89 protein-coding genes (1 of these 89 running past the window's edge) are annotated in these 115,343 nt (G+C 69.1%); 47 read left to right on the plus strand and 42 right to left on the minus strand.

Annotation, left to right across the window (positions count from 1 at the left end):
• Positions 1-67: 67 nt before the first annotated feature.
• From PLE19_04985 to PLE19_04995, 3 genes are all read right to left on the minus strand, one after another.
• Positions 68-1,480, minus strand: coding sequence for a hypothetical protein (locus tag PLE19_04985; GenBank protein HPD14279.1), 1,413 nt, complete (start codon positions 1,478-1,480; stop codon positions 68-70).
• Positions 1,481-1,596: 116 nt separating this feature from the next.
• Positions 1,597-2,352: a GGDEF domain-containing protein gene (locus PLE19_04990; protein HPD14280.1), complete on the minus strand. Its 756-nt coding sequence runs from the start codon at positions 2,350-2,352 to the stop codon at positions 1,597-1,599.
• 13 nt (positions 2,353-2,365) lie between these two features.
• Positions 2,366-3,232, minus strand: coding sequence for a prephenate dehydrogenase (locus tag PLE19_04995; protein HPD14281.1), 867 nt, complete (start codon positions 3,230-3,232; stop codon positions 2,366-2,368).
• 224 nt (positions 3,233-3,456) lie between these two features.
• Between PLE19_04995 and PLE19_05000 the strand changes: the two genes are divergently transcribed.
• From PLE19_05000 to PLE19_05025, 6 genes are all read left to right on the plus strand, one after another.
• A complete protein-coding gene (locus tag PLE19_05000) occupies positions 3,457-4,311 on the plus strand; it encodes a serine/threonine-protein kinase (protein ID HPD14282.1) in 855 nt (284 codons plus the stop codon).
• A 14-nt stretch (positions 4,312-4,325) separates the two neighbouring features.
• Positions 4,326-5,300: an acetyl-CoA carboxylase carboxyltransferase subunit alpha gene (locus PLE19_05005; GenBank protein ID HPD14283.1), complete on the plus strand. Its 975-nt coding sequence runs from the start codon at positions 4,326-4,328 to the stop codon at positions 5,298-5,300.
• A gap of 53 nt (positions 5,301-5,353) precedes the next feature.
• Positions 5,354-5,839, plus strand: coding sequence for a 2-C-methyl-D-erythritol 2,4-cyclodiphosphate synthase (gene ispF / locus PLE19_05010; GenBank protein HPD14284.1), 486 nt, complete (start codon positions 5,354-5,356; stop codon positions 5,837-5,839).
• Complete coding sequence (gene cysS / locus PLE19_05015) at positions 5,836-7,245, plus strand: cysteine--tRNA ligase (GenBank protein HPD14285.1); 1,410 nt, start codon at positions 5,836-5,838, stop codon at positions 7,243-7,245. The genes ispF and cysS overlap by 4 nt, the downstream gene beginning before the upstream one ends.
• Before the next feature lie 114 nt (positions 7,246-7,359).
• Complete coding sequence (locus tag PLE19_05020) at positions 7,360-7,854, plus strand: hypothetical protein (GenBank protein ID HPD14286.1); 495 nt, start codon at positions 7,360-7,362, stop codon at positions 7,852-7,854.
• An 843-nt stretch (positions 7,855-8,697) separates the two neighbouring features.
• A complete protein-coding gene (locus PLE19_05025; protein ID HPD14287.1) occupies positions 8,698-13,581 on the plus strand; it encodes a PAS domain S-box protein in 4,884 nt (1,627 codons plus the stop codon).
• A gap of 5 nt (positions 13,582-13,586) precedes the next feature.
• Here PLE19_05025 and PLE19_05030 read toward each other — a convergent pair whose 3' ends face one another.
• Positions 13,587-14,558, minus strand: a complete 972-nt coding sequence (locus PLE19_05030) for a sugar ABC transporter permease (GenBank protein ID HPD14288.1) — start codon at positions 14,556-14,558, stop codon at positions 13,587-13,589.
• Between the two features lie 84 nt (positions 14,559-14,642).
• On the opposite strand from PLE19_05030, the gene PLE19_05035 reads away from it, so the two are divergent.
• The 9 genes from PLE19_05035 (at position 14,643) to PLE19_05075 (ending at position 23,889) form a co-directional block, all read left to right on the plus strand.
• On the plus strand, positions 14,643-15,092 hold the full coding sequence (locus PLE19_05035) for a hypothetical protein (protein ID HPD14289.1): 450 nt from the start codon (positions 14,643-14,645) through the stop codon (positions 15,090-15,092).
• Entirely contained in the window at positions 15,055-15,414 is a 360-nt protein-coding gene (locus PLE19_05040; GenBank protein HPD14290.1) for a hypothetical protein, read from the plus strand. Before PLE19_05035 ends, PLE19_05040 begins: the two co-directional genes overlap by 38 nt.
• Positions 15,411-17,198 (plus strand): glutamate mutase L, encoded by a 1,788-nt coding sequence (locus PLE19_05045; GenBank protein ID HPD14291.1) that lies wholly within the window; start codon positions 15,411-15,413, stop codon positions 17,196-17,198. The genes PLE19_05040 and PLE19_05045 overlap by 4 nt, the downstream gene beginning before the upstream one ends.
• Before the next feature lie 98 nt (positions 17,199-17,296).
• The gene (locus tag PLE19_05050; GenBank protein ID HPD14292.1) at positions 17,297-18,421 is read left to right on the plus strand and encodes a hypothetical protein; all 1,125 of its coding nucleotides are present in this window, start codon (positions 17,297-17,299) and stop codon (positions 18,419-18,421) included.
• Positions 18,418-19,839: a hypothetical protein gene (locus PLE19_05055; protein HPD14293.1), complete on the plus strand. Its 1,422-nt coding sequence runs from the start codon at positions 18,418-18,420 to the stop codon at positions 19,837-19,839. The genes PLE19_05050 and PLE19_05055 overlap by 4 nt, the downstream gene beginning before the upstream one ends.
• A 137-nt stretch (positions 19,840-19,976) precedes the next feature.
• On the plus strand, positions 19,977-20,633 hold the full coding sequence (locus PLE19_05060) for a hypothetical protein (protein HPD14294.1): 657 nt from the start codon (positions 19,977-19,979) through the stop codon (positions 20,631-20,633).
• Positions 20,633-21,472, plus strand: coding sequence for a hypothetical protein (locus tag PLE19_05065; protein HPD14295.1), 840 nt, complete (start codon positions 20,633-20,635; stop codon positions 21,470-21,472). Before PLE19_05060 ends, PLE19_05065 begins: the two co-directional genes overlap by 1 nt.
• A gap of 4 nt (positions 21,473-21,476) precedes the next feature.
• Positions 21,477-22,253, plus strand: a complete 777-nt coding sequence (locus PLE19_05070) for a hypothetical protein (GenBank protein ID HPD14296.1) — start codon at positions 21,477-21,479, stop codon at positions 22,251-22,253.
• A 28-nt stretch (positions 22,254-22,281) separates the two neighbouring features.
• Positions 22,282-23,889 (plus strand): rhomboid family intramembrane serine protease, encoded by a 1,608-nt coding sequence (locus PLE19_05075; GenBank protein HPD14297.1) that lies wholly within the window; start codon positions 22,282-22,284, stop codon positions 23,887-23,889.
• A gap of 73 nt (positions 23,890-23,962) precedes the next feature.
• Here PLE19_05075 and PLE19_05080 read toward each other — a convergent pair whose 3' ends face one another.
• Positions 23,963-24,727: a DUF502 domain-containing protein gene (locus PLE19_05080; protein HPD14298.1), complete on the minus strand. Its 765-nt coding sequence runs from the start codon at positions 24,725-24,727 to the stop codon at positions 23,963-23,965.
• A complete protein-coding gene (locus PLE19_05085; GenBank protein ID HPD14299.1) occupies positions 24,724-25,776 on the minus strand; it encodes a class II fructose-bisphosphate aldolase in 1,053 nt (350 codons plus the stop codon). The genes PLE19_05080 and PLE19_05085 overlap by 4 nt, the downstream gene beginning before the upstream one ends.
• Positions 25,777-25,869: 93 nt before the next feature.
• Between PLE19_05085 and PLE19_05090 the strand changes: the two genes are divergently transcribed.
• From PLE19_05090 to PLE19_05145, 12 genes are all read left to right on the plus strand, one after another.
• The gene (locus PLE19_05090) at positions 25,870-26,745 is read left to right on the plus strand and encodes a thioesterase family protein (protein ID HPD14300.1); all 876 of its coding nucleotides are present in this window, start codon (positions 25,870-25,872) and stop codon (positions 26,743-26,745) included.
• Positions 26,742-27,950: a M14 family zinc carboxypeptidase gene (locus tag PLE19_05095; protein HPD14301.1), complete on the plus strand. Its 1,209-nt coding sequence runs from the start codon at positions 26,742-26,744 to the stop codon at positions 27,948-27,950. Before PLE19_05090 ends, PLE19_05095 begins: the two co-directional genes overlap by 4 nt.
• Before the next feature lie 9 nt (positions 27,951-27,959).
• Positions 27,960-28,529 (plus strand): flavodoxin family protein, encoded by a 570-nt coding sequence (locus PLE19_05100; protein HPD14302.1) that lies wholly within the window; start codon positions 27,960-27,962, stop codon positions 28,527-28,529.
• Positions 28,530-28,811: 282 nt separating this feature from the next.
• A complete protein-coding gene (locus PLE19_05105; protein HPD14303.1) occupies positions 28,812-32,501 on the plus strand; it encodes a hypothetical protein in 3,690 nt (1,229 codons plus the stop codon).
• A 101-nt stretch (positions 32,502-32,602) separates the two neighbouring features.
• Positions 32,603-32,842, plus strand: a complete 240-nt coding sequence (locus tag PLE19_05110; GenBank protein ID HPD14304.1) for an AbrB/MazE/SpoVT family DNA-binding domain-containing protein — start codon at positions 32,603-32,605, stop codon at positions 32,840-32,842.
• On the plus strand, positions 32,839-33,246 hold the full coding sequence (locus tag PLE19_05115) for a PIN domain-containing protein (GenBank protein ID HPD14305.1): 408 nt from the start codon (positions 32,839-32,841) through the stop codon (positions 33,244-33,246). Before PLE19_05110 ends, PLE19_05115 begins: the two co-directional genes overlap by 4 nt.
• Before the next feature lie 29 nt (positions 33,247-33,275).
• The gene (locus tag PLE19_05120; protein ID HPD14306.1) at positions 33,276-35,243 is read left to right on the plus strand and encodes a hypothetical protein; all 1,968 of its coding nucleotides are present in this window, start codon (positions 33,276-33,278) and stop codon (positions 35,241-35,243) included.
• A 512-nt stretch (positions 35,244-35,755) separates the two neighbouring features.
• Positions 35,756-36,520, plus strand: coding sequence for a creatininase family protein (locus PLE19_05125; GenBank protein ID HPD14307.1), 765 nt, complete (start codon positions 35,756-35,758; stop codon positions 36,518-36,520).
• 16 nt (positions 36,521-36,536) lie between these two features.
• The gene (gene pyrE, locus PLE19_05130) at positions 36,537-37,091 is read left to right on the plus strand and encodes an orotate phosphoribosyltransferase (protein HPD14308.1); all 555 of its coding nucleotides are present in this window, start codon (positions 36,537-36,539) and stop codon (positions 37,089-37,091) included.
• An 18-nt stretch (positions 37,092-37,109) separates the two neighbouring features.
• Complete coding sequence (locus tag PLE19_05135; protein HPD14309.1) at positions 37,110-37,787, plus strand: NAD(P)H-hydrate epimerase; 678 nt, start codon at positions 37,110-37,112, stop codon at positions 37,785-37,787.
• Positions 37,788-37,950: 163 nt separating this feature from the next.
• On the plus strand, positions 37,951-38,388 hold the full coding sequence (locus PLE19_05140; GenBank protein ID HPD14310.1) for a hypothetical protein: 438 nt from the start codon (positions 37,951-37,953) through the stop codon (positions 38,386-38,388).
• 90 nt (positions 38,389-38,478) lie between these two features.
• Positions 38,479-38,820 carry a 4Fe-4S binding protein gene (locus PLE19_05145; GenBank protein ID HPD14311.1) on the plus strand — a complete coding sequence of 114 codons (342 nt, stop codon included), beginning with the start codon at positions 38,479-38,481 and terminating at the stop codon, positions 38,818-38,820.
• 90 nt (positions 38,821-38,910) lie between these two features.
• On the opposite strand, the gene PLE19_05150 is transcribed toward PLE19_05145, so the two are convergent.
• The 10 genes from PLE19_05150 to rpmE form a co-directional block, all read right to left on the minus strand.
• Positions 38,911-39,624 carry a hypothetical protein gene (locus PLE19_05150; GenBank protein ID HPD14312.1) on the minus strand — a complete coding sequence of 238 codons (714 nt, stop codon included), beginning with the start codon at positions 39,622-39,624 and terminating at the stop codon, positions 38,911-38,913.
• Positions 39,625-39,761: 137 nt separating this feature from the next.
• Positions 39,762-40,118, minus strand: a complete 357-nt coding sequence (locus PLE19_05155; GenBank protein HPD14313.1) for a YraN family protein — start codon at positions 40,116-40,118, stop codon at positions 39,762-39,764.
• On the minus strand, positions 40,115-40,477 hold the full coding sequence (gene rplS, locus PLE19_05160; protein ID HPD14314.1) for a 50S ribosomal protein L19: 363 nt from the start codon (positions 40,475-40,477) through the stop codon (positions 40,115-40,117). Before rplS ends, PLE19_05155 begins: the two co-directional genes overlap by 4 nt.
• On the minus strand, positions 40,474-41,193 hold the full coding sequence (gene trmD, locus PLE19_05165) for a tRNA (guanosine(37)-N1)-methyltransferase TrmD (protein HPD14315.1): 720 nt from the start codon (positions 41,191-41,193) through the stop codon (positions 40,474-40,476). Before trmD ends, rplS begins: the two co-directional genes overlap by 4 nt.
• A 97-nt stretch (positions 41,194-41,290) precedes the next feature.
• Positions 41,291-41,539, minus strand: a complete 249-nt coding sequence (gene rpsP, locus PLE19_05170; GenBank protein ID HPD14316.1) for a 30S ribosomal protein S16 — start codon at positions 41,537-41,539, stop codon at positions 41,291-41,293.
• 33 nt (positions 41,540-41,572) lie between these two features.
• A complete protein-coding gene (ffh, locus tag PLE19_05175) occupies positions 41,573-42,886 on the minus strand; it encodes a signal recognition particle protein (protein HPD14317.1) in 1,314 nt (437 codons plus the stop codon).
• Positions 42,879-44,195 carry a UDP-N-acetylglucosamine 1-carboxyvinyltransferase gene (gene murA, locus PLE19_05180; protein ID HPD14318.1) on the minus strand — a complete coding sequence of 439 codons (1,317 nt, stop codon included), beginning with the start codon at positions 44,193-44,195 and terminating at the stop codon, positions 42,879-42,881. Before murA ends, ffh begins: the two co-directional genes overlap by 8 nt.
• Positions 44,196-44,313: 118 nt before the next feature.
• Positions 44,314-45,201, minus strand: coding sequence for a peptide chain release factor N(5)-glutamine methyltransferase (gene prmC / locus PLE19_05185; GenBank protein HPD14319.1), 888 nt, complete (start codon positions 45,199-45,201; stop codon positions 44,314-44,316).
• On the minus strand, positions 45,202-46,284 hold the full coding sequence (gene prfA, locus PLE19_05190; protein ID HPD14320.1) for a peptide chain release factor 1: 1,083 nt from the start codon (positions 46,282-46,284) through the stop codon (positions 45,202-45,204).
• 91 nt (positions 46,285-46,375) lie between these two features.
• Complete coding sequence (gene rpmE, locus PLE19_05195; GenBank protein HPD14321.1) at positions 46,376-46,630, minus strand: 50S ribosomal protein L31; 255 nt, start codon at positions 46,628-46,630, stop codon at positions 46,376-46,378.
• A gap of 215 nt (positions 46,631-46,845) precedes the next feature.
• Here rpmE and PLE19_05200 point away from each other — a divergent pair, with 215 nt between their 5' ends.
• The gene (locus PLE19_05200) at positions 46,846-47,346 is read left to right on the plus strand and encodes a rubrerythrin family protein (GenBank protein HPD14322.1); all 501 of its coding nucleotides are present in this window, start codon (positions 46,846-46,848) and stop codon (positions 47,344-47,346) included.
• A gap of 686 nt (positions 47,347-48,032) precedes the next feature.
• Here the strand turns inward: PLE19_05200 and smc are convergent.
• The 6 genes from smc to nrdR all read right to left on the minus strand — a co-directional run bounded on the left by smc (position 48,033) and on the right by nrdR (position 56,698).
• The gene (gene smc, locus PLE19_05205; GenBank protein HPD14323.1) at positions 48,033-51,602 is read right to left on the minus strand and encodes a chromosome segregation protein SMC; all 3,570 of its coding nucleotides are present in this window, start codon (positions 51,600-51,602) and stop codon (positions 48,033-48,035) included.
• A gap of 149 nt (positions 51,603-51,751) precedes the next feature.
• Positions 51,752-52,738, minus strand: coding sequence for an AmmeMemoRadiSam system radical SAM enzyme (gene amrS / locus PLE19_05210; GenBank protein ID HPD14324.1), 987 nt, complete (start codon positions 52,736-52,738; stop codon positions 51,752-51,754).
• Positions 52,735-53,472: an anaerobic ribonucleoside-triphosphate reductase activating protein gene (locus PLE19_05215; protein ID HPD14325.1), complete on the minus strand. Its 738-nt coding sequence runs from the start codon at positions 53,470-53,472 to the stop codon at positions 52,735-52,737. The genes amrS and PLE19_05215 overlap by 4 nt, the downstream gene beginning before the upstream one ends.
• A 49-nt stretch (positions 53,473-53,521) precedes the next feature.
• Positions 53,522-53,812, minus strand: coding sequence for a thioredoxin family protein (locus PLE19_05220; GenBank protein ID HPD14326.1), 291 nt, complete (start codon positions 53,810-53,812; stop codon positions 53,522-53,524).
• Positions 53,809-56,235 (minus strand): anaerobic ribonucleoside-triphosphate reductase, encoded by a 2,427-nt coding sequence (gene nrdD / locus PLE19_05225; protein ID HPD14327.1) that lies wholly within the window; start codon positions 56,233-56,235, stop codon positions 53,809-53,811. The genes PLE19_05220 and nrdD overlap by 4 nt, the downstream gene beginning before the upstream one ends.
• Positions 56,210-56,698, minus strand: coding sequence for a transcriptional regulator NrdR (gene nrdR / locus PLE19_05230; GenBank protein ID HPD14328.1), 489 nt, complete (start codon positions 56,696-56,698; stop codon positions 56,210-56,212). Before nrdR ends, nrdD begins: the two co-directional genes overlap by 26 nt.
• Positions 56,699-57,390: 692 nt before the next feature.
• On the opposite strand from nrdR, the gene PLE19_05235 reads away from it, so the two are divergent.
• Together PLE19_05235 and PLE19_05240 are read left to right on the plus strand one after the other, a co-directional pair.
• Positions 57,391-58,326 (plus strand): ABC transporter ATP-binding protein, encoded by a 936-nt coding sequence (locus PLE19_05235; GenBank protein HPD14329.1) that lies wholly within the window; start codon positions 57,391-57,393, stop codon positions 58,324-58,326.
• On the plus strand, positions 58,323-59,867 hold the full coding sequence (locus PLE19_05240) for a hypothetical protein (protein ID HPD14330.1): 1,545 nt from the start codon (positions 58,323-58,325) through the stop codon (positions 59,865-59,867). Before PLE19_05235 ends, PLE19_05240 begins: the two co-directional genes overlap by 4 nt.
• A gap of 11 nt (positions 59,868-59,878) precedes the next feature.
• Here PLE19_05240 and leuS read toward each other — a convergent pair whose 3' ends face one another.
• On the minus strand, positions 59,879-62,575 hold the full coding sequence (gene leuS / locus PLE19_05245; protein HPD14331.1) for a leucine--tRNA ligase: 2,697 nt from the start codon (positions 62,573-62,575) through the stop codon (positions 59,879-59,881).
• A 176-nt stretch (positions 62,576-62,751) separates the two neighbouring features.
• On the opposite strand from leuS, the gene pabB reads away from it, so the two are divergent.
• The 10 genes from pabB to PLE19_05295 all read left to right on the plus strand — a co-directional run bounded on the left by pabB (position 62,752) and on the right by PLE19_05295 (position 79,269).
• Positions 62,752-64,164, plus strand: a complete 1,413-nt coding sequence (gene pabB / locus PLE19_05250) for an aminodeoxychorismate synthase component I (GenBank protein HPD14332.1) — start codon at positions 62,752-62,754, stop codon at positions 64,162-64,164.
• Positions 64,154-65,050 carry an aminotransferase class IV gene (locus tag PLE19_05255; GenBank protein HPD14333.1) on the plus strand — a complete coding sequence of 299 codons (897 nt, stop codon included), beginning with the start codon at positions 64,154-64,156 and terminating at the stop codon, positions 65,048-65,050. The genes pabB and PLE19_05255 overlap by 11 nt, the downstream gene beginning before the upstream one ends.
• Positions 65,051-65,062: 12 nt before the next feature.
• Complete coding sequence (locus PLE19_05260; GenBank protein ID HPD14334.1) at positions 65,063-65,779, plus strand: type II secretion system protein; 717 nt, start codon at positions 65,063-65,065, stop codon at positions 65,777-65,779.
• Between the two features lie 334 nt (positions 65,780-66,113).
• The gene (locus tag PLE19_05265; GenBank protein ID HPD14335.1) at positions 66,114-68,702 is read left to right on the plus strand and encodes a hypothetical protein; all 2,589 of its coding nucleotides are present in this window, start codon (positions 66,114-66,116) and stop codon (positions 68,700-68,702) included.
• An 18-nt stretch (positions 68,703-68,720) separates the two neighbouring features.
• The gene (locus PLE19_05270; GenBank protein HPD14336.1) at positions 68,721-73,874 is read left to right on the plus strand and encodes an ABC transporter permease; all 5,154 of its coding nucleotides are present in this window, start codon (positions 68,721-68,723) and stop codon (positions 73,872-73,874) included.
• A 97-nt stretch (positions 73,875-73,971) separates the two neighbouring features.
• Complete coding sequence (locus PLE19_05275) at positions 73,972-76,044, plus strand: peptide transporter (GenBank protein ID HPD14337.1); 2,073 nt, start codon at positions 73,972-73,974, stop codon at positions 76,042-76,044.
• A gap of 177 nt (positions 76,045-76,221) precedes the next feature.
• The gene (locus PLE19_05280) at positions 76,222-77,196 is read left to right on the plus strand and encodes an FtsX-like permease family protein (protein ID HPD14338.1); all 975 of its coding nucleotides are present in this window, start codon (positions 76,222-76,224) and stop codon (positions 77,194-77,196) included.
• 145 nt (positions 77,197-77,341) lie between these two features.
• On the plus strand, positions 77,342-78,079 hold the full coding sequence (locus PLE19_05285) for an ABC transporter ATP-binding protein (protein ID HPD14339.1): 738 nt from the start codon (positions 77,342-77,344) through the stop codon (positions 78,077-78,079).
• Positions 78,076-78,822 (plus strand): ABC transporter ATP-binding protein, encoded by a 747-nt coding sequence (locus tag PLE19_05290; GenBank protein HPD14340.1) that lies wholly within the window; start codon positions 78,076-78,078, stop codon positions 78,820-78,822. The genes PLE19_05285 and PLE19_05290 overlap by 4 nt, the downstream gene beginning before the upstream one ends.
• A gap of 240 nt (positions 78,823-79,062) precedes the next feature.
• Positions 79,063-79,269: a hypothetical protein gene (locus tag PLE19_05295; GenBank protein ID HPD14341.1), complete on the plus strand. Its 207-nt coding sequence runs from the start codon at positions 79,063-79,065 to the stop codon at positions 79,267-79,269.
• A 48-nt stretch (positions 79,270-79,317) separates the two neighbouring features.
• Here the strand turns inward: PLE19_05295 and PLE19_05300 are convergent, their stop codons facing one another.
• Positions 79,318-80,136 (minus strand): hypothetical protein, encoded by an 819-nt coding sequence (locus PLE19_05300; protein ID HPD14342.1) that lies wholly within the window; start codon positions 80,134-80,136, stop codon positions 79,318-79,320.
• Positions 80,137-80,254: 118 nt separating this feature from the next.
• Between PLE19_05300 and PLE19_05305 the strand changes: the two genes are divergently transcribed.
• The 3 genes from PLE19_05305 to PLE19_05315 all read left to right on the plus strand — a co-directional run bounded on the left by PLE19_05305 (position 80,255) and on the right by PLE19_05315 (position 84,193).
• Complete coding sequence (locus PLE19_05305) at positions 80,255-81,307, plus strand: thiamine phosphate synthase (GenBank protein ID HPD14343.1); 1,053 nt, start codon at positions 80,255-80,257, stop codon at positions 81,305-81,307.
• Positions 81,300-82,337 (plus strand): DUF1611 domain-containing protein, encoded by a 1,038-nt coding sequence (locus PLE19_05310; GenBank protein ID HPD14344.1) that lies wholly within the window; start codon positions 81,300-81,302, stop codon positions 82,335-82,337. The genes PLE19_05305 and PLE19_05310 overlap by 8 nt, the downstream gene beginning before the upstream one ends.
• 782 nt (positions 82,338-83,119) lie before the next feature.
• Positions 83,120-84,193 carry a dipeptide epimerase gene (locus tag PLE19_05315; GenBank protein HPD14345.1) on the plus strand — a complete coding sequence of 358 codons (1,074 nt, stop codon included), beginning with the start codon at positions 83,120-83,122 and terminating at the stop codon, positions 84,191-84,193.
• A gap of 6 nt (positions 84,194-84,199) precedes the next feature.
• On the opposite strand, the gene PLE19_05320 is transcribed toward PLE19_05315, so the two are convergent.
• The 8 genes from PLE19_05320 to PLE19_05355 form a co-directional block, all read right to left on the minus strand.
• Positions 84,200-85,108 (minus strand): SUMF1/EgtB/PvdO family nonheme iron enzyme, encoded by a 909-nt coding sequence (locus PLE19_05320; protein HPD14346.1) that lies wholly within the window; start codon positions 85,106-85,108, stop codon positions 84,200-84,202.
• Between the two features lie 34 nt (positions 85,109-85,142).
• On the minus strand, positions 85,143-87,458 hold the full coding sequence (locus tag PLE19_05325) for a carbohydrate binding domain-containing protein (protein ID HPD14347.1): 2,316 nt from the start codon (positions 87,456-87,458) through the stop codon (positions 85,143-85,145).
• Between the two features lie 96 nt (positions 87,459-87,554).
• Complete coding sequence (locus PLE19_05330) at positions 87,555-89,351, minus strand: hypothetical protein (GenBank protein ID HPD14348.1); 1,797 nt, start codon at positions 89,349-89,351, stop codon at positions 87,555-87,557.
• A 123-nt stretch (positions 89,352-89,474) separates the two neighbouring features.
• Positions 89,475-91,004: a hypothetical protein gene (locus PLE19_05335; protein ID HPD14349.1), complete on the minus strand. Its 1,530-nt coding sequence runs from the start codon at positions 91,002-91,004 to the stop codon at positions 89,475-89,477.
• A gap of 130 nt (positions 91,005-91,134) precedes the next feature.
• Positions 91,135-91,959, minus strand: coding sequence for a hypothetical protein (locus tag PLE19_05340; protein HPD14350.1), 825 nt, complete (start codon positions 91,957-91,959; stop codon positions 91,135-91,137).
• Positions 91,956-93,062, minus strand: a complete 1,107-nt coding sequence (locus PLE19_05345) for a hypothetical protein (protein HPD14351.1) — start codon at positions 93,060-93,062, stop codon at positions 91,956-91,958. The genes PLE19_05340 and PLE19_05345 overlap by 4 nt, the downstream gene beginning before the upstream one ends.
• 52 nt (positions 93,063-93,114) lie before the next feature.
• Positions 93,115-94,494, minus strand: coding sequence for an MBOAT family protein (locus PLE19_05350; protein HPD14352.1), 1,380 nt, complete (start codon positions 94,492-94,494; stop codon positions 93,115-93,117).
• A gap of 97 nt (positions 94,495-94,591) precedes the next feature.
• The gene (locus tag PLE19_05355) at positions 94,592-95,701 is read right to left on the minus strand and encodes a histone deacetylase (protein HPD14353.1); all 1,110 of its coding nucleotides are present in this window, start codon (positions 95,699-95,701) and stop codon (positions 94,592-94,594) included.
• Positions 95,702-95,857: 156 nt separating this feature from the next.
• Between PLE19_05355 and PLE19_05360 the strand changes: the two genes are divergently transcribed.
• A complete protein-coding gene (locus PLE19_05360; GenBank protein HPD14354.1) occupies positions 95,858-96,775 on the plus strand; it encodes a hypothetical protein in 918 nt (305 codons plus the stop codon).
• 3 nt (positions 96,776-96,778) lie between these two features.
• Here PLE19_05360 and PLE19_05365 read toward each other — a convergent pair whose 3' ends face one another.
• Positions 96,779-98,353 (minus strand): hypothetical protein, encoded by a 1,575-nt coding sequence (locus PLE19_05365; protein ID HPD14355.1) that lies wholly within the window; start codon positions 98,351-98,353, stop codon positions 96,779-96,781.
• Between the two features lie 241 nt (positions 98,354-98,594).
• Between PLE19_05365 and PLE19_05370 the strand changes: the two genes are divergently transcribed.
• Positions 98,595-100,220 (plus strand): benzoate-CoA ligase family protein, encoded by a 1,626-nt coding sequence (locus PLE19_05370; protein ID HPD14356.1) that lies wholly within the window; start codon positions 98,595-98,597, stop codon positions 100,218-100,220.
• Positions 100,221-100,272: 52 nt separating this feature from the next.
• On the opposite strand, the gene PLE19_05375 is transcribed toward PLE19_05370, so the two are convergent.
• The gene (locus PLE19_05375) at positions 100,273-101,319 is read right to left on the minus strand and encodes a radical SAM protein (protein ID HPD14357.1); all 1,047 of its coding nucleotides are present in this window, start codon (positions 101,317-101,319) and stop codon (positions 100,273-100,275) included.
• Positions 101,320-101,517: 198 nt separating this feature from the next.
• Here PLE19_05375 and PLE19_05380 point away from each other — a divergent pair, with 198 nt between their 5' ends.
• Complete coding sequence (locus tag PLE19_05380; protein ID HPD14358.1) at positions 101,518-102,669, plus strand: radical SAM protein; 1,152 nt, start codon at positions 101,518-101,520, stop codon at positions 102,667-102,669.
• A 144-nt stretch (positions 102,670-102,813) separates the two neighbouring features.
• Here the strand turns inward: PLE19_05380 and PLE19_05385 are convergent, their stop codons facing one another.
• Genes PLE19_05385 through PLE19_05410 form a run of 6 tightly spaced genes read right to left on the minus strand, consistent with a single transcriptional unit; the run spans position 102,814 to position 111,671 of the window.
• On the minus strand, positions 102,814-103,815 hold the full coding sequence (locus tag PLE19_05385; protein ID HPD14359.1) for a beta-ketoacyl-ACP synthase III: 1,002 nt from the start codon (positions 103,813-103,815) through the stop codon (positions 102,814-102,816).
• Positions 103,816-103,818: 3 nt separating this feature from the next.
• On the minus strand, positions 103,819-104,751 hold the full coding sequence (locus PLE19_05390; protein HPD14360.1) for an MBL fold metallo-hydrolase: 933 nt from the start codon (positions 104,749-104,751) through the stop codon (positions 103,819-103,821).
• A complete protein-coding gene (locus PLE19_05395) occupies positions 104,745-105,539 on the minus strand; it encodes an acyl-CoA dehydratase activase (GenBank protein ID HPD14361.1) in 795 nt (264 codons plus the stop codon). Before PLE19_05395 ends, PLE19_05390 begins: the two co-directional genes overlap by 7 nt.
• The gene (locus tag PLE19_05400; GenBank protein ID HPD14362.1) at positions 105,536-106,762 is read right to left on the minus strand and encodes a 2-hydroxyacyl-CoA dehydratase family protein; all 1,227 of its coding nucleotides are present in this window, start codon (positions 106,760-106,762) and stop codon (positions 105,536-105,538) included. Before PLE19_05400 ends, PLE19_05395 begins: the two co-directional genes overlap by 4 nt.
• Before the next feature lie 22 nt (positions 106,763-106,784).
• Positions 106,785-108,839, minus strand: coding sequence for a 3-hydroxyacyl-CoA dehydrogenase NAD-binding domain-containing protein (locus tag PLE19_05405; GenBank protein HPD14363.1), 2,055 nt, complete (start codon positions 108,837-108,839; stop codon positions 106,785-106,787).
• A gap of 12 nt (positions 108,840-108,851) precedes the next feature.
• Positions 108,852-111,671 carry a hypothetical protein gene (locus PLE19_05410; protein ID HPD14364.1) on the minus strand — a complete coding sequence of 940 codons (2,820 nt, stop codon included), beginning with the start codon at positions 111,669-111,671 and terminating at the stop codon, positions 108,852-108,854.
• A 161-nt stretch (positions 111,672-111,832) separates the two neighbouring features.
• On the opposite strand from PLE19_05410, the gene PLE19_05415 reads away from it, so the two are divergent.
• A complete protein-coding gene (locus PLE19_05415) occupies positions 111,833-113,815 on the plus strand; it encodes a hypothetical protein (protein HPD14365.1) in 1,983 nt (660 codons plus the stop codon).
• A gap of 18 nt (positions 113,816-113,833) precedes the next feature.
• Here PLE19_05415 and kbl read toward each other — a convergent pair whose 3' ends face one another.
• Both kbl and tdh read right to left on the minus strand, forming a co-directional pair.
• Positions 113,834-115,018 (minus strand): glycine C-acetyltransferase, encoded by a 1,185-nt coding sequence (gene kbl, locus PLE19_05420; GenBank protein HPD14366.1) that lies wholly within the window; start codon positions 115,016-115,018, stop codon positions 113,834-113,836.
• Between the two features lie 12 nt (positions 115,019-115,030).
• Positions 115,031-115,343: the 3' end of an L-threonine 3-dehydrogenase gene (tdh, locus tag PLE19_05425; GenBank protein ID HPD14367.1), read on the minus strand. 716 nt of this gene lie beyond the right edge of the window; the window shows 313 of its 1,029 coding nt (coding positions 717-1,029); its start codon lies beyond the right edge, outside the window — the gene reads right to left on this strand; the stop codon is at positions 115,031-115,033.

Raw genomic sequence — 115,343 nt, forward strand, 5'->3', positions numbered from 1 at the left:
TCGCCGCGCCTCGCATCCAGCCCGCTGACGCCGGCAACGCAGCCCACGGGGATTCCTGGACAGGCTCCTAGTCCCTGAACAGCCGCGGGTACAGGCGCGCGGCGATGAGGAGGAAGAACGCCGTGCGCGCGATCACCGTGCTGTGCAACAGGAGCTGGTCGGCCAGGAGCATGCCCGGCCGGCCGTGGAGATAGACGGCCCACACCGGCATCTGGAGAAACGTCACGACGGTGAGGAGCAGCGCCCAGAGCCCCCCCTCACCCGGCGGGAAGGCGATGAGCACCAGGGGGATCAGGTAGAGGATGAACTGCGGGCTCCAGCCCTTCGAGTAGAAGCACAGCAGCACCATCGTGAAGACGGCCAGATAGAGGCGGCGCCGCGGCGGCAGGGCCGACGGCAGCCGGGCGAAGACGGCGAGGTAGAAGAGCGCCAGCACGGCGCCCACGCCCGTGTAGAGCCACAGGGCGGCCGGCCCGGTGCGCGGCTGGCTGTCCAGGAAGCCCAGCTTCGTGGCGAAGTGCCCCGCGACGTTGTAGAAGATGGCCGACCGCACGGCGGGCGGGCCGAAGACCTCGGGCGGCACGGCCGCCAGCACGTCCTGCGCATACGGCGCCACGGCGAACCCGGCGGCCTCGGAGAAGAACTCGGGACGCTGATCCCGCGGGCTGGGACCGAGGTAAGCAAACTCATAGCGGTGGTCGAGCAGCGCCCACACGGTCTCCCACGGCGGGCGGCGGGCGGTGACCTCGAGCGAGAGGCGGAGCCACGGCTTGCCCCCCACAAGGAAGGGCGCGGCCAGCCCCGCCACGCCTGCGGCGAAGGCGGCCAGGATCACGAGCCGCCAGCGCCACCGGGCCTCGCACTTCAGCACCGCCGGCAGCACGCCCACGGGGAACAGCTTAGCCATGGCTCCCCCCGCCAGCACCACCGCGGCCCAGAAGGGCTGGCTGTAGACGGCCAGGAACAGGCCCGCCAGCATCAGGAAGACGGAGAACGTCTCCACGTAGCTCAGCGACACGAAGGCGGTGGAGAAGAGGGCCACGTAGACCCAGCAGGCTTGGAGGGCCGGCTTCGGGCCGCGGAGCATCCGGGCCAGCACATAGACGAAGTGCAGCACGCCGAGCTCCCACACCAGCGAGGCCACCTGCACGGTGCGGGTCAGGCAGGCCGCCTCGAAGGCCACGCTGCCGCGGCCGCACACGGCCACGGCCGCCCAGCGCAGGGCCACCATCAGGTAGGCCTGCACGGGCAGGTATTCGGACCAGTAGTGCAGGAAGGGGTAGATGCCGTGGTTCTGGAGCCAGGTGAAGGGGAAGAGGAAGGTCGCCACGTCGTTGTGCAGGGGCGTGAACCACCAGATGGCCATGAGGCGGGCCGAGAGGAAGACGCCGACGAGGAGGAGCAGTTCGCGGCGCGTCTCGCGCGGCAGCGGCACCTCGGCCTCTTCGGTGGTGTAGTGCTGCTTCGGTGTGGGGCTCATGAGGGTTCCGCGTTTCGGGTTCCCCGCCCTGCGTCGCACGTAGGGTTCGCAGGGCAGGCTTCGGCTCGCCTCTTCGGCCCGGGCGGCGGCCCGAGGGCCGCCCTGCGAGCCGTGGGTCACAGGCACACGCGGTCGCCGCCGGCCTTCTTGGCGCGGTACATGGCCGCGTCGGCCGCGCGCACGAGCTCTTCCCGCCTCGCCGCGTGCGCGGGGAAGCTGGCCACTCCCATCGAGAAGCCGACGAAGTCCATGCGCTCGCCGCCGGGAGCCGTGAGGTCGAGCGCGCGGAGGCGGGTGCGCAGCCGCTCGGCCGCGATGAGGGCGCCCGAGGAGTCGGTCTGCGGCAGCACGGCCAGGAACTCGTCGCCGCCGAGGCGGCCGATGAAGTCCTCGGCCCGCATGCTGGCGCGCAGGGTCTGGCTCACGCGCCGCAGCACGGTGTTGCCCGCCTCGTGGCCGTAGGTGTCGTTGACGAGCTTGAAGCCGTCGCAGTCCAGGTAGATGACCGACACGGGGTAGCCGTGCCGCGTGGCGCGCTGAAGTTCCTCGCCCAGGCGCTGCTCGAGATAGCGGTAGTTGTGCAGGCCGGTCAACTCGTCGGCGAACGTCATCTGCTCGATCTTCTCGCGCGTGTCGCGGCGCATGCGGCGCAGGCATTGGAGCTGGCCCACGCACAGCACCAGGCAGGCCGCTGCGAAGGAGAGGAGGCTGGCCAGCTCCGCGGGGCGCACGGGGTCGGGGATCGCCCACAGCCGCACGCCCATGTAGGCGAGGAGCGCCACGGTGAGAAGGAGCATGAGGATGAACACCCCCCGCAGGTTGGCGTGGAGCGCGTGCAGTTCCTGAAGGCGGAAGGCGAACTTCCTGCTCATGGGCGCTCCCCCGCTAGGGGTGCAGATGGCTGTCGCGCACGGCCTTGGCGCTCTGGAGCCAGGCGCGAAGGTCGGCATGGGCGCCGTCGTCCAGGATGCGCCGAAGCGTGTGCAACTGCGCCTCCAGGGCGCCCAGGGCGTCCAGGAGCCGGTCGCGGTTTTGCAGGCACAGGTCGGCCCACATCAGGGGGTCGCCGGAGGCCACGCGCGTCGTATCGCGGAATCCGGACCCCGCGCAGGCCAGCGCCTCGGGCGTGAGCGCGTTGACGAGTGCGGCCGCCACCAGGTGCGGCAGGTGGCTGGCCATCGCCAGCAGGCGGTCGTGCTTGGCGGGGTCGAGCACCCGCACGCGCGCGCCCACGGCTTGCCAGAGCTCCTCCACCGCCGCCAGCGCCCGCGGCTCAGTGTGCGGCGTGGGCGTGACGAAGCACACGGCGCCCTCGAAGAGCCCGGCCTGCGCCTCCTCCACCCCCTGCCTCTCGGAGCCCGCCATCGGGTGGGACCCGACGTAGCGGAAGCCCTGGGCGCTCAAGGCATCGAGCTCCCGCGCCAGCAGGGCCTTCGTGCTCCCCACGTCGGTGAGCAGCGTGCCGCGCGCCACGGACCGGGCCGCCTCGCGCGCCAGCTCCACCATCGCTCCCACGGGCGTCGCCAGCACCACGAGCTCCGCGTCCCGCACGCCGGCCGCCACGCTCAGCGTGCCCTCATCTATGGCGCCCAGCGCCACGGCCCGGTCCAGCTTGGCCTGGCGGCGGCCCACCCCTACGACGCGGCGGGCCAACTGCCGCCGGCGCAACGCCAGCCCTAGCGACCCGCCGATCAGCCCCACCCCGATGATCGTCACCGTGCGGAACGGCAGCACGCTAGCGCTGGGACCCATCATACGCACCACGCCTCTGTTTGAGGGTCGAGGGACTGCGGCCGATGGGCTGAAGTGTAGCAGATGACCGTGGGGGTGTCAACCGCCCGTCGCCGGCTCCTTGATCGGCTTGAGGCGTTCTGGTATGATCGCTCAACCTGCGGAGGGCACGCAGGCGCGACCACACGCGGCGTCGTACCGCAGGCCCGCGGCCAGCCCCTCACCTCAGCCGGCAGGTGACCGCCATGGCGCTGCTCCACCTGAGTGCCGACCTGTACCGGGTCGAGGCGGTGATCTGGACGGGGGAGACGGCGGAAATCTGCCGGGCCATGGCCCCCGACGGAAGCATCGTGGCCATCAAACGCCTGCGGGCCGACAAGCTGCGCGAGTGGTCGGCGGTGGGCTCGCTGCGCCGCGAGGCCAACATGGGCAGCCGCTTCGAGCACCCGAACGTCATCCAGATTCTCGACTTCGCTCCCGGCCCGCCCTATCCGATCATCGTGATGGAGTACTTCCCCAGCCGCAACCTGAAGGTCCGCGTGCTCGACCGCAAGGGCGATCCGCTCCTCGGCGCGCGCTGCCACGACGTCCTGCTCCAGATGGCCTCGGCGCTGGCCCACGTGCACGAGCGCGGCATCATCCATATGGACATCAAGCCCGAGAACTTCCTGGCCACCGACGACGGGGTCGTGAAGCTCACCGACTTCGCTCTGGCGACGCCGGCCCCCAAGTCGTGGCACCGCTTCCTGCCACGCCTCCGGCGCATCGCCGGCACGCGCCCGTACATTGCGCCCGAGACCATCCTGCGCAAGCGCCCCGATTTCCGCACCGACATCTACTCGTTCGGCGCCACCCTCTTCGAGGTCCTCGCCCGCCGCCCGCCGTTCATCTCGACGAACCGCGACGAGCTGCTCAACATGCACCTGCGCGAACCGGCCCCCTGGCCCTGGACGTTCAACAAGAACCTCACGCGCGAGATCAACGACCTCATCGTGGCCATGCTCCAGAAGAGTCCCGACCGCCGGCCATCGAGCATGTTCGAGGTCCTCACGCGCCTCAAGCGCCTCAACGTCTACGAGAAGCCCCCCGAGGAAACCTAGCCGAGGCAAGCCCCATGAGCACCCCCACCAACCTCGACTTCGAGCGCCCCATCCTCGACCTGGAGAAGAAGGTCCAGGAACTCATCCAGTTCCAGGAAGCCAAGGGGGTGGACCTCAGCGAGACCATTGAGCAGCTCCGCGCCGAGCAGCGCCGCCTGGCCCGCGACATCTACGCCAACCTCACCCCCTGGCAGGAGGTGCAGGTGGCGCGCCACCGCGACCGGCCGTCCACCATGGACTTCATCAGCCTGATCTGCACCCAATTCATCGAGTTGCATGGCGACCGGCTCTTCCGCGACGACAAGGCGGTGGTCACCGGCTTCGCCCGCCTCGACGGCCGCCGCGTGCTGGTCATCGGCCACCGCAAGGGCAAGAACACCCGCGAGAGCATCGCCTGCAACTGGGGCCTCGCGCACCCCGAGGGCTACCGCAAGGCCATGCTCAAGGCGCGCCTCGCCGAGCGCCTGGGCATCTCCATCCTCATGTTCATAGACACGGCCGGCGCCTTCCCCGGCGTGGGCGCCGAGGAGCGCGGCGTCGCCCAGTCCATCGCCGAGAACATCGCCGACCTCTCGACCCTGCGCGTGCCCATCATCTGCGTCGTGCTCGGCGAGGGGGCCAGCGGCGGCGCCCTCGGCATCGGCGTCGGCGACCGCATCCTGATGCTCCAGCACGCCTACTTCTCCGTCATCACGCCCGAGGGCTGCGCCGCCATCCTCTTCCGCTCCAGCGAGAAGAAGGAGGAGGCCGCCCAGGCGCTCCACCTGACCTCCAGGGACATGCTCCAGTTCGGCATCGCAGACGAGGTGGTGCCCGAGGCCGACCTCGCGGCCCATTACCAGCCGCGCGAGGCCGCCGCCTGCCTCAAGCAGGCCCTCGTCCGCCACCTCGACGAGTTGGCCGTCATCCCCATCGAGGAACTCCTGGAGAAACGTTACGCCAAGTTCCGCCGCCTCGGCCAGTTCGCCGGCAGCGAGGCCCAGACCTGACGCCCCCTGCCCCGCGCGGCCCGGCGGCGCAAAGCCTGAATCGGAACCTGCCCATGCGAGTCGGCCTCGGCTACGACATCCACCGCCTCGTGCCCGGCAGGCCCCTGCGCCTGGGCGGCGTGGAGATTCCCTCGCCCGTGGGCCTGCTCGGCCACTCCGACGGCGACGCCCTCCTCCACGCCGTCTGCGACGCACTCCTCGGCGCCGCCGCGCTCGGCGACCTCGGCGACCACTTCCCCGACACCGACCCCGCATTCCTGGGCGCCGACAGCGCCCACCTGCTCCGCCAGGCCCTGGCCAAGGTGCGGGCCGCAGGCTACCAGCCCGCGAACCTCGACGCCACCGTCGTCGCCCAGCAGCCGCGGCTCGGCCCCCACAAGGCCGCCATCCGCCAGCGCCTCGCCGACCTGCTCGCCCTCGACCCCTCGCTCGTCAGCCTCAAGGCCAAGAGCAACAACGGCCTCGACGCCGTCGGCCAGGGCCTCGCCATCGCCGCCCACGCCGTCGTCCTCATCGAGAACCTGCCGGAGGCCCCATGAGCATCGCCTACACCAACTCGCTCACCCGCCGCAAAGAGCCCTTCACGCCCATCGAGCCCGGCACCGTGCGCCTCTACAGTTGCGGCCCCACCGTCCACGACTACGCCCACATCGGCAACTTCCGAGCCTTCGTGTTCGTGGACGTTCTCAAGCGCCACCTCCAGCTCCGCGGCTTCACGGTCAAGCACGTGATGAACATCACCGACGTCGGCCACATGACCACCGACGCCGACGAGGGCGAGGACAAGATCGGCAAGAGCGCCCGCGAGCGCGGCCTCACCGCCTGGGAGGTCGTCCGCATGTTCACCCAGGCCTTCTTCGAGGACGCCCGCACCCTGCGCCTGCGGCCCGCCGACGTCTACCCCAAGGCCACCGAACACGTGCCCGACATGATCCGCATGGTCGAGCGCATCCTGGCCAACGGCTTCGCCTACGTCTCCAACGGCTCCGTCTACTTCGACCTCGCCCGGTTCCCCGCCTACGGCCGGCTCTCGGGCAACACCCTCGCCCACCTCATGGAGGGCGCCCGCGTCGAGGTCAACCCCGAAAAGCGCAACCCCCACGACTTCGCCCTCTGGAAGGCCGCCCCCACCAGCGTCATGCGCTGGGAAAGCCCCTGGAGCATCGGCGTCCCGGGCTGGCACGCCGAGTGCACCGCCATGGCCATGCGATACCTCGGCGAACAGCTCGACATCCACACAGGCGGCGAGGACAACGTCTTCCCCCACCACGAGTGCGAGATCGCCCAGGCCGAGGCCGCCACGGGCAAGACCCCCTACGTCCGCCACTGGATGCACAACCGCCACCTGCTCGTGGACGGCACCAAGATGTCGAAGTCCCTCGGCAACTTCTACACCCTCCGCGACCTCTTGGCCCAGGGCCACTCCCCCCTCGCCATCCGCTACCTGCTCCTGAGCAGCCAATACCGCATGCCCCTCAACTTCACCGCCGAGGGCCTCGACGCCGCCGCCACCGCCGTCCGCCGCATCAACGACTTCGTCGCCCGCCTCGCCGAGGCCCCCGACGCCCCCGGCGGCCCCGACGTCGCCCCCCTGTGCGAAAAGGCCAAGGCCGACTTCGCCGCCGCCCTCGACGACGACCTCAACACCTCCGGCGCCCTCGCCGTCGTCCACGACTTCATGCGCGAGGCCAACCGCCTCGCCCTCACCCACGCCCCCGCGGCCCTCGTGCGGGACGCCGTGGCCTACTTCGACACCGTGCTCGACGTCCTCGACACCCGCAAAGAGACCCTCGACGAAGAAGTCGAGCGTCTCATCGCCGAGCGCCAGGCCGCCCGCAAGGCCAGGGACTTCTCGCGCGCCGACGCCATCCGCAACGACCTCGCCGCCCGCGGCATCGTGCTCGAGGACACCCCCCAGGGCGTCCGCTGGCGCCGCCTGAAATAGCGCCCGCCGCCCAGGCCGAGGCCCTCTTCGACTTTGGACTTTGGACTTTGGACTTTGGACTTTCGACTTTCGACTTTCGACTCTTGACTTTCGACTTCCCCTAGGACTTCCCCCATGCGCCCCACCGCCCTCCTCCTCGCCCTCGCGTGCGTATCGGCCAGTCTCCCGGCCGCCGAGCCCGCGGCCCCGCCGCCCACGGCGCGCACCGCCCAGCCCCTCACGCGTCCGCCCCGCACCCACCGCCTCATCGTGCGCCCCTGGATGCTCCCCCCCTACCTCCTCCTCGGCCTGCCGCGCGACCTCCTCGACGCCCCCTCCAAGGGCCTCAGCTCCATCCCCGTCTTCAACCGCATCTTCATGATCCCCCTCATGTTCCTCAACACCCTCACCACCACGCTCTCCTGGTCGTTCACCGAGGACCAGATCGAGGGCGGCTACGCCGCCTGGATTGACAGCCTCAACATGCCGCGCAAGAGGAATGTCGCCCCGCACAAGCCCATGCCGTGGTATCTGCGCTACGGCCCCAACTGGCGCACCTTCGGCACCGTCTACTGGAAGCCGATCGCGCCGCCTGGCAAGCCCCCCGCCGTCCCCAAGCCCGCGCCCTGACCCGGCCGCCATGCCGTATCACCTCCTCCTCCCCCCGCGCGATGATACAACATGGCGCTTTGCCGATTCATGGCCTTCTGCGGCCGCTGTCGCCATGCTGTATCACTTTCTCCCCCTCCCAGGTGATACAGCATGCCGCGCATGTTGCCAGAACGCCACATGGGGCGCCAAGGCCGGCCCCGGGCCGCCTCGCCTCCTTACCCCGAACAGGAACTGTCCACCGGCCGCTCCGCGGCCGCACTCAAGGACGCCGAGCCCTCGCGAGGAAACGACAGGGCGGAATAGAGAGCCTCTACCTCGCCCCTTCAGGGCGCGGACCCGTGAATCCCACTCAGGCCAGAGCATTGCCCCGATCCTTGCCCACATCTTCCGGGGCCTGGGGCTTAGCCCCCGAAGGGGCGCGTTTGAGCCGTAGCCCAGGGCGACCGAAGGGAGCCCTGGGAAAAAGCCCCCCAGCGTAGAGCCCCCGACGTGGGGCGATTCTCTTCTCGCCCCTACGCTCCGCGTGGGGGCGTCTGGGCGGACGCTCCGGCGTCCAATCCTCTGGGAAGAGGAAGGGGCCGCGGAGCGGCCAGGAGGCCCGTCCTCACGCAGAGCGTAGGAACGAGTGGCCCGCGTTCGCGGGCTGCAAGGCCCTGACATGTGAGCGAAGACCAGGGCGTTGCGTTGCCCTGGGCTATCCCATGCGAGCCCCTCAGGCTCCAGAGAGAACCACCGTGCCGACAATTCCGACCCGCACCCCTCTCGCCGCGGGCGGCTTGCGCAGGCGGAGGGCCCCTTGTATAATGCGCCCCCGCAGGCATGGGTTTCCTCCGCGCAGCGCCGGGCAGGAGGTTCTCGGGCATGGCCGCACCGCCCTCCGGGCATGAGGCGAAAGGTCGGCGTTCGCCCTCGCCGCCGGGTCCATCCGACGAGATGATCAACCGCTTCGGCCCCGACTTCACCTGCCTCTACGTCAACGAGGCCTGCGCCCGCATCTACCAGACGACCCCGCAGGAGATGATCGGCCGGAACTGGCTGCCGTTCGTCCCCGGGGACCAGCGCGAGCAGGTGCGCGCGCTCATCGAGGGCCTCACGCCCGAGCACCCCATGGTCAGCATCGAGCACCCGGTGGTGCTGCACACCGGCGAGGTGCGTTGGCAGCACTGGGTCAACTGCGCGCTCTTCGACGCCCAGGGCCGCGTGCTCGAGTACCAGGCCGTCGGACGCGACATCACCGAGCAGCGCCAGGCCGAGGAGCGCCTGCGCCTGGCCATGGCCGCCGCCGACGCCGGCGCCTGGACCTGGGACGCGCGCACCGGCCAGTCGTCGTGGGACGACCGCTACCACGCCATGTACGGCTTCGCCCCCGGCCAGCCCCGCACGTACGACACCTGGGTCGCCAGCCTCCACCCCGACGACCGCCCCCGCGTCCTCGCCCGCCTCGACGAGATGCTGCGAACGCCCGGCGACGACGACTGGGACATGCAGTTCCGCGCCCTCCGCCCCGACGGCCAGGTGGTCTGGATGCACGGCCTGGGCCGAGCCGAGCGCGACGCCAGGGGCCAGGTCGTGCGCCTGGCCGGCATCAACCTCGACATCACCGAGCGCCAGCGCGCCGAGGAGGCGCTGCACGAGAGCCGCGAACGGCTGCGCGTCCAACTCCAGCACATGCCCATCGCCTGCATCCTGCACGACGCCGAGGGCCGCTTCGTGGACTGGAATCCCGCGGCCGAGCGCATCTTCGGCTACACCGCCGCCGAGGCCCTCGGCCACACCTGCGACCTCATCGTGCCGCCCGCAGCCCGCGGCCACGTGCACGACGTCCTGCGGCGCACCCTCGCCGGCGAAGCCCTCCCGCCCAGCTCGAACGAGAATCTGACCAAGGACGGCCGCACCATCCGCTGCCGCTGGATCAACACGCCCATCGCCGATGCGCAGGGCCGCATCACCGGCCTCCTCTCCATGGCCGAGGACATCACGGAACGAGTCCAGGCGCGCCAGGCCCTCCTCCAGACCCGCGAGGACATGGACCGCGCGCAGGCCGTGTCCCACACGGGGAGCTGGCGCCTCGACCTCACGACGAACCTTCTCCAGTGGTCCAAGGAAACCTGGCGCATCTTCGCCCTGCCCGAGGGCACGCCGCTCAGCTACGAGGCGTTCCTGAACGCCGTGCACCCCGACGACCTGGCCCGGGTCCGGGAGCGCTGGTCCGCCGCCCTGCGCGGCGAGGCCAACGACGTCGAGTTCCGCATCCTCGCCGCCGGCGCCGTCAAGTGGGTGCGCGCGCGATCCTCGCTCGAGCTGGGGCCCGATGGGACGCCGCGCGCCGCCTTCGGCACCGTGCAGGACATCACGGACCGCAAGCAGGCCGATGAGGCGCTGCGGCGCAGCGAACAACGCTACCGGGCCCTGGCCGAGACGGCGCACGACTTGATCTACATCATCGGGCGCGACGACCGGGTCGAATACGTCAACAGCTTCGCCGCCGCCCACCTGCGCCGCTCGCCCCAGGAGGTCGTGGGCCAGCCCCGCGCCGCGCTCTTCCCGCCCGAGGCCGCCGCCAGGCAGGCGCGCAACCTCCAGCACGTGCTCGCCACCGGCGAACCCACCCAGGCCGAGGACAGGGTGCCCTTCCCGGGGGGCGACCTCTGGCTCCACACGTCGCTCACCCCCTTGCGCAACGAGGCCGGCGAGATCGTCTCCGTGCTCGGCATCTCGCGCGACATCACCGGGCGCAAGCGCATCGAGGAGGCCCTCCAGGCCAGCGAGCGCAAGTTCCGCGACCTCGCCGAGGGCATGCCCGACGGCGCCTCGCTCGTCGTGGACGGCAAGTTCGTGTGGGTAAACCCCGCCTACTGCCGGATGTTCGGCTACCGCGAGGAGGAACTGCTCGGCCAGAGCATCGAGAAGACCATCGCGCCCGAGATGCGGCAGGCCATGATGCAGCGCCTCGCCTACCGCCTGGAAGGCAAGAGCGTGCCCACCCAATACGAGGCCGTTGGACTGCGCAAGGACGGCACCCGCTTCGACCTCGAGAACAGCGTGAAGGTGGTGGACGTCGGGGGCCGCCCCGGCGTCCAGAGCGTGATGCGCGACATCACCGAGCGCAAGCGCGCCGAACGCGCCCTGGCCCAGAGCGAGAAGAAGTACCGCGACCTGATCGAGACCACCGGCACCGGCTTCGTGATCGTGGACCCGCAGGGCCGCGTGCTCGACGCCAATGCCCGCTACGTGAGCCTGACCGGGCACGAACGCCGCCAGGAGATCCTCGGCCGCTGCGTGACCGAGTGGACCGCGCCCGACGAGGTCGAGTTGAACCGCGCGGCCGTGCGGCGCTGCTTCGAGCAGGGCTCGATCCGGGGCTTCGTGGTCCACTATGTGGACCGCTCGGGCAAGCGCACCCCGATCGAGATCCACGCCACCGTGGTGCCGGGCCCCGACGGCCCGCAGATCCTCACCCTCTGCCACGACATCACCGAGCGCAAGCGCATCGAAGACGCCCTGCGCGCGAGCGAGGAACGCTACCGCGCCGTCACCGAGCACGCACTCGACTGCATCTTCTGCAAGGACACCGAGCGCCGCTACACCTTCTGCAACCCGGCCGTGCTGCGCCTGCTCGGCCGCACGGCCGACGAGGTGCTGGGAAAGACCGCGGAAGACGTGCTGCCGCCCGAGGGCGCGCAGCTCATCCGCGAGCCCGACGAGGCCACCCTGCGCGGCGAGACGATCAACCGCATCGGCACGCTCCGGCTGGGCAGCGACGAGCGCGTCTTCCACACCGTGCAGGTGCCGCTGCGCGACGCGCAGGGCCGCGTGGTGGGCCTCACCGGCATCTCGCGCGACATCACCGAGCGCCGGCGGGCCGAAGAGGCCCTCCGCGCCAGCGAGGAACGCTACCGCGCCATCACCGAGAACGCCGCCGACGCCATCTTCTGCAAGGACACCGAGCGCCGCTACACCTTCGTCAACCCCGTCGGCCTCCGCATCATCGGCCGGCGCGCCGAGGAGGTCCTCGGCAAGACCCCGGAGGAACTGTTCGACCCCGGCGATGCCGCCACCATTCGCGACGTGGACGATGCCTGCCTCCGGGGCGAAATCGTGAACGCCGTGCGCACGCTCCACCGCGGCGACCGGGAGTTCGTGCTGCACACCGTGCAGGCGCCCCTGCGCGACCAGGCGGGCCAGGTCGTGGGCATCACCGGCATCGTGCGCGACCTCACCGGCCAGCGCCGCCTGGCCGACGACCTGCGGGCCTCCGAGGCCGCCTACCACACGATCTTCGACGCCGTGACCGACGCCATCCTGCTGCTGGACCCCGAGACGGGCACCATCCTCGAGATGAACGCCGCGGCGCGTTCCTACGCGCGGCGCCTCGGCCGGCCCCCCTCCGCTCCCCTCGCGCTCGCGCTCCTGGCCTCGCACGAGGAGCCGTTCACCGAAAAGGAGGCCCTGCGGCGCGTGCACGCCGCGGCGAGGGGGCGCCCGCAGAGCTACGAATGGATGCTCCGCGACCCGCACGGCCACCCCACCTGGTTCCTCGTGAACCTCACGGCGGCCAACATCCGAGGCACCCGGTGCGTCCTCGCCGTCGCACGCGAGACCACCGAACTGCGGCGCGCGCAGGACGAGCGCCTGCGCATCCAGAAGCTCGAATCCCTCGGCCTCCTCGCGGGCGGCATCGCGCACGACTTCAACAACCTGCTCATGGGCATCCTGGCCAGCATCGCCCTCGCCCGGCTCGACCACGGCACGAGTCCCGAGGCGGCCCGCACCCTCGACGATGCCGAGAAGGCCGTGCGGCGGGCGACCGGCCTGACCCACCAGCTCCTCACCTTCTCGCGCGGCGGCGCCCCCGTGCGGCGCGCCATCGCCCTGGGCGAGCTGGTCCGTGAGACCGCCGAATTCGCCCTCACAGGCTCCAACGTCCGCGCCCACTTCGCGATCGCCCCCGACCTGTGGCCGGCGGAGGTGGACGCGGCGCAGATCGGGCAGGTCATTCAGAACCTCGTCATCAACGCCAACGAAGCCATGCCGGATGGCGGCGTGGTGCGAATCACCGTGGCCAACCTCCTGCTGGGGGCAGAGTCGGGCATCCCCCTGCCTCCCGGCCGGTATGTCAAGGTGGCGGTTCGCGACACCGGCGTGGGCATCGCGCCCGAGAATCTCCAGCGCATCTTCGACCCCTACTTCACCACCAAGGGGGCCGGCAGCGGCCTGGGCCTCGCCGTGGCCTACTCGGTGCTCCGCAGCCACGGCGGACACATCCGCGTCGAGTCGCAGCTCGGCGCGGGCAGCACGTTCGAGGTCTTCCTCCCCGCGGCCACGGCGGCGGCCGAGCCGGCCGCGCCCTCCGCGGCCGCGGCCAGGCGCCAGGGCCGGCTCCTGGTGATGGACGACGATCAGGTCATCCGCCGCTGCCTCGAACAGCTCCTCGAGCGGGTCGGCTACACCGTCGCGTGCGCGTCCGATGGCGCCGAGGCCGTGAAGATGTTCCGCGAGGCGCTCGAGCGCGGCCAGCCGTTCGACGCCGTGGTGCTCGACCTCACCGTGGTGGCCGGCATGGGCGGCGAAGCCTGCCTGGAGCGGCTGCGCGAGCTGGACCCCGACGTGCGCGCCATCGTGGCCAGCGGCTTCCACACCGACCCGGTGATGGCCGAGTTCCGCGAGCGCGGCTTCCGGGCCGTGGTGGCCAAGCCCTTCTCGCTCGAGGAACTCCTGCGCGCCCTGGACGAGGCCCGCGCCTGACGCGCTCAGTAGTGCACGCGCGCGCCCAGCGCCCGCATCTGGACGAGCGTGACCGCGAGAATGATCAGGAACAGCAGCAGCGCCGTCGCCGAACCGTAGCCCACCCGCCCCCCCACGTAGAACGTCTTGAAAATATACACCGTCACCGTGTCGGCCGTGCCGGAGGTGTCTTTCGAGGCCATGATGTACACCTGGTTGAACACGCGGAACGCGCGAATCGTCGAGACGATCGAGAGAAAGAACAGCGTGGGCGAGATGAGCGGAATGGTGATGTGCCGCAGCCGCCGCCAGCCGGTCGCGCCATCCACCGCCGCCGCCTCGTAGATCTCCTTCGGCACGTTCGTCAGCGCCGCCAGCAGCACCACGATCTCGAAGCCCAGGGCCTGCCAGATCGAGAAGGCCATCACGCACACCAGCGACAGGCTCGGCCCCGCCGCCCAGCCGGGCAACGAGACCCCGAAGTGCTCGGCCACCAGCCGGAACACGCCGCTGGACTCTTCGACCCACGACTGCGCCGGCAGGCCCAGGCCCTTCATCATCGCGTTCGCCAGGCCCCACTCGGCGGGCGCCGGATACAGCATCCACAGCCACACCGCCGCGGCCGCGACCACCGACGTCACGTAGGGCAGGAAGTAGATGGTCCTGTAGACGCCCTTGCCGCGGATCCGCCCCATCAGCAGGTTGGCCAGCACCAGCGCCAGGATCAGCCCCAGCGGCACGGTGCCGAGCACATAGTACACCGTCGCCAGAAGGGCCCTGCCGAACGAGGGGTCGGACCCCAGGGCCTCGGCGTAGTTGCCGAAGCCCACGAAGTCGCCCTTCACCAGGCGCCAGTCGTGCAGGCTCACATAGAACGCATAGCCGACCGGGAAAATGCTGAAGAGGCCGAGCAGCAGCGCCGCGGGCGACACGTACAGCCAGCCCGTGAAGTTCTCGCGCCGGCGGCGGCGTCGCGCCTCGGAAGATTCCGTTGCCATGTGGGGATTCTAGCCCCCCCTCGGGCGCCTGTCAAGAATGCCCCCCGTTTGACACCATCGGCCGGGCGCTGCTATAATCGCCCCGTGAGCGAGGATGGCCCGGAGACTGGACCCATCGCAGCCGACACCCTGCGCTGGCGATCGCACCCCGTGGTGGACGATTACCCGCGCTCGCTGCTGCTCGTGGCGGCGGTGATCGCCGTGTGCGTGGGGGTGTGGCTGAGCTTCGACGGCGTGGGCTACGCGGCGATTGCCGCTGCCTTCCTGCTCGGCTCGCTGGCGCGCTACTTCGTGCCGACGCGGTACGAACTCGACGCCACGGGCGCCTGGGTGCGGTTCCTGGGCCACGGGCGGCAGATGCCCTGGGCGGCCGTGCGGCGCGTGGGCGTGCACCCCGAGGGAGTGCAGCTCTCGCCCTTCGAGCGGGCGTCGCCGCTCGAGTCGTTTCGCGGCACATTCCTGCGGTTCGCGGGCAACCGGGACGAGGTGGTGAGCTTTGTCGAACGCCAGATGGCCGCGCGTCGCCCGGCTTAGGCAGTCGCTGCGCCACGCCTTCTCGATGGAGAGTTCGCTCGGCCCGCTCACCGAGGCCGACCGCGAGCTCCTGCGCCAGCTCGCCGTGGCCATCGCCCGCCGCCGCATGGTCACGCCGGCCGTGCTCTTCCTCGAGTCGCTGCGCCCCCTGAGCTACATGGGCAGTCAGGCGATGATCTTCCTCAAGCCCTTCCTCACGCCCTTCTTCAACCCCGAACGCTACGAGCGCCTGGCCGAAATCCTCGAACGGCGCGAGGGCATCGAGGCCCTCGTGCAGGCCATCGAATCCGCCGCCCATCACCTGGAGGGCGTGACCCGGTGAGCACGCCCGAGCTCAACGTCATCGTCGCCACCGACTGCGGCAGCACGACCACCAAGGCCATCCTCATCGAGAAGAAGCCCGAGGGCTACCGCCAGACCTTCCGCGGCGAGGCCCCCACCACCGTCGAGGCGCCGTTCGAGGACGTGACCCGCGGCGTGCTCAACGCCTTCGCCGAGCTCGAGGAGCTGTCGGGCCGCCGCATCCTCGACGGCGAGCGCATCCTCACCCCCGCCCGCGGCAACGAGGGGGTGGACATCTACGTCTCGACCAGCAGCGCCGGCGGCGGCCTCCAGATGATGGTGGCCGGCGTTGTCAAACAAATGACCGCCGAGAGCGCCCAACGCGCCGCCCTGGGCGCCGGCGCCATCGTGATGGACGTGTTGGCGGCCAACGACCAGCGCCTGCCCCACGAGAAGATCGAGCTGATCCGCCGCCTGCGCCCCGACATGGTGCTCCTCTCCGGCGGCACCGACGGCGGCACGATCACCCATGTGGTCGAACTCGCCGAGTTCCTCGCCGCCGCCAACCCCAGGCCGAGGCTCGGCCGCGACTACAAGCTGCCCGTCATCTACGCAGGGAACAAGGACGCTCGCGAGGCCGTGGCCCAACGCCTCGCCGCCAAGACCGAGCTGCACCCCACCGAAAACCTGCGGCCCGTGCTCGAGCGCGAAAACCTCGCGCCCGCCCGCAACGAGATTCACGAGCTCTTCCTCAAGCACGTCATGGCCCAGGCCCCGGGCTACGACAAGCTCATGGCCTGGGTCGGCGCGCCCATCATGCCCACCCCCGCCGCCGTGGGCGCCATCATGCAGACCATCGCCCGCCGCCAGGGCATCAACCTGATCGGCGTGGACATCGGCGGCGCCACGACCGACGTCTTCAGCGTCTACGGCGACGTGTTCAACCGCACCGTGAGCGCGAACCTGGGCATGAGCTACAGCATCTCCAACGTGCTGGCCGAGGCCGGCCTCGCCAACATCCTGCGCTGGGTGCCGTTCGACATTGACGAGACCGACCTGCGCGACCGCATCAAGAACAAGATGATCCGCCCGACCACCATCCCGCAACTCCTCGAGGAACTCAAGATCGAGCAGGCCATCGCCCGCGAGGCGTTGCGCCTGGCCTTCGAGCAGCACAAGGCCCTGGCCGTCGGCCTCAAGGGCGTGCAGCGCGAACGCACCATCAGCGAATCGTTCGACGAAACGGCGGCCGGGGCCACCCTCATCAACCTACGCGACCTCGACCTCCTCGTGGGCAGCGGCGGCGTGCTCTCCCACGCCCCGCGCCGCCACCAGGCCGCCATGATGCTGGTGGACGCCTTCCAGCCCGAGGGCGTCACCCGCCTGGCAGTGGACAGCATCTTCATGATGCCGCATCTCGGCGTGCTCGCCCAGGTGCACGAGCAGGCAGCGGAGCAGGTCTTCGTGCGCGACTGCCTCATCAACCTCGGCACCTGCGTGGCCATGGTGAACCAGGGCAAGCCGGGCACGCCCGCCTTCGACTACACGCTGGCCGTGAACGGCCAGACGCGCGGCGGCTCGCTCGCCGTCGGCGACATCAAACTCGAGCCGCTCGGCGTGGGCGAGACGGCGCAACTCGCCGCGAACCCCGCCCGAGGCGTTGACCTGGGCCAGGGCCGCGGCAAGGCCCTCGAGGCCACCGTCCACGGCGGCGTCGTGGGCGTGATCCTCGACGCTCGCGGCCGCCCGCTCGTGGTGCCCGAGAGGAACCGGGCGGAGATTGTCAACGGCTGGGCCAAGGCGCTCAACGCCTATCCGGCCTGAGGCTGATAGGGCCGATCGGACCGATGGGACACGCCGAGTGTCTGCCGCCCCACAGGTCCTGTCTGCCCCATCTGTCCTATGAGAACAGGGGCTGCCTGATGGCCCACGCATATACCCCGGGCCTCCGCGTCACCGATCGCGCCACGGTGCGCAAAGAGCGCCGCCTGCCCATCGCCGGCCAAGTGCTCGCGACGGCCGGCGCCCGGGTGCGGGCCGAGGATGTGGTGGCCCGCGCCGAGCTGCCGGGCGACGTGGCCACGGTGAACGTCGTCAACGTCCTCGGCATCACGCCCGCCGAGCTGCCGCAGCACATGCTCAAACGCGAGGGCGACGCCGTCGAGCGCGACGAGGTGATCGCCGAGACCCGCCCGTTCATCAAGTGGTTCAAGACCGTGGCCCGCTCCCCCGTGGCCGGCACCATCGAGTCGGTCTCCACCATCACGGGCCAGGTGCTGGTGCGCACGGCCCCGCGGCCGGTCGAGCTCCGGGCCTACCTCGACGGCACCGTCGCCGAGGTGATCGAGCGCGAGGGCGTAGTGGTCGAGACGCACGGGGCATTCGTCCAGGGCATCTTCGGCGTGGGCGGCGAGGTGGCGGGCGAGTTGGCCGTGATCGTGGACCGCCCCGACGCTGTGATCGGCCAGGGCGACCTCGGGCGCGACCTCAGCGGCAAGATCGTGGTGGCCGGCTCGCTCGTGACCAGCGAGGTCTACGAACGGGCCTCGGCCCTGGGCCTTGCGGCGCTCGTGTGCGGCGGGTTCCACGACCGCGACCTGCGCCGCCTGCTCGGCTACGACCTGGGCGTGGCCATCACGGGCCACGAGGACATTCGCCCGATTCTCATCATCACCGAGGGCTTCGGCCCGATGGCCATCGCGGCGGCCACCTTCGACCTGCTCCGGGCCCACGCCGGGCGGCGCGCCTCGGCCAACGGCGCCACCCAGATCCGCGCGGGCGTGCTGCGCCCCGAGATCATCATCCCCACCGAACGGGCCGCCGACGCCGAGGCCAAGAGCGATGTTGTCGCCGTGGGCTTGACGGAGGGCAGCCCCGTCCGTATCATTCGGGAACCGGGCTTCGGGCGCATCGGCGTCGTCAAGAGCCTGCCCCCGGGCGCCGTGCAGGTCGAGTCCGAGGCCAGAGTGCGGGTGGCCGAAATCCAGTTCCCCGACGGCACGGTCGTCACCGTGCCGCGGGCCAACCTCGAGGCGATCGAATCGTGAAGCGAGGCACGCTCCCAGGCCGCCTGCTGCTTCTCGCCGCCGCGCTCGCCACGGCCCCGCTCGCTTCCTCTGCCGAGCAGGCGCCCGTCAAGCCCGCCCCAGAGGAACACCCCCCGCTCACCGCTCCGCCGGCGGAGAGCTTCCGCGCCTACGACCGCCCGAGCGACGACGGCAACGTGATCGGCATCGAGTGGGGCCGGGCAGCCAGCGAGGGCCGTGGGATCGTCTACATCGTCGAGATCGCCTCCGAGGCAGACTATCAGGCCGGCAAGTTCCACACCCGCCGCGTGCCGTCCGTGTCGGCCTTCAAGTCCGATCACCCCGAGTACTACGGCTCGTCGCCCCGCCTCGGGCAGCTTCACTACATCCACGTGGAGCCTGCCAAGTTCTATCCGCCCCAGCCGCGCCGCATCGCGGAGCCGCCGAAGGAAGAGCTGGAGAAGATGACGGCCACCGCCCGCGCCCGCGTGCTGGCCGGCATAGCCTACGAGCAGAAGAAGGAGCGCGACCGCCTGATGGCCGAGCGCCGCCGCATCAACGGCCAGACCTACTACTTCCGCCTCGCCATCTCGGACGGGCAGACCACGCTCTACGTGGCCGGGCCGGACGGCAAGCCCGTGGTCCTCACGGCCAGCGGGCGGCCCAACCTGTTCAAGTGGGGCAAGGCCAACAACCTGGTCTTCTCGATCCTCTTCGGCGCCATCGTGCTCGGCTTCATCAACGCCGCGCGCAAGAACCCCAACCTCTTCATCCGCAAGATCGCCGGCCTCGAGGCGGTGGACGAGGCGATCGGCCGCGCCACCGAGATGGGCCGCAGCGTCTTCTTCGTCCACGGCCTCGCCGGCATGGACAGCTTGTCCACCATCGCCGCCGTCAACGTCTTGGGCCGCGTGTGCCAGCGCTCGGCCGAGTACAGCACCCGCGTACGCGTGATGAACAACGACCCCATTGTCATGGCCGTGAGCCAGGAGGTGGCCAAACAGGCCTACACCGAGGCGGGCCACCCCGAGGCCTATAACGCCGACGACGTGTCGCTGGTGGCCCCCGACCAGTTCAGCTACGTGGCCGCCGTGGGCGGCATGATGACCCGCGAGCAGCCCGCCACCATCTTCCTGATGGGCTACTTCTACGCTGAATCGCTCCTGCTGTCCGAAACCGGCGCCTCCACGGGCGCCATCCAGATCGCAGGCACCGACTCCTACACCCAGCTCCCCTTCTTCATCACCACCTGCGACTACACGCTCATGGGCGAGGAGCTGTATGCCGCCTCCGCCTACCTGTCGCGCGAGCCGAAGCTCCTGGGCAGCCTGCGCGGGCAGGACGTGGGCAAAGCGTTCCTCATGGTGGCCGCTGTGCTGGGCACGGCGCTCTCGACGCTGGGCTTCGACTGGGTCCAGAATCTGTTCAAGGCGTTCTAGGCGTGTCATCGTGAGCCAGTCGAACAACCTTTCAGGGGCTTGACGCCGCCACCCAGGCGAAAGGCATCGTCGCGGCATCAAGCCCCTGAAAGGTTCCTCGGCAGGCGCGGAATGACATTCGGGGCGATAGGGAACGAATGTTTTACAAGCGCACCATCCCGCTCGCCATCGTCTTCGTGATGGGCCTGCTGGCCTTCGTGCACGAGTTCGTGCCGCACCCGCTCTCGAGCCAGTTCCGCGAGGAGATGACCACCTGGTTCCGCATCATCGGCGGGTTCGGCATGTTCATCGGCGTCTACAGCCTGCTGCACATGCACACCCTGCGCATCCGCCGGAAGCAGGCGGGCTGGGCCTACAGCGTCTTCGTCTTCCTCGGCGCCGTGACAATGATCGTGGTGGGCCTGGTGAACGAGCCGCACGGGCCGCTGGGCCCCGCGCCCGAGGACGGCACGGTGTTCGACTGGTTCTATATGAACGTGCAGGTGCCATGCGGCGCCACGATCTTCTCGCTGCTGGCCTTTTTCATGGCCAGCGCAGCCTTTCGCACGTTCCGCGCGCGCAATGCCGAGGCGGCCCTGCTGCTCGTGGCTGCCGTGATCGTGATGTTCGGCCGCGTGCCGCTGAGCGCGATGATCTCGGACGCCTTTCCCCAGGCGGCTGACCTGTTGCTCGAATACCCCAACCTGGCGGCCAAGCGCGGCATCCTGCTGGGCATCAGCCTGGGCGCCATCTCGCAGTCGCTGCGCATCCTCTTCGGCATCGAACGGTCCTATCTCGGCGGAGGAGGCGACTGATGAGCCAGCCCGACAACACCCTCCGCCGCACCCTCCTCGCCCGCCGCGTGGTCTACGTGCTGCTCGCGGGCGCCATCATCCTCACAGCCCTCGGCAAGCTCCAGATGAAGGTCGTGCCCGCGCCCCTGTCGCGCAAGGTCTACGAGCGCCTCGAAGCGTTGCCCGAGGGCTCCCCCATCCTCTTCTCCTTCGACTACGACCCTTCGGCCAAAGAAGAGCTGTACCCGATGAGCCAGGCGCTCCTGCGCCACGCCTTCCGCCGCAACCTGCGGCCCCTGGTCATGACCTTCTGGCTCAACGGCGTGGGCCTCTGCAAGGAGCTCGTCGAACGCACCGCCAAGGAGGCCGGCAAGGAGTCCGGCCGCGACTTCGTCTTCCTCGCCTACAAGCCCGGCGGCTCGAACCTGTTGCTCAACATGGGCGAGAGCCTCAAGGGCGCCTTCGACAAGGACTTCTACGGCAAGCCCACCGAGGCGATGCCCGCCCTGGAGGGGGTTGATTCGCTGCGCGACATCCCCGTCGTGGTGGGCATCGCGGCGGGCAGCACCACCGAGATGTGGATCGCCTACGGCCGCGACCGCTTCGGCTTCGACCTCGGCGCGGGCTGCACCGCCGTCATCGCGCCCGACCTGTATCCGTTCCTCCAGTCGGACCAGCTCTTCGGCCTGCTGGGCGGGCTGCGCGGCGCGGCCGATTACGAGGTGCTGATCGGCAAGCCCGACACCGGCGTGAAGGGCATGCCCCTGCAATCGGTGGCGCACATCCTCATCATCGTCCTGATCGTGGCCGCAAACGTCTACGTGTTTGCGGGGCGGCGGTCGCGCCGCCAGGGGGATTGACCCGATGGCCTCGCCCGCGGAACCTGGCCGCCCGGCAAAGCAGCGCGTGATCGAGACCGCGGTGCTCGTGGGCTGTGCGCTCGCCTTCCTGGCCGCGTGCCTCCTGGTGCGGTGGCCCGAGGGGGCGCCGGCGAAGCTCTCGGCCGAGGGCCTGGGCGTCTTCGTCGCCGCCGGCCTCACGCTCATCATGTACAGCTTCCTCTACCGCGACAATCCGCTGTTCAAGGTGGCCGAGAACCTCTACGTGGGCATCAGCCTGGGCTACGGCGCCGTGATGACCTGGTACCTCTCGCTCAAGCCCGAGGTGGTGGACCCGCTCGTGTTCGCGCCGTCGGCCGAGGCGCGCACCGATGCCCTGCTCCACCGCACCGTGCCCATTCTGCTGGGGCTCCTGCTCCTCACGCGCCTGTCGCGCAAGCACGGCTGGCTCAGCCGCTACGCGTACACCCTCATGGTGGGCTTCGGGGCCGGCATCGGCATCCCCATCGTCGTGCACACCTACATCCTCAAGCAGCTTCAGTACACCGTGCAGCCGCTCTCGGGCAGCTTCGCCGACGTGGTCGGTGGCCTCGTGCTCCTCATCGGCACGGTGACGGTGCTCTTCTATTTCTTCTTCTCGGTCGAGCACAAGGGGCCGGGCGGCGCGGTCTCGCGGATCGGCATCTGGTTCCTCATGGTCTCGTTCGGCGCGTCATTCGGCTACACGGTGATGGGCCGCGTGTCGCTCCTCATCGGCCGTGTGATGTTCCTGCTGCACGACTGGCTCCAGCTCAACCTGTGACCGCTCGGCAAGGGCCGCGAGGCGCCCCATGGCCACGGCGGATTACCCCGCGCCATCCCCTCCCCCGCCCCCGCGGCCCGTGCGGGCCAGGCCGATAGCGTCGTGGGCGCTTCTCGCCGCCTGCGGCGCAGCTTTCGCGGCGGCGTGGTTCTTCGGCCACAGCCTCGATGCGGCGACCCTGGTGTGTTACGGGGCGAAGGACCGCGACCTCATCGTCCACTCGCGCCAGTGGTGGCGGCTGGCCAGCGCCGGGTTCCTCCATGCCGACCTGCTGCATCTGGCGGTGAACCTGTTCGCGCTGTGGAACCTCGGCACCTTGATCGAGGGGCTGTGGGGCACGCGGCGGTTCCTGATCCTCTACGCGGCGGCGCTCGTGTGCGGCAACCTGGCCTCGCTCGCCACAACGATCCCCGTCTCGGTCGGCGCCTCGGGGGCCATCTTCGGGCTGTTCGGTGCACTGGTCGTCTTCGCCACCCGGCACCGGCGCCTCATCCTGCCGAAGGCCCGTAATCGTCTGCTCGTCAACCTGGCCATCGTGCTCGGGATGAACGTGGCCCTGGGCGTCACCGTGCCGTTCATTGACAACGCGGCGCACGCCGGCGGCTTCGTGGCCGGCATGGTGGCAGCATTGGTGCTGCGCCCCGTGCGGGTGTTGGGCGAGAGCGATGGCCTCGGCGAACTGCTCGTCCGCCTCGCAGCGGCGGCGGCCGTGGTGGGCATGGCCGGCTCGCTTGCGATGGCGGTGCGGCACGCGCGGGCGTCGGAATGGATGCTCGTGATCGGCGGCGAGCTGGAGCCGCGCCGCCTCGACGGCGACCTGACGCTCAGCGTGCCGAAGGGGTGGCGCTACCACCCGCCGAACGAGTCGTACCCCTTCCACATTTTCGTGCGGCCCGACGTGGCATTCATTGTCGCGCGCCTCGTGCCGCCGAAAGAGGGGGCCGACGTGGCGGCGGCCGCAGCCAGCATTCGCCGGATGTACTCCGAGCAACGGGTCGAGTTGATCGCGAGCCGCGAGATCACCGTGGGGAGTGCGACGGGAATCGAGTTGCTCTCGCGCCGCAAGCTCGACACCCACGTGGAGCGCAGCCGCACGGTGCTGCTCCCCACGCCGCTCGGGCGGATCGCGTACGTATCTTTCAACTGCCTCGAGGCTCGGTACAGGCTCCTCGAGGTGCTTTTCGACCGCGTGCTGCACAGCGTGCGAGCCGGGCCGGCGCAGCCGACGCCGAACGGCGATGAGCGGGTGTGGGAGAAGGTGGCCGAGGATCCCCGCGACCCGGACGCCGCGATCGCCTTGGCCGCCCGTTACGCGCGCGAGGGGCGGGCAGAGCAGGCCGAGCGTATCCTGCTGGCCACCTTGAAGTTGCATCCCAACTACGCCGAGTGCCACAACCAGCTCGCGTTGTTCTACGCCACGGCGCGTCCGCCCCACCGCAAGCCCGCCGAAGCCGTGCGCCGCGCGCAGAAGGCCCTCGGCCTCCGGCCCGATGAGCCGCGTTACCTGGGCACGCTGGCCCTCGCCCACGAGGCGGCGGGCGACAGGGCCAAAGCCCTCGAGGCCGCCCGCCGCGCCGCCGCCCTTGCCCCGGATGATGCGACCTATGCCGATCTCGTCAAGCGCCTGAGCCGCTGAGCGCCCTCCTGCCGGGCTGCCGGGGCATGAATGCCCGGCCAACATGGCAGCAATGGGGCGGAAGGGGGAGAGGTCAGGATGCGGGGGCCTCGGCCTCAGGCGGTTTGGCCGCCTCGATGGCCTCGCCGGGCGGGATGATGACGCCGCCCGACACGAGGATCTGGAGGGCCTCCTCGACTGTGATCGGCAACTCAATCAGGTCGTGCCTGGGCACGAAGATGACGTAGCCGGTCACCGGCGCCGGCGAGAAGGGCACGAAAACCTGGACGAGTTCCTCGCCCCGCGCGGCGTTGAGCGACCGCATGCCCGAGCCCGTGACGAAGGCGAGGGAGTAGAGCCCCTGGCTGGGGAAAGGAACTGCCACGACGCTGTGGAATTGGGGCTTCTTCGCTCCAAAGAAGAAATCGGTGATCTGTTTCACCGAGGGGTAAATGCTCCGGATGAGGGGCACCTTGAGCAGCAGGTGCTGAAGGCCGTCCACCAGGCGCTGGCCGAAGAAGCTGCCCACGAGGGCGCCCACGAGGCCCGCCAGGGCCACCGCCCCCACGACGGCCAGGACAGCGCCCGCCGCCCGCGTGGCGCCATTCGTCGGCTCCATCCCAAGCAGGCTCGCGAGCTGCCGCCCGAGCCAATAGCCCAGAAGATCGTCCACAAACCGGCACAGGATGACCACCACATAGCCCGTGAGAAACACGGGCAGCAGCACGGCGACGCCGGTGAGCAGGAACTTCGTGATCTTCTTGCGCCGCCCGATGGGGGTCTGCGCGGGCGGCGGCCCCACTTGCCAGGGGTCGCTGGCCGGAGGGGCGCTGCCGGCTCCGTGGAGCGGATCGTTCATCGGGCAAACGCCTCATAGCCCAGGTCGCGCAGGCACGCCTCGACGAGGGGCTGGGCGCCGGCCACCCAGGCGTCGCGGCGAATGGCCTCGGCGAAGTGGTCGAGCTTCGGGTAGAGGCGCCCGCCGCACTGCTCGTCGCGGTAGCGGGCGTCCAGGCACTTCGGGCCGAGAATGCGCGCATCCACCATCGCGCGCAGGTCGGCCTCGGTGAAGGTGTTGCCCAGCTCATCGAGGGCCTTGCGCACGCAGGACTGCGCTCCGGCCTTCTCGATGGCGGTCCAGATGTTCACCTTGATGATCCCGTCGTCCTTGAGGCGCGTGAAGTCGGCGGGGGACAGGCTGGAGGTGCCGTGGAGGACGAGGAGCTTGCCCACGGCGCCACTGATGGCGCGGGCCTGGTCGCCATAGTAGCGCAGCTCGCGGGCCGAGGCGCGGTGCTCGGTGCCCAGGTTGGGCACGATGAGGTCCACGCCCGTCGCCGCCACGTAGCGCTTGGCCTGCTCAACCGTGGTCACCTGGTTCTTCGTCTGGCCGGTGCCGGACTCGAAGATCTCGTCCACGGCGCCCTCGACGACCACTTGGCCGCGGTGGCGCTCGACGTAGGCGGCGGTCGCCTTGATGTTCTCGTCGAAGGGCAGGGTCGAGGCGTCGAACATCACGCTGGTGAGCCTGGCGAGGCGGCGCTCGAGGATCTCGTCGTCGTCGCCCGGCTGGCCGTGGTCGAGGTGAGTCATCACGCGAATCTTGCCGAACGGCCCGGCGGGGTCGGTGTAGAAGGCCACCTGGGCAAGCCAGGCCTCGAAGCCGAGCCAGGGGTCGCCGAGGCTGGTATAGAGCTTGATCTGCGGGCGAGCGTGGTAAGTGCCGCAGATGGAGAGGAACAGCGGGATGTCGGGCGCGCCCACGCGTTCGCCGAAGCTCTTGGCCGCGCGCAGGCAGGCCTCGATGCCACGCTCGCATTCGGGGTTCACGTTGATCAGCGCCACGCCCCTCTCGCGGGCCTCCTGGATGACTTCGCGGGCGTGCGTCGCGTCGGCGATCAGGGCCATCGTGCGTTCTCTCCTGGGGTGTCGTTGACGGGCAGTGGTGGCATTGTATAATAACCGCTGGCCAGCCGCAAACTGACGAACAGGGGGGACCGCGTGCCCGTCGAAACGCCGCCATTCCGCGTGCGCTACGCCGAGACCGATGCCCAGGCCGTGGCCTACTACGGCTCGTACTTCACCTGGTGGGAGGTGGGCGAGCTGCACTTTCTCGAAACCCTTGGAGTGCGGGCGCCTGAGCTGGACCGCCAGGGCATCCTGGTCGCCGCCGCCGAGTCGTACGCCCGGTTCCTGCGCCCCGCCGTCTACGACGACCTGGTGGCCGTGCGCGTGCGGCTGTCGCAGGCCGCGCCCAAGCGCGCGCTGCTCGAGACCGAGCTGGTGCGGGTCGAGGACGGCGCGGTGCTGGCCACGGGCAAGATGGCCCGCGTGCTGATCGGCCCCGACGGCAAGGCCCTGCCCATGCCCGAGCGCCTTCTCGCTGCGGCCGAACAGCGGGTGGAGCGCATCGTGGTGAGCGAGCGGGCCGACCCGCTCCTCGGCGCGCTGCCGCGCGGCGCCCGCGAGTGCACGCAGGAGTTGCGCGTGCGTTACGCGGAGACCGATGCGCAGGGCGTGGCCTACTTCGGCAGCTACTTCGCGTGGTTCGAGGCGGGCCGCGCCGAACTGACCCGCGCCGTGGGCCTGCCCTACAGCGTCCTCGAGCGCCAGGGCGTGCTGCTGCCCGTGGCCGAGGCGTTCTGCCGCTACCTCAGCCCCTTGCGCCCCCGCGAGGTGTTCCGCCTGAGCACAGCCGTGCCCGCGCTCGGCCGCGTGAAGATGACCTTCGTCAACCGCCTCACGTCGCCCGACGGCCGGCGCGAGGTCGCCGCCGGCTACACCGTGCACGGCTGCACGGGCCGAGACGGCCGTCCGCGCGCCCTGCCGCCCGAGGTGGTCGAGCGCTTCGCCCTCCCGAAGGAGCCTACGCCGTGATCTTGCCGTCCGATGCCTCGCTATGGTGCGCGTGCCTGGGCGCATTCGTGGGCCTGCTCGCCGTCCACGCGCCCGCGGCTGAGCCGGTGATGGTGGACGCCGCCTTCCCCGGCGGCAACGCCATCATCGAGAAGATCGAAGGCGACACCGTCGTGCTGCATCAGGATCTGCGCGACACGGCCGGCCCCTGGTTCTGGTGGCACTTCCGCGTGCAGGGCGCGGCGGGCCGCACCCTCACGTTCCGCTTCACCGATGGCAACGTGCTCGGTGTGCGCGGTCCGGCCCTGAGCTCCGACGGCGGCCAGACGTGGGCCTGGCTCGGCGCGGCAGCGGTCAAGGGCACGAGTTTCACGTATGCATTCCCCGCCGATGCCGCCGAGGTGCGTTTCTGCTTCGCCATGCCCTACTTCGAGGCGAACCTGAAGGCTTTTCTCGCGCGCTGGGAGGGCAACCCCAGCCTCAAGGCCGCGACGCTGTGCACGTCGCGCAAGGGGCGCGACGTCGAGCGGCTCCACGTGGGCAAGCTTGCAGGCGGGCCCGACCACCGCGTCGTCGTGACGGCCCGCCACCACTGCTGCGAGTGCATGGCCAGCTATGCCCTGGAGGGCCTCATCGAGGCCATGCTCGCCGACACCGACGACGGCCGCTGGTTCCGCGAGCACGTCGAGGCGATGCTCGTACCCTTCGCCGACAAGGACGGTGTGGAAGACGGCGACCAGGGCAAGAACCGCAAGCCCCGCGACCACAACCGCGACTACGAGGGCGAGGGCGTCTATCCCGAGACACGCGCCATCCGCGACTTCGTGCCCAAGTGGGCCCACGGGCGGCTCAGGGTCGCCCTCGACCTGCACTGCCCGCACATCCGCGGCCCGCACAACGAGGTCATCTACATCGTCGGCTCCGAGGCGCCCGCGATATGGGAGCAGCAGTGCGCCTTCGGCAAGCTGCTCGAGGCCGTCCGCACCGGCCCCCTGCCCTACCGAGCGAGCGACAACCTGCCCTTCGGCCAAGCGTGGAACACGGGCAGAAACTACGGCGGCGGCAAGAGCTTCAGCCGGTGGGCGGGCGAGCAGCCGGGCGTGCGTCTTGCGGCCAGCTTCGAGATTCCCTACGCCAACGCCGGCGGGCAGGCCGTCACCGCCGACACCGCCCGCGCCTTCGGCCGCGACCTCGCCAAGGCCATCCGCCAGTACCTGGAGAAGTAGGAGACCGCTATGGCAACGAAGAAGAAGGTGTTGATTCTGCTCGGCAGCCCGCGCAAGAAGGGCAACAGCGCCCTGCTCGCCGCCGAGGCCGCCCAGGGGGCCAAGGCCGCAGGGGCCGAGGTCGAGACGGTGTACCTCCAGGGCCTCGAGATCGAGGCGTGCACCGGCTGCGACGCGTGCCAGAAGAAGAACGCGAAGGGCTGCGTGATCGCCGACGACATGCGCGCCCTCTACCCGAAGCTCCAGACCGCCGACGCGCTGCTGCTCGCGACCCCCGTCTACTGGTTCACCATGTCGGCGCAGATGAAGCTGTGGCTCGATCGCTGTTACGCGCTCATCACGCCCAGCGGCCACGCGTTTGCGGGCAAGAAGATCGGCATCGCCGTCACCTACGGCGCGCCCGACGTCTTCAGTTCCGGCGCCGTGAACGTCTTGCGGACGTTCCAGGACGCCTTCAATTTCATCGGGGCGAAGATCGTGGGGATGGTCTACGGCACGGCCTGGAAGCCGGGCGACGTGAAGAAGAACCGCGCGCTGCTCAAGGAGGCGCGCGAGCTGGGCAAGTCGCTCGCAACCTAGGGTCCGTGGGGAAACCCACGCGCGCTGCCGGCGTCAGCGGAGCGAAGGTCGGAGCGCGCCGCAAGCGGGCGTGGTGTGGCCCAGCCGGCGCCGAAGTAGCGATGCGCCCTGCTGAGTGAAGCGGCCGCTGCGATCCGCTGTCCTGCCGCTCCGCCCGCCCGAGGGCGATGCAGGCGGGCGCCCCGCCTCTCCCGACGTCCTCCTTGCATGCGCTCGCCCGACGGCATATAGTGGGCGTCCGTAGTCTTCGCCGCCTGCACCATCCCTCCGGAGGACTCGCCCATGAAGAGCATCCTTGCGCCCCTTTCCCTCGCGATTCTCGGCTTGGCCGCGGCGTGTTGGGCCGGCGAGGGGGTTCAGGTGAAGCCGGCGGGGGCCGAGGTGACGGTTGCCCGCGGGCCGCTCACGCTGGTGTTCGATGCCGGCGGCAACGGCTTTGTGGCGGGAGCGCAGTGGGCCAACGCGGTGGCGTGCGTGCCTTCGCCTGCCGGCGGGCTATTCGCCTCAATCGCCGTGCCGGCCGGGGAGACCCCGCCGCTCCAGCCGATCCGCGGCAAAGAGATCCGCGGGACGGTGAAAGTGGCACGGGTGGCCGGCAAACAGGCGGGCGGAGCAGGCGAGGTGGAGATTGCCGGAACGGTGGCCTTCGAGGGGCTCGGCGAGGCGCCGTTCACGGTTCGCATCGCGGTGCCCGAAAGCGGCCCGGCGATGGCCGTCTCGGCCGAACTGGCCCTGCCCGAGAAGGCGAAGGGCGGCTGGCTCACCTCGTTCGGCCTGGCGCTGCCCCTCTCGCTCACGTTCCACCCCAACTCCGACGGCAAATCGCCGGTGGACCGGAAGACGGTGGCTGTTGCCATCCTGCCCCGTGTCGGCGTCGAGATTCCGGAGGTCCGTTGGCTCGTGGCCGAGCAGAACGACAAGAGCGTGTGGGGCCACATGCTCTGGCAGCTTGCCGGCATCCGCCAGGCCACGCCCGCCTCGTGCCAGGTGTGGGAGGCCTGGAGCAAGGTGAACCCGCCCTTCGTCCTCCAGCACGGCGGCGTCCACCCCGGCTGGATGGCCGTGGCCGATGGCCGCCTGGCCATTGCCGCCGGCATGCCCGGCATCGAGAAGGCGGCCCCGAAGGAAATCTACCTCGACAGCCAGGCCAAGGCCCTCTACCTCTGCTTCCAGTCCCCCTACTGTCGCCCGCTCGATCTGAGTTCGGCCCCTGCCACGCTCGCCGCCGGTCCCGCGTATATCTGGATCGAGCCGTCGGAAGAGGAGACGCGCAACGCCCAGGCCTACCGCGACGCCAAGAAGCGCCCTGCGCTGGCCGCCATCGGCGAGGCCCTGGCCAAGCTGCCGCCCACCCAGGCGAACTTCGGCGCGATGAAGGTCGCCGACCGCGTGGGCCGCTCCGAGCCGATCGAGGTGCCTGACGACCCCGCCTTCGCTTCGCACGACCCCGGCCCCCCCGACGAGGTGACTCTTTGGGTGGATGAGCCGAACGGAGCGAACCACGATGCCCTCCCTGTCACCCGCGGCATCCCGCTGCGGCGCGGCGCGCTCAAGGACGCCGCAAAGGTGGCTCTCCTCGACGAGAGGAGCCAGCCCATCCCCTGTGTGGCCAAGCCGACCGCCTTCTGGCCCGACGGCAGCCTCAAGTGGCTGGCCCTCGACTTCCAGCCGCGCCTCGAGGCGCGCAAGGTGGCGAAGCTCAAGCTCGTTCTCGGCGGCAGGGCACAGCCGGCGCCCATCTCGAACCCGCTCAAGGTCACCGAGGCCCCCGCCAGCGTGAGCGTAGACACGGGCAGGCTGCGGTTCGCCGCCGCCAACGCAGGCGGCAAGCTGGCATTGACAATCGGCCTGGACCTCAATGGCGATGGGAAGGTGACCGACGACGAGACGATCGTCAAGCCCGGGCCGGACATCTTCGGCTGCGCCTTCAGCCACATCCAGGACACCGAGACCTACCGCTCGCGCACCTGGTGCGACCCGGGCGAGGCCGACCCCGGCGTGGCCGAGGTCACGGAGCTGAAGGTCGAGGAGCAGTCGCCGCTGCGGGCCGTGGTGCTCGTGCGGGCGAACCTCAAGCACCAGCTCCTGGCCTCGACGATTGACCCCAAGCACCGCCCCCAGGTCGGCACGCCCGTGAGCCTGCGGTTCCACCTCTATGCGGGCTCGGCGACGGTGCGGCTCCAGCATACCTTCATGTTCGCGGGCGACGTGACGCGCGACTTCCTCCGCCAGCTCGGCGTCCGCCTGCCTCTCCCCGCCGAGCCGCGGCAAACGGTCACGGCCTCCGTGGATCGCCGCAAAGGGCTCGAGTGGCCGCGCGAGGGCGAGAGCGGGGTTCTCCAGGAGGGCGCGGACTCGGCGCTGCTCTGGCAGGCGGCCGGCCCGAAGGTGAGAGAACTGGAACGCGGGTGCGAGGCGACAGGCTGGCTCGACGTTACCGGAACACGGTGGGGCGTGGCAGTGGGCTTGCGTCGCATGCGCGAAATGTGGCCCCAGGAGATTCACGTGGACAAGGAGGGGGTGTGGACCCACTTCTACTCGCCCCACGTGCCGCCGATGGACGTGCGGCGCTACAGCTTCCACTACGGCGACGGCGAATCGTCCTCGACCGGCTGGGGGACGGCCTTCGGCGCGCTGCGCACACATGAGGCCGTGTGGGCATTCCACGCCGCGGGGCCGGGGCCTCAGCAGGACGGCCTGTCGCGGGCCGGCGCCGTGCTACGGCCGCCGCTGGCGCGCGTAAGCCCCCGCTACGTGGCCGACACCCTGGCCGTGGGCCACGTGGCCGAGCACGGGGCCGCGACGAACGATGCCCACTATGACAATGTGCTCTACCACCTGCCCCGCATGCACCGCCACAACCGCGACTACTGGCGCTGGTTCGGCTTCTGGGACTTCGGCGACGAGATCCAGGTCTACGACGCCTATCGCCACCGCTGGGCCGTGGACGACGGGCGCTACGGCTGGTACAACAACGAGCCGGTCCGCGACCTCAACCACCATCTCGCCTACCTGATGACCGGCAGCCGCCGCATCTGGGAGGCCGCCGAGGCCATGAGCTACCACGTCTTCGAGGTGGACGTCCGCCACGCCAACCCGCAGCCGTTCATGAGCCCCAACGGCAAGCTCGGCGAACAGAAGTACCGCAACTCCACGACGAGCGGGATTGACCTGTGCGGCGGCCGGCACAACTGCCAGCACTGGTCCGACGGCTACTGGGGCCAGCGGCTCGGCTCCCCGCCGGGCTTCCGCCTCGCCTACTACCAGACCGCCGATCCCGTGCTCCGCGAGTACATGGAGCGAATCGTCGCCGCCGCGATGAAGACCAGGCGCAGCCAGTACATGGCCGCCGACGGCGACGAGGCGGTGCTCTGGGCCATGATCATGGGCCACGAGATGACCCTTGACCCCAAGTACCTCGACCGCATCAACGGCTACGTCAACCTCCAGATCGCGTTCGCCAAGGAGCACAACGGCTACCCGGCGGCGAAGGCGAACTGGGACTGGGCGACGAACACCGCGGGCGCCCCGCCCGAGGACCCGAACACCGGGCTGTGGATCTGGTCGTTCGGCGGCTCCATCGCCTTCATCGAGATCGCCGACCTCTACCAGAATCGCGCGTTGGACAAGATGATCAACGAGTGGACCCTCGCCCTCGAGGGCTTCGGCCCCGACGCCAAGCGCCGCGAGGACTGGTCGAACCACATGGCCGCCTGCCCGCTGCTCGCCCACTACTACCGCACCACGGGCGATAAGCGGGCGCTCGAGTGGCTCGCCAAGCGGGCCAAGGGCTTCCACGGCAACATCCCCAAGGACGCCCCCACCACCGACCTCCCGGCCGACGCAATGGAGACCACCTTCCCCGCCTACACGCCCCACGACGGCTACGGCTGGGTGTACACCACGACCACGTTCTGGTACGTCGGCATCCCCGCGTGGCAGGGGGCGCTCCGGGTGCAGGCGGCGAAGTAAAGAAGATGGCATAGTACGCATCATGGCTCAAAACCCTTTACTTGACCTGAATACCTTTACTAGCTATAATGCGCATGCCACAGGATCAAAGGAGGCCTGCTATGCCTGTTGCCAAGGTATCGTCGAAGGGGCAGGTCACGTTGCCCGCTGAGTGCCGACGGGCGACCGGGATCAAGCTGAAGTCGCGGGTGTTCATCGAGGCTGTTGAGGGGGGCATCCGCATCACGCCGGCCCCAGGCATCCTCAGCCTGCGGGGGTTCCTGGGGAAGGGCGGCTCCCCTGAAGAGGAGGAGACGGCCATGCAGAAAGCCGTAGCCAGGCACGTATTGGGGAAGGAATGAAGAGGGTCTTCGTCGACTCGAACATCTTCCTCCGCCTGTTCACCCATGGGGACCCCTCCCAGCACGAGAGGTCCGCCAGCCTGTTCGCAGACGCCGAGAGGGGGGATGTCACGCTCGTGTGCGGTCCTCCTGTGTTGTTCGAGGTTGCCTGGACCCTGCGGAGCTTCTACAGACTCTCACGGGAAGAGCTCTTGGACGTGGTTGCGCGGGTGCTCGCGACCCCGGGGCTGGAGCTGACGGACCGCCCCCAGGTCGAGGACGCCCTGCGGCGAGCCCGCGCGGCGCGGCAGGAGTTCGCCGACGCCTACATTGCTGCGAGCCTCGATGCCAGTGGCTGTGGGAGCCTGGCCACGTTCAGCCGAGAGCACTTCGCTAAGCTCGGGGTCGCGCTGCACAGCTTCTGAGCGGAGCAGAGACCACGCGGAGAGCGCCAATGGCGACCGACGAGGGTGGCACGGATGACGGGGCGTCAGCGGCTGCCCCGCGCTGGGGGCGGGCCCTCCTCGTCGGCACGCTCATGGCCGTGGGGGTGAACCTCTACGTCTTCGCGTCGGACTACGTGATCGTGTCGTCGCGGCTGACGTTCGCCTACCTGCCCGAGGGGGCGTTGATCCCGTTCGCCCTGTTCATGATGCTCGTGGTGCCGCTGGTGCGGCTTGCGGCGCCGAAGGCGTTCTGCCGCGAGGAGTTGATCGTCATCTTCGTGATGACCTTCGTGGGCGCCATGTTCCCCACGCTCTCGATGGTGGGCTTCATCCCCTCGATCCTGGCGACGCCCTACTACTTCGCCACGCCGGAGAACGACTGGCTCACGCTCCTGGTGCCGCACCTGCCCAAGTGGGCGTTTCCGCCCGACGAGGGGGGCGCGATGGGCTGGTTCTTCCAGGGCATGCCGGCCGGCGCCGCGTTCCCCTGGCGGGTGTGGGCGCTGCCGCTGCTGTGGTGGACCGTGCCGCTCGCGGGGCTGGCCACGGCCAGCTTCTGCGGCACCGTGCTGCTGCGGCGGCAGTGGGTGGACCGCGAGCGCCTGGCGTTCCCGCTCGCCCGCGTGCCGCTCGACCTGATCGAGCCGGGCCGCGGGCGGCTGCCGGCGTTCCTGTGCAGCAAGATGTTCTGGATCGGGGCCGGCATTCCGCTGTTCGCCACGGCGTGGAACCTCATCAACTTCTTCGATGAGACCTTTCCCACGCTGCCCATCTTCCACGGCGAGCACTTCATCACGATCGGCCCCGGCTTCCCCGTGTTGCGCACCAAGGTGAACCTGCTGGTGATGGGCTTCGCGTTCCTCACGCCGCTCGAGGTGCTCTTCAGCGTGTGGTTCTTCCACGCCGTGGCGATGATCGAGGTGGGCGTGATGAGCCGCCTGGGCGTGGCCATGCCCTGGGGCATCTGGGAGGGCCTGTCGCCCATGACCGCGTGGCAGGACCAGGGCGCGTTCCTGGCCTTCGTGGCCATCAGCCTCTGGATGGCGCGCCGCCACCTGGCCGACGTGGCCCGCAAGGCCTGGAACCCGCGCTGGGACGGCGTGGACGACTCGCGGGAGCCGCTGCGCTATCGCACGGCGGTGCTGGGCCTGCTGGCGGGCGTGGTGCTGGTGGCCGCGTGGCTGCACCGGCTGGGCATGGGGTGGGGCACGCTGTGCGTCTACGGGCTCGGTTTCCTCGCCGTCTACGTGGGGATCAGCAAGATCGTGGCGCAGTGCGGGCTGCCCTACGTGCGCGGGCCGGTGCCGCCGCAGACGTTCGCCGCCTACACGCTCGGCTCCGAGGCGATTGGCCCGGCCGGCCTCATCGCCATCGCCTCCACGTTCGCCATCTGGTGCGACAACAAGCCGATCCTGGCGACCACGATGACCCACACCCACTACGTGGCCGGCCAACTCGGCCGCCGCGCGCGCGTGCTGCCCTGGGCCGCGGCGCTGGCCGCGGCGGTCGCCTTCCCGCTCGCGCTCGGCCTGACCCTCTACCTCTGCTACACGCGGGGCGGGGTGACGACGAACTGCTGGGAGATTCGCGGCGGGAACATCTGGTTCTTCGACACCTTCGTGCGGCACATCCGCAACCCGCAGGGCACCGACTGGGCTCGGATGTCGTACATGGGCGTCGGCGCGACAGGGATGTTCCTGCTGACGTTCCTCAAGTACCGCTTCGTGTGGTGGCCGCTGCATCCGATCGGCTTCGCCATCGGGGCCAACGAGGTGATCTCGTATTGCGCCTTCAGCCTCTTCCTCACCTGGCTCATCAAAGCCATTCTGCTCAGGACGGGCGGCATCCAGGCATTTCGGAAGGCCCGCCCCTTCTTCCTGGGCCTGCTGCTGGGCTACGCGGTGGGCGTCGGGCTGGGCTTTGTGGTGGATGTCCTCTGGTTCCCTGGCCAGGGGCACATGATCCACCACTGGTGAAGGGGCGGGCCGAGTAGGGCCGCTGGTCCCGGCCGCCCCCGCCACGGAGGCATCCCGGCCCTGCCCGATCCTCGCCTGCATCACACCAGTGAGAGCGGAAGCGGCGCAGATGCCAGGAAGGGCCACGGAAGGCCCGGATCGCCTACGCGCCATACTTGCCCAACCGAGAGGGGGAGAGAATTGAGCAAGTATGGGTGGAAAGGCCATAAAGCCGCCCGGATCGCCAAAGCGCCATACTTGCTCAACTGAGGGAGAGAGGAAATTGAGCAAGTATGGGCGGGAAGGCCGTAGAGGCGTCCGGATCGCCAAAGCGCCATACTTGCTCATCGCTCGGCGGCGGGGGAGTTGAGCGGGTATGGCGGCGCCGTGTCTGGTTTCCAAGACTCTGGCGACGGGTGGGGGCGGAGGCGCCAGGCCTGGCGGTGTTGCTCGGGGGCGTTCGTTCTTGACAGGCTGTACTTTGCAGGCTATAGTGCGGGAGTCGGGAGGCGGCCGGATGCAGGGGGCGCACCGTGAGAGAATGGCGACTGGATGAACTCACCTACAAGCAGGTGAAGGGGCGGCGGTTCGAGGTGGCGGTGCTGCCCATCGGGGCGACCGAGCCGCATAACCTGCACATCCCCTACGGCTCCGACGCCTTCCACGGCGAGAGGATCGCCGACCTGTGCTGCGAGGCGGCGCTCCGACTCGGCGCCAAGGTGGTGCTCCTGCCCACCATCCCCTACGGGGTGGATTCCAACCAGATGGGCTTTCCGATGGCGATCCATGTGGGGCAGCCCGCGCTCGACGCGGTGGTCGCGGAGATCGTCCGCTCGGTCGAGCACCACGGCGTCCGCAAGTTCGTGATCTTCAACAGCCACGGGGGCAATGACTTCAAGCCGCTGCTGCGCGAGTTGCACGGGAAGACCGAGGTCTTCCTCGCGCTCATAGACTGGTGGAAGGTGGGCGCCGACCAGGTGAGGGCGATCTTCGAGAAGCCGGGCGACCACGCCGACGAGATGGAGACGAGCGTGGGGCTGGCCCTCTTCGGCGAGCTCGTCCACCTGGCCGATGCCGACGAGGGCGCTGTGCGCGAGACGCGCTTCGAGGCGATCAACAAGGGCTGGGTGCAGATCACCCGCCCCTGGCACCTGCTGACGACGAACAGCGGCGTGGGCGACCCCCGGGCGGCCACGGCCGACAAGGGGCGGCGTTATGTCGCGCTCGTGGTCGAACGCGTCGCCCGATTCCTCAAAGAGCTGTCCGACGCCAAGATGGATGCCCAGTTCCCCTACTGACAAGGAGCCCCTGCCGATGCCCGTGAACCCCGAGTATCGCAAGCGCCTGATGGAGCTGATCCAGCGGGTGGGCGTGCGCCACGGCGAGGTGAAGCTGTCGAAGGGCGGCACCAGCAGTTACTACATAGATTGCCGCATGGTCACCACGCACCCCGAAGGGGCGTTCCTGATCGGCGAGATCATCCTGGCCATGCTCGAGGGCGAGGCGGTGGACGCCGTGGGCGGCCCCACGCTGGGCGCCGACCCGATCGTGGGGGCCGTGTGCTACGCGAGCTACTGCCACAACCGGCCGCTGCCGGGCTTCCTCGTGCGCAAGGCGACGAAGGAACACGGGCTCCAGAAAATGATCGAGGGGCATCTGAACCCTGGGGCGAAGGTGGCGGTGGTGGAGGATGTGTTCACCACCGGCGGCTCGGTGCTCGAGGCGATCCGGGAAGTGGAGCGGGCGGGCGGCGCCGTGGTGCGCGTGCTCGGCATTGTGGACCGCCTTCAGGGCGCGCGCGAGCGGTTCGAGGCCGCCGGCTACCGCTTCACGCCCATCTTCACTAAGGCCGACCTGGGCCTCGAGTAGACGCCAGGAGCCGCGTGGATGAGGTGGGTGACGCGCGAGGAAATGCGCGAGCTGGACCGGCGGGCCATCGAGGAGTACGGCATCCCGGCCCTCGTGCTCATGGAGAACGCCGGGCGCGGCGCCGCCGTCGAGGCGGCCCGGCTCTACCGCGAGCGCGGCCTGAGAGGCCCCGTGCTCATCTTCTGCGGCGCGGGCAACAACGGCGGCGACGGCTTCGTGATCGCCCGCCACATGTCCAACGCGGGATTCGACATCCGGGTCTTCTGCTGCTTCGATCGCGCCAGGGCCGACCGCGCGCGCGAGGCAGGAATCAACCTGGCGATCTGCGAACGGATGGGCCTGCCCATCCGCGATGTGTTCACTCCGGAGGCCCTGGAGGGGCTGCGCGCCGAGCTGGCGGACGGCGCGCTGCTCGTGGACGCGGTGTTCGGCGTCGGCCTGTCGAAGCCGCCGCGGGAGCCTCAGTTCAGCCTGCTGCGCCTGCTGGGCCAGGCGCGCCTCGCGACTCTCGCGGTGGACGTGCCCTCGGGGCTCGACGCGAACACGGGGGAGCCATTGGGCATCGTGCTGCGAGCCGACGTGACGGCCACCATGGCCTGCCCCAAGGTGGGCATGCGAGGGCCGGGCGCTGCCTGGGTGGGGCGACTGGCCGTGGTGGATATCGGGATGCCTCTCGCCCGCATGGCCGCGCTCTGAGGCGTTTGACCGCGGCCGCACCGGACGCTATAATCAGGGTAGAGGGCGGCCCTGTGTCGGGATGCCCTCGCGTGGCGCCGTGAGGCGCAGGCTGCGGCCTGGAGCGCATAGCCGAAACGGTTCGCGTCCCTGCGGTAGGGCCGCCAGGCCAGAGGACGAGACCGTGAAGGACCTTGGGGCGAACATCCGTCCTGCCGGGCCGCCGCTGCGGACGCGGCTGCGGGAGGAGGTGTGCCGTGCGGAGCGGCACGCTTTGCCGCTTACCCTGGTGCTGTTCAGGGTGGCGCCACGCGGCAACTGCCCCGGCGCGCCCGACGATCTGATCCGCGCGGCCGTGGCGTTGACCCGGGCCGTGGTGCGGCGGAGCGATGTGGTCGGGCCCCTGGATGGCAGCCGATTTGGTGTTGTGGCGAATACGACGGCCGAGGGGGCAGGCTGCATGGCGGCGGCTCTGGCACGCCACCTGGAGGCCTTCGAGTTCGGGGGCCCGGGCGGCCCGGTGACGCTCGAGGTGAGCTACTCCTTGTGCAGCCTCGACGGGGCGAAGACGGCCGATGGGCTGTTCGACGAGGCCCACGCGGGCCTGCCAGAGCCGCGCTAGACTACACCACGGCTTGCCCTCGAGCGCAGTGTGCCCTACAATCGGGGGGAGACGGGCAGCCGGAATCCGCGAGATTGGAGACCTGACCGCATGGCGAACCGCTGGCGCTGTGGGAATTGCGGCTATCGTGTGGAGGCCCAGGCACCGCCCGAGCGATGCCCCGGGTGCCGGGAGGCGTGCGACTTCATTGACGATAATCGCTACGTGCCGGTCGAGGAAGGCGGGCCTGAGGGGGCCGAGCGTGCCGTCAGGCCGCCGCTGGTGGCCGTGGTGCCCGAGGCCTGCACGGGATGCCGCAAGTGCCTCGAGGTGTGCCCCGTCGAGGCCATCGAGATGAGAGGCGAAGTCGCCTGGATTGATCCCACGCGCTGCGACGGCGACGCGATCTGCATCGCGGCCTGCCCCGAGGGGGCCATCGTGGTCCCCAAGTGAGGGCGGATTGGCGATACACATGACAGCGGGCGAGCACCTCGGTGCTCGCCCGCTCTGCTGTACCCGCTTGGCCCGAAGCCCAGGCCGCGTCTACTCGTACTGCTCGAACTCCTCCTGGCCGTGCCACCGGATGCTGCCGGGAGCAGGAACCCTCTCGCCCTTCACATCCACCTTGTGGAACGGCGGCGGCACGCGCACCCCGCTCGCGCCGAACAGGCTCAGGAAGAAGTCCACGGCCTCGGCCGGGTTGATCTCCGCCTCGATGCCTGGCAGGAACGGCAGGGCGAAGCTGGCGCCGATGGTGTGCCACGGGCGATTGGCGTCATAGAACTCGCGGTAGGTGGCGGTGGCCTTCAGGTCGTCTACGCGGCCGAAGAAGCGGTTGGTCTTCTGCGCGTCTTCGGTGATGCCGGCGGGCGAGGTCTTGCGGCCGATCCAGGCCCAGTAGAAGACCGAGATGCCGACCTCGGTGCGCCCTTCGCCGTAGATGCCGGCGCTGGGGCCTTCGAAGCCGACCTTGGTGCCCGAGAAGCGCCCGAAGCCGATCTGCGCCAGCCGCGTGGCGCGCACGTTCACCAGCACCGACAGGTCGTCGCTGAGGGACAGCTTGAGGTTGAAGATGTCGAGGAAGTCCTTGCCACGGTTGACGAGATACCGCGTGACGGGACAGGTGCGGGGCGCCGGCGCGACGACCCCCGGGGCGGGCTGCGCAGGAGTCGCCGCCGCGGCCTCTGCCGCAACCACGGCCGTTCCCGAGACCAACAGACACCCGACGAGCGTCACCGCAAGGACCTGCCTGCGCATCGCATTCCCCTTTGCCAGGTTGCAACAGGTGACCCGACACATTCCGCCCGATGGCGGTCATTATACGCGCGCCGCGGCGCCTGTCAAGCGAAAACAGAGCGCAAACCCGCCAGGGGCGTGAAGATAGGCACAAGCCCTCAGAAGGCGTCCCGGAAGAGCTCGATGCTCCAGCCTGCGCCTTCCGGCCTGCGGGTGAGGGCGACGACGTCGAAGCGGCAGGGCATCTCGGTGAGGGCCTGCCGATCGAGGAAGTACTGTGCGATGCGGCGGAGCCTGGCCTGCTTGCGACGGTCCACGGCGGCCTCGGGCGGGCCGAACTCGTCGGACACGCGGCTCTTGACCTCGACGAAGACGACCATCGCCTCGTCGAGCGCGATGAGGTCAATCTCGCCGAAGGGCGTGGCGAAGTTGCGGCGGAGGATCCGATAGCCCTGGCGCCGCAGGAAGTCGGCGGCGGCATCCTCCGCGGCGCGCGGGTCGGCTCGCGGCGTCATTCGGCCTTCGCCGCCTGCCGGTCGCGCAGGCGCGTTTGCTTGCCCACGCGCTGGCGCAGGTAGTAGAGCTTGGCCCGCCGCACCCGCTCCGGCTGCTTGACGACTTCCACGCGCTGGAGCTTGGGCGAGTGCAGGGGGAAGGTGCGCTCGACCCCCTCGCCCTGGACGATGCGGCGCACGGTGAACATCTCGCGCAGCCCGGAGCCCTTGCGCGCGATGACGATGCCGTTGAAGACCTGCACCCGCTCCTTTTCGCCCTCGACGACTCGGACGTGGACGTTGACGGTGTCGCCCACGGCGAAGGCGGGGATCTCCTCGCGAAGCTGCCTGCGCTCGGTTTCGACGATGGCTTTGCTCATGGACGGCGTCCTTTCTGCTCGGTGGCTGGTGACGCGCCGGCCCCGGCCAGATCGGGGCGGCGGCGGAGAGTCCGCTCGCGCGCGCGCTCGGCGCGCCACTGGCGGACGCGTTCGTGGTGGCCCGACAGGAGCACGTCGGGCACGGCCATCCCGCGGAAGACGGGCGGCCGGGTGTATTGCGGGTAATCGAGCGAGCCGCCCTCGAAGGATTCGAGGAGGGCCGACTCGGGGTCGCCCAGAGCGCCGGGGAGGAGGCGGACGACGGCCTCGAGGATCACCATGGCCGCGGCCTCGCCGCCGGCGAGCACGTAGTCGCCGATGGAGATTTCCTCGGCGCCGAGGCCCTGGTGGATGCGCTCGTCGAAGCCCTCGTAGCGGCCGCACACGAGCATCAGGCGCGGCTCGGCCGCGAGCTCGCGCGCCACGGCCTGGGTGAAGGTGCGGCCCTGGGGGCTGAGGAGGAGCTTGCGGGCCGGCGGCTGCGCGGCGGCGTCGGCAGCCTCCGCCGCGGCGAAGACCGGGCCCGGCATCATCACCATGCCCGGGCCGCCGCCGTACGGGCGATCGTCCACCTTGCGGTGCTTGTCCTCGGCGAAGTCCCGAATGTCCCACAGGCGCACCTCGACCAGGCCGTTCTCGCGCGCGAGGCGCAGGATGCTCTCGTCGAGGAAGCCCCGGAACATGCCCGGGAAGAGGGTGAGCACGTCAATCCGCATGGCTCCACCTGTCGTCGCGGCCTGCCGGCGTCCCGCGTCGGCCCGGCGGGCGCGAGGGCCTCGCCGAGGCGCACGGGCCGTGGCCGGCGGGGCCGGGCTAGGCGTAGATGCCGTTCTTCTTCAGAATGGCGGCCACGGCGGCCGTGGGCTGCGCGCCCTTGTCCAGCCAGGCGACGATGCGCTCGCGGTTGAGCGTCACCTTCTTGCTGTTGTCGGGCTCGAGCGGGTCGTAGCGGCCCAGGTCCTCGTCGAGCGCGCGGCCGTCGCGCGGCGAGCGCGCGTCAAAGGCGGCGATGCGGTAGTAGGGCCGGTTCTTGCGCCCGAGTCGCTTCAGTCTGAGTCTCACCACAGTTGGCTGGCCTCCTAGTGGGTGCCGGGGTTAGCCGCCGAAGCCGAGCATGCCACGGCCGCGGCGGCGCATCTGCTTCATCATCTTCTGCATCTGGCGGAACTGCTTGAGCAGCCCGTTCACGTCGTGCGGCTGGGTGCCGGAGCCGGCCGCGATGCGGCGGCGCCGGCTGTGGTCAATCACGTCGGGGTGCGCGCGCTCCTGCGGCGTCATCGAGTAGATGATCGCCTGGATCTGGTCGAAGTCCTTCTCGTCCACCTCCTCCATGCCGCCCAGCTTGTCGCCGAAGGGCAGCATCTTGAGCAGGCTCTTGATGGGGCCCATCTTGCGCACCTGCTCGAGCTGGCGCACGAAGTCCTCGAGGGTGAAGCTGGCGTCGCGCAGCTTCTTCTGGAAGTCGATCGCCTGGTCACGGTCAATGGTCTCCTGGGCCTTCTCGACCAGGGTGCGCACGTCGCCCATGCCCAGGATGCGGTCGGCCATGCGCTCGGGGCGGAATTCCTCGAGGGCGTCGAGCTTCTCGCCGAGGCCGACGAACTTGATCGGCTTGCCGGTGATGGCCTTGACGCTCAGGGCCGCGCCGCCCCGCGCGTCGCCGTCCAGCATGGTGAGGATGATGCCGTCCAGCTCGAGCTGGCGGTTGAACTCGGCGGCGCTGGTCACGGCGTCCTGGCCCGTCTGCGCGTTGCACACGAGCAGGATCTGGTCGGGCTCGACCCGCTCGGCGATCTCGCGCACCTCGGCCATCATGGCGTGGTCCACGTGCAGGCGGCCGGCGGTGTCGAGGATGACGGTGTTGAGGTTGTTCTCTTCGGCGTAGCGGAGGCTCTTCTTGCACACGCGCGGCGGCGAGGCGGTGCGGTCGGTGAACACGGGGATGCCGGCCTGGGCGCCCACCTGTTCGAGCTGGTCCACGGCGGCGGGGCGCTGGAGGTCGGCCGCCACGAGCAGCGGTTTGCGCCCCTTCTTGCGCAGGTAGAGGGCCAGCTTGCCGGCCGTGGTGGTCTTGCCGTGGCCCTGGAGGCCGCAGAGCATGATCACGGTCGGCCGGTTGTCGTTCGTGGGGATCGTGGGGTCCACCGGGCCCATGAGCTGCGTGAGCTCGTCGTAGACGATCTTGACGATCTGCTGGCCGGGCGTGACCGAGCGGATGACCTCCTGGCCCACGGCCCGCTGCTGCACGCGCTCGATGAAGTCGCGCGCAACCTTGTAGTTGACGTCGGCCTCGAGGAGCGCGGCGCGCACCTCGCGCAGGCCCTCGGCGATGTTCTTCTCGTTGAGCTGGCCGCGCGAGGTGAAGGCGCGCAGGGCCGTCTTCAGGCGCTCGGTGAGGGATTCAAACATCGCCGCCCCCCGCCGCGCCCTTGGGCTTGTTGGGAGCCTCCTCGCCGTCGTCGTCGCGGTAGATCTCGGCGCCAAGGGCCTGGAGGCGCTCCTCGATCCGCTCGTAGCCGCGGTCGAGGTGGTAGATGCGCCGCACCTTGGTCTCGCCCTTGGCCACCAGGCCGGCCAGCACCAGGCAGGCGCCCGCCCGCAGGTCCGAGGCCATCACCTCGGCGCCCGACAGCCGGCGGCCGCCGTTGACGATCACCGCCGGGCCCTCCTTGCGCAGGTCGGCGCCCATGCGTTGCAGCTCGGCCACGTGCATGAAGCGGTCGGGGTAGATTTTCTCGGTCACCACGCTGATGCCGTTGGCCAGGCACAGCAGGGCCATGAGCTGGGCCTGCACGTCGGTCGGCACGCCGGGATAGGGCAGCGTCGTCACATCCACCGGCTTGAGCACCTTCGGGCCCACCACACGGCAGGCGCTGTCGTAGGCCGTGACCTTGACGCCCGCCTTGCGCAGGATGTCAATGACGGCGCCGAGGTGTTCGGTGCGGACGTTCTCGACGGTGACATCGCCGCGCGTCATGGCGGCGGCGATCATGAAGGTGGCGGCCTCGATGCGGTCGGGGATCACCTTGTGGCGGGCGCCGTGGAGGCGGCGCACGCCGCGGATGCGGATGACGGGCGAGCCGGCGCCCTCGATGGCCGCGCCCATCTTGTTGAGGAACTCGGCCAGGTCCACCACCTCGGGCTCGCACGCGGCGCCCTCGATGGTGGTGAGCCCGCGGGCCAGCGTGGCGGTCATCATCGTGTTGTCGGTGCCTAGCACGGTGGAGCCGAACGGCCCGCCGAGGAACACGCTGGCGCCGTGCAGCCTGGCGCCCTCGGCGACCACGTAGCCGCGCTGGATGCGGGTGCGGGCGCCCAGGGCCTCGATGCCCTTGCGGTGCAGGTCAATGGGCCGCACGCCGATCACACAGCCGCCCGGCAGCGACACGCGCACCTTGTGCCGCCGGGCCAGCAGCGGCCCGAGCACGCAGATCGAGGCGCGCATCTGGCACACGAGCCGGTAGGGGGCCAGCACCGGGGTCTCGTCCACCACCTCGAGGCGCAGCGTGCCGTTCTTCGCCCGCTCGCCCTTCACGCCCAGCACCTGGAGCACCTGGAGCAGGGTGCGCACGTCGCGCACGTCGGGCGCGCCCTCGATCACCGACGGCCCCTCGGCCAGCAGCGTGGCCGCCATGATGGGCAGAACGGAGTTCTTCGCCCCGTTCACCCGCACGGTGCCCTTCAGCCTCGCACCACCTTGCACGACCAGCCTGTCCACAGCCGCCTGTCCTCTCTCGCGGAGCCACGAGGCCCTGCGCGGCGCCGCCAGCCCCGGGGCGCTGGCCGGCCGCGGCGAACACGGGGCACGGGGAATCGGCCCACCCTCGCTCCGCAGCTCAACCCGGTTTCCTCATCGAGGCGATGCGGGGGATGCCCGCATAGTCGGGCGCCACCTGCACGGCCTCGTACAGTCCCGCATCCGCCGCCAGCCGCGCCACGCTCTGCGCCTGGCCGGCGCCGATCTCCACGACGAGCCACCCGCCCGGCCGCAGCCACGCCGCCGCCCCGGCCACGATCGCCCGCAAGGCGTCCAGGCCGTCGGCGCCGCCGTCGAGCGCCAGGCGCGGCTCGTGGTCGCGCACCTCGGGCATCGCCGCCGCGAGGTCGCCGGCCGCCACATAGGGCGGGTTGCTCAGCACGGCATCGAAGAGCGTGCCCGGCGCGAGCGCGGCGAACCACTCGCCCAGGCGGAACTCGATGGCGCCGGCCAGCCCGTGCCGCTCGGCGTTGGCCCGGGCGACGGCGAGGGCCTCGGCCGAGGCGTCGGTGGCCACCACGCGGGCGAGCGGCCTGTGGGCCGCCACCGCGATGGCGATGGCCCCGCTGCCCGTGCCCAGGTCGGCCACCGTCGCGGCGGCGTCCTTCGCCAACACCGCGAGCGCCCGCTCCACGAGCAGCTCGGTCTCGGGGCGCGGGATCAGCACCGCGGGCGTCACGGCGAGCGGGATCGAGTAGAACTCGCACGTGCCCGTGAGGTACCGCGTCGGCACGCGGCGGCCCCGCTCCTTCACCATCGCGCGGAAGCGGGCCAGCCCCTCGCCGCTCGGCACGTGGTCGTAGTGGGCGTAGAGGTCAATCCGCTTCCAGCCCAGGGCGTGGGCCAGCAGCAGCTCGCTGTCGAGCCGCGCGCTCTCGATGCCCTTGGTTTCAAAGAACCGCGTCGTCCACTGGAGCAGCGCCTGAACCGTCCAGGCCTGGCCTCGTTGCGCCGCGTGGCCGTCCATTCACAGTTCGCCCAGGCGCTGCTGTTTCGCATGCTCCACGAGCGCGTTAACCACGTCGTCGAGATCGCCCAGCATGATGGCATCGAGCTTGTAGAGCGTGAGGCCGATGCGATGATCGCTGAGGCGATTCTCGGGGAAGTTGTAGGTGCGGATGCGCTCGCTGCGGTCGCCCGTGCCCACCTGCGAGCGGCGCAGGTCGCCGCGGGCCTTGGCCTCCTCGTCGCGCTTGCGCTCGTACAGGATCGAGCGGAGCACGCGGAGGGCCTTCGAGCGGTTCTTGTGCTGCGACCGGTCGTCCTGCATCGAGACCACGGTGCCCGTGGGCACGTGGGTCAGGCGCACGGCCGAGCTCACCTTGTTGACGTTCTGGCCGCCGGGGCCGGAGGAGCGGAAGGTGTCCCACTCCAGGTCCTCGGGCCGGATCTCGAGCTCCTCTTCCTCGGCCGCGGGCAGCACGGCGACGGTGACGGTGGACGTGTGGCGGCGGCCGCTGGCCTCGGTGGCCGGCACGCGCTGCACGCGATGCACGCCGCTCTCGTGGCGAAGGTGCTTGTAGACGTCCTGGCCTTCCACCGAGAAGAAGACCTCCTTGAGGCCGCCGAGGTCGGTGGCGTGGCTGTGCAGGAGTTCCGTCTTCCAGCCCTTCCGCTCCGCATACTTCTGGTACATGCGGAAGAGGTCGGCGACGAACAGGGCCGCCTCCTCCCCGCCCGTGCCCGCCCGGATCTCCACGATCACATCGCGGGCCGTGTCGCTGTCGTCGGTCGCGAACAGCTCCTTGAGCTGTTCCTCGGCCCGGGCGATCTCGCGCTCCAGCCCCTGGATCTCGTCCTGGGCCATCTGGCGGAACTCGGGGTCGTTGCCATCGCCGTCCAGCAGCGCCCTGGTGTCCGCATTCCGGGCCTCGAGCTCGCGCAGCACGCGGTACTGGCGCACGAACTTGGTCAGCGAGCCCAACTCCTTGCTCAGCGCGCGCGCCCGGCCTGGGCTGGAGGCCACGTCGGCCGAGGCCAGCAGGCCCTCCAGCTCGGCGTAGCGAGTGCTCATGTGGTCGAGCTTCTTCAGGAGCGCATCTGTAAGCATAGAGAGCTTCTGCTATTACGCCACGGACGAGCCGGCGCCGCTGGCCCCCTGGCCGGCCCGCGGCCCGTGATCGGGTCGGCGGCGCGCCGAATCATTGCGGCTGGGCGGCGCCAGTGCCCGAAGCGGCGGCCTCACCTGACGCCTGCTTGCCCCAGCCATACCGGCGCTGGAACCGTTCGACACGGCCCGCCGTGTCCACGAACTTCTGCTTCCCCGTGTAGAACGGGTGGCAGTTCGAACAGACCTCGACGTTGATGGCCGGGCGGGTCGAGCGGGTCTTGAACGTGTTTCCGCAGCCGCAGGTGACGGTGCATTCGACGTAGTTGGGATGGATGCCTTTCTTCATGGATCTTCCCTGCCTGTTGCGACGGCCTTGTGACTCTGGATCGCCCAAGACCCACTATTATAGCGCCCAGAGCCCGGAAAGCAAGGAAAAACGGCGGCGACTCTGCATTCAGGCGCCTCTTGCGCCGCGCCCAGGATTCCCTACAATAGCAATTGATGAGGCTTCCACCCGGGGACGGGGCGGCTGGTTCCGCTCACATGCGAAAGGAGGCTGAGATGGCGACGTTGGACAACCTGAAGGCGGCCTTTGCGGGCGAGAGCCAGGCGAACCGGTCGTACCTGGCGTTTGCGAAGAAAGCGGAGGCCGACGGCTTCCCGCAGGTGGCGAAGCTCTTCCGCGCGGCCGCCGACGCCGAGACGGTGCACGCCCACGCCCACCTGCGCGTGATGGGCGGCGTCAAGACCACCGTCGAGAACCTCGAGGCGGCCATCGCGGGCGAAGGCCACGAGTTCCGCGAGATGTACCCCCAGTTTGTCGCCGAGGCCCAGAGCGAGGGGAACAACCCGGCGCTCGTGTCGTTCCGCAACGCCATGATGGTCGAAGAGATCCACCACGGGCTCTACGCGAAGGCCCTCGCGGCCGTCAAGGCCGGCAAGGACCTGCCGGCCGCCGCGGTCTTCGTCTGCGGCGTGTGCGGCAACACCGTGAGCGGCCAGGCGCCCGACACCTGCCCCGTCTGTGGCGCCCCCAAGGCGCGCTTCACCGAGACCAAGTGACGCCCCCCAGTGCCGGCGGGACGAGCGGCGTCCCGCCGGCACCCCGCTCGCCAAGAAACTGTCGGCCAGGTGCCGAAGGAGGCCGGATACCCAGGGGCGGTGCGCGCGGGGCGGATGCAAGGCGCGGCGAGGGCCATCCCATAACCCTCTGTGGCCCAATGCCTTACGCTCTCCGGCTATGCTCCCTCTATACTGGCTCATCCCGCAGATGAGCGAGTATGGCCGGAGCCGCGAGAATCGCCAATCTTCGCCCATCTACCCATGCTGTATCACTTCCCCCCCTCACAGGGTTGATACAGCATGAGCAGGCTGCGCCCGCCAGGGGCTCGGCAGAGCCCTCCCCAGGGACCCCCAGGTCCGCGGGGAGAGGGCATGCCCACGCCCCGCACCAGGCCAGTTGAACCAAGGCGGCCAAACCCTGACGAGCCTTAAAAAAGCAGGGCGAGGAATAGGGAAGGCCAAGGGGCGGCTCGTCCCCGTTCGAGCACGCAACGACCCGTGACCTTTCCCTATTCCTCGACCCCATATCTGCACGCGGCCCCAGAGGCCACACCATCGTTCGGCCAGACGTGTCAGGAGGCCCCGTCCCCGTTTCGGGCGCCTCGGCACATACAGCCATGCCTGGCCGCCGGTTCAGTGTGACCCCTTGGACGGGGCCCCGATGCATTCGTCTCCTGCTTCACGTGTCACGCCACGCGGCTCTCGGGCACGTTGTCGAGCCGCACAGCGACCTTGGTCGAAACACCCGGCTCCTGCATCGTGATGCCGTAGAGCACGTCGGCCACCGCCATGGTCTGCTTGGAGTGGGTGATGATGATGAACTGCGACTCCTTGAGGAACTCGCGCAAGAGGCCGACGAAGCGGCCGATGTTGTTGGCGTCGAGCGGCGCATCCACCTCGTCGAGGATGGCGAAGGGGCTGGGCCGCGACTTGAAGATGGCGAGCAGGATGGCGGCGGCCGTGAGGGCCTTCTCGCCGCCCGAGAGGAGGCTGAGGCGGCTCGTCTCCTTGCCGGGCGGCTTCGCGATGATGTCCACCCCCGCCTCCAGCACGTCCACATCGGGCTCGAGCACGATGTCGGCCTTGCCGCCATTGAAGAGCTTGCGGAAGAGAATCTGGAAGTTCTCGCGCACGGCGGCAAAGGTCTGCTCGAAGAGCTGGCGACTCTGGCGGTTGACCTTGCGGATGACCTCCTGGAGCTGGGCCTTGGCCTTCTGGAGGTCCTGCTCCTGGGTGGTGAGGAAGTCGAGGCGCTCCTCGAGCTGTGTCTGCTCCTCGATGGCCAGGAGGTTCACCGTGCCCATGCTGTCGAGCTTGCGGCGCAACTCGTCCATCTCGCCCTGGAGCACGGCCCAATCCACCTCGGGTTCCTGGTAGCCCGCATAGAGGTCGGTGAGCTCCTGGTGGTGCTCGTCGCGGACCTTCTGCGCCAGGTCGGCGGAGCGCAGGTCGCACTCGCTGAGTCGCAGGTGCAGGGTCTGGCACTCCTGCTCGGCAGCGCGAAGCTGCGCGGCGGTGGCCTGAATCTGATCGCGCAGGGCGGCGAGGCGCTCGAGGAGTTCGGCGCGGCGGTTTTCGGCCTCCACGCGGCCCTTCTCGATTTCGTCCTTTCGCCCGGCCAGAGAGCGGATTTCCTCTTCCTTGCCGGCGATCTCGGCGGCCGCCCGCTGGCACCGCTCGGCGAGCACCTGAAGCTCGCCTTCGGCCTGCTGGCGCTTGCCGTCGCCGTCGGCCTGCTCGCGCCGCAGGCGGTCAATGCTGCTGCGCAGGTGCTCGCGTTCGGCGCTCTTCTCGGCGCGCGACACGGCGAGGTCGCCGGCGCGCCGTTCGAGCGCCGACCGCTGCTCGTCGAGCGAGCGGCGCTGGGCCTCCACCTCGCCGAGGCGGGCCTTGTACTCCTCTTCCTCGCGGTCGGCGCCCTGGATGCGTTCGGCGGCTGCCGCCTGTCGGGCCTTGCGCTCGAGGAGCTCTTCGGCCAGGTCGGCCAGTTCGCTCTGGGCGGCCGCATCTTCCTGTTCGAGGGCGTGCACGCGGTCGCCCAGGCGCGAGAGCTGCTCGCGTGCGCCGGCGAGGTCGAGGTTGAGGTCCTTGAGGTTCTGCACGGCCTCCTCGAGCTCGGTGTCGAGGACGGCGGATTCGCTGATGAAGTGCTCGCGCTGCTGGCGGCACTGGGCGAGGCGCTCCTCGATGTCGGCCACCTCGGTGGCCAGCGCCCGCAGCTCGTTCTTGCGCGAGAGCAGGCCGGTGCGGTCGCGCAGGCTGCCGCCCGACACCGGGCCTTCGGGGTCAATCACATCGCCGCCCAGAGTGGCCAGGCGCACGTGATGGGTGCCGTTGTTCCGGGCGATGTCCACCGCCGCATCGAGGTCGCGCACGATGACCGTGTCGCCCAAGAGGTGCTTGACCACGGGGGCCACGCCCTCGTCGTAGCGCACGAGGTTCAGGGCGTGGTCCACCACGCCGGGATGCTCGAGGGTCCCAGACCCGTTCCGACCACTGCCGGACAGGCGGTCGAGAGGGAGGAGGGTGGTGCGACCGCCGTCCACCGCCTTGAGGTGCGCGACGGCTTCGGCAGCGGAGTCGAGCGTGTCAGCCACAAGGTGCTGCACGGCCCCACCTAGGGCAGCTTCGATGGCGAGGGCGTATTGTGGGTCTACCTGGAGGAGGTCGGCGACCATTCCATGGAGGGACTGCCCATCGGCTTGACGCTCGAGGAGCGTCTGGGTTCCGAGCTCGACTCCTTCGAAGCGGGCTTCGAGATCCTCGAGCAGATCCCGGCGGGTGTGTTTCACGCTGAGCGTGTTGGTGTGCTGGGCGATCTGTTCCCCGAGGACTTCGATCTGGGCACGCAGCTCGCCTCGCTCCTCGGCACGTGCGGCGAAGCGGGCCTCCGTCTGCCGAATGTTTTCGGTGAGGCCGGCAATGGCCTGCTCGGCGGCCAGCCGCTCCTGGGCCAGCTCGGCCAGGAGGCGCGCGATCTCGGCCCGGCGGCGCTCGAGGCGCTGCCGCTGGGCGTCGAAGGACCGGGCCTCGGTCTCGATGGCCGCGAGCTCGTTCTGGTGGGCCGCGCGGCGGCGCAGGGTGTCGAGCAGGCCGGTGCGCAGCCCCTCGCTGCGGCGGGCGAGGTCGGCGCACTGCGCGGTGATCGCGTGCAGGTCCTGGCGGGCGGCGGCGATCTGGGTTTCAATCTGCTGGAGGTCCCCCTGGAGCTCGCCCGAGCGTCGCTGGGCGCTGTCGAGCTGGGCCCGCCCCGCCTCCAGGCGGCTGGCCAGGTGGCGCAGGTCGTCGCGGATGCGGCGGTCGGCGGCCTCGCCGTCGCGGATGCGCTCGCGGTTGAGGCGGATGCTCTCTTCGGCGGCCTCGATCTGGGCGTTCAGTTCGGCGCACTGGCCGGCCACGCGGGCGAGCCGCTGGTCGTTCTCCACGCTGTCGGCCTCGAGGGCCGTGCGCTCGGCGCCCAGCCGCTCGGCGGCGGCGGCCAGGGTCTGCTGCTGCTGCTCGGAGCGGGCGATGGCCGCCTCGGCCTCGGCCCGCTGCTGCACGAGGCCGTGATAGCGGTGCAGCGCCTCGGCGAGGCGCAGGCGCCCGAGCGATTCGGCGTACTCCTTGTAGCGCCGCGCGGCCGCCGCCTGACGGCGGATCGAGCGGAGTTGCTTCTGGACCTCCTGGATGGTGTCGCCGAGGCGGAGGAGGTTCTGGTCCACGCGCTCAAGCTTGCTCATGGCCGCACGTCGCTTGGCGTTGTACTTCGAGATGCCCGCCGCCTCCTCGAAGATGGCCCGCCGGTCCCTGGGGTTCGACTGGAGGACCAGCTCGATCTTCCCCTGTTCCACGATCGAGTAGGCATCCATCCCGATGCCGGTATCCATCAGCAGCTCGCGGATGTCGCGCAGGCGGCAGGGCTGGCCGTTGAGCAGGTACTCGCTCTCGCCCGAGCGGTAGAGGCGCCGGGTGATGGCCACCTGCTCGTACTCGATGGGCAGCGCGTGGTCCTCGTTTGAGAGGGTGAGGGTGACCTCGGCATAGCCCATGGAGCGGCGGCCCTCGGAGTTGCCCTTGAAGATCACGTCGCCCATCTCGGAGCCGCGCAGGGCCTTGGGCCGCTGCTCGCCGAGCACCCAGCGCACGGCGTCCACCACGTTGCTCTTGCCGCAGCCGTTGGGGCCCACGAACGCCGTGAGGCCGGGTTCGAAGAGGAACTCGGTCTTGTCGGCGAAGGACTTGAAGCCGTAAACGCAGAGCTTTTCGAGCCGCATCGAGCCTGTTCCGTCCCACGAAGAGAGGGTGAAAGCACCGAAAGGCGCACGTTGTACCCAGAGAGTACACCCTCTGGCTAGTTAGTCGGGGGAAGCCCCGGAAACTTTAGCGAAAAAACGCCGGCGCCGCGGGTTTCTTTTGGGCTGGGTCACGCCACGATGTAGTTCTCCTCGCCGCAGGTGGCGCAGGCGCTCCCCCGCAGGCCCACGGCCTGCACGCTGTAGCCGCTGCGCGCGATCAGCAGGGCGCCGCAGCCGTGGCAGCGCGTCGCTGCTCCCCGCTCGCTGAGGCAGTTGCCCAGGTAGACGTAGCGCAGATGCTTCGAGAGGATCTCATATGCCCGTTCCAGCGTCTCGACCGGGGTGGGGGGCGCCTTGAGCTTGTAGCGCGGGAAGTAGGTGGAAAGGTGCGTGGGGATGTGGGGTCCCAATTCGCCGGCCACCCAGCGGCCCAGCTCCTCGAACTCCTCGTCGGTGTCGTTGTGGCCGGGGATGACGAGGTTGGTGATCTCGAGGTGGGTGCGTCGGGCGGCGGCCCGGGCGCTGGCGAGCACGGGCTCGAGGGTTCCGCGGCACAGGCGCTTGTAGAATTCGGGGCGGATCGCCTTGATGTCGAGGTTCATGGCGTCCACATAGGGCAGCAGTTCCTCGAACGGCTCGGGGCTCACATAGCCGTTGCTCACGAGGACGTTGACGAGGCCCGCCTCGCGGATGAGCTTAGCGGTCTCGAGGACGTATTCGAACCAGATGAGCGGCTCGTTGTAAGTGTAGGCTATTCCGATAGATCCTTCGCGCCGGGCCGCCTCAACGGCCGCCTTGCTGGGCAGCGGCGAGGTGCCTGCGTCGGCCTGCGAGATGCTCCAGTTCTGGCAGAACTCGCAGGCGAAGTTGCAGCCGCGGGTGCCCAGCGACAGGATGCTGCTGCCGGGGTGGAAGTGGTAGAGGGGTTTCTTCTCGATCGGGTCCATCGCGACGGACGTGACGAGCCCGTAGATGTCGCTGTAGAGGGTGCCGCCGCGGTTGGTGCGCACGCGGCAGCGGCCGTGGCGGCCGTCGGCGATGACGCACTGGTGGGGGCAGAGGTGGCACTGGACGGTGCCGTCGGCTCGCTTCTCGTAGAAGGCGGCTTCCTTCATCGGCTGGCCCCCCGCGGGGCGAGTTCGCCCCGGAGCCCGCACTCGGCCACGAATTCGGCGGCGGCGGCCGCCATCTGGCGAAGCTCGTCGCGGGTGTGCGGCGTGCGCTCAGCATAGGCGGGGTCGAGGCAGTTCAGCGGTGCAAACTGCTGAAGCACAAGGCGTTCCGTCGGCCCGAGCAGCCGCGCGATCTCCACGATGTCGCGGGCGGTGTGAAGGCCCGGGACCACGGTGGTGCGGAACTCGCGCTCGACGTCGCGCGCGCGCAGCAGTTCGATGGTCGCCAGGATGGCCGTGCAATCCACGGGCACGCCGGCGGCCGCCGAGTAGCGGTCGTCGAGGGGAGCCTTGACGTCGAGGGCCACCGCGTCTACGAGGCCGTCGCGCAGTAGCTCCTCGATGACCTCGGGGTGCGATCCATTGGTGTCGAGCTTGACGCCCCCCACGTGCTCGCGCACGACGGCGATGAGCGAGGACAGGCCCTCGTGGAGGGTGGCCTCGCCGCCCGAGAGCACGAGGCCGTCCACCCAGCCGCGGTTGGCCCGGAGGTGGCGGACGACGGCCTCGATGGGAATGTCCACAATCTGCTCGGGGCGCACGACGAGGTCGCTGGCGTGGCAGAACGGGCAGCGGAAGTTGCAGCCCGGCAGGAAGAGAGCGCACGTCAGGTGGCCTTCCCACTCGATCAGGCTCGTGGGAAGGAAGCCCTTGATAGGCGGGAGCGTGTCAGCCATGCCATGCCTTCCGGGCGGCCCAGGGGCCGGCCCCAGGAGCCGCCCCCTCTCAGGCGGCGCCCACGAAGTGCTGCTTGAGCTCCAGGCTGTCGGGCACCACGCCATCCCATCGCACGATGTCGCGGCCCTGGTCCTGGATGATGGTCGTCGGAATCTCGAAGACGTCGCAGAAGGCGCCCTCGGCCATGCCTTCCACGGTGTCCATATCAATGAATTTCATGGAGACCGTGGCATCGAGGCCGAGCTTCTCGATGAAGTGCTGGACCTTGTGCTTGGTGCTGAGGCACTTGCCGCAGTTCTGCTTGCCGAACACGTGGATTTCCATGGCGCGTTCCTTCACACACCGACCTTCTGAGGCACCGTGGGCTGGAGGACGGGGAGCGCGTAGCGGCCGGCATGCCGGTCGCGCAGCTCGCCGATCTTGCTCTTGTTCCAGTTGGTGATACGGCTGAAGTAGCCGACGATGCGGGTGAGGCCGTAGACATCGGACGACGCGCACGCGGTGCAGGCGTCGTGGAGGCCCACCTCGCTGCGGTGGCAGGCGTTGCAGATGGTGAACTCGGGCGAAATGGTGAGCTGGGCGCAGCGGGTCTGCTCGAAGGTCTTGCGCACCAGGTTCAGGATGCTCGCGGCGGGCGGCAGTTCCTCGCCGACGAAGGCGTGGATGATGGCGCCCGACTCGATCATGGAGTGGAACTTGCTCTGGGTGCGGATGCGGGTGACGATGTCTACGGGCGCGTCGGCGCGCAGATGGATGGAGTTGGTGTAGTAGAACTCGTCGCGCTCGATATTGCCCTTGATCACCTCGCGGGCGCCGGGGAAGTTGCGGAGGTCCACCTTGGCGAGGCGCCGCGCGGCGCTCTCGGCGGGGCTCTCCTCGAGCGAAAGCTTGAGGCCCAGGCGCTTGCCGTCCTCCTTCGCCTTGAAGTACATGTGCGAGACGACTTTGAGGCCGAGCTTGAGCGCGGCCTCGGTCTCGTGCAGTTCCTCGCCGGTGAGGTACTGGACCGCCTCGTTGAGGCCCACGAGGCCGATGATGTAGGTGCACTTATCGAGGTCCACGTAGGGCTTTCCGTCGGCCGCCTTCTTGCCGATCTGCCACAGGGGCATGGTGGGCGCGCTCATGAGTTTGGCGATGAAGGAGCGCTTCTGGAGGTGCGCCTTCACGGCGAGGTCCATCATGGCGGAAACTTCGGCCAGGAAGCCGTCCACGTTTCCGCGCCCTACGCGGTAGGCGGCCTGGGGCAGGTTGACGGTGACGTTCTGGAAGCCGCAGAACCGCATGGTTTCGAGGTGCTTGATCATCTCGGTGTCGTCAATCGTCGTGCGGAGCCGGCAGCAGGCGCTGAGGGTCACCTCGTCGCGGTCGAAGACGAAGTAGGGCACGCCGTTTTCGCTGGCGATCTGGCAGGCGTACTCCAGGATCTCGAGCTGCTTGGGGTCCTTGAAGGTGTCGGCGTTGACGTGGAGGTCGCACTTGGGGAAGGCGAAGATGTGGCCGTACTGGTCGCCGGCGCGCCAGGTGTCGAGCATGGCGCGGGTGAAGAGCCGCGCCGTTTCGGCGTATTCGCCATAGGTCTTGCCGGTGTACTTGCCGCCGGGGCCGATCGCCGGGATGTCCCACAGGTAGCGGGGCACGCCGGTGTGGATGTTGAAGTCCAGGAAGAGCGTCTGGCCGCCGCGCGAGAAGGCGCTCTGCGAGCCCGAGAAGATCAGGTGCTGCGCCTCCTGGCACATCTCCTTGTAGCTCATGCCCTCGAGATAGGGGGCATAGAGGATGTTGATGTAGCCGACCCCGAGCGCGCCGGCATAGTAGGCCTGCATCGAGGCCAGGAAGGTGTTGAGGTGCCCGGTGAGCGTGCGCGCGTGCTTGGCGGGGGCCGACGACGTGTCGAGGTTGCACAGCGAGAGGCCGTACTTCTTGATGTACTCGAGCGAATGGGACGAGCAGTAGACGCGGGTCGGGTAGCCGAGGTCGTGCAGGTGGATCTTGGCCGAGAGGTGCGCGTCGGCCACGTCGCGCGAGAAGACCTCCTGGAGGGCGTATTGCTTGAGGGTCGTCTCGGCGATGGAGAGGTTGATGGCCTCGGGGTTGTTGGCCCCGATGTTGGAGTTTTCCTTGGACTTCGAGAAGATGAGCTCCTCGAGGTCGTACTTGGGGATGCCGATGGTCTTCTGGCGTTCGAGCTTGGCGCTCAGGCCGCGCTCGAAGAGCTCATTGTCCACCAGTTCGCGCACGAGCGAGGTCGAGATGCGGTCAATGCCGGAATCGAAGATCTTGCGTTCGACCGCCCGGGCGATCTCGTGCGCCACGGCGTCGTCGAGCTGCGCCTCGTCCACCAGCGCCCGCGCGATGCGCGCGCGGTCCCAAGACAGCAGTTCGTCGCGCGTGCCGGGGTCCACGAGCAGCGTGATGTCGGTCGAGCCGCCGCTGCCGGCCTCACGCACGGGCTTGCGCACGCGCAGCGATTCGCGCCGCCGCGCCCGGCGCTCGCGGTACAGGATGTACGCTTTCGCCGTACGGGCGTGGCCCGTCTCGATCAGCACCCGCTCCACCACGTCCTGGATGTCCTCGATGCCGGGCACTTCGCCCTCGAACTCGCGTTCGAGGAACATCGTGGTCACGCCCGCCAGCTCGTCGGCCATCTGGCGGTCGGTGCCGCCCACGGCCTGGGCCGCCTTGAAGATCGCGTCGGCGATCTTCGACTCGTCGAACGGAACCAGGCGCCCATCGCGCTTACGGACCTTTTGAATCTTTGCCATTGGTTCGCACTCTCCTCTCCAGCATCGGCCGCAGTTCCTCGAGGAATTGGTTGATGTCCTTGAAGGCCCGATACACGGAGGCGAAGCGGACATAGGCGACCTGGTCGAGCTCGCGCAAGTGCTGCATGACCATCTCGCCGATCTCGCGCGACGACACCTCGCGGTCGGCCATGTCGGCCAGCCGCCGCTCGATGTCGCCCACGATCTGGTCCAGGGCCTCCGTAGCCACGGGCCGCTTCTCGCAGGCCTTCATCAGGCCCGCCAGCACCTTCGTGCGATCGAAGGGCTGCCGCGTGCCGTCCTTCTTCACGACGCGCAGCGGGATCTCTTCCACCCGCTCATACGTCGTGTAGCGCCGGTTGCACTCCAGACACTCCCGCCGCCGCCGGATGACTGCGCCGCCCTCCGACGCGCGGGAGTCCACAACCTTGTCGTTCTCGCTCTTGCAGAAGGGGCATCGCATGGCCTTGGCTCCCGTCTTCCACCTGCCAGCTCGACGTGCGTTGCAGCGCCGCCAAACGCCCGGCTTCGGGCCGCTGGCAACTCGACACGGCTCCAGCAAACGGCCCTGCTCACACGTCAAGCGTTACGGGGACTAAGCTCCCGGGCACACCGCCCTCGGGCGAGGGGCACGCCGGGCCACGACGGGGAACTGACTCTTCACTGGCCCAGCATCTTGGCTATCGTCTCTCGCCACACCCAACATCTAGTGGGCACAGGCGAATATCTTGCGGTCCGGCGCGCTTGCGACGTTGCTGTGCTGTGACGTGAGTTCCCTGGCTTCTATGGGTAACGGCTACGAACGCCGGCGGGCAGGACTCGCCCGAAACTCGCCTCAACTTGTCACCACTTGATCTTGGGCGCTCAATGCTCCCGTGCACAGCAGATTGTAGCGCGAAACGCGCCGCTGTCAACTGGAAATTTCTCCCCTCGCTCACTTTTTTCGAACGCTTTTCTCACGCCTCTCGCATGATGCCGGCGGCTGATCCTGCCTGATCCATGTCGCCACGGGTTGATCCGGTGCATCCGATCTGGCGCGCCTCGGGTCAACCTGGCGCATCGCGCGCAGGCTCTTGACAGCGCAGGTACGCGCTTGTAGTATCCGCGTTGGACACCTTGCGCAAGACACCGGCCCGGCAAGAACGCTTGGGGACAATGCCCGTGATCTCTACCCGGTCGCTTCGGATAGACTACGACGACGTGATGGCGGTACGGGACCTTGACCTCGACATTGCTTCGGGCGAGATCTACGGGCTGATCGGGCCGAATGGCGCAGGGAAGACTTCCACCATCAGGGCGCTGGCCGGCGTGCTGGAGCCCACGTATGGCGAGATCCGCCTGGCAGGGGTGGACGCGCTCGAGCATCCCGAGGACGCCCACCGGCGCCTGGGCTACATGCCGGACTTCGCCCCCCTCTACGACGATCTCAAGGTGTGGGAGTACCTGAGCGTCTTCGCGACGGCCTACGCATTGCCCAGGCCGCTCCGCTCGGACCGCGTCGAGCATTGCCTGGGCATCACGGGGTTGCGGGAGAAGCGGGACGCGTTCGTCCGCGAACTCTCGCGCGGGATGCGCCAGCGTCTCGCCCTGGCCAAGACCCTCCTCCACGAGCCGAACATCCTGCTGCTGGACGAGCCGGCGAGCGGTCTCGACCCCATCGGTCGTGTGGAGTTGCGCAGGATTCTGAGCGATCTTGCGCGGGCGGGCGCGGCCGTGCTCATCTCCAGCCACATCCTCACCGAGATGAGCGGCTTCTGCACCTCGATAGGGATCATGGAAAAGGGGCGGCTCGTCGCCAGCGGACGTGTCGAGGACATTCTCAAGAAGCTCGGCAGCCGCGGCGTGCTGCACGTCCGCGCCGCGTCACCCCACGCGGCGCTGGCGGAGGTGCTCAAGGCATCAGAAATGCTCTCGCAGGTCGAGATGAAGGATGGACAGACTGCGACGGCACTGGTGCTGGGCGGCGAGGAGGATGCCGCCAGGCTGCTGGCGCAGCTTGTCGCGGCGGGCGTCGCCGTCAGTTCCTTCCACGTCGAGAGCGAGGACATCGAGAACATCTTCCTCAGGATAGGCGCGAGGGAAGTGTCGTGACCCTTCTGCCGCCGTGCGACAACGCGTTGTTCATGCGCTTCTGGCGGCCCGCCGTGCGCCCGGGGAGGCTCATCCCGTTCGCTGTGCTCCTCGTCCTAGCCCTGGCGGTCGTTTTGTTCGCCTGTTACATGAGCAGGCCCGTTCACCCAGGGCGGGGGCCGGCGTGGTTCGTCGTGGCCTTCGGGATCACGGTCGCCATTCAGGCCGTGGTTCTGCTCCTCCTCGGGTCGTTCTTCGTCGGGTCGGCGGCCTACCAGGAGGCGGCGACCGGGGCGATGGACTTCCATCGGGCCTCCGCCACTACCCCGCTGAACCAAGCGTTGGGCCTCGTGGCAGGGCCGGCGACCCTCGCTTGGTTGCTCTTCGCGGTCGGCATCCCGTTCACGCTCGGCCTGGCGATGCTCGGCGCGGTGACGGCGGGGGCCTATCTCGCCGTGCTGCTCTCGCTGGCCCTCACGGGGGTCTTCTTCCACACCGTCTCCGCGCTGATCGGGCTCACGGCTCGTAAGGGGCGACTCGGCTTGGGACAGCAGGCCGGCTCGCTCGGCGCCGCCTTCTTCCTGGTGTGCGTCTCCGTCCCGTTCGCGCATTCGGACTGGTCGCTGCCAGGCTACCTGACGGGCTATCCCGTGATCGGCCGGGCGTTGGGTGGCGCGGAGGAGATTCGGTCGGCGATTGGGGGCGTCGAACTCCCCCCCCTGGTGATTCAGGCCCTCGTGCAGTGTCCGCTCCTCGTGCTGCTCGGGGCGGCGCTGCGGCGGGCCGTGGCCTACCCGAACAGGCCGCCCGTCTCGAAGACGCTGGGGCTGCTGCTGTCGCTCGCCCTCTTCGCCCTCTTCGTCGCCAGCTACTGCACGGGGTCGGTCATCCCTCGTGATCTTCCGCCCGGGAAGGTGAGGACGTCAGTCGGCGACGTCGCCTCGTGGTCGCTCCTCTTCGCGTTCGTGCTGGGCGTGGCGATGGTGTACCTGGTGACGCCGCGCTACGTGCTCTACTGCAACGGCCTTCGACGGCGGCGAAAGTTGGGGCTTCGCTGGCCCGGGCCGTTCGACGACGCGCTCGGAAACACGGGCTGGGTCGTTACGTTCGGGGTGCTGAGCGCGGCGTTCTACTACAGCCTGTCCGACGGGAATGCCTGGCTGCCCGTCGAGGCGCTCCTGGCCATGCTGCTCTACCTCGGCTGGTTCGCCGGCGCGGTCGAGCACTTCCGCCTGACGCCGGAGCGGCGGCGCGGCGCCGTCTTCGTCGTCACCATCGCCACGCTCTGGGCGCTCATCCCCGCCTTCGGCTTCGTGGCGATGGCGTCGCAGCGAGGCTGGCCGCTCTACGGGATCGCGCTCGTGAGCCCGTGCCCGATCTTCGGCATCATCGCGCCCGACCTCGCCAGGACCAAAGGCCAGGTCGGCCTGCCGCAGCCCGCGACGACCTGCCTCATTCTCGGCGTGAACTTCGTCCTTCTGGCCATCTTCGCATGGCTGGCCCGCGCGGCTCGGCACAGGGCCGCCGCGAAGGCGCACGAGCCAGGCGCGGGTGCGGAGTGAAGGGGCCGGGCTCAGCCCACGACGATGTTGACGAGGCGCCCGGGCACGACGATGACCTTGCGCACGGTCTTGCCACCGATGTGCGCCTGGGCCTTCTCGTCGGCCAGGGCCGCCGCCTGGATCGCCGCCTGGTCGGAGTCGGCAGGCACGACGACCTTCGAGCGGAGCTTGCCGTTGACCTGGATGGGGATTTCGATCTCCTCGGCCTTCACGGCCTCGGCGTCAACGGCGGGCCACGGGGCGCGGAAGATGCTGGGCCGCCCGCCCAGCCGCTCCCATAGCTCCTCGCACACGTGCGGAGCGAAGGGCGAGAGGCACTGGACGGCGAGGGTGAGGACCTCCTTGACCACGGCGGGGTCCCGGGCCGCCTCGGCGCGGTCGCGGAGCTCGTTCGTCAGCTCCATGATGCCAGCGATGGCCGTGTTGAAACGGAACGGCGGCTCGAATGCCTCGGTGACGCGCTGAAGGGTCTGATGCGCCTTTCGCCGGAGAGCGCGTGAATCGGGGTCCAGTTCCGCACTCCGCACTCCACATTCCACACTCCCCACCCGTTCGGCCCAGCCGCTCACGAGGTCCCAGAAGCGGTTGAGGAAGTGGTGGACGCCCACTACGCCCTCGTCGCTGTAGACATTGTCCTGATCGGCCGGGCCGACGAAGAGGATGTAGGCGTGGACCGTGTCGGCGCCGTAGCGCTCGAACAGCTCATCGGGGGAGACGCCGTTGAACTTGCTCTTGGACATCTTGGCCATTTCGGTGATGACAGGCCAGCCGTCGCTCTTGCGCACGAGCCGCTCGGTGTCCACCTCGCCGACGGGCAGATAGAGGCGTTCGAGGCCCACGGGCGCGCCGTCGTTCTTGCGCACGGTCGAGCCGTCGGGCAGCTTGCGCACCTGGTCCTCGCCCACGGCCTGGCCGTCCGCGCCCCGATAGTAGTCGGCGCGATAGGCGGTGTTGCACACCATGCCCTGGCAGAAGAGGCGCTCGAACGGCTCCTCGACGGCGATGAGGCCCAGGTCGTGCAGCACCATGGTGAAGAAGCGCGCGTAGATGAGGTGCATGGTGGCGTGCTCGATGCCGCCCACGTACTGGTGCACGGGCAGCCAGGCCCTGACCAGCTCGGGGTCGAAGGCGCCGTCCTCCTTGCGCGGCGTGAGGTAGCGCAGGAAGTACCACGACGAGTCCACAAAGGTATCCATCGTGTCGGTCTCGCGGCGGGCCGGGCCGCCGCATTTCGGGCACGGGACGTTGACGAACTCGGGGCAGCGCGCGAGGGGGGATTCGCCCTTGGGCCTGAACTCGACGTTGGGCGGGAGGAGCACGGGCAGGTCGCTCTCGGGCACGGGGAGCTCGCCGCACGTCGGGCAGTAGAGGATGGGGATGGGCGCGCCCCAGTAGCGCTGGCGCGAGAGCAGCCAGTCGCGCAGGCGGTAGTTCACGGTGAAGTCGCCGAGCCCCCTGTCCTTGGCGTGCTGGGTCATGGCGCGGATGGCCTGGCGATTGGGCAGGCCATCGAAGGGGCCGGAGTTCACCTGCACCCCCTCGTCCACATAGGCGGCGGGCATGGCCGCGGGGTCGAGCGTCTGGCCCTCGGGCTGGATGACGACCTTGATGGGCAGGCCGTACTTCCGGGCGAACAGGAAGTCGCGCTGGTCGTGCGCGGGCACGCCCATGACGGCGCCCGTGCCGTAGCCCATGAGGGCGTAGTTGGTGACCCAGATTTCGGCCTTCGAGCCGTCGAAGGGGTTGAGCACGTAGTGGCCGGTGCCGATGCCTTCTTTCTCGCTGGTCTCGCTGGTGCGCTCGATGGCCGACACGTTGCGCATGCGGCGCACGGCCCTCATGTGGGCTTCGCGCTGCGGGTGGGCGGCGAGCAGCGCCTCGACGAGCGGGTGCTCGGGAGCGAGGGCCATGAAGGTGACGCCATAGGTGGTGTCGGGCCGCGTGGTGAAGACGGAGAGGGTCTGGCCGTCGGCGGCGGTGCCGGGCGCGGCGATGCGGAAGTCGAGCCGCGCGCCCTCGCTGCGGCCGATCCACTCCTGCTGCATCTTCAGCACGCGGTCGGGCCAGCGCCCCTCGAGTTTCTTGTGGCCATCGAGCAGCCGCTGCGCGTAGCGCGACATGGCGAAGAACCACTGCTCGAGGTCGCGCTGCTCGACCGGCGTGCCGCAGCGCTCGCAGCCGCCGTCGTGCACCTGCTCGTTGGCCAGCACCGTCTGGCACGACGCGCACCAGTTCACCGGGGCCATCTTCTTGAAGGCCAGGCCCGCCTTGTAGAACTGGAGGAAGAGCCATTGGGTCCACTTGTAGTAGCCGGGGTGCGAGCAGGCCACCTCGCGCGACCAGTCGTAGCCCCAGCCGGCCCGCACCATCTGCGCCCGCATCTTGTCAATGTTGCGTTTCGTGGAGACGGCGGGCGGCACTTGGGCCTTGATGGCCGCGTTCTCGGCGGGGAGGCCGAAGCTGTCCCAGCCCATGGGCGCGAGCACGTTCTCGCCCCGCATCAGGTGGAAGCGGGCGAGCGCGTCGCCGATCGAGTAGTTGATCACGTGGCCCATGTGCAGCGCGCCGCTGGGATAGGGGTACATCATCAGGCAGTAGTATCTCGGGCGCGTGGCGTCGCGCACGTCGCAGCGGAACAGACCTGTCTCCCCCCAGTGCCGCTGCCACTTGGGCTCGATCTCGGCAAAGGGGTAGGATGTTCTGGCCATCGGAGCCTCCGGAGTGGGTTGCCGTGGAAGAGCGGAATTATAGCGCCGCCGGGAGCGGGATGCAAGGAGCCGAACAGTCAGAAGACGGCCCTTGTGCTGCTTGACACTGCCGCGGCAGAGGGGTAGGATCGTGCCCGTGCGAGCGTCGTCGGGGGGAGCAGCGCGGCGGGCACCGAATGGCCGTCCGTCTCATCACATCTGCGCGCCCCGCGACCGTGACGGCTCTTCGTCGCGCTGTCGCCCCGGGGCAAGCCTTCGCCGCGTTCCTCGCGAGGCCCCATGCGTTCTTCCTCGACAGCGGGTTGGCGGGGTCGCCCCTCGCGCGGTTCTCGTTCCTCGGCGCCGAGCCGCGCCTGCGCGTGTCGGCCAAGGGCCGGGCCATCCGTCTCTGCGAGGGCGGCCGGGAACAACGCCTCGAGGGCAACCCGTTCCAGGTGCTGCGCGCGCTGCTCGAACAGCACCGCACGCCGCTCGCGAGCGGCCCGGTGCCATTCCTCGGCGGCTTCGTGGGCTACCTGGGCTACGACCTGTGCCACTTCATCGAACGCCTGCCGCGCACGGCGGCCGACGACCTGGCGCTGCCCGACATGTACTTCGGCCTGTACGAGAACCTTGCGGCCTACGACCACGCGACGGGGCGCTGGTATGCGGTCACGGCCGGCGGCGATGCCGCAGCCGTCGCGCATCTCGACGAGTTGCTGGCCACTGCCGCCGCCCTGCCCTCCCCGGGCGCTCCCGGGCCGGCCTCAGTGGGACCGCTCCGGGCGAACTTCACCCGCGACGCCTATCTGGCCGCCATCCGCAAGGCGAAGGATTATATCGCCGCGGGCGACATTTTCCAGGTGAATCTCTCGCAGCGGTTCGAGACGGCGCTGGCGATCTCCCCCGCCGAGCTGTATGGCCGCCTGCGCCAGGCCAACCCTGCGCCCTTCGCCGCCTACCTGGCGTTGGACGACGGGGCGGCCGTGCTGTCGAGCTCGCCCGAACGCTTCCTCAAGGTGACGGGCCGACGGGTGGAGACGCGGCCCATCAAGGGCACCCGCCCCCGCGGCGCCACGCCAGAGGACGACCGGCGCCTTGCGGCCGAACTCGTGGCCAGCGCGAAGGATGCGGCGGAACTGACGATGATCGTGGACCTCGAGCGCAACGACCTCGGCCGGGTGTGCGACTATGGCTCGGTGCGGGTGGCCGAGCACAAGGCCGTGGAGGCGTACGCATCGGTCTTCCACCTCGTGTCCACCGTCGAGGGCTCGCTGCACGAGGGGCGCGATCTGGTGGACCTGCTCAAGGCCACTTTCCCCGGCGGCTCGATCACAGGCGCGCCCAAGATCCGCTCGATGGAGATCATAGACGAGCTGGAACCCACGCAGCGGAGCGTCTATACGGGCAGCATCGGGTATTTGGGCCTCGACGGCACGGCCGACCTCAACATCGCCATCCGCACGATCCTCGTGCGCCACGACCGAGCGTATTTCCAGGTCGGCGGCGGCATCGTGGCTGACTCGGACCCTGCCGCCGAGTATCAGGAAACACTGGACAAGGGCCGGCGTCTCTTCGCGGCTCTCGGACACTGCTGCTATGAGCATTAGCCCGTCCTACGTCTACGTCAACGGCGAGTACCTTCGTGCGGACGCCCCCGCGGTTGGAGCATCGGACCGCGGGCTGCTCTATGGCGACGGTCTGTTTGAGACGCTGCGCGCCTACGATGGCGTGCCCTTCCTGCTGGACGAGCATCTTGCGCGCCTCAACGCGTCCGCGACGGTTCTGCGGCTGGGCAATGGAGTGGACCCGGCGGCGATCCGAATCGCAGTCACCGAACTGCTGCATCGTAACTGCCTACAGGACGCTTACTTACGCATCACGCTCACTCGGGGAGCCCACACGGGCCAGCTCGACCTGGCTCCGCCGAGCCGACCGACATTGACCATCGTCGCCCGGCCGCACCACCCCCTGCCCCCGAGCCGCTATGACCCCGGTTCCACCGCCATCATCGCCTCGATTCGCCAGAACGCCGATTCGCCTCTCCCTCGTCACAAGACGCTCAATTATCTGGCCAACTTGTGGGCCAGGGCCGAGGCACGCGAGCGCGGCGCTGACGACGCCATTCTGCTGAACACGCGTGGCGAGGTTGCAGAGGCCACATCAAGCAACCTGTTCCTGGTGGCCAGCGGCACCATTGTCACCCCATCGCTGGAGGCGAACATCCTGCCCGGGATCACCCGCGCAGTAGTGCTTGCGCTGGCCCGCCGGGCAGGATATAATGTAAGCGAACGGGTGGTTCGACCTGATGAGCTTTGCGCGGCGGATGAGCTCTTCCTCACCAACTCCGTCGGCGAGCTCGTGCCGATACGGGCCATCGAGGGGCGCTCTGTCGGGCAGGGCAGGCCCGGCGAAGTGACCTGTGGACTCCATAGATCGTACCGAGACTGTGTGCGTACGCACATCTTGAGCGGCCAGCGCGCCGCGACGACCTAAGGAGTGAGCCCAGTGCATCGGACACGTGTGGCGGAGTGCAAGTGCACCGCCCACCGAGGCGGTTTCACGCTTCTCGAGCTCCTCGTCTCCATCGGCATCATCTCCATGTTGGCCGTCTTGCTCTTGCCGGTTGTGCCCATGGCACGGCGCCATGCGCGCGACACCAAGTGCAAGTCGAACCTCAGCCAGATCTGGAAAACGGTCAACATTTACGCCAACAATCACAAGGACACCCTGTTCTCGAACCTCGACACTCCGCTACGCATCAGCAACGTGGCCTACAGTAACGGCCGGCCGACCGGCTTCGGTTGCTTGTACCCCCTCTTCGTCAAGGAGTACGTGATCTTCTTCTGCCCGTCCGATCCTGTCCGCGGGCCTGAGTGGGCCAATGGCTGGGACAACTGGGACACCGAGGACGGCGAGGTGCAGATTTCGTACGGTTACCGCGGCGCCCAGGGTTTCGTCAAGGACCCGGCCCTCCTCGCAGCCATCGCGCTCGATCCCGCCAAGGCTCCCCCGGTCACACTCGCCACCATTGACGCGCACCCCAAGAAGGTGTTCGCGGCCGAGTTCTACGAGCCGTTCCTGGTGCCCGCCCGCGTGAACCACCCGATGCACATCAACCTCATCCGCTGTTGGGGCCAGGTCGAGCACAAGAACGTGACCCCCAGCTTCGGGCCGAACCCCGAGGACTTCGACCTCGCGCTGGAGTTGCTGGAGAGCAACTGAGGCGGGACGGCCGGGAGTCTATGCAGGAATCCGCGCGAGGCTGCGACGTTGCCGGTCCGGCCCACCCGTAGGGAGCGAGGAGGGGGCGGTGCCGCGGGGAACATCGCTGACAGCGACCACTACAGCGGGAGGCATGGAGTCCCGGCGCTGCGGTCCCGTTGCAGAATCCCGCACAGCCCTCTAGCCATCCTCTCGCAGCGGATGCGTTCGCGGCTCCAGACGTTCCCGCGCCCCAGACCGGCGGCGTATCAGCCCTGAAACACGCTTGACCCAAACCCCAACCGCTGGTAACCTCTGCGGCGGCGACCAGTCCTCGGCGTCGAGCGGAAAGCCCATGCCCTGCGTCCCGCGCACCTTCACCTTCCGGGCCTGCCTCATCGGCATCGTGGCGATGGTGCTGATGGGCCTGTGGATCCACTACCACGAGGTGCTGGCCCCCCAGCCCAACATCCTGGCCGAGAACAACCCCCCCGCGAGCGCCGTGGGCGTGTTCCTCGGCGTGCTGCTCATCGGGGCGCTCGTCGCCGCGTGCCGCCGCTCCCTTCGGCTGGCCGCGGGCGAGCTGCTGGTCGTTTACACCATGCTCGTCGTTTCCGCCCCGCTGATGAGCCAGGGCATGTGGCACCGGTTCCTGGGACTCGTCATCTCGATCCCCGACTTCCAGGAGAACATGCCGCTGGTGGACAGCTATTCCGATAAGCTGTGGCCGCACGGGGAGAACCTGGTGGCCAATCCACGTTTCGAGGCGAGACACGCGAAGGGCTGGCGGGCCGAGCCCGCGCACATGGAGCCCGTGGACGTGCAGGTATCCCCCATCGGCAAGACCCGTGGCCTGCGGCTCGTCGCGCAGAAGGAGGGCGATGAGGCGAAGCTGCGCATGGGCCTTCGGCTGGGCGGGCGAGCCGGTGCCCTCGTGCCCGGCGAGCGCTACTATGCGACCGCGTTGTTCAAGCTCTCGGGTTTCCAGAGCCGCTCGGCCCTGGCGATGGAGTTGCTGACCGACGCGGGCGAGCGGGTGCCGATTACGACGCTGCGGCGCGACACGCCCCGCGCCTTCTCGCGCCCCGGCGGCTTTTTGCGGGCCGGCGAGCCGCACCTCACCATGCCGCGAAGCGTCCGCGAGAGCGCGGAGATCGTCTTCACCCTCGCCGGCCCGGGCGAGGCGATTATCGCCGACGTGGTGTTCTTCAGCAACGAGGCGGTGGCGCGGCTACGCAAGGGCGTGGCCGAAATCCGCGAGAGCGACCTCGCCCGGCTGCCCGCGCACGAGCGCGGCTCGCTCGTCGTGCGTCCCGACAGCCTGGCCTCGCCTGCGGGCGTGGCCTACACGCTGAAGGGCTACATCCCCTACCGCCAGTGGCTCACGCCGCTCGCCTACTGGGGCAGCATCGTGATGGCCATGTTCCTGGCTCTCCTGGGCCTCGGTGTCATCTTCCGCAAACAGTGGTCCGAAAACGAGCGCTTCTCGTTCCCCATGGTCGTTCTGCCTCGGATGCTGCTGGAGGAGCGCGAGGACGGCGGCCGCACGATCCGCCCCATCTGGCGCAGGGGGGCTTTCAGGGCGGGCATCGTCGTCGCCCTGGCCTTCTGCCTGCTTCAGGGGCTCAACTACTACATCCCTGGCATGCCGAACCCCACGGTGGAGGTGGACCTGGCGCAGTACTTCTCGTCGCCCGAGATGAAGGCGTTTGTCAACGGCTTCAGCGGCGCGCAGTTCAAGGTGATTCTTCTCTTCACCGCGATTGCGTTCTTCGTGGACCTCGATATGCTGCTGAGCATCGTGCTGTTCTTCTGGCTCTCGAAGGTGCCCTACTACTTCGGCGAGTTGTTCGGCTGGAAGAACTTCAAGGGGCCGATGGACAACTTTCCCTTCCCCCACGAGCAGCACATCGGGGCGTTCCTGAGCCTGGCGCTCGTGGTGTTGTGGACCTCGCGGAGGCACCTGGTCAGCGTAGGCCGCCGCATCCTGGGCATCGGGGGCGGGGTGGACGACTCGGGCGAAGGGATGAGCTATCGGGCCGCGGCGGCGCTCGTCGTGGGCGCCTTCGTGTTCTTCGGCGTATGGGGCGCGATGACGGGCCTGGGGGCAGGGTCGGCGCTGCTGTTCTTCGGGTTTCTGGTCGTGTGTGGGCTCTCGGCCTCGCGGATTCGTACCGAGTGCGGGGCGCCGGCGACCTATTTCACCCCCTACTTCCCCTACCTCATCTTCTTCCTGCTGGGCGGGCTGTTCACGTTCGGCACGCCCACGATGCTGCTGACCTTCGTTGCGGGGGGCTTCATGGCCGTCGCGCAGTTCCTGCTCTTCGCTCCGACGCAGGTGGAGATGCTGCACCTGGCGGAGACGCAGAAGGCCAGCCCGCGCGGCGTGCGCTGGGCGCTGATCGTGGGTGCGCTCGGCGGCCTGCTCATCGGCGGCTACGTGATGCTCGTGTGGGCCTACGGCAAGGGAAGCGACAACATTCCGTACATGAAGGACTGGGCGACGGGGCAGAACTGGTATTTCACCGCGCTGCGCAACGCCACGGCCGAGGCCGACGCCGAGGTGGTGGCCGCCGACAAGCGGGGCGAGACGCCGAAGCCGCGTTACCCGACCGGGCCGCTCATCGGCGTGGGCGTCGGCACCACCATTACGCTGCTCCTTGCGTTCCTCCGGACGCATTTCGTGGGTTTCTGGCTCCATCCGATCGGCTACATCCTGGCGAACAGCTACTTCTGCTACATGTGCTGGGGGTCGCTGTTCGCGGCCTGGGTGATCAAGTGGGTGGGGCTGAAGATTGGCGGCCCGCGGGCCGTGCGCGAGAACATGACGCCCTTCTTCGGCGGCATCTTCGTCGGGTGCGTCGTCGGCATGCTCTTCTGGGACGCCGTCGCCCTCGTGGGCCAGGCAAGGGGGGTGACCGATGTGTTCACGTGTTTTCCGTGACGGTTGAAGGTTAATGGAATGAGAAGGTTCCTGGCCAACGCGGTCCTCTTGCTGGTTCTCGGCGCCGTGTGCCTCGCCGCGCTCTGCACCTTCAACCGCCTCGCCGCGCCGCCGCCGTGCATCCTGCCGCCCTCGGGTGTCGAGCCGCCCGACTATCAGGCCATCGCCTCCGCCGTAACCGAGGAAGGCATCCGCAAGGGCATCGAGGCCCTCTGTCGTCATCCCTCCCGCTCGGCGTGGTCGGAGGGCCTGAGCGGGGTATCCCTGTCCCTCTTGCACGAGCTCCAGAAGCTCGGTTACGAGGTGCAAGAGCAGCCCTTCGCCCTCACAGCGCCTGTCACTCGCGAGGCGCGCATCGGGGATGAGGCGGGGCGCGAGCTGGCCGGCATCGGCATCCACCCGCTCCTGCCCAACTGGTTCCGCACACCGACCACCCCTCCCGGCGGGCTGCGCGGGAAGGTCTTGCGCGGCGAGACGGGGCTGGCGCGCGAGTTCAAGGATGTGGACCTCCGCGGCAACTTCGTGCTCCTGCCCCTCGGCACGCCGTGGACTACCGTGGCCGGCATGGGCGCGGCCGCCGTGCTCTACTACGATGATGGCAAGCAGCTCGCCGGCGCCCGGTGGGGCGACCACGTGGATGCCTCGGTGAACGTGCCCCGATTCTTCGTCACCGGCGACGCCGCGCGCCTCGCAGGCAGGACCGTGGCTATCCAGGTGCGGACTGACCTGGCCGCGGGGCTCGCCTCGAACATCGTGGCGATCCTGGATGCGCCAAACCCCGACGGAGAGGCCGTGGTCGTCCACGCCAACCTCGACGCGCACAGCTATGCGCCTGGCCTGGCCCCGGGGGCGCAGCAGGCGTGTGGGGTCGGCGCTCTTCTTGCCCTGGCGCGGCACCTGGCCGCGGAGAGGGCCCACCATAGGAGAGCCGTCATCCTCGTGGTCACCGAGGGCCGTGCGCAGGGCCTCGCGGGCATGCGGGAACTCATCCGCGTCCTCGGCGCGCGCGAGCGCCGCGAGCAGGCGCGCCAGCAGGCGGCCGCCGAACGGCGCGAGGCGGACGGCCAGGCCATCCCCGCGGAGCTGGCGGCGCGGGCCCTCGAGCACACGGACGCCTGGGCGGCAGCGGCGGAACAGCCGAAGGTGCACCGCGTCCTCAACGACGTGCTTCGAGATGTCCTCAACCAGGAGTTGATGGCCGCCGTTGAGGAAGCGGCCCGGGGGCGGGTGGACTGGGTGCGTGACGGCCTCGCGGTGCACGACGAGTTCGGGGCCGAGGCCAGGAGCTTCGCGGCCTATGGGGAGGCGCGCAGGCGCCAGCTCAAGGTCCAGGCCATCCTCTCCGCGCCGCCCGACAAGCAGAGGGCTCGGCTGGCGGACCACCTGGGCGAGGACGAGGCCCGGCGCCGTCTCCTGAATGCCGCCAGGCAGCGCGTCCAGAATCTCCATCTCCAGCGGCGAGTGGCCTTCGCGCGCGCGGCTCTGGCTGAGAGCCTGTCGGCCTATCGGCGGCTGCTGTTCCTCGGCCTCGACCTCACGGCGCGGAGCGGAAGAATCGGGCTGGTGTGCGGAGAGCCGAAGCAGGTGTCGGCCTGCATGCCGGCCGATGCCGAGGTGGCCACGCAGTTCCTCCGCGCCGCCGACGGTCTTCAGAAGGCCGACCCCGACACGAGCTATCTGAAGACGAGAAAAGGTCAGCCCCGCTTCGCCAACCTGCTGCGCGCCGGCGACACGAGGGACCTCGGCTTCGCCACCGAATGGTACGGCGCGCCGAGCTACTTTGAATCGCTCGCCGCGCTCTGGGCCGGTTACCCCGCCTTCAGCCTGGTGACGCTCGACGACAGCCGCGAGGCGCTCGGCACGCCGTTCGACACGCTCGACAACCTGCTCAGGCCGCCGGCGTCGCCCGACGAGGAGCCGCCGCTGCGGAACCTGGCGGTCGTCACCCGCCTCGTCACGGCGGCGGTGAGCCAGCTCGCCAGGGGCCATGGCCGCCTCGTGCCGCTCGCTCGCGGGAGCGACCTGACGACGATCCGCGGCGAGGTGGTGGCCCAGGTGGGCGACAGCCTGACGCCCAACCACCCGATGCCAGGGGCGCTGGTCCGCTTCGGCCCGCCGCTCGTCCTGGGCAGGCCCACCGTGGTGCCGCCCGGCGTGGGCACCGACTTCGTAGTCACTGCCGACTGGCGCGGCCGCTTCGAGCTGCCCTGCGTCTGGCCCACGCTGCTGTCGCAAGAGTGGAACGGGGAACTGGACCTGGATGCCGCCGTGGTGCGCCCCGAGGACGGCGAGGTGACGTGGACCCTCTCGACGCCGCAGAGCGGCGCGCAGGGGCCGTATCCCGTGCGGTTCGTGCGCCTCGCGCAGTACCGCAAGAGCCAGGCGACGGCGGTGGTGTTCCGCGCGGCGCCCGTGCAGGTGTTCCCGATGGCCGACCCGGCGACGCTGCGGCCCTACGCGGCCTTCGACTTCCTGGAGACGAAGAGCCTGGCCGCGCCGCGCGAGTTCAAGCTCGAGAGCTCGGGCGGCGCCCACGTGTGCTTCGTGCCGCCCGAGTCGCGCCTGTTCTTCACCTTCAAGAAGGGCCGGCCGCGCGCGCCGAATCTGATGGACGTGCGCGCCTTTGCCCTGGGCGCCGACGGCCCGGCCGACGGCGCGCAGCTCGAGGCAGCGCCCGAACTGGCCGGCAAGGGCTACTTCGCGGCCGACACACCGAGCATCACGAACATCGAACTCGATGCCGCGCTAAGCATGGCCCAGACCAACGCGCGCCGCACCCGCCTCCAGGCCCGCTACGGCATGGCCGACGACCTGGTGCAGCGGTACAACAGCCGCGCCGTGGCCCTGGCCGACGAGGCGCACGCGGTCGCCGCCGCGGGCCGCATCGTGGAGGCCAAGCGTCTCGCCAACGAGTCCCTCGCCTACAGCGCGAACATCCATCCCGTGATCCGCAAGAACGCCTCCGACGCGGTCGTCGGCATCCTGTTCTACCTGGTGCTGGCGATCCCGTTCGCGCTGTTCCTCGAGAAGCTGCTCGTCGGGCACCCCGACCTGCGCTGGCAGATCGCCGTGCAGGGCGTCGTTTTCGTCCTGTTCTTCGCGGCGTTGCGGGCTGTGCACCCGGCCTACCAGCTCGTGCGCAGTTCATACATGATCCTGCTCGGGTTCATCACGTTCGCCCTGGCCGGGCTGGTGACGGCGTTCCTGGCGGGGCGGTTCAGGAAGAACATCGCCGAGTTGCACCGGCGGCTCCAGGAGCGGGCCGAGGCGGCCGACGTGTCGCGCGCGGGCGCCCTGGCCACGGCCTTCCTCCTCGGCCTGTCGAACCTGCGCAAACGGCCCGTGCGCACCAGCCTCACCATCGGCACGCTCATCCTCACCACCTTCGTCATGCTCGGCTTCGCCTCGCTCACGTCCGACGCGGTGGACATCGAGTTCCCCCTCGGCAGAGCGCCCTACACGGGCCTGCTGCTGCGCGACCGGGGTCTGAGGGACGTGGCCGACGCCGCGGCCCCGTTGCGCGAGCTGTACGGCGAGAAGCACGTGGTCGTGCCGCGCGACTGGGCGGGCAACTTCGAGATTCCCCTGGGCAAGGCGCCCGAGCTGGCTGAGTTCGCCGTCTCGCACGCCGTGGGCGAGCGCACCTTCGAGGCCACGGCCAATGCGCTGCTGGGCCTGGGCTGGCGCGAGCCCGAGGTCACGCCGGTCCAGGGGGCCTTTGATGTGCTCGTCCGCTGGTTCGCGTCGAACACCGAGCTGGCCTGCTTCGTCTCACGCGCGATGGCCGACCAGTTGCACCTGGCTGACGAGGCGGTGAAGGCGGGCACCGCGACCGTGAGCCTGGGGGGGCGCCAGTACGCCGTGCTGGGCATCTTCAACGGCCCGCGGCTCGAGGCGGTGCTGGACCTCGACGGCGAGCCGCTGCTGCCGGTGGACATTCTGTCGGTGCGCGCCCCGGCCCAGGCGGGCGGCGCCGCCTACAGCGAGGAGGCCACCGAGATCCCCGACAACGTGCCCCGCTTGCCCGCCGACCGCGTGGTGATCGTGCCCGTCGAGGCCATGCCGTCGCGCAACCTCACCGCCTCGGTGGCCGTGGCGCTTCAGGGCCTGGACTACCGGGCCGCCCGCGAGGCGATCACGGCGCACCTCAAGCGCTCCGCCGAGCCGACCTACTACGGCCTCGACGGCGTGGCCTTCTACGGCGGCCGCTTCCGCATGCCGTCGCTGGAGGGCGTGCTTGAGCTGCTGCTGCCCATCGTGATCGCGGCGCTCACCGTGCTGAACACCATGCGCGGCAGCGTGTACGAGCGGCGGGGCGAACTGTACGTGTTCAACGCCGTCGGCCTGTCGCCCAGCCACGTGCGGGCGCTGTTCCTGGCCGAGGCGAGCGTGTACGCGGTCGTGGGCGCCGTGGGCGGCTATCTGCTCGCGCAGGGGGTGGGCGCCGGCCTCAAGGCCGCCGGGCTCACGGCCGGGCTCACGATGAACTACTCGTCGCTCGCCAGCGTGCTGGTGAGTGTGGTGATCATCGGGGTCGTGCTCGGGTCGAGCCTCTACCCCGCGCGGCTGGCCGCGCGCCTGGCCGCCCCCGCCGAGACGATGACCCGCCACCGCGAGACCGCGGCCGGCGACGCCCTCGAGCTCGACCTGCCCTTTACCTTCAACCGCCGCGACCGCGTGGCGATCGTGCCGTATTTCACCGACTGGTTCGAGAACTACGGCGAGGGCTCGGCGGGCGAGTTCTTCTGCACGCCTCCGCAGTGCGGCGTGCGGGCCGACGAGGCCGGCCGCGCCGAGCCGTTCGTCGAGACCACCACGTGGCTCAAGCCCTACGACCTGGGCGTGAGCCAGACCGTGACCCTGGTCGTGCGCCGCGTTGTGGGCGGGGCGTCTCTGCCTCGCAGAGAGAGAGAGGGCAGCACGCGGGGCACAGAGGCCCCGCCCACAGCCGAGACGTCCAACTCACGCGAGCGGGAAGACAACGTGGCCACCGTGGTGATGACGCGCAAGAGCGGCGACAAGGAGTCCTGGGAGCGCTGCTGCCACGCCTTCATCGGCCTGTTGCGCAAGCGCTTCCTTACGTGGCGCGCGATTCCCGACGCGGAGCGGCAGAGGCTGCTCGAGCGGGGAAGGCGCATGCTGGAGGCCGCGGCCGTGATGCGTGAAACGTGATGGGTGAGAAGGCGAGACGAAGAGAGGCGCTTGCCTTGCTCTCTTCTCCTCCCACGCATCACGTATCACGCATCACGCATCGAACAGGAAGCACTCTGTGAGCGTGGATGCCCCTCAGCCAAAGCACCCGCATCCGGTCATTGACCGCGAGCTGGAGGAGTATCGCAACCTCCTCGAGACTCCGTCGCGTTTCGGCTCGGGGTTCACGTGGGCCTCGGTGGCGGGCGCGCTGTTCTGCGGCCTGTTGATGTTTCCGGGCGCGATCTACCTGGGCCTCATGTCCGGCGTCGGCATGAACGTGGCGGCGACGTGGGTGACGGTGATCGTGTTCTCCGAGGTGGCGCGGCGCGCGCTGCGCGCGATGACGAAGGAGGAGATGGTCATCCTGCTGATGGTGGCGAGCGCGATGATCGGCGGCAGCGCGCTCCTGCCCGGCGGGCCGTTCGGCCAGCTCATCTGGCGCCAGTTCCTCGTCACGTCCGACGCGGTGAAGGATGCGGGCCTCTACGGCCAGTTCCCCGCGTGGTTCGCGCCGGCGCCCGATTCGCCGGCGCTGGTGAACCGCACGTTTTTCGACTCGGCCTGGGCCGTGCCGATCGCGCTGCTGGTGTTCATGGCCGTGATCGGATTCGTCCAGCAGTTCACCCTCGGCTACGCGCTGTTCCGCCTGTGCTCAGACGTCGAGCGGCTGCCCTTCCCGATGGCGCCCGTGGGCGCGCAGGGCGTCATGGCCCTCTGCGAGGGAGAGAAGGGCGACCGCACGTGGCGCTGGACGGTGTTCTCGCTGGGCGCGATGGTGGGCGTGGCCTTCGGCCTCGTGCAGGTGGGCGTGCCGGCGGTATCCAGCGCCTTCCTCGAGAAGCCCATCGTCATTCTGCCCATCCCGTGGTTCGACCTCACGCGCGTCACCGAAGACATCCTGCCCGCCACGCCTACCGGCATCATCCTGGACCTGGGGCTCGTCCTCACGGGCTTCGTCATCCCGTTCTGGGCCGTCGTGGGCTCGGCGCTGTCGGTGGTCCTCACCTTCGTGCTCAACCCGATTCTCTACCGCGCCGGCGTGCTCGCCTCGTGGAAGCCCGGGATGGACACGATCAACACCCAGGTGTGCAACTCGATGGACTTCTACTTCAGCGCCGGCATCGGCATGGCGCTTGGGGTGGCGGCGGTGAGCGTGTTCCAGACGGTGCGGCAGCTTCGCGCCTCGCTGCGCGAGATGAGGGCCAACCGGGCGGCGATCGGGGGCGGGGCGTCCCTGTCCCGCGGATCGCAGCGTGGGGACACGTCGCCCCCAAGCCTGTGGGCCACGCCGCCCGGGCGCGGCGACTGGTCGCTGAAGCTGTGCGCCATCGGCTACGCGGTCTCGGCCGCCGCGGTGGTGGCGGCCTGCAAGGCCCTCGTGCCGGGCTTCCCGCTGTTCTTCCTCGTCCTCTTCGCATTCGCCTACACGCCGCTGACGTCGTACCTCAACGCGCGCATCGCGGGCATCGCGGGGCTGCACGTGGACATCCCGTTCGTGCGCGAGGCGTTCATCCTGTTGTCGGGCGCGCGGGGCGTGGCCCCCTGGATTGCGCCGATGCCGATCGAGAACTACGGCGGCATGGCCCAGAGCCTGCGGACGCTCGAACTGACAGGCACGCGGCTGACGAGCCAGGTGAAGGCCTGGCTGCTCACCACGCCGCTCATCTTCGTGCTGTCGCTGGTGTTCTGGAGCTTCCTGTGGGCCGACGCGCCGATCCCCTGCGACCTGTATCCCTATGCGCAGAAGATGTGGGACCTGACGGCGAGGAATACGATGATCCTGTGGACCGCCACGACGGGCGAGCCGGGCACGGTGACGCTCTTCGAGCGCTCGTTCCATCCGGAGTTCCTGGGCGCAGGCTTCGGCTTCTCGGTGCTGCTGTTCGCCGTGCTGTCGGCGTTCGGGCTGCCGACGATGCTGGTCTATGGACTCGCGCGGGGCCTGGGCGCCATGCCGCACGGCCTGTTGCTGGAGTTGACGGGCGCCCTGCTCGCGCGCTACTACCTTCACAGGCGTTTCGGCCGCAAGCCGTTCCTGCTCGCCGCCCCGATTCTGCTGGCGGGCTATCTCGTGGGCACCGGCCTCATCGGCATGGTGGGGGTGGCCATAAGGCTGATCACCTCCGCGATCTCCATGGCCCCATTCTGAGGAAGACCCGAAACTCGGAATCCGAAACAATGTCAAAGCATAGAACCTCGAAGCACAAAACGAGCTGCATCGCAGGCGAGTCCCCTGGTCTCCGAGTCTTGTTTGGGTCTCTCGGGAATTGGGGTGTTGAGTCTGTTTCGGATTTCGAGTTTCGGGTTTCGGATTTGGTGTAACCTCATGGCCCAATCCGACACGATTCATTCAGGCGGCGAGGTGCAGGACCAGGTAATCCTCCCGCTGCGCGTCGCGGTGGGCATCTGCCTCCGCGGCATTCGCACGCGGTTGGGGCGGTCGGTCATCACGCTGTCGGGCGTGGCGCTGGGCATCGCGTTCCTGATGGCCGTGCTGTCGGGCTTCCACATCCAGCGGGCGATGAGCGCCGAGGCGGCCCTGGCCCGCGACGTCGAGCGCCGCCTGGCCGCGCTGCGCGGCGAGGTGGGCACGCTCAAGGGCAAGGCGTTCCTCGCCCTCGCGGCCCGGCCGAGCGACGCCGACGTGGCGTTCCTCGACGCGCTGGCGTCGGCAGGCGCCGTGGTGCATCGCGGCGCGCCCGCCGAGGCGCCGGAGGGCCTCCGCGGCGCGCTTCTCCTGGGCGACTATGAGCCGCTGCTCGCCACGGCGGCCCCTGCCGAACCGTTCTTCGTCTTCCGCAGGCCCACGGCGGCCGACGCGCGGCTCCGCTACCTCGGCCTCGAGCTTCGGCCCGAGGGGGTGGCCCTCGCGGCGAAGCGCGAGCGCCAGGCCGCGTATCGCATGGCCTGGATCGTCGCTGTGTCCCTGCTCGTCACGGTCGGGTGCATCGCCAACGCCATGCTCATGTCGGTGACCGAGCGTTTCCGCGAGATCGGCACGATGAAGTGCCTGGGCGCGCTGTCGAGCTTCGTGGTCAAGCTGTTTCTCATCGAGAGCCTGCTGATGGGCCTCGCGGGTGCAGTGCTGGGCGTGACGCTCGGCATAGCTTTTCCGCTGGCGGCCTACGGTTACACGTTTGGCGTGGGCCGGGTGGTGGGCGCGGTGAGCTTCGGCACGCTGGGGCTGTACGGCGGGCTGTGCCTGGCCGCCGGCGTGGCGCTGGCCATGGTGGCGGCCATCTATCCCGCGCGCGTGGCGGCGAAAATGGTGCCCGCGGCAGCCCTCGCATCGCATGTGTGAGGGGTGGCACGTGATGCGTGATGCGTGAGAAGAGAAGAGCGTGGCGCGCTTTTCCTCCTCTCACGCATCACGCATCACGAGACTTCGGCATACGAGGAAGACTGTGGAACCCAGCGCGAGTGCCCTTCACGACCTGCTCTACGGAATGGACGATGCCTCGGCGCGCCGCACCGTCGTCTCGGCGCGCGAGGTGTGGAAGGTCTATCAGATGGGCAGCGTGGAAACCCAGGCCCTCCGCGGCGTGTCGCTCGACATCTTCGCCGGCGAATACCTGTCCATCATGGGGCCCTCGGGCAGCGGAAAGAGCACACTGTTCAACATGATCGGCGGGCTTGACAAGCCGACCTCGGGCAAGGTGTTCATAGACGAGGTGGACATCGCGCAACTCGACGCCTTCGAGCTGGCGTGGCTCCGCTGCCGGAAGATCGGCTACGTGTTCCAGACGTTCAACCTCATCCCCGTGATGACGTGCCTGGAGAACGTGATGCTGCCGATGGTGTTCGCCGGGCTGTCGAGCGACGACGCGCGCGAGAAGGCGGCATGGCTGCTCAAGCTCGTGGGCCTCGGCGAGCGCCTCAAGCACAAGCCGCCCCAGCTCTCGGGCGGCCAGCAGCAGCGTGTGGCCTGCGCCCGCGCGCTCGCGAACGACCCCGCCATCCTGCTCGCCGACGAGCCGACCGGCAACCTCGACCTGCGGACCGGCGAGGAGATCATCGATCTTCTTCATCGCCTTAAGGCCGAGCACGGCGTCACCATCATCACCGCCACCCACGACATGAAGATGCTCGCTGTCTCGGACCGCGTGGTGTGGATTCGCGATGGGCTGTGCGACCGCCTCGAGGAGCGGAAGGACCTGGAGATCAAGGTGGGCGAGATCCGATGACGAACTGCCGCGACGCGATCATCCAGGCCCGCGGCGTCCGCCGCATCTACCGCCTCGAGGGCGAAGAGGTGCACGCTCTCCGCGGCATTGACCTCGACATCGCCCGCGGCGAGTACCTCTCGATCATGGGCCCCTCCGGCAGCGGCAAGAGCACGCTGTTCAACATGATCGGGGGGCTGGACCGCCCCACGGCAGGCGAAATCCTGCTGGACGGCAAGGACATCGCATCGCTCACCGAGCGCAAGCTGGCCTGGCTGCGCTGCAACAGGATTGGCTACATCTTCCAGACGTTCAACCTGCTGCCCACGCTCACGGCCCTGGAGAACGTGCGGCTGCCGCTCGTCTTTGCGGGTGTGAGCCCGTCGGAGGCCGATCGCCGCGCCGCCGCCACGCTCGAGCGCGTGGGCCTCGGCCACCGCCTGCACCACCGGCCCCCCGAACTCTCCGGCGGTCAGCAGCAGCGCGTCGCCTGCGCCCGGGCGCTCGTCAACAACCCCGCCGTCGTCCTTGCCGACGAGCCCACCGGCAACCTGGATCTGCGGACGGGCGAGGAGATCCTCGCCCTGCTCCGCGAACTCCAGCGCGAGCGCGGCGCCACGGTCGTGTGCGCCACCCACGACATGAAGATGCTCGCCGCCTCCGACCGCGTGGTGTGGATTCGCGACGGACAGATCGAGCGGATCGCCCACCGCGCCGAGCTTGATATCACGGTCGGCACCATGGACGGGCAGACCGTGGCGTGAGCCAGCGGCCGGGGAGGTTCACAGAATCGGCCAGGTCGCGGGCCGTCCGGTCTGGCCGGGTCGCGAGCGGAGCGCTCGCCGTTCCGGTGCGGTGCTGCACCAGAACGTCCATCCCCGCCTGGGCGGCAACGAGCTAGTTCATAGCTGGCAAGCACTTACGTTTCGGAGGGCGGCCGGCGCGGCATTTGCTGCTGGGGCCGTAGTTCCGGGTGTTGTCTGATTCGGTCAGGAGGATGGCTCATGCCAGAGGCAAGCCGCCTGGAGGTGAAGGGCTGGCAGCACACGTGCCCCAAGTGTGGGTACGAGAACGGCTTCCACATCAGCTTTCGCGGGGACGCGCGGCCCGAGGCGGGGGGCGAGACAACGGTGTGGCTGATCTGCCCGAGCTGTAGCGCCCCCTTCGATGTGGGCCTGCGCGTGCGTCTCGCGGATGTTCCAAAGGCGTGAATCGCGCGCCGGGCCGCGTCACCCGTCTGCCAACGCCTGCCGGACGAGTCAACCCAAATGGGCGTGAGCCGCGGCATTCACCTTGTTGAGCAGTTGCGTGGCCTGCTTGTTCTTCGGGTCGAGCTTCCGGGCCCGCTTGCATAGCTTCCTCGCCCGCTCGTACCATCCGCCCTCATAGAGATCGCTCGCCGCCAGAATGTACCCGAGCGCGGGATGACCGTCGTACATCTCGTTCAGCAGCAACTCCAGTGAACTGGCCGCGCCGGAGCCGCTCTTCCCGGGCTGGCCGTAGACGGCCTCCACCAGGGCGTCGTTATCCACCAGCGTCCGCGCCAGCAGGGGGCTGTCGCGGTGCTCGGCGAGAACGCGCCGCAGGACCACGCACGCATCGTCGAAGAGCTCGACCGCGTAGTTGAACTCCCGCAACAGGGCTCGGCGGGCGCGGTCAATGATCCGCTCGCCTTCCCGCAGGAAGCCTTCCACGTGTTTGGGCGCGTTGGGCCGCTGAAGCACCTTGCGGAGAGCGTCGTACTTCGGCTCGTACCGCTCGACCTGGTAGGCGTTCTCCTTCGTCTTCATGCACTGGTGGAAGAGCGAGCCCACCAGGATGTCGAAGAGCATGGCCGAGCTGGCCTCCATGACGTCGGCACGCTCCTGGCTGCGAAACAGCCAGTGGCACTCCTCCTTGAGATCGAAAAGCTCGTTCTCCACGAAGGCGTCGAGCTCGACGAACGGAATCCCTCTGATATCGCCCCGCCGCCTGACCATGTCGTTCAACTTGGCGCGGGCGCGCAGAAACAGGAGCGCGAGGCCTGCCACCCGCTCCTGCTCCTCGCGCGTCATCCGCAATCCGGCCGTCGGTGCCACGGCACGAGCCTCCTCTGCACGTCCGCTGCATCGCCACTCCACGCCGCCGCATCCTACCACAGCGCGCTGCGCGGATCAAGCTCTTGCACGCCGCGCGCCCTTCTGCTACGATCTGGCCATGGCTGAACCGGCAACGCTGCGAATCCTGGACGCCAATGCGAATCGGGCGCGCGAGGCGTTGCGTGTCGCCGAGGACTATGCACGCTTCGCCCTCGACTCGGCCCGCCTCGCGGATGCGCTCAAGGGCCTCCGCCACCGCCTCCGCGGCCAGCTCGATGCCCTCGGCATCCCCGGCGAAGCCCTTCTCGCCGTCCGTGACACCCCGGGCGACGTGGGCACCGCCCTCACAGCGCCCGCCGAGCTGCGCCGAGCCTCGGCTGCCGACGTGGCGAAGGCCGCCCTCAAGCGCCTCGAAGAGGCCCTCCGCTGCCTCGAAGAATACGGCAAGACGCTCAGCCCCGACGCCGCCCGTGGCATCCAGCACCTCCGCTACGCCGCCTACGAGCTCGAGCTCCAGCTCTTCAAACTCCCGCGCGGCCGCCTGGCTCAGGCACAGCTCTACGTCATCCTCGGCCCCGCGCAGGGCCGGCACACCGACCTCGCAGAAGCCGGGCGCGCGGCACTGCGCGGCGGAGCCGACATCCTTCAGCTCCGCGATAAGAGCGCCTCCGCGCCCCAGCTCCTCGCCCTCGCCCGCCAACTGCGCGAGGCCACCCGCGAGCACGACGCCCTCCTCATCATCAACGACCGCCCAGACATCGCCCTGCTCTGCGACGCCGACGGCGTGCACCTGGGCGCCGACGACCTGCCCCTCCGCGCCGCCCGCCGCCTGCTCGGCCCCACCCGTATCCTCGGCGCCACGGCCAACACGGTGGAACTCGCCCAGCAGGCCGAGGCCGAGGGCGCCGACTACATCGGCTGCGGCGCCGTCTTCCCCAGCCCCTCGAAGCCCGACCGCGAGGTTATCGGCCCGGTACGGGCCGCCGACGTGGCCCGAGCCGTCCGCATCCCAGTCTTCGCCATCGGCGGAATCACCACCGATAATGTCGGCGAGGTCCTCGCCGCGGGCGCCGACCGCGTCGCCGTGATCAGGGGCATCCTGGACGCCGACGACGTCGAGGCCGCCGCTCGCGCGTTCTGCGACAAGCTCCGAGGACCGCGCGATGCTTGAGAACCGCCGCGTCCTCCTCCTCACCGACGGCCACCTGGGCGTCTTCACCTCGAAGACGGCCACCTGCATCCTGCGCTACCGGCCCCGCGACGTCGTGGCCCTGCTCGACCGCAACGAGGCCGGCCGCGACCCCGCCGACCTCGTGGGCGTGGGCCGCGGCATCCCCATCGTCGGCTCCGTCGCCGAGGCCATGCGCTACCAGCCCCGCTCCCTGCTCATCGGCATCGCCCCCGCCGGCGGCGCCCTGCCCGACGACTGGCGCCAGTTCATCCGCGAGGCCATCGAGCGCGGCCTCGACATCATCAGCGGCCTCCACCTCATGCTCGCCGACGACCCCGAGTTCGGACCCCTCGCGCGCGACCACGGCGTCACCATCCACGACGTCCGACGCCCCCCCGAGGGCATCCCCCTCGGCGCCAACCTCGCCCGCACCCTCCCCTGCAAACGCATCCTCACCGTGGGCGCCGACTGCGCCATCGGCAAGATGCTCGTCGCCGTCGAACTCGCCGACGCCCTCGCCCGCCGCGGCCGCGACGCCCGCTTCGTCGCCACGGGCCAGACCGGCATCATGATCTCCGGCTCCGGCATCGCCATTGACCGCGTGATCTCCGACTTCGTGCCCGGCGCCGTCGAGATGATGCTCGTCGAGAACAAACACCACGAGGTCCTCGTGGTCGAGGGCCAGGGCACCCTCATCGAGCCCGCCTACTCGGGCGTCACCCTCGGCCTCATGCACGGCTGCGCCCCGCACGGCATGGTCTTCTGCCACCAGCCCACCCGCACGCGCCTCCGCCACCACCCCGAGGTGCCCATCCTGCCCCTGCCCCAGTTCATCGCCCTCTACGAGCGCCTCATGGCCCCCCTCTTCCCCTCCAAGGTCATCGGCCTCGCCCTCAACTGCGTGGACCTCTCCGATGCCGCCGCCCGCGATGCCATCGCCCACGCCGAGGCCGACACCGGCCTCCCCGCCACCGATGTCATCCGCTTCGGCCCCGACAAGCTCGCCCAGGCCGTCGAGGCCCTCCTCTGACCCCGCCCGCCCATACCTGCTCATCGCTCGGACAGGCTCGCGACGCCCGGAACCACGAGAATCGTCCATTCTCGCCATTCTACCCATACTTGCTCACCCTCCGGGCAGAGCCGGTATGGACAGAACCGCGAGAATCGCCCATTCCCGCCCTTCGGCTCATACTTGCTCACTCTCCCCCCTCACTATTGAGCAAGTATGGGCGACGGCCCCTGGGTCAAGCGACCCCGGCGGTCGCCGCCCCGCCTAACCGCCTGGCGCGCCACGGCTTACGCCTCCAACGCGTGCCAGATGTCACCGCGTGACAGGCACGGTTTCCCTGCTTCCGCCTCCAAAGGCGGCCGCGAGCGTCTCGCTTGCGGCTCGCTTCATCCGTTCGACAAGCGGGACCCTTGTCGCCACGAGGGGCCGCAACAAAGACTGCCTACAGAAATGGCCCACCCCCCTCGGAGGGTGTGGGCAGGAACTGTAGGCAAGGTGGTTCTCTCTGGAGCCTGAAGGGCTCGCATGGGATAGCCCAGGGCAACGCCCTGGGTTCAGCGGGATTCACGGGTCCAGCCCTGAAGGGGCGAGATAGAAGCTCTCTATTCCGCCCTGTCAGGGCTGCCGCGGGGCGGTCTGGTTCCCAGGGCGTTGCCCTGGGCTATCCCATTTCGCTCCTTCGGAGCTCCCGCAGCGACCCACAATTCCGGCCCACCCCCCCTCGGAGGCCCGGTTGCGCCGCCGGGCGGCATTCGGTATGATGCGCACGACAGGGGAGGCCCAGCCCGGAGGCCCCACGGCCCATGCGTGCCACCTGCCGCGATCTCGACCTGACCCTGCGCCGCACCTTCCGCATCTCGCGGTCCGCGGTGGACGTGGCGGAGAACGTGCTCCTGGCCATCGAGCACCAGGGCCTCACCGGCCTGGGCGAGGCGCATCCCTACGACTTCCGCGGCGAGGACCGCTGCCGCATCCTGCGCGCCCTGGAGTTCTTCGCCCGCTGGCTCGAGGGCCAGGCGTCCCTGGTCGAGGCGTTCGCGGATGTGCGCGCCGACGGCCCGCCCGACGCCTGGCCGCGCGCCGTCGCCAACCTGCTCGACTGCCTGCCGCCCGAGGTGCGCACGAGCCGCGGGGCCATGGCCGCGCTCGACGTGGCGCTCCACGACCTCGCGGGCCAGAGGCTCGGCCAGCCGCTCTGGCGCCTCTTCGGCGCCGACCCCGCCAAGGCCCCCCTCACCTCGTTCACCATCGGCATCGCCCCCGTGCCCGAGATGCAGGAGAAGGTGCGCGAGGCCGAGCCCTACGCCATCCTCAAGATCAAGGTCGGCACACCCAACGACCTGGCGATCCTCGACGGCATCCGCGCCGTGACCGACAAGCCGCTGCGCGTGGACGCCAATGCCGCCTGGACCGTGCCCGAGGCGATTGACAAGATCCGCGCCCTCCAGCCCTACGGCATCGAGTTCATCGAGCAGCCGATCCCGCCGGGCGACATCGCCGGCCTGCGCGAGCTGCGGCGCGCCGTCTCGCTGCCGATCCTCGCGGACGAGAGCGTGACGACGGCAGACGACATCCGCGCCCTGGAGGGCGCCGTGGACGGCATCAACGTGAAGCTGATGAAGTGCGGCGGGCTGGCCGAGGCGCGGCGGATGATCGCCCTCGCCCACGCGCTGGGCATGACGGTCATGCTCGGCTGCTTCATCGAGAGCTCGGTGGCCATCACCGCCGCCGCCCACCTCGCCCCGCTGGTGGAGTACGCCGACCTCGACGGCCACCTGCTGATCTCGAACGACCCCTACACCGGCGTCGCGCTCGACGCCGCCGGCCGCCTCCTCCTGCCCGACCGCCCCGGCCTGGGGCTCCTGCCGCGGGCATGATCGCGCCTACTTCTTGGGGGCCTGCGGCTCGTCCGGCCCGCGGCGCACGCACCGAAAGCCGTACTGCTCGTAGCCGAAGCACACGTCGGCCAGCGCCGGCGTCTCGTAGCTGCGCGCGGCCGATCGGCACAGATCGGCGCTGGAGCGCCAGCTTCCCCCCCGAATCACACGCTCGGTCCCCTTCGCCGGGCCGCGGGGGTCTTGGGCCTCCGTGTGCTGGTAGGCGTCCTCGGCATAGGCGTCGTTGCACCACTCGGCGGCGTTGCCGTGCATATCCACCAGCCCCCACGGGTTCGGCAGCTTCTGGCCCACGGGGTGCGTGGCGCCCCCGGCGTTGTCGGCCAGCCAGGCGAAGTCGCGCAGCACCACGGCGTTGTTCCCGCACGAGTAGCGGCTCGAGGTGCCGGCGCGGCAGGCATACTCCCACTCGGCCTCGGTCGGCAGGCGGTAGCCGTTCGCCGCGAAGTCGCACTCGTACGTCGTGCCGCTCTCCTTGTAGCAGGGCTTCAGGCCGTCGCGCAGCGACCGCAGGTTGCAGTAGCGCACCGCGAAGGGCCAGCTCACCCGCACCACGGGCTTGTCGAGGCCGTAGAAGCGGTCGGCCTTGCCCTCGCGCGACGCCTCGCAGGGGTTCTTGCCCATCAGATCGCGGTACGATTGCTGCGTGACCTCGTGCTTGTCGATGTAGAAGGCGCTCAGCCGCACGCGGTGCACGGGCTTCTCGTCATCGGCCCCGTCCGAATCGCCCATGCGGAACTCGCCGGCGGGGAGCAGCACCATCTCGATGCCCGACTTGGTGATGAACGGCTTCGGCTTCCCCGCCTCGTCGCGTGCCTTGTCGGTGCTCGAGCACGCGCCGAGGAGCAATAGCAGGCTGAACGCGACGGGCCAGTTCCTGGTCGGCTTCTCCGGCATGCCTGGCTTCCTCATGATGGAATCGCTCGGCGGCTCAGTGCCGCGCCCCTTCGTGCCCGGCGGGGCTGCGCAGGACCTTCTGCGCCCGGGCGCGCACCTCTCGGGCGATCTCGCCCATCCTCGGCTCGAGGGCCATGAGCAGGCCCGCGCGCTGGCGCACCAGCTTGATCGCGAGCCGCCCCTCGCCCACCAGCTCGTCCTGATTCCCGCCGATTTCGACGATCGCGGCCGTGAACTTCTTGCAGCGCTCGAAGGCGTCGGCGCCCTCATAGTCTAGCATAGTGCCGCGGAATTCGTCCACCATCTTCTGCGCTTCGTCGGGCGTCCTGATCGCGTCGCGCCGCTTGGCCACATAGCCGTCAATCATCCCCGTGAGTTTCTCCAGCTCGGCGATGCGGCCGGCCAGCTCGGGGTGCGCCTGCTTCTGCTCGGCCAGGTACTGGAGCACGTCGCGGCCGAAGTCCACATAGGTCTGGATGCGCCCGCGGATGTGGCGGATGAAGACCATCACCTCGTCGAGCGAGCGCAGGATCTCGTCGCGGCGCTTCTTCTGCTCGCCCTTCTGGTAGATGGGGTTGAGGAAGTCGCGGTTCGCACACGTCGCCCGTCCCTTGTAGTGCGACTGCTGACCCTCGAGGTCGAGGATGTACTCGCACGGCCCCACGCCTAGAGTGTTCCGCACGATGTCGAGCACGGTGAAGGTGTCCAGCGGGGTGCCGCCGGTGCGGCCGAGGGGGTAGATGATCGCCGGCCCCTCCCAGCGGAAGGGCTTGGACAGTGGCTGGAGGAAAGCCTCGCCCTGCCCGTCAATCCAGCAGGGATAGAGGAAGCTGCCGAGCACGGTCGTCCACCGCTTGCGGTCGCGGGGGATGGTGCTGGCATTGCCGAGCCAGTGCTTGACGTACTGCCCGTCGCTCCGCTGCGCGATGATCTCCCAGCTATCCGCGAGGCCGTCCTCCCGCCGCCAGTCCATCCGCCACTGGGCGGGGAAAGGCGGCTTCCAGTCGAGCTTCACGATCTTCCCCGCATCGTCCTTCGCCACGTCGCGCACGTGCCAGATGCCCGGGGCGTCGAGCGCGGCGACCCATATCTTGCCCTTGGAGCCGAAGGGGATGCAGGACGCCCTGAGCTGCCTGTCCTTGCCTTCGCCCGAGATCACGGCCTCCACGTCGTCGCCCCGCACGTCCCACACCGCCATCACAAGCGATTCGTTGTTCGGCAGCAAATGGATGAGGAAGTTCTCGCTCGGCAGCTCGCCCCTGGCCACGGGGATTTCCGTCGCGTCCACCACGATGTCATCGGCGAAGAAGTCGGGCAGCACGGCGAAGCGGCAGGGGGCCTTGACGGCCAGCCCCGTCGTCGCGGCGCCGATGGGCGCCGTCTCGATGAACGCCTGTCCCATGCGCAACTCGATGCGCAGGCCGCCCTGAGAGCCATTGGGGAGCTTGTACGCCACGTCCACCGCGCACCCGGCTGGTGCGTTCTTCGTCACAGTGACAGTGCTCGGCGGCCCCACGCTTCTGACGGGCAAGTCCGTCAACTGGGCGCGAAGCGTCGGCTCCTTCCCGCTGAGGGAATAGACCTCAATCAGCGCGCCGTGATGCACCTCCACGGCCAGGCGGTCGTTCGCAATGACCGCGCTGTTGCCGGCCTTGAGCGGCCGCGGCGTCTGGCTCTCGGGGAGCTTCTCGATGCCCTCCTTCTTGGCCCAGCGTGCTGCGAAGAACGCGGAGGTCGAGGGCGTCATCTCGAACACGCTCACGCCCGTTGCCGCCGCCTCCTGCTTCGCCGCCTTGTCGAAGGGCACGTAGTCGCCCTCGTAGAGGCGGAAGGCGTCCACGCGGAACGCCACGTTCGGGCGGTTGCAGCTCACATAGGCGAACCAGCCCTCGGCGAAAGGCTTCTCGACCTTGAACGTCACGTGAAGCTCGGTCCACTTGTCCTTGGCGATGGCAAACTTCTGGGAGCGCACCGCGCGGTCCCAGGGCTTGGCCGAGCGCTCGATCTCCAGTTGCACCTCGGTCGGCTCGGCGACGCTCTTGACGGATGCCGCGAAGGTATAGGTCTTGCCCTGCTGGCCGCCCGGGGCGAGTTGGCCGAACTGCACGCCCCATTCGCCCGTGGCCTCGATGGTCACGAGCGCGCTCCGCTTGCCCTCGAAGGCATCCTGGTCGTCCACCTTGAACTCGGCCTTCGTGCCGCCGCCCTTGTCCATCCTCCACGGCCCGGCCCCGCCCATTTCGAAGTTCGGGTCCTCGAACAGATTCCTCGGCGCCTCTCCCGCCCACGCCGCGAGGGAGAGGGCGAGGAGTGAAACGGCCGACACGCGATAGCGGCTGCCATAGCTCACGAGCATTCTCCTTCGGTTTCCGGATTCCACATTCCAGATTCCAGACCGCAGAGGTTGCTTCCTCAATCTGTAATCTGGCATCTGGAATCTGGGCTCTCAGTGCCTCGGCGCCTCGTAGCCCGCCGGGGCGCGGAGGATGGCCTGGGTGCGGCGGCGAAGTTCCCTGGCGATGTCGCCCATGCGCGGGTCGCTCGCCATCGCGAGGCCCGCCCGCTGCCGCAACACCTTCACGGCCATGCGGCACTCGCCGACCAACTCGTCCTGCGCGCCGCCGATGCCGACCAACGCCTTGGTGATCTGCTTGCAGCGGTCGAGTGCGTCGGCGCCTTCGTAGCCCACCAGGTTCCTGCGAAAGTCGTCCACAAGGGCCACCGCGTCCCCGGCCGGGCGAATGGCCCCTTGGCGGTTCGCGTAGGCCGACTCGATGCGCTTCAAGACGCCCTGCATCTGGGTGAGGGCTTCGGCCAGCTCGGGCTTCGCCTTCCTCTGGTCTTCGAGCCAGGCGAACTGCTCGCGGCCAAACTGAGCGTATGCCTCGATCCGCCCGCGAACGAGCTGGACGAAGGCCAGCACGTCATCAAGGGCTTTCTCCACCTCGGCCCGCCTCTCGCCCTGCTGCTTCGCGGCGTAGATGCCGTCGAGCCGGGTGCGCGTGGCACATGTGGCCGCGCCGCGGGCCACTTTGCGTTGCCCTTCCACATCCAGCACATACTCGCACGGGCCGACGCCCAGGCACTCGCGCACGGCGTCCACCAGCGTGAAGCGGTCGAGCGGCGTGGCCTGCACGCGGTGGAGGGGATAGAGGAGCGCCGGCCCCTGGAATCTCAGCCCCTTCTTCAGCGGCTGGAGAAAGCCCTGGCCCTCCCGGTCGAGCCAGCACGGGTACTGGAACGTGCCGAGCACCGTCGTCCACCGCTGGCGATTCGCCTTCATCCAGTCGGGCGTGCCCACGCGGTCGCTCTGCCCGAACCAGTCGGGCTTGTCGAACTTGCCGTCGGGGAGCTGGATGAGCATCTCCCAACTGTCGTTCAGCCCGTCATCGAGCCGCCAGTCCACCCGCCACTGGGCCTGGAAGGGGGCCTTCCAGTCCAGCTTGAGCACCCGGTCGGCGTCCTCCTTCGCCACGTCGCGGACGTGCCACACCCCCTTGTCGGCGAGGGCGGCCAGCCAGAGGGTCTTGGACTTGCCGTAGGGGATGGTCGAGGCCGTGATGCGCCGCTGCTCGCCCTGCCCCGACATGGTGATGAACGAATCCTCGCCCTGGTCGGGCGAGATGGCGGCCAGGATCGCTTCCCCGTCGCCCACGAAGTGCAGCAGGAAGTTCTCGAAGGGCAGGTCGGCCCTCCCCGCGGGAATGGCCGAGGCGTCCACCACGATATCGTCGGCGAAGAAGTCGGGCATCACGGCGAAGCGGCACGAGGCCTCGATGCGGAGCTCTGTCGTGCCCGCAGTTGCGGTCGTCTTCACGAAGGGACGCCCCGTGCCCAACTCGACCTGGAGGCCGAACAGCTCGACCGCGACCACGCCCTGGGCGTTCTTGATGGCCCTCACGTGGGGGGCCGGGGTTGCCTTGGCGGCGCCGATGGGCTGGAGCGTGGCGAGGAGGCGAGCGCCGTCCGCGGCGAGGGAATAGAGGTCAATCACCGCGGCGCCCTTCCGCACCACGATGGCCACGCAGTTGTTCATTGCCGCTGCATCCCCCTTGAACGCATGGTCCGTCTTCCCCTCCGCGACCTGCGTCCAGCCGTCCCGCTTCCCCAGCGCCTCGGGGGCGAGGGGAGCGGCGGACGCCGCCCCGGTGTCAAACAGCCGGACTGCGACGGGAGGGCCTTCTTCTCCGGCCGACACAAACGAGAAGGCCATAAGAACGGCCAGGAGTGTGTTGGCGGTCACTAGCTTCCTTCCTTGTTCGTGTTTGTAATTCGGCCTCTAGGCGGCTCTTGTCGACTCCTTGGTTCCCCTCTTACGCGGTTCCCGAAGACCGCCTGAAGGCGGAACTACGAACGAGTGAACGGTTTACTTCCCCTGAAGCATGCGCTCAATCAATGGCGCAAGTTCCTTCGACAATGGCGAGGCCGGGTGCGAGGCGCACTCGGCCCTCAGGCGCCGCACGTGCAGCCGGCAGCGGGCGAGGGCGGCGTCCTGGGCCGAGCCAATCGCCCGAATCGCCTCGCCGAGCTTCTGACACTCCTCCAGCGCGTTCTCCTCGCCGATGAGCGCGACGACGCCGTCCGCCATCCGCTTCGCGGCTTTGGGCAGATCATCCTTTATCGCCGCGGCTTGTTCGAGGTGGCTCACAATCGCCAGGCAGCGCTCTGCACCCTCGTGCTTCTGGCAGAGCGCGCGAAGCTGCTTCGCCGATTCGCCGTATTGCCCGATTCGCGCCTGGACGCGCGCGACATGATCCACCATCTGCGCAAGGCGGTCCTTGATCTCGTCTCTCGCCGCCTTGTCCTTCTTCCTCTTGAACTGCTGTTCGACCCAATGGCTCACCTGTTCGGGAGTTGGATTGGCCTCGGACGCGAGCCCCTCGGCCTGGAGCACGTATTGGCACGGCCCGACGCCGAGGGTGTTCCGCATCACGTCCATCGGCAGGATCGTCGTCAGCGGCGTGGCCTTCGTGCGGTCAATCGGATAGATGACCGTCGGCCCGTCAGGGAGCGCCACGCCTGCCGGCGGGCCCTTCTCGTAGTCGTACGACACGGCCAGGCCATCTTTGCCCGCCATGCTGCACCGCCACTTCGCGGGAAATGGCGGCTGCCAGTCGTCCTTCGCCCCCGCCGCGCGACTGTGCCAAATCCCCTTCTCTTCCAAAAACGCGAGCCAGACGCTCTTGCCACTGACCAGGTGGATGCTCCCTCCAACAGTCGCCTTCGGCAGCGGCGCCTGCGAGACCCACATCTCCATCGCGTCGCCGCCGTCCAGCAGGCGCAGGAAGTGGCTCTCAACCGGGAGGACGGCTCCGGCGGCGGCCTTGGTATCGAGAACCATGTCGTCGGCGAAGAACTCTGGTACTACAACGTACCGAGCCGCCGAGTCCGTCAAGAGGCTGTCGGCCCCCTGGGATGGACGGATCTCCAACACTCCCTCTCCCGTTGTCAGGCGGAAGCGCGCGACTGGCTGGGCCTTCACGTGATAGAGGGCCTCAACCGCGACGGCGCCGGGGGTATTCTCGACGGCTCTGAACGAATTGGGGAGGAGCGCGACCGCTCCGCGCCCCTCAGACGGGCCGAAGATCAGCGCACTGCCCCGGCAACAGATGCCCGCGGTCGCCCTGGAGTAAACGTGCAGGTTGCAGGCCCCGCTTGAGAGGATGGCCGTCAGCCTATCGTTGACGAGAGCAACGTCGCCTCTGAACTTGTGTGTGAGGTCGCCGTCGGGAATCTGCTGCCAACCGGTCCTCTTGGCGACATCCTCCGCGGAGGGGCGCGCCACGAAGCGTGTCCCCGTGTCGAAGATGCGGCAGAAGGGGGTGTCGGCCTCTTTCTCGGCGGCAAGGGCCAGGGCCGAGGCGGCGAGGGCGAGGCAAGACACACGGACAGACACGGACAGACACGGGCGGGCAGCGTTGGTTCTGAGGGGCATCAGTCCGTGTGTGTCCGTGCGTGTCCGTGTCATTTTCCGGGCCATCCAACCATCCCTTCATCCACCCATCCATTCACCCATTTTCCCCCCGTCATTTCCAGTCGGGATACATGTCGGAGCCATCCTCGGTCAGTTTCACGGGCGTTCCGCCCGCGGCGGGGATGAGGTAGAGTTCCCACGGGCCGCGCTCGCTCACGCCCTGGCAGAAGACAATCCACTTGGCGTCGGGGCTGAAACGGCCATAGCGCTGCACGCCGCCGAAATGGGTGACGAGGCGGTTCTTCGCGCCGTCGGGGGCGATGGTGGCAATGTGGGTCTCGGTCTCGTAGATGATGAGCGAGCCGTCGGGGGACCAGTGGGGCTCGCAGGCGCCCTGCTGGTCGTAGAGTTTCGTCGGCTTGCCGCTGCCGTCAGAGGGCACGAGCCAGAGGCCGTTGCCGGCGTCCCATCGGCAGGCGAAGGCGATGGTTTTGCCGTCCGGGCTCCAGGCGGGGCCGGAGGGGTGGGGGAAGCCGTCGGGCGTGAGGGTCTTTTCGGCGCCCGAGGCGAGGTCGCGGGTGAGGATCGTCTCGCCGCGGCGGAGGACGAGCTTCGAGGCGTCGGGCGACCATTCGGCCTGGTCGCCATCGCAGATGCGTTCGGTCTTGGAACCATCGGCGGCCATCCGCCACACCCCGGGCTTGCCGCCGCGGGTGGAGGTGTACAGGATGCTCTTGCCATCGGGGCTCCAGACGGGGTCAATGTCGTTGTCGTCGGCGGTGCCCTGGGTGAGCTGCTTGAGGCCCGAGCCGTCGGCATTGATGGCCCAGATGCGCCATTGGTCAGAGCGGTTGGAGGAGAAGACGATCCGTCCCGTCCGCTCGGCGGCGAAGCCAGTGGCCGCGGCAGCCACGATGAGCAGAGTGCACCTGATCATTTTCTGCTCCGGTCGAAGGTGATGAATGCCTCGTTCTCGAAGAGCTGTTTTGCGAGCAGCCTGTAGCCCTCCGCCAGAGGGTGGCTGGCGTCGGCGTAGTGGACGCTGGGGAGCGGGTCGGGGCAGAAGTACGGGATGTTGTTGTACGACAGCCAGTCCTCGACGGCGACCTTGCGGGCGGCGTAGACCTTCTGGTTCTCTTCGGTGAGCAGGTGCTCGTTGAACGGGCCGACGAGCACGAATACACGATTGCCGCGGGCGCGGAGCAATTCGACGGTCTCGCGGAAGAAGCGCCACTGGAGCGACGTCTCAAGCTCCACCCAGGCGAAGCTCTGTTTCGTGATGCCCTGCTCGGTCCAGGGCCGTGTGTCGGGCCTGGGCGAGGGAGTCTGATCGGGCGACGGCAATCGGAGGGTGATGGCCGCCCCTGGCCATTCGTAGGGGTGCTCCAGCGTCCACGAGTGCACGTCCTTGCTCTCGAAGTAAGCGATCTGGACGTGTTTCCTCCAGGCGTGGAAGGGCAGGCCGCGCTCGAGGACAATGCCCACCCGCTCCGAGTAGGGCTCGCGGTAGCACGGGATGCGCGGCATGAACTGCGGCACCAGCGTGGGGTGATTGAAGGCGAACTCCTTCTCGGTGCTGAGGTCGTGGCGGGACGAGCTCATCCAGAGCAGGTTGCAGTGGAGCACGACGTTGCGGTTCCGAATGGCGTCAGCATAGTGCCGCACAAGACCGAGCATGGCGGCGGGGTGGATGCCGTCCACGCCCAGGTTGGCGAAGCGCTCGCTGCCCGCCAGCTCGTTGAGGTAGTGGCTGAGCGTGCCGTCCGTGGCCACGTAGTGGCCCCAGACCACGGAGTCGCCGACGACCAGGGTCTGTCGGCGGCCGACGGCGGCTCGGCTGAGGCGTGAGTACATCCAGTAGTCGTTGCCCAGGGCAAAGGGCAGGCGGTGGTCGGGCTGGAGCCGCAGCGGCTCGACGAACGGCCAGACAACGGGCAGCAACGTCAGCACGGCCACGATAACGGGCAGCGCAACCGCCCACTCGCGCGGGGCAAGACGCACGTCGTTCGAACCGAACCGAAGATCAACCGTATCGGGCATTGGTCGAAAGTCCAAAGTCGAAAACCCAGGGTCCAAAGTCAGAAGCCGAGGCTCAGAACTGGAAGTAGATGAATGCCTTGTCGCCGGCCCCACAGCAGAGGGCGATGTAGAGGGCCATGAACACGGCCAGTGCGATGCGCGCGGACGATGCGCCGAGGAGCACGCCACGCCATCGCGATTCGTAGAGCCACTGGTAGACCCAGACGCCAACAACGAGGACGCCGGCAACCAGGGGGAATCCCGGATCGGCCCAGGCCGAGCCGAAGATGCGCCGCACGATGAGCCAGGCGTCGCCCACGGTGCGCGCGCGGAAGAACACCCAGGCGAACGCGACGAAGGCGAAGACGAGGAGGCGCTTGACCGCGGTCGGAATGCGCTCGGCGTAGAAGCGGGTCCCCTCCAGCCTGCGCGTGGCCACGCGCCCCGCGGCGTGGAGGGCGCCCCAGATGGCAAACGTCCAGTTCGCCCCGTGCCACAGGCCCGAGATGAGCATCGTGAGGGCCATGTTCACGTAGGTGCGCGCCGGACCCTTCCGGTTCCCGCCGAGGGGCACGTACACGTAGTCCTTGAACCAGGTGGAGAGGCTGATGTGCCAGCGGCGCCAGAAGTCGCCCAGGCCCGTGGCAAGATAGGGGTTGCGGAAGTTGAGCATGAGGCGCAGGCCCATCATGCGGCCCAGGCCGCGCGCCATGTCGGTGTAGCCCGAGAAGTCGAAGTAGATCTGCCAGGCGAAGCCCACGGTGGCGAGCAGCAGGGCCAGGCCGCCGAATTGATCGGGGCGGGCGTAGATGGGGTCCACGTACATCGCCAGGTAGTCGGCCAGCGCTCGCTTCTTGAACAAGCCGACGAGGAAGAGCGAGAGGCCGTCGGCCACGTCGTGCCGCGTGATGGGTGGCGTTTCGCGGAGCTGGCGGAGCAGGTTCGTCGAGCGCTCGATCGGGCCGGCCACGAGCTGCGGGAAGAGCGACACGTAGGTGGCGTAGCGGAGGAAGCACGGCTCCCTGTCCATCGCGCCGCGATAGCAGTCAATCGTGTAGGTCATGGATTGGAAGACGAAGAACGAGATGCCCACGGGCAGCAGAATGTCGGGCACCGGCACCGTATAGGGGATCCCGATGGCCTGGAGAAGATCGTTGAGGGCCTGGGTGACGAAGCCCGCGTACTTGAAGAAACCAAGCATGCCCAGATTCACGAGGACGCTGAAGGCGACCCACGGCTTCTTACGGCGGCTGCGCGACATGCCCAACACCGCCAGGTAATCCGCGGATGTCGAGGCCACGATGAGGAGCAGATAGAACGGGTTCCACCAGCCGTAGAACACGTAGGACGCGAACAGCAGCCAGGGGATCCTCAGGCGCGAGCCGCGTGTGGCGAGGTACACCGGGTACACGATGAGGAAAAAGACGGCGAAGACCCAGGTGTGGAAGAGCATCGGACGACTCTTCGTTCGTAGTGCGGCCTTCAGGCCGTATCTGGCGTCGTCCCGGCGCCCGACGGGTACAGGCTGAAGCCCGCACGGCGAACGGGGTTCACTCCATCAGCACGCGGATGTGCACCTCGACCGATTCGGCCAGGGCATCGAGATTGTAGCCGCCTTCGAGCAGAGCCACAAGCCGCCCCTGGCAGCACTCGTCGGCGAGGCCCTTCACGATGCGGGTGAGGTCGGCGTAGCCGGCCGCCGTGAGGCCCATCCGGCCGAGCAGGTCATCGGCATGCGCATCGAAGCCGGCCGAAAGCAGAACGAAATCGGGCTTGAAGGCCCGCGCGGCCGGGCGCAGCTTCTCCTCGAACGCCCGCTTGTACTCCTTGTCTCCTGTGCCGGCGGGGAAAGGCACGTTGAGCTTCGTGCCCTTGGCCGGGCCCTTGCCGGTCTCGGCGGCGGCGCCGGTGCCAGGATAGAAGGGATGCTGATGGGCGCTGAAGTAGAACACGGTCGGGTCGTCGTCGAAGGCGGCCTGGGTGCCGTTGCCGTGGTGCACATCCCAGTCCACGATCAGGATACGGGCAAGCTTGTGCCTCGTCTGGAGGTGGCGTGCGGCGATAGCGACGTTGTTGAAGAGGCAGAAGCCCATCGCCCGCTCGCGCAGGGCATGGTGGCCTGGCGGGCGAATGGCGCAGAAGGCGTTGCGCACCTTGCCCGCCATCACGGCATCGAGGGCCGCCAGCACGCCGCCGACCGCGTGAAGGGCGACTTGGTATGACTCTGCGGAGATCGGCGTGTCGCCCGAGTCAAGGCAGCGCTGGCCATCCTCGTACGCCCTCCGCACGCGCTCGACGTATCGCACCGAGTGGACGGCGGTGATGGCCTCAAGGGGGGCGGGGACGGGCTGGATGGAGGCAAGCTGGGCAAGCAGGCCCTTCTCCTTGAGGCGGCCGACAATGGCGGTGAGGCGTTCGGGTCGCTCGGGGTGGCCGGCGCCCGTCTTGTGCTGGAGATAGATGTCCCCATAGACGAAGCCTGTCCTGGACACGCGGTCTCCCTTCTCGCCGGGGGGTCCTTTGGGGCCATTGGGCATCTGCCGCAGGCACTCGAAGTGGCAGCCGCCGGCAGCCTCTGCCCCTTGTGGCTCGGCCCCGTGGAACCCAGAGGCAGCGAGGACCATGAGCACGCGTGCTGCGAGACCACTCGTTTGTCGCATGGAGCATGGCCTCCGAGGCGCCGAGACAGCCACGCGAGTATGATACGCACGGCGGGCGCGGGCATCAAGTGCGGCCGGTGCGCCTGCGGCGTAGTTGACAGGCGCCTCGCCACTCGCTTTGATACATGCCGGCACCTCTGTTGAAGGAGACGCAGGATGAGACCTGACGCTCGGTTCATCGGGGCCGTCATCGCGGCGCTCACCGCGCTGGCGTGCGGCACGAGCATGGCGGCCGAGTTGGCCTTCGCAGCCGAGGGCAAAGAGTTTCGCTTCGACACGGGCCTTGTCCGTGGCACGCTCAGGCCGCAGGGCAGGTCGCTCGGCCTCGCGGCTGTGGTGGACGCGGCCTCGGGCACGATGCTCTCGGGGGCCTACGGCCTCTGCTCGCACTATCGGCTGCTCGATGCCGAGTCGCGCTACGGCGACGCGGCTTGGGACTGGCCGAGCGCCGCTCGCCTGCTGCCCGACGGCTCCGTTGAGGCCGCCTGGACCGCCGACCCGGCCCACCCCTTCGACCTCAAGGCCGTCTACCGCTGGACTGCGCCCGGCACGCTGGACGTGGCAACTGCCGTAACGGCGAGGACGGACCTGTCGCGGCTGGAGGTATTCCTGGCCTCGTACTTCGCGGGCTTCCCAGCGTCGTTCGTCTACGTGAGAGCCTGCCCCGAGACAGGTGACAAGCCCGGCTTCCTCGAGGCGAAGAAGGCGGCGGCCGTCTGGCAGATGTTCCCCCGCGACGAGGCAGCCGTGAAACTCCTCCAGGACGGCCGTTGGAGGCGCCCGCCGCATCCCGTGGACTGGAGGATCATGCCCCCGTTCGCCGGCCCGCTGGGCCTGCGTCGCAACGCGAAGCTGGGCCTGGCCGCGCTCGTGATGGCCCCGCCCGGCGACTGTTTCGCCGTGGCCACGCCCTACGGCGAGGAGGGGCACGGCTCGCTCTACCTGTCGCTGTTCGGGCGCGACTTCAAGTCGGGCGAAGCCGCCACGGCGCGCTCGCGCCTGATCATCGGACGCGACATCACGGACGAGAAGGCTATCGCCCTCTACGAGGCGTACCTGAAGGAACTGAAGTGAGGCTCAGCGCGGCGCGAGGTGTCGGAGCCACTTCCCCCGGTAGGCCGACAGGGCCCGTGTGAGATCGGCCGGCAGCGGCTCGACCTGGCGGTAGCGCACGCCCAGCGGCGCCGTGTCCACGGCATAGGGATGAATGCCCAGGCAGGCAGCCTTGCCGGCAATGGCCGCGCCGAGGGTTGTCGTCTCGGTGACCGGCTGGCCGTCGCGGTCGAAGGCCACATAGGTTGGGCGCGCGGCGAGTGTGGCCACGAGGGCCGCGAACAGCGTGTCCTTCGACCCGCCAGCCGTGAGCACGATGGGCGTGGCCGCATCGGGCGAGATGGCCGCCACCTGCTGCGCCGTGGCGAGAGCCGTGAGCAGATTCGCGGCGATATGGGCAACGCACCCGTCCGAGAGGAACGCCTCTTCGCCGATGAGTCGCCCCTCAATGTCCGGGAAAGGCCCCGTGCCGCGGTTGGCGGGGTTCACGTTCGGCAGTGCGAAGCAGTCGGCCGCGGCCAGGAAACGGGCCAGGCACGTCGCGGTCCACGCTGCGTCGAAGCCGCGCCCCCTCGACTGGGCAAGTCGCTTGAGGTGCGCGAAATCGGCCCCGCCCCCGTAGCGCGCCGTCACCACGGGCTCGCCGTCCACCGTGCCCTGGATCAGCACGTCACGCGTGAAGGCGTCGGCGGGCAGGCGGGCCTCGCCGCCCACCTGAGCCACCATCGTCCACGTGCCGGCCTCCACGTGCAGCACCGGCTTGCCCGCCGCGGCGGGGAACGCCTGGTAGAAGGTGGACAGGATCGGGATGTGCGAGAGGCAGGTGTCGTGGCCACCGGGGATCACGAGCGGCTGACACGAGAGCCCCAAGACTGCGGCCTGCGTGGGGGGCATGGCGCCGAGGGGCCGATAGCACACACTCGGTTGGGCGGGGACCAGGCGTCGGAACGCCTCGACACGTCCCGCCGCGCGGCTGGGGGTGCCGGGCTTCGCGCGCACGTCGCGTGCTCCTGTGTGGCACATCCAGTAGCTGTGCTCGTTGCCTGCCCCGCGAATCGCCGCGAGGAAGTTGTCGCCCAGGAAGTGGCCGCTCAGCAGCGCCCCGTAGTGCGCGAAGCCCGCGGCGCGAGCAAGCGTCTGCGGGCGCGCCGTTTCCTCGAACACGAATCGCTTGAGCAGCGTGAGCGAGCCGGGGAAGTCGCGAATCGAACCTGTCTCGGCGAAGAACTCCTCGCGGGTGCCGGCCAAGTCGCGGAACCGCGCGTCCACGGCCTCGGGAAACGCCTGGGTGTAGGCCAGCGTGAGCCGCCGCCCGGGCGCCTCGACGAGCGAGTTGTCGGCGCCCACGAGGCCGCCAGAGGCGCCGCGCGCCACAGGGGCTACCACAGCCGCCTCGCGGCAGGCGGCCGGCAGCGCGCGAGTCGCCGCATCGAACCAGTCAAGTTCCTCTCCCGTCGCGTTGCACGCCAGGCCCTCGTGCTCGGCCTTCGGGCTCTCGGCCGATGCCGAGTGCACCGTGGCCAGCGACTCGAAGTCCAGCGCCTCCAGCTTGATGTTCGACGCGCCGTCCACTGGCACCAGGATGGTCTTGCCGCTCATGGCGTCTCCCTTCTGCCTTCAGGATATCGGTGGAGCGGCGAGTGTCAAGGCCCGAGGTGCCTTGCGGGCGCCCGCCCTTGTTTGCGTCGTGGTGGTGTGTGTCGGCGCTAGGGCAGCAGACGGCCCGGGCGGTCCTCCAAGGCGAGCCCGCGTGCGCCATGTCCGCAAGGGTCCGTGGGTTGACGCCGCTGCCCGCGGCGCGTAGAATCCTGCTCGGGCCGCACTCAGGAGATACCGTCCCATGGCGACGTCGGAATACCCCGAACGGCTGAACGCAGCCACCGTGCTAGTGGACGACAACCTGGCCGCGGGACGCGGGGAGAAGCCTGCCCTGCTGTGCGGCGAGCGCACGGTGACCTATGCCCAGCTCGCCGAAGGGGTGAACCGCTTCGGGAATCTGCTCAGGAACCTTGGCGTCCGCCTCGAGGAGCGCGTCGCCCTCCTGATGCCCGACACGCCGGAGCTCGTCTTTGCCTTCTTCGGCTCGATGAAGATCGGCGCCGTGGCCATCCCGATGAACACGCTGCTCACGCCGAAAGACTACGAGTACCTGCTGAACGACAGCCGGGCCCGGACGCTGGTGATTCATGCGTCGCTGCTGGGGCACATCGAGCCGATTCGTTCGCAGTTGAGGTACCTGGAGCACGTGCTGGTTGCTGGGGCGAGGGATGGCGGATTGCGAACTACGGATTGCGGATTGGAGGCCGAAATCCGGACCTGGAGCCTGGAGGCGATGATGGCGGGAGCGGCCGCGGAACTGGACGCGGCGGACACGAGCAAGGACGACTCGGCCTTCTGGCTCTACAGCTCAGGCACCACGGGCTTCCCCAAGGGCGCCATCCACCTGCACCACGACATGCTCGTCGAGGCCGACCTCTATGCCAGTGGCGTGTTGGGCCTCCGGGAGAGCGACGTATGCTTCTCCGTGGCGAAACTGTTCTTCGCCTACGGGCTGGGCAACGGCCTCTACTTCGCCCTGCGCGTGGGCGGCGCCAACGTGCTGCTGCCCGGCCGCCCCACGCCCGAGGCCGTGTTCGAAACGGTGGACCGCTACCAACCGACGGTGTTCTACAGCGTGCCGACCAGCTATGCGCAGCTCCTGCACCTGGCCGAGAAGGCGGGCCGCACGAGCCTGGGTCGCGTGCGGATGTGCGTGTCGGCCGGCGAGCCGCTGCCCAAGCCGCTGTTCGAGAGGTGGCGCGACCGCTTCGGCGTCGAGATTCTCGACGGCATCGGCTCTACCGAGATCCTCCACATCTTCATCTCCAACCGCCCCGGCCGCGCCCGGGCCGGCAGCACGGGCGAGATCGTGCCCGGCTACGAGGCCCGCATCACGGACGAGGCGGGCCGCGAGCTGCCCGCCGGCGAGGTGGGCACCCTGTTCATCAAAGGCGACAGCATCGCCGCCGGTTACTGGAACAAGCACGAGCAGACCAAGGCCACGTTCCAAGGCGAGTGGATCAACACGCACGATAAGTTCAGCGTGGACCGCGACGGGTATTACTGGTACGCGGGCCGCACCGACGACATGATCAAGGTGAGCGGCATGGCCGTGTGGCCGACCGAGGTCGAGGCCATACTCCAAGCGCATCCAGCGGTACTCGAGAGCGGTGTGGCCGGCGTCGAGGACGCTGAGGGCCTGGCCAAGCCCTTCGCCTTCGTCGTCCTCAAGAGCGGCCATAAGGGCTCGCCGGCGCTCGCTCGTGAGCTGCAAGAGTTCGTCAAGGACCGCGCGGCGAAGTACAAGTACCCGCGCTGGGTGGAGTTCGTGCACGAACTGCCGAAGACGGCCACAGGGAAGATCCAGCGGTACAAGCTGCGCGAGTTGGGCGCCGCCGCGCGTTGGCTGCACGACCAGCAGCAGTGAGGCCCGGCTCACCGCCGGCGGCCTGGAGAGACGGGGCATCGCGGCCCGCCTCTCAGGGCAGCCGGCTTGCGACGGCCTGTGCATGCTCCCGGAGGGCCGCGAACGCCACAGGGTCGTTGATGGGGCAGTTGCCCCGATAGAGCGCCAGCGGCACCTCGCCATGCGCCCGCCAAACCACCGCCAGCGGGTGACGCCGCACGTTCCCCATCACGAACGGAACCGCGGGGCACATGGTCACGTCGCCATCGGGCGTGATCGAGAGGCTGTCCCGCCGCAGCGCGGCGCATACCGACCGCTCGGTGGGCAGTTCGACACCCACGAACCCCACATCCTGAAGCGATCGCAACACGGCAAGGGCCTCCTCTGCGAGCCCGCCGCGGCCTGACGCGGCCCATCGGCCGACGGCGCGCACGGGCAGGATGCGAACGGAGTGGGCGCCGAGCTGCCGTGCCAGGGCAATGAGCGCACGAACCCCGTCGGGGGTGTTGTCGGGGGTGGCGCACACCTGCACCCGCGCCTGAATGCCGGCCGCCGTCAGGTTGCGGATTCCCTGGACGGCGGCGTCGAACGTGCCGGTCCGCCCACGCAGGCGGTCATGAGTCGCCGCGTCGGCGGAATCGAGCGATACGGCGGCCTCGGTCAGGCCCGCTTCCCGCAACCGCTCGGCGCGCTCGCGACTCAGCAGAACGCCGTTCGTGTTGACCCGCGTGAGCAGTCCAGCCCGATGGGCGTGGCGGACGGCCTCGTCGGTGTCGTCGCGCAGGAGGGGTTCGCCGCCGGTGAAGATCACCTGAAGGACGCCCAGGGCGCGCGCCTGGTCGAGCAGCATCCGGAGTTCGGCCAGGCTCAGTTCGCCCGGCGAGTTGGCCTCGCAACGGGGCGCGCAGCAGTGCACGCACTGGCACTGGCAGCGCCGGGTGGGCTCGATGTGGAGAAACGCCGGCACACGACGGCCACACAACCTGAGCGCCGCGTGGCGACCCAGCACGCCCCAGGCTCGCGGCGACCCGTTGGCGCGGTACAGGCGCACGGTGCTCCACAGCGCGTGCGCCGCTTGGTGCAGGGGCGAGAAGCGCGGAGCCTTCGTTGCGGTCAGCACCGAACCTCCTAAGCCAGGTCTTCGATCTCGTCATGCTCATTCTACCCCCGTCGTCGCCCCGCGCAAGAGCCGAGCCGCCAGAGCGGGGAACGCGATTGCGCGTGGCCGGAGCCCGCAGTATAATGACGCGGCACAACGGACCTCATGCGGCCGGCAGGGGTGGGGCGTAACCGGCTACGCGCCTCAGGAACCAGTTCGATGATGGACGTGAAGTTCAAGCTCGCTCCGGGTCACGCCAGCAACTCCGACTGGATGGCCCCCTCGCGGCTGCGCCACCTGTTCTGGAACGTCACGCACGAGTGCAATTTCGCCTGTGGCGTGTGCTTCAGCAGCTCGGGGCGTCGCACTCCCGACGAGTTGACAACCGCCGAGGCCACGGAAACCCTCCGGCGGGCCCGAGATGCAGGGGTGGACACGGTGGTGCTGTCAGGGGGCGAGCCTTTTCTACGCCCGGACCTCTTCGAGATTCTCACGTGCATGGCCCGCCTGGGGATCACCACACGGATCGCCTCGAACGGCAGCTGCCTCACCGACGACACGCTGCGGCGGATGGCGGTCGAGAAGCTCGCCACGTCCTTCCAGATTAGCGTGGACACCCTCGACCCCGACACCTACGAGCGGGTGCATGGCGCGCCGGCCCAGATGCTGAACCGGGCTCTCGACGCCTTGCAGCTCATCCGCTCGCACGGCTTTCACACCACCGTTTCCGCCCGCCTCACCCCGGAGACGCTGGCGGGCCTCCCCGCCCTGCTCGACCGCGCGGCCGAGGAGGGCTGGGCCACCGTCACGGTCCACTGCCCGCTCCACTCGGGCCGCGCCCGGGGCGCCTGGCCGCTCGAGACCGACCTGCTGGCCTTGCTCGAACCCGCCTGCGAGCACTTCGTGCGCATGTCCCGGCATTGGGTGATCGAGACCAACATTCCCTGGGCGCGTTACCACCCCGCCATTCGCGCGCTCGAGGGCCGCATCCGCCTGGCCCACGACGGGTGCGGTGCGGGCCGATGGCGCCTCGCTATCCAGCCCAACGGCGACATCACCCCCTGCCTCTGCGTTCACGCCCCGGGGTGGATCCTCGGCAACGTGCGCCGCGACGACCTGGGCCACGTCTTCCGCCACTCGCCCCACGCGCGGGCACTGCGGAGCCCCTGGGACCACGGCCTGTGTGCCGACTGCCCGGAGGTGCGCCGCTGTGGGGCCGGGTGCCGTGCGCTGGCCTATGCCCGCACCGGCCGGTTCGATGGCCCCGACGAGGCCTGCCCCCTGCGCCGGGGTCCGGCCGTCCATCCCCTCTCCCCCATGCCCCTTCGCCAGTGCGCCCCTGCGCCTCCTGAGAGGCGCGATCCCGTCTGAGGCTGGCGACAACGCAGTTGGCGGATAGTGGCAGCTCTCGGCCAAGAGCGGGGCGAAGCTCGCAGGGAGCCGGCGGGGGCCCCGCAGTGTGGGTCCACCCTACGCGAGCACAGTTGACCCACCGCGGGAGAGTGGCGGGAGCGGTCACAGGCGCAGGAGCGCCGAGCCCCACACGAAGCCCGAGCCGAAGGCAACGAGAAGCACCAGGCTGCCCTCAGGCGCTCGCCCCTGTCGCCGGGCCTGGTCGAGGGCCACGGGCAGGCAGGCGGAGGCCATGTTCCCGTACTCTTCGACGTTGACGAAGACCTTCTCGGGCGGGGCACCGACCTTGCGGACGATTTCCTCGAGCATGCGCAGGTTGGCCTGGTGCGGGATGAGGAGGGCCAGGTCATCGAACGTCAGGCTGTGGGTCTCGAGCGCCTCGACGATGGCCTCGGACATTCGGGCAACACCATTCTCGAACACCGCCTTGCCGTCCATGCGGAAGTGGACGCGGCCGGCGCCGACATCACCGGCATTGATGCAGTCGGGGCGACCGAGGGCGGAGCCTGGGGCGGCGGTGTAGAGGGCCTTCGCGCCGGCACCGTCGGCGTGGAGAGCGGTGGAGACGATGCCCGGCCGGCCATCGGGTGCGGGCCCGACGACGACCGCGCCGGCACCGTCACCAAGCAGAATGGCGATGTTGCGGCCGTCGTAGGAGCCGTCGATCCGCTTCGAGAGGACCTCGGAGCAGGCCACGAGCGCGTGGCGGTGGGTGCCTGCCCTCACGAAGTGATCGGCGATGGATAGGCCGTAGATGAGCCCCGCGCATTGCTGCTTGATGTCGAGCACGGCGATGCCGGGGATGCCGAGTCTCGCCTGAAGGAAGAAGGCGGTGCCCGGGTCGGCGTGGTCGGGCGTGATGGTGTTGAGGATGAGCAGGTCAATGTCGCCCATCGTCAGGCCGGCGTCGGCCACCGCCGCCTGACATGCGGGAACGGCCAGGCTCGAGGCGCATTCGTGCGGCTCGGCGTGGCGGCGGCGCAGCACGCCCGTGCGCGTGACGATGAACTCCTCGGTCGTGTCCATCATCCTCGTCACGTCCACGTTCGTGACGACGCTGGGCGGCAGGTAGTGCCCCGTGCCGAGGATGCGTGAGGCGGGCATGGCTCAGCCTTTCTGCTCGGGGCTCCCGTAGGCGAGGGACTGCTTGACGAGGACCGCGCAGTTCTTCTGGAAGAAGTCGAGCGGAAGCAGCGGCGTCCTCGCGTGGATCTCGGCGCCGAGTTCGGCGGCGATCTGGTCAGGGGCTTTGCCTGCCTTGGCCTCGGCGAGGATGCGCTCGTGGTAGGCCTTGGTCGCCGCCAGCGCGTCGCGGAAGCAGCGGGCGACGGCCCGGGCGCCGCGGATGGCCCCGTTGTGGCTGAGGCATAGCACTTCCGCGCCCAGTTTGGCCAGGCGGACGAGCGAACTGACGTAGGGCGCATAGCCCGTGAAGTAGTTGGGCCACCAGAGATCGTGCTCGGGCAGGTAGTAGCCCGCCGCATCCGAGATGACCAGCGTTCTGGTATCCGGCTCGAAGAGGCTCAGGCTGCACTCGCTGTGGCCAGGCGTCTCGAGCACGCGGAACGCGACGCCGGTGTCCACCACCACCGCATCGCCCTCCTTGAGCAAACGGTCCACGGGGATCCGCATCTCGGTGAGCGCCTCGGGGCGGTGGCGATCGTCAATGGCGCCGGACTGGAGCAGCGAACCGGTCAGCGCGCCGTCAATCTTGCAGAAGAAGCCGATCGCCTTGTCAATCCCCATCGTCTTCGCGGCCGCTCCCGAGGCCAGCACCTGGGCGCCGGGGAACTCGCGGCGCAGCAGCGGCACGGCCATCACGTGGTCGGGGTGCGCGTGGGTGACCACGATCTGCTTCACGAAGTCGCGGCGGATGCCCAACTGGTCGAACTGTTCGAGCAGCAGCGGCCCCATGGCGCCCACGCCGCCCTCGAAGAGGGTGCCTTCGTCCTCGCCGGAGTACAGGAACATGGGATAGGCATTGGTGCCCAGCATCAGCACCTTGTCGCTCACGGCAACGGGGGGATTCTTGATCAGCACGGGGGTTCTCCTGGCTCGGCCCGCTCGCGCGCGAGGAGCGCGGCCCCCAGAGCGCCCACGTGCTGGGGCGCCGGGGGCACGAGCACGGGCCGGCCGAATGACTCCTCGACCAACCGCACGAGGAACGGGTTATGTTCGACGACGCCGCCCGTCATCACGAGCGCGCCGTCCACGGCGTCCATCTCGAAGATCCGCTTGACGACGGAGCGGAAGGCTCCTTTCACGATGTCCTCGATGCGTTCGCCGGAGCGGATCTTCTCGAGGATCTCGGTGGCGGTGAAGACGGTGCAGAAGCTGCCCAGTGCGACCTCCTTCGTGGAGCGTTCGGCAAGGGCGTTCAGGGAGGAAACAGGCAGGTCCACTCGCAGGGCGATCTCTTCGAGGAAGGCTCCTGTGCCGGCCGCACACTTGCGGTTCATCTTGAAGCTCGTACGGCGGCCGGCCTCGTCGAGGTGGATCACCTTGTTGTCTTGCGCGCCGATGTCCACCACGGTCATCCTGCGACGGAAGCACGCGAACGCGCCCTTGCCGTGGCAGGCGATCTCGGTCGCGCGGTCGTCGGCCCAGGAAACATTGCCCCGCCCGTAGCCCGTCGAGACTGTGCGGGAGATCCATTCGCGCTTCAGGCGGGCGACGGCCAGCGCCTCCGCCAGATTGGCTTCGGCCGCGGCGGCGTAGTCCACGCCCGATCGGCGGATGGCGCGGGCGACCACCTCGCCGTCCTCGCCGATCAAGACGAGCTTGGCGGTGGACGCGCCGATGTCTATCCCGCAGAAGACTCGCTTCATGCCTCAGCCAGTTGCTCCACGAAGGCTTCGATGTTGGTGCGGGTCTGCTCCTCGGAGTAGAGCCGCAGGTCGTTGAGGTCGCCGTGGATCACGAGGAACGGCTTGCCAAGCTTCGCCTGAAGGCGCTGCGGCATCTGGTAACGGTTGTTCGAGTTGTTCGGGCACGTCTTCGAGTCGTGGTAGAGGATGCCGTTGACCTTGAACTTCGCGGCCATGGCCTCGATGTATTTCTCCTTTTCGTCCTCGGAGCGGCAGATGAAGATGCTGGAGTAGGCTCGGGCCATGCTGCGGAAGGGAGCGGCGGGGTCCAGGGCGTCGAAAATCCAACTGTTGCAGTACGTGGAGGCCACCACACAGGCCCGCAGGTCGGTGAACTGCTGCGACAGGTTCCTGAGCCGGCCCCACACAGGCATGCCGTCCCAGTAGATGCGGAACTTCTCGCCCGGGACGGCGGCCACTCCGGCGGCGATACGCTCGTTCAGCTCGGCCAGGAGGGCCTGGTAGTAGGCCACGGCATCGGGGTGGCCGCGGAGAACCACCGCCGGCCCCATCTGGATCGTGTCGTCGAAGAAGCTGATCGGCGAGGGCACATGGGCCGCCGTCTCGAGCACCTGCCGCCAGAGGTCGGTGCACTGTTTCGAGAGGGCGATAGCCTGGCTGAGGCGGGCGGGGTCGAGCCTCGCGCCCGCGATGGCCTCGAGGGGCGCCACGAGGGCCTCGTGCTGCCGCGCCACGTCGTCCACGATGGTGTCGGTCACCTCGCCGATGGCGCGGGGTGTGTGGATGCCCAGGCAGGGCACGTTCCACTCACGGGCGTAGAATTGGAACCAGTCCTTCACGTCGCGGCACTGGTTGGTGTTGAAGACCAGCACGTCGGCCTTGGGCAGGCCCTTGAGGCCCATCTTCTGGAGGGGCGTCTCGCCTTTGAGGTACGAGCCGATGTCGCTCGTGAGATACGAGCAGATATCGGGCGAGAAGCCGCGGGCGTTGGCGAGGGGAATGAGATCGGTGGCCATGCGCGACGCGCCGAGCATGGCGCCGTGGTTCTCGGGGAAGTAGACGTTGAAGCCCAGGGCGCGGAGGAGTTCGGCCGGCCCCACACTTGTGCACCAGGCGGTCTTCCGGCCGTCCTGCGGCCCGCGGCCCAGTTCGGCGAAGTACCGCCCCATCACCTCGCGCATCTTGCCTGTCGTTTGGAAGTCCTTCCGCTCGGGGGCGGACATTCGATGCTCCTTTCGTCTCGGGTCAGGCGCTCGGCGCGGTGAAGCGCTCGCCGAGTCGCCGGGCCAATGCGCCAAGCTGCTCCCGCACGCTGCCGAGGCCGGCGTCGCGGGCGTACCGCAGCACGCCGCCGCGGAAGTCGGGGAAGCCGGTGCCCAGCACCATCGCGGCATCCACGTCGGCCTCGCGAAGAGCGATCCCCTCCTCCATCACCCAGAGGGCCTCCGCCACCATGCGCAATACCAGGCGCTGGGTAATCTCCTCCGCGCTCACTGCGCGCGCCGTGATGCCGTTCTCGCGACGGGCCTCGGCGATGAGCGCGCCTGCCTGCTCGCTGGGGTGTGGAGTATAGTCACCGGGGGCGTAATTGTAAACTCCCGCGCCCGCCTTCTGGCCAAGGCGCCCCGCCGCGACGAGGCGAGCGACGATCTGCGAGAGCGCCCCGTGCCGCGGGAAGGCCCGTTGCAGCGCCTCATCCGCGTGTGCCAGAATGTCGAGCCCGGCCATATCGATCAGCGTCAGCGGCCCCATGGGGAAGCCGAAGGCGACCATGGCGGCATCAACCGCCGCGGGCTCCGCCCCCTCCTCGAGCAGCCAGAATGCCTCCTTGAGGTACGGGATGAAAATGCGGTTGACGAGGAAGCCCTCGCGGTTCCGCACGACGACCGGCGTCTTGCGGATCGTCTTGGCGAGCCGGAGCGCCGTGGCGACCGCGCGGGGCGACGTGGCGTCGCGGCGGATGACTTCGACGAGCGGCATCGCGTGCGCCGGGCTGAAAAAGTGCAGGCCAAGGAAACGCTCGGGATGCCGCATCCCCTCGGCCAGAACGTCGAGCGAGATCGTCGAGGTGTTCGTGGCCAGAACGGTGTCGGGGCCGCCTATGCGCTCGACTTCCGCAAGAACCGAGCGCTTCACCGCAACATCCTCGAACACCGCCTCGATCACGAGGTCGGCGCCCGCAACGCCGTCCCACCGTGTCGTGGTCGAAAGGAGCGCAAGCGTCGCCTCTGCGCGGTCGGCTTCCATCTTGCCTTGCTCCACCCGCTTGAGGAGCGAACGGCGAATGCGCTCAGCGCCGCGCCTCAGCGCGGCCTCGCTCTCGTCACGGGCCACGACCGCGATGCCGCCCGAGATGAGGGCCTGAGCAATGCCCGAACCCATCGTGCCCATGCCAAGGACGGCAGCGCGCCGCACGTCGGCCGCCTGCACGCCGCTCAGGTCGGGCACTTTGCCCGTGTCGCGCGAGGCGAAGTAGAGATAGACCTTGTTCCTCGTGGCCTGCGTGGCCATGCATTCGGCGAAGCCCGTCTGCTCCGCACGCAGCGCGGCGTCGAACGATTGCCCGATGCCGGCCCTCACGGCGTCGAGGATCTTGCGGGGTGCGATCAACTCGGGGCGGCCCCGCGCGATCCAACTCTCCGCCATCGCGAAGGCGGCGGCGTTGGACGCGGCGTCGCCGATCCTCTCCGCCCGTTCGCGCGTCTTCCGCGGCGCGGGGGCCAGCACGGCCAGTTCTTTCGCGCGCGCGAGGAGTGCGCTGCTCTCACACACCTCGTCTACGAGGCCCAGGCGCAACGCCTCATCGGCCCCGAGGGTCTCCGCGTTGAGCAGCATCCGCAGGGCGGCCTCGGGGCCCACGAGCCGGGGCAGGCGCCCCGTCGCGCCGGCCCCGGGCAGGATGCCCAGGTTGATCTCGGGCATCTGAAAGGTCGTGCCGGCGGCGCACAGCCGCCCGTGGCAGGCAGCGGCCAGTTCAATAGCACAGCCGGACATTCGCCCCGCCATCGCGGCCAGGATCGGCTTGGGACAGTCCTCCACCGCGCGCAGCGCGTCCTGGTAGACCTGTGCCATGTGCACCGCGTCGTCGGCCGTGGCAATCTCGCGGAAGAGATTGACGTCGGCGCCCGCGCTGAAGTGGCGAGCGTCGCCTGTGAGCACGATGGCGCGAACGGCGCTATCGGACGCCGCGCGCCGGACCGCGGCGCACAGTGCCTCGAGAAGCCCGTACGTGATCGCGTTGACCGGCGGCGCGGCGAGGCGCAGCACGCAGACGCCATCGGCGACGGAGTAATCCACCATTTCTCGCGCCTGCTATTGCCCGAACGTGATGAGGTAGTAAGGCGTCTTGTCGCGCGCGCCGTCAATCGTGAACGCCCCGTTCTCGACCGAGATCGTGCGGTCGGTGGGCCTGCCGTCCTGGTCGAGCGTAGTGACCCTCGCGGCGCCGCCTCGGCCGAGCGCGATGCGGGCCTTCACGGGCTCCATCAGGATTGGCGCCTCTCCCTTTGCGAGCACCCGGTCGCCCGTGGGCGAGAACTTCATGCCCGTGTTGCGCGCGCGGGCGATGGCCACGACGAGCAACTCGGGGGCGTTGGCGATCGTTTTGTCTCTCGCACGGGCCGTGACGTAGATGGCGGCGAAGCGGCACAGCGGCTCGATGGTCACGCCGCCCAGCTCGCACTTCAGGCCCTGCGCGAAGCCGACCAGGGCCTTCGTGCCCGGCGTGTCGATCGTGAAGTGGCCGCCGGGATTCTGCTCGCTCTCCCGCCAGCGGAGTTGGCCCGTGGCCGAGACGAGGGCGCCGTCCTTCTCGTGCGGCCGCACGTCAAAAACAGGGGTCTCCTGGTAGTCGGACGTGAACGCCACGACGCTGCGCGCTACAGCCAGCGCCCGCGCGGGCACCTTGCTGGAGTCGAGTTCCTTGTTGTCGTAGCCCTGCACCACCTTGTCGTCGAAGCCCAGCTTGCCCTCGAAGAGCGAGGCGGGGTGAACGTTGCGCGCGGCGACAAGGTCGGCCTCCTTCACATCGCCCCGGAGAATCTGGCGGGCGACGGCGGGGAAGACGCCGAGGACCTGGGGCGCGGTGACGTCCCACTGGTCGCGCCCGATGCGGTCGCTGAACGCGCCTGTGTCGCGATTCTGGAACATGAACGACACGTCCCAGCCCTGAAGCCCCATGCCATAGGCGCCCAGGATGGCGGGACCCTCGACGCCCCACTCGTTGGGGAAGACGTGGATCCACTCGGATAGCATGAACGGGCGGTCGGCCACCTGCTGCATGCCGGTGCTCAGCAGGCCCGAGCCGGCGCGGGCCAACATCGAGTCGTTGGCGCGGGCGCCGAAGTAGTTGTGGCGGTCAATCGTGCCCACGAGGTAGTCGGAGTGGAGATTGGCGAAGTGGCTGAGGGCGCGGCCCGCCTGCCAGTTGGAGCTGACGATCTCGCCCTGGTAGCCGGCCTCGCGCACGGCCTGAACGAAGCGCTGGTAGCACTCGCACTGAAGTTCGTAGAGGAACTGGAGCGAGTCGAGCAGCCTCCGCCTGCGGAATGCCTGCGAGCCCTCGAGCTGCGCAGGGTCCCAGAACCACGGGTTGCCGATGGGGAGGATGTTGCCCTTGTCCAGGTGTTCGCCATCGGACTTGAACCCCTCGCCCGCGAAGCTGTCGAAGGCGGCCTTGGTCCAGGCGGCCACGAGCCCTTCCTGGCTGCCGTACTTCTTGCGCAGCCATTCGCAGAATCGCGCGCCCACCTGCTTGCGAAGCGTGGGGCTGGCCTTGAGCGGCGCCATCGAGGTGTAGAAGAGGATGCTCTGCTCGTTGAGGATCTCGAGGAAGGCGATCGCGGGGTCCTCCGCATAGGTGAGCCCCGTGTACGGGTTCCTGTGCTTCAGCAGGTTCGTGGCGTGGAGAATCTGCACGTTCTGAAGCTCGGGCGAGTACTGGATGCCGCTGTGCGGCGTCTCGATGCGGTTGCCTTTGAACGGTCCGAACTCCTCGAGGTACGGGACAAGCTTCTTGTCGGCCGGCCCCAGCTTCTGCGAGCCGAAATGGGCGGAGAGTTTGACGTAGATGCCCGCTTCCTTGAGTTTCGCGATCTGGTAGTCCATCCGGTCCAGGCCCTCGGGGTCGAACTCCACGAAGCTGTCCTTCGACTGGATGCCGGCCCAGCCCGGGCCGTCGGCGTACTTGTGGAGCCGGACCGCGTTGATGCCGTACTTGCGGTAGAAGGCGGCTCGCTTGTCGGCGAGGGCCTTCTCAGGCGCGCAGGTGCTGTAGCAGAGGTTGATGCCCCAGAGCTTGATCGGCTGGCCGTTGTAGACGAGTTGATCGCCCTTGCGCGTGATGCGCCCGTGTTTGCCGGCCGGGGCCTCCAGCCAATCCTGAAGGCCGATCGCGCCGGCGGCGGGGTCGCCGGTCGCCTGCCAGGGATACCAGGTGTCGAGGCCCGGCTCATCGGGGACCTCGGCCATCGTCGGATACCAGTGAAGCGCGGCCGGCAGCTCGACCGTGAGGCTGAGACGCACGGGTCTGCCGCCCGCGAGCTTGTCTTTCGCCAGCACGATGCGCGCGGCGCCGTCGGAAGCGACCTCACACGGCGGGTCGAAGCGCACGATGGCAGCCGCGCCCTGCGGGTCCACCAGCCGGAGCGCCTCGACGCGGGCGCCCAGGCCGCTCTTGCCGAAGGGGTACCGGACCGGCGTTTGCTTGCCCTCGGCCTCCACCATCACATCGCGGCCTTCGAAGAGCTTGCCCGCGGCCAGTTCCACGCAGAGCAGGGTGAGGGCCGTGTCGGCCTCGGCCTGGAGCTCGTAGGCCAGCGCCAGGCGCTTCGGGTCGGGCGACGCGGCGCGGATGGCGACGCGCACGGGCACGCCCGTGCCGCCCAGCTTGGCCGCGGCCACGCCCACCGCGGCGCCCTGCTCGTTCCGCATGACGCCGTGCAGCCCAGTCCAGGCCCATTTCGGCCCCCAGGCGATCACGCTGAGGCGCGCATAGTCCTGCCCTCCGTAGCTCACCACCACCTGCCCGCCGTCGGCGGAGTAGGCGCAGAAGGGGCGCTCCTGGGCCGACAGCGGCGCGGCGGTCAGTATCAGCCCAACAGCCACACGGCCCCACCACTTGCATGGCGCCATGGTCTCTCCTCTTCGTCGGATAAGGCGACTGCCTCGTGCTGTTCGAGGTCACCGCAGTATACACGTTTGGCCCCTCACGCTCAACGCCCGTTGAGCGTGGCTTCGGCGCCGGGTATACTGGGGCGGGTGCGCAAGACTCCCGTAACAGAGAAGAGGACGAGATGCCTGGCGGAAGAGGGATGAAGGACGCGGGGAGGCGCCCCCTGCGGCTGGAGCCGCTGGAGGGCCGCGTGTTGCTCAATGGTGCGCCGGTGATTGTGCCCTTCGATGCCGCGACGCCCGTGACCTGGCTCGATGCGAATCTCACGGCGGTCACCGCCTCGCTCAAGGGGCCGGGAGCAGGCCAAGTGTGGCTGCCGGCCGGCGGCCAGGGCGATGCGACGCGCATCGAGCTCACGGGCACCACGGCCAAGTCGTCGCTGACCATCACCCCCGCGGCCAAAGGCGCCACGACGACGGTGCTTGATGTCGCCGTCGCCGGCTCGCTCGGCAAGCTCACGGCCCCGGCCGTGACGCTCGGCGGCAACCTCACCCTCACGGGCAGCGTGGGCAAGCTAACCCTCGGCAACGTGGCCGACCAGCACCTGATCTCCCTCGGTCTTGACCCCCTCGTGAGGTCGGTGAGCCTCGCCTTCGGCCGCGTGAGCGACGCCACGCTCACGTCGCTGATGGGCATCAAGTCGCTCCAGGCCATCGAATGGCTCGACACCGATGCCGTGGCCGACACGATCACGGCGCCCTGGATCGGCAGCCTCGCCGCGACCGGCCTCAAGGGCGATCCGACGCACCCCGGCCACTTCGAGGCAGGTTTGGAGCTCGACGGCTCGGGCAATCCGAAGCAGACGCTCGGCAAGGCGGCCATCGCAGGGACCCTCGCCGACGCCACGTGGCATGTCACCGGCAGCGTGGGAAAGGCCAGTGTAGGCCGCTGGGGCGGCGGGGCCGTCCTCGCGGTCGGCGTGGACCCAGGCCCCGACGGCCAGTTCTTCACCGCCGACGACGCGGTCACGGGCGGCATTCTCAAGGGACTGACGGCGGGTGCTCTCGACACCGTCCACACGAGCCTCTTCGGCGTCACGGCGGCGCAGGTGGGCAAGGTCACGCTCGCCGGCCTGAAACTCACGCCAGCCGACCTGCCCTTCGCGCAAGGCGACTTTCGGGTCCTCTGGGCGCCCGACGCGCTGCACAAGGGCGTCGCCCTGCCGCTTTGGAACGAGAACGTGGACCTCGGGCAGCTCAACACCTCGCTCGCCAATCTCAAGGCGCTGGGCGTCAACTGGGTCGAGCTGAACGTCTTCTGGTTCCAGGACACCATTGCCTCGACGGTGATCGCGCCCGACTTCACCCGCTGGAGCGCGAGCGATGCCTCGGTGCGTGCGGCGATTGACGCGGTGCACGCCCAGGGGATGCGGGTGATGCTCAAGCCGCTGGTGGACCTGCGAAACGACCCCACCCACTGGCGTGGCAACATCCCCGGCTCGGCCGAGTGGTTCACCGGCGTGCAGGGCTACGGAGCGTTCCTGAACCACTGGGCCGCCATTGCGGAGGAGAAGGGCGTCGAACTGCTCTGCGTCGGCACGGAACTCGTCACGGCCAGCGCGCAGGAGGCCGCATGGCGGGCTGTCGTTGCGGGCGTGCGAGCGCGCTACTCGGGCCCTCTCGTCTACGCGGCCAACCAGGGCGGCACGGCAAGCGCCACGCAGGAGAATATCGCGTGGTGGGACGCGCTCGACTACATCGGCCTCGACGCCTACTATCCGCTGACGACCAAGACCAACCCCACGGTGGCGGAACTCCAGGCCGCCTGGGCGGCCCGCGCGGCGATGATTGATGCGTGGCTCGCGAGCCTCGACCCCGCCGACCGCAAGCCGGTGCTCTTCACCGAGGTCGGCTACCGAAGTTGGGACGGCGCGAACATGGACCCTGCCAGCCAGGCGGGCAAGGGCAATGCCAACGTGGACCTTCAGGAACAGGCCGACTGCTACACAGCGCTCTTCTCCACCCTGTGGCGCCAGGAGTCTTGGCTCATGGGCGTCTACTGGTGGAACTGGGAGGTGGACCCGAACCCCGTGTGGGAGGCGGCGAACTGGTACACGCCGCAGGGCAAGCCGGCCCAGGCGGTTATTGGCCAGTACTATGCGTGAGGCCGGCCCGCCGCCGGCTCAGGCCAGGGCCGCCGCTCGCACGCGGGCGAAGGCATCCATCGCGAAGTCCATGTCGGCTTGCGTGTGCGCGGCGGAGACTTGCACGCGGATGCGCGCCTTGCCCTTCGGCACCACCGGGTAGCTGAAGCCAATCACGTAGACGCCTTCGGCCAGCAGCCGTTCGGCCATGCGCGCAGCGAGCGCGGCCTCGCCGAGCATGATGGGGATGATCGGGTGGTCGCCGGCGGGAATGTCGAAGCCGCGAGCCGCCATGCCGGCGCGGAAGTAACGGGTGTTCGCCTCCAGCCGGTCGCGGAGTTCGGTGGACTCGCCCAGGATGTCGAGCACGGCGAGGCTCGCGGCGGCGATGGCGGGGGCCAGGGTGTTCGAGAAGAGATAGGGCCGGCTGCGCTGCCGGAGCAACTCGATGATTTCGCGGCGTCCGCTGGTGAAGCCGCCGCTGGCGCCCCCCAGGGCCTTTCCCAGCGTGCTCGTGAGAATGTCCACGCGGCCCAGCACGCCGCGGTACTCGTGGGTGCCGCGGCCCGTCTTGCCAAGGAAGCCTGTGGCGTGAGAGTCGTCGAACATCACGGCGGCATCGTAGCGGTCCGCCAGATCGCAGATTCGGTCGAGCGGGGCGATGGTGCCGTCCATCGAGAACACGCCGTCGGTGGCGATGAGCCGCAGTCGGGCAGAGGCCGCCTCCTGGAGGCGGGCCTCGAGGTCGGCCATGTCGCAGTTGCGGTAGCGGAAGCGCTGGGCCTTGCAGAGGCGGATGCCGTCTATGATGCTCGCGTGGTTCAGCTCGTCGCTGATGATGGCGTCTTCGGGGCCGAGCAGGGTCTCGAAGAGGCCGCCGTTGGCGTCGAAGCACGAGGAGTAGAGGATCGTGTCCTCGGTGCCCAGGAACTCGGTGAGGCGCGCCTCGAGCTGCTTGTGGAGGGCCTGGGTGCCGCAGATGAAGCGGACGGAGGACAAGCCGTAGCCCCAGCGGTCGTAGCTGGCCCTGGCGGCGGCAAGCACGCGCGGGTCGTTGGCCAGGCCGAGGTAGTTGTTGGCGCAGAAGTTCAGCACCTCGCGGCCGCCGGCGACAGCGATTCGCGGGCTCTGGGGCGTGGTGAGTACCCGCTCGGCCTTGTAGAGGCCGGCCTGGCGAATCTCGTCGAGGGACCGGGCCGCGTGGGTTCGCAACGCCTCATTCATCGTTCGTCTCCCTCAGCGTTCGCTCCAGGTGAGCACGACTTTGCCGCTCTGGCCGGAGCGCGCAATCTCGAACGCCTTCTCGAACTCGGTGTAGTGGAACCGATGGGTGATGACGGGCGTGATGTCGAGTCCGCACTGGATCATCATGGTCATCTTGTACCAGGTCTCGTACATCTCGCGGCCGTAGATGCCCTTGATCGTGAGGCTGTTCCAGATGACGGTGGACCAGTCAATGGCCGCATTGGGCAGGATGCCGAGCACGGCGATCTTGCCGCCGTGGCACATGTTGGCGATCATGTCGCGGAAGGCCTGGGGATTGCCGGAC

This window comes from Planctomycetota bacterium (genome assembly GCA_035384565.1).
In the GTDB taxonomy this organism is placed as follows: domain Bacteria; phylum Planctomycetota; class PUPC01; order DSUN01; family DSUN01; genus DAOOIT01.

What these genes read in the sequence shown, in the direction of transcription:
- PLE19_05155 (HPD14313.1), bottom strand. Translation starts at nt 40,118, where the DNA reads ATGACGCCGCGAGCCGACCCGCGCGCCGCGGAGGATGCCGCCGCCGAC.
- PLE19_05295 (HPD14341.1), top strand. Translation starts at nt 79,063, where the DNA reads ATGCCAGAGGCAAGCCGCCTGGAGGTGAAGGGCTGGCAGCACACGTGC.
- PLE19_05350 (HPD14352.1), bottom strand. Translation starts at nt 94,494, where the DNA reads ATGCTCTTCCACACCTGGGTCTTCGCCGTCTTTTTCCTCATCGTGTAC.
- PLE19_05265 (HPD14335.1), top strand. Translation starts at nt 66,114, where the DNA reads ATGCCCTGCGTCCCGCGCACCTTCACCTTCCGGGCCTGCCTCATCGGC.
- PLE19_05070 (HPD14296.1), top strand. Translation starts at nt 21,477, where the DNA reads ATGGCCTCGCCCGCGGAACCTGGCCGCCCGGCAAAGCAGCGCGTGATC.
- prmC (HPD14319.1), bottom strand. Translation starts at nt 45,201, where the DNA reads ATGGACGGCCACGCGGCGCAACGAGGCCAGGCCTGGACGGTTCAGGCG.
- PLE19_05415 (HPD14365.1), top strand. Translation starts at nt 111,833, where the DNA reads ATGCCTGGCGGAAGAGGGATGAAGGACGCGGGGAGGCGCCCCCTGCGG.
- PLE19_05400 (HPD14362.1), bottom strand. Translation starts at nt 106,762, where the DNA reads ATGTCCGCCCCCGAGCGGAAGGACTTCCAAACGACAGGCAAGATGCGC.
- PLE19_05285 (HPD14339.1), top strand. Translation starts at nt 77,342, where the DNA reads ATGGACGATGCCTCGGCGCGCCGCACCGTCGTCTCGGCGCGCGAGGTG.
- amrS (HPD14324.1), bottom strand. Translation starts at nt 52,738, where the DNA reads ATGAAGGAAGCCGCCTTCTACGAGAAGCGAGCCGACGGCACCGTCCAG.
- PLE19_05395 (HPD14361.1), bottom strand. Translation starts at nt 105,539, where the DNA reads ATGAAGCGAGTCTTCTGCGGGATAGACATCGGCGCGTCCACCGCCAAG.
- PLE19_05310 (HPD14344.1), top strand. Translation starts at nt 81,300, where the DNA reads ATGCTTGAGAACCGCCGCGTCCTCCTCCTCACCGACGGCCACCTGGGC.
- PLE19_05120 (HPD14306.1), top strand. Translation starts at nt 33,276, where the DNA reads ATGGCGACCGACGAGGGTGGCACGGATGACGGGGCGTCAGCGGCTGCC.
- PLE19_05065 (HPD14295.1), top strand. Translation starts at nt 20,633, where the DNA reads ATGAGCCAGCCCGACAACACCCTCCGCCGCACCCTCCTCGCCCGCCGC.
- PLE19_05060 (HPD14294.1), top strand. Translation starts at nt 19,977, where the DNA reads ATGTTTTACAAGCGCACCATCCCGCTCGCCATCGTCTTCGTGATGGGC.
- PLE19_05030 (HPD14288.1), bottom strand. Translation starts at nt 14,558, where the DNA reads ATGGCAACGGAATCTTCCGAGGCGCGACGCCGCCGCCGGCGCGAGAAC.
- PLE19_05020 (HPD14286.1), top strand. Translation starts at nt 7,360, where the DNA reads ATGCGCCCCACCGCCCTCCTCCTCGCCCTCGCGTGCGTATCGGCCAGT.
- kbl (HPD14366.1), bottom strand. Translation starts at nt 115,018, where the DNA reads ATGAATGAGGCGTTGCGAACCCACGCGGCCCGGTCCCTCGACGAGATT.
- PLE19_05410 (HPD14364.1), bottom strand. Translation starts at nt 111,671, where the DNA reads ATGGCGCCATGCAAGTGGTGGGGCCGTGTGGCTGTTGGGCTGATACTG.
- PLE19_05315 (HPD14345.1), top strand. Translation starts at nt 83,120, where the DNA reads ATGCGTGCCACCTGCCGCGATCTCGACCTGACCCTGCGCCGCACCTTC.
- PLE19_05215 (HPD14325.1), bottom strand. Translation starts at nt 53,472, where the DNA reads ATGGCTGACACGCTCCCGCCTATCAAGGGCTTCCTTCCCACGAGCCTG.
- PLE19_05100 (HPD14302.1), top strand. Translation starts at nt 27,960, where the DNA reads ATGGCAACGAAGAAGAAGGTGTTGATTCTGCTCGGCAGCCCGCGCAAG.
- PLE19_05235 (HPD14329.1), top strand. Translation starts at nt 57,391, where the DNA reads ATGCCCGTGATCTCTACCCGGTCGCTTCGGATAGACTACGACGACGTG.
- ffh (HPD14317.1), bottom strand. Translation starts at nt 42,886, where the DNA reads ATGTTTGAATCCCTCACCGAGCGCCTGAAGACGGCCCTGCGCGCCTTC.
- pyrE (HPD14308.1), top strand. Translation starts at nt 36,537, where the DNA reads ATGCCCGTGAACCCCGAGTATCGCAAGCGCCTGATGGAGCTGATCCAG.
- PLE19_05105 (HPD14303.1), top strand. Translation starts at nt 28,812, where the DNA reads ATGAAGAGCATCCTTGCGCCCCTTTCCCTCGCGATTCTCGGCTTGGCC.
- leuS (HPD14331.1), bottom strand. Translation starts at nt 62,575, where the DNA reads ATGGCCAGAACATCCTACCCCTTTGCCGAGATCGAGCCCAAGTGGCAG.
- PLE19_05000 (HPD14282.1), top strand. Translation starts at nt 3,457, where the DNA reads ATGGCGCTGCTCCACCTGAGTGCCGACCTGTACCGGGTCGAGGCGGTG.
- PLE19_04985 (HPD14279.1), bottom strand. Translation starts at nt 1,480, where the DNA reads ATGAGCCCCACACCGAAGCAGCACTACACCACCGAAGAGGCCGAGGTG.
- PLE19_05145 (HPD14311.1), top strand. Translation starts at nt 38,479, where the DNA reads ATGGCGAACCGCTGGCGCTGTGGGAATTGCGGCTATCGTGTGGAGGCC.
- smc (HPD14323.1), bottom strand. Translation starts at nt 51,602, where the DNA reads ATGCGGCTCGAAAAGCTCTGCGTTTACGGCTTCAAGTCCTTCGCCGAC.
- PLE19_05370 (HPD14356.1), top strand. Translation starts at nt 98,595, where the DNA reads ATGGCGACGTCGGAATACCCCGAACGGCTGAACGCAGCCACCGTGCTA.
- PLE19_05305 (HPD14343.1), top strand. Translation starts at nt 80,255, where the DNA reads ATGGCTGAACCGGCAACGCTGCGAATCCTGGACGCCAATGCGAATCGG.
- PLE19_05340 (HPD14350.1), bottom strand. Translation starts at nt 91,959, where the DNA reads ATGATCAGGTGCACTCTGCTCATCGTGGCTGCCGCGGCCACTGGCTTC.
- PLE19_05365 (HPD14355.1), bottom strand. Translation starts at nt 98,353, where the DNA reads ATGAGCGGCAAGACCATCCTGGTGCCAGTGGACGGCGCGTCGAACATC.
- PLE19_05135 (HPD14309.1), top strand. Translation starts at nt 37,110, where the DNA reads ATGAGGTGGGTGACGCGCGAGGAAATGCGCGAGCTGGACCGGCGGGCC.
- PLE19_05280 (HPD14338.1), top strand. Translation starts at nt 76,222, where the DNA reads ATGGCCCAATCCGACACGATTCATTCAGGCGGCGAGGTGCAGGACCAG.
- PLE19_05345 (HPD14351.1), bottom strand. Translation starts at nt 93,062, where the DNA reads ATGCCCGATACGGTTGATCTTCGGTTCGGTTCGAACGACGTGCGTCTT.
- PLE19_05405 (HPD14363.1), bottom strand. Translation starts at nt 108,839, where the DNA reads ATGGTGGATTACTCCGTCGCCGATGGCGTCTGCGTGCTGCGCCTCGCC.
- PLE19_05110 (HPD14304.1), top strand. Translation starts at nt 32,603, where the DNA reads ATGCCTGTTGCCAAGGTATCGTCGAAGGGGCAGGTCACGTTGCCCGCT.
- prfA (HPD14320.1), bottom strand. Translation starts at nt 46,284, where the DNA reads ATGCTTACAGATGCGCTCCTGAAGAAGCTCGACCACATGAGCACTCGC.
- pabB (HPD14332.1), top strand. Translation starts at nt 62,752, where the DNA reads ATGGCCGTCCGTCTCATCACATCTGCGCGCCCCGCGACCGTGACGGCT.
- PLE19_05290 (HPD14340.1), top strand. Translation starts at nt 78,076, where the DNA reads ATGACGAACTGCCGCGACGCGATCATCCAGGCCCGCGGCGTCCGCCGC.
- PLE19_05200 (HPD14322.1), top strand. Translation starts at nt 46,846, where the DNA reads ATGGCGACGTTGGACAACCTGAAGGCGGCCTTTGCGGGCGAGAGCCAG.
- PLE19_04990 (HPD14280.1), bottom strand. Translation starts at nt 2,352, where the DNA reads ATGAGCAGGAAGTTCGCCTTCCGCCTTCAGGAACTGCACGCGCTCCAC.
- PLE19_05005 (HPD14283.1), top strand. Translation starts at nt 4,326, where the DNA reads ATGAGCACCCCCACCAACCTCGACTTCGAGCGCCCCATCCTCGACCTG.
- cysS (HPD14285.1), top strand. Translation starts at nt 5,836, where the DNA reads ATGAGCATCGCCTACACCAACTCGCTCACCCGCCGCAAAGAGCCCTTC.
- nrdD (HPD14327.1), bottom strand. Translation starts at nt 56,235, where the DNA reads ATGGCAAAGATTCAAAAGGTCCGTAAGCGCGATGGGCGCCTGGTTCCG.
- PLE19_05255 (HPD14333.1), top strand. Translation starts at nt 64,154, where the DNA reads ATGAGCATTAGCCCGTCCTACGTCTACGTCAACGGCGAGTACCTTCGT.
- PLE19_05080 (HPD14298.1), bottom strand. Translation starts at nt 24,727, where the DNA reads ATGAACGATCCGCTCCACGGAGCCGGCAGCGCCCCTCCGGCCAGCGAC.
- PLE19_05025 (HPD14287.1), top strand. Translation starts at nt 8,698, where the DNA reads ATGGCCGCACCGCCCTCCGGGCATGAGGCGAAAGGTCGGCGTTCGCCC.
- PLE19_05380 (HPD14358.1), top strand. Translation starts at nt 101,518, where the DNA reads ATGATGGACGTGAAGTTCAAGCTCGCTCCGGGTCACGCCAGCAACTCC.
- nrdR (HPD14328.1), bottom strand. Translation starts at nt 56,698, where the DNA reads ATGCGATGCCCCTTCTGCAAGAGCGAGAACGACAAGGTTGTGGACTCC.
- rpmE (HPD14321.1), bottom strand. Translation starts at nt 46,630, where the DNA reads ATGAAGAAAGGCATCCATCCCAACTACGTCGAATGCACCGTCACCTGC.
- PLE19_05085 (HPD14299.1), bottom strand. Translation starts at nt 25,776, where the DNA reads ATGGCCCTGATCGCCGACGCGACGCACGCCCGCGAAGTCATCCAGGAG.
- PLE19_05270 (HPD14336.1), top strand. Translation starts at nt 68,721, where the DNA reads ATGAGAAGGTTCCTGGCCAACGCGGTCCTCTTGCTGGTTCTCGGCGCC.
- PLE19_05075 (HPD14297.1), top strand. Translation starts at nt 22,282, where the DNA reads ATGGCCACGGCGGATTACCCCGCGCCATCCCCTCCCCCGCCCCCGCGG.
- ispF (HPD14284.1), top strand. Translation starts at nt 5,354, where the DNA reads ATGCGAGTCGGCCTCGGCTACGACATCCACCGCCTCGTGCCCGGCAGG.
- rplS (HPD14314.1), bottom strand. Translation starts at nt 40,477, where the DNA reads ATGAGCAAAGCCATCGTCGAAACCGAGCGCAGGCAGCTTCGCGAGGAG.
- PLE19_04995 (HPD14281.1), bottom strand. Translation starts at nt 3,232, where the DNA reads ATGGGTCCCAGCGCTAGCGTGCTGCCGTTCCGCACGGTGACGATCATC.
- PLE19_05385 (HPD14359.1), bottom strand. Translation starts at nt 103,815, where the DNA reads ATGCCCGCCTCACGCATCCTCGGCACGGGGCACTACCTGCCGCCCAGC.
- PLE19_05150 (HPD14312.1), bottom strand. Translation starts at nt 39,624, where the DNA reads ATGCGCAGGCAGGTCCTTGCGGTGACGCTCGTCGGGTGTCTGTTGGTC.
- PLE19_05115 (HPD14305.1), top strand. Translation starts at nt 32,839, where the DNA reads ATGAAGAGGGTCTTCGTCGACTCGAACATCTTCCTCCGCCTGTTCACC.
- PLE19_05360 (HPD14354.1), top strand. Translation starts at nt 95,858, where the DNA reads ATGAGACCTGACGCTCGGTTCATCGGGGCCGTCATCGCGGCGCTCACC.
- PLE19_05320 (HPD14346.1), bottom strand. Translation starts at nt 85,108, where the DNA reads ATGCCGGAGAAGCCGACCAGGAACTGGCCCGTCGCGTTCAGCCTGCTA.
- PLE19_05050 (HPD14292.1), top strand. Translation starts at nt 17,297, where the DNA reads ATGGCCCACGCATATACCCCGGGCCTCCGCGTCACCGATCGCGCCACG.
- PLE19_05355 (HPD14353.1), bottom strand. Translation starts at nt 95,701, where the DNA reads ATGCGACAAACGAGTGGTCTCGCAGCACGCGTGCTCATGGTCCTCGCT.
- trmD (HPD14315.1), bottom strand. Translation starts at nt 41,193, where the DNA reads ATGCGGATTGACGTGCTCACCCTCTTCCCGGGCATGTTCCGGGGCTTC.